This window comes from Prauserella halophila (assembly GCF_024171895.1).
Classification (GTDB): Bacteria; Actinomycetota; Actinomycetes; order Mycobacteriales; family Pseudonocardiaceae; genus Prauserella; species Prauserella halophila.
This window is the reverse complement of sequence record NZ_JAMTCQ010000013.1, coordinates 168,965-284,307: the sequence shown is the minus strand read 5'-3', so window position 1 is coordinate 284,307 and position 115,343 is coordinate 168,965. Positions and strand designations below refer to the sequence as shown.

General features: G+C 66.2%; 94 protein-coding genes, 2 pseudogenes and 2 riboswitches (2 of these 98 running past the window's edge). Of the genes and pseudogenes, 47 read left to right on the top strand and 49 right to left on the bottom strand.

Going from position 1 to position 115,343, the window contains the following annotated elements; genetic code table 11:
• Both LY41_RS20600 and LY41_RS20595 read left to right on the top strand, forming a co-directional pair.
• On the top strand, nucleotides 1–683 hold the 3' portion of the coding sequence (locus tag LY41_RS20600) for an alpha-ketoacid dehydrogenase subunit beta (protein ID WP_253865831.1). It extends 304 nt beyond the left edge of the window; the window shows 683 of its 987 coding nt (coding positions 305–987); its start codon lies off the left edge, out of view; its stop codon occupies nucleotides 681–683.
• Nucleotides 680–2,023: a dihydrolipoamide acetyltransferase family protein gene (locus LY41_RS20595; protein WP_253865830.1), complete on the top strand. Its 1,344-nt coding sequence runs from the start codon at nucleotides 680–682 to the stop codon at nucleotides 2,021–2,023. Before LY41_RS20600 ends, LY41_RS20595 begins: the two co-directional genes overlap by 4 nt.
• A gap of 73 nt (nucleotides 2,024–2,096) precedes the next feature.
• On the opposite strand, the gene LY41_RS20590 is transcribed toward LY41_RS20595, so the two are convergent.
• The gene (locus LY41_RS20590; protein WP_253865829.1) at nucleotides 2,097–3,101 is read right to left on the bottom strand and encodes a LysR family transcriptional regulator; all 1,005 of its coding nucleotides are present in this window, start codon (nucleotides 3,099–3,101) and stop codon (nucleotides 2,097–2,099) included.
• On the opposite strand from LY41_RS20590, the gene LY41_RS20585 reads away from it, so the two are divergent.
• The 3 genes from LY41_RS20585 (at nucleotide 3,022) to LY41_RS20575 (ending at nucleotide 6,695) form a co-directional block, all read left to right on the top strand.
• Entirely contained in the window at nucleotides 3,022–3,999 is a 978-nt protein-coding gene (locus tag LY41_RS20585) for an MBL fold metallo-hydrolase (RefSeq protein ID WP_308292285.1), read from the top strand. The two genes, LY41_RS20590 and LY41_RS20585, sit on opposite strands and share 80 nt — an antisense overlap.
• Nucleotides 4,000–4,165: 166 nt before the next feature.
• On the top strand, nucleotides 4,166–5,548 hold the full coding sequence (locus LY41_RS20580) for an SLC13 family permease (protein WP_253865827.1): 1,383 nt from the start codon (nucleotides 4,166–4,168) through the stop codon (nucleotides 5,546–5,548).
• Between the two features lie 106 nt (nucleotides 5,549–5,654).
• A complete protein-coding gene (locus LY41_RS20575; protein WP_253865826.1) occupies nucleotides 5,655–6,695 on the top strand; it encodes a Glu/Leu/Phe/Val family dehydrogenase in 1,041 nt (346 codons plus the stop codon).
• Between the two features lie 235 nt (nucleotides 6,696–6,930).
• Here LY41_RS20575 and LY41_RS20570 read toward each other — a convergent pair whose 3' ends face one another.
• Genes LY41_RS20570 through LY41_RS20545 form a run of 6 tightly spaced genes read right to left on the bottom strand, consistent with a single transcriptional unit; the run spans nucleotide 6,931 to nucleotide 13,557 of the window.
• Nucleotides 6,931–7,692 carry a FadR/GntR family transcriptional regulator gene (locus LY41_RS20570; protein WP_253865825.1) on the bottom strand — a complete coding sequence of 254 codons (762 nt, stop codon included), beginning with the start codon at nucleotides 7,690–7,692 and terminating at the stop codon, nucleotides 6,931–6,933.
• 22 nt (nucleotides 7,693–7,714) lie between these two features.
• Complete coding sequence (locus LY41_RS20565) at nucleotides 7,715–9,157, bottom strand: aldehyde dehydrogenase family protein (protein ID WP_253865824.1); 1,443 nt, start codon at nucleotides 9,155–9,157, stop codon at nucleotides 7,715–7,717.
• 5 nt (nucleotides 9,158–9,162) lie between these two features.
• The gene (locus LY41_RS20560; RefSeq protein ID WP_253865823.1) at nucleotides 9,163–10,533 is read right to left on the bottom strand and encodes a glutamine synthetase family protein; all 1,371 of its coding nucleotides are present in this window, start codon (nucleotides 10,531–10,533) and stop codon (nucleotides 9,163–9,165) included.
• On the bottom strand, nucleotides 10,530–11,300 hold the full coding sequence (locus LY41_RS20555) for an SDR family NAD(P)-dependent oxidoreductase (protein WP_253865822.1): 771 nt from the start codon (nucleotides 11,298–11,300) through the stop codon (nucleotides 10,530–10,532). The genes LY41_RS20560 and LY41_RS20555 overlap by 4 nt, the downstream gene beginning before the upstream one ends.
• Nucleotides 11,297–12,079, bottom strand: coding sequence for a gamma-glutamyl-gamma-aminobutyrate hydrolase family protein (locus tag LY41_RS20550; protein WP_253865821.1), 783 nt, complete (start codon nucleotides 12,077–12,079; stop codon nucleotides 11,297–11,299). The genes LY41_RS20555 and LY41_RS20550 overlap by 4 nt, the downstream gene beginning before the upstream one ends.
• A gap of 29 nt (nucleotides 12,080–12,108) precedes the next feature.
• Nucleotides 12,109–13,557 (bottom strand): APC family permease, encoded by a 1,449-nt coding sequence (locus tag LY41_RS20545; RefSeq protein ID WP_253865820.1) that lies wholly within the window; start codon nucleotides 13,555–13,557, stop codon nucleotides 12,109–12,111.
• A gap of 111 nt (nucleotides 13,558–13,668) precedes the next feature.
• Between LY41_RS20545 and LY41_RS20540 the strand changes: the two are divergent.
• A pseudogene (locus LY41_RS20540) lies at nucleotides 13,669–13,989 on the top strand (CoA-transferase); the annotation flags it as partial.
• Nucleotides 13,990–14,113: 124 nt separating this feature from the next.
• Here the strand turns inward: LY41_RS20540 and LY41_RS20535 are convergent.
• Nucleotides 14,114–15,310 carry an acyl-CoA dehydrogenase family protein gene (locus LY41_RS20535; RefSeq protein WP_253865819.1) on the bottom strand — a complete coding sequence of 399 codons (1,197 nt, stop codon included), beginning with the start codon at nucleotides 15,308–15,310 and terminating at the stop codon, nucleotides 14,114–14,116.
• Between the two features lie 173 nt (nucleotides 15,311–15,483).
• Between LY41_RS20535 and LY41_RS20530 the strand changes: the two genes are divergently transcribed.
• Together LY41_RS20530 and LY41_RS20525 are read left to right on the top strand one after the other, a co-directional pair.
• Nucleotides 15,484–16,701: a CaiB/BaiF CoA transferase family protein gene (locus LY41_RS20530; RefSeq protein WP_308292284.1), complete on the top strand. Its 1,218-nt coding sequence runs from the start codon at nucleotides 15,484–15,486 to the stop codon at nucleotides 16,699–16,701.
• 38 nt (nucleotides 16,702–16,739) lie between these two features.
• Nucleotides 16,740–17,666, top strand: a complete 927-nt coding sequence (locus LY41_RS20525; RefSeq protein ID WP_253865817.1) for a LysR family transcriptional regulator — start codon at nucleotides 16,740–16,742, stop codon at nucleotides 17,664–17,666.
• On the opposite strand, the gene LY41_RS20520 is transcribed toward LY41_RS20525, so the two are convergent.
• From LY41_RS20520 to LY41_RS20495, 6 genes are all read right to left on the bottom strand, one after another.
• Nucleotides 17,598–18,539 (bottom strand): LysR family transcriptional regulator, encoded by a 942-nt coding sequence (locus tag LY41_RS20520; protein WP_253865816.1) that lies wholly within the window; start codon nucleotides 18,537–18,539, stop codon nucleotides 17,598–17,600. The genes LY41_RS20525 and LY41_RS20520 overlap by 69 nt on opposite strands.
• Before the next feature lie 31 nt (nucleotides 18,540–18,570).
• Complete coding sequence (locus LY41_RS20515) at nucleotides 18,571–19,089, bottom strand: flavin reductase family protein (RefSeq protein ID WP_253865815.1); 519 nt, start codon at nucleotides 19,087–19,089, stop codon at nucleotides 18,571–18,573.
• Between the two features lie 109 nt (nucleotides 19,090–19,198).
• Nucleotides 19,199–20,143 (bottom strand): cyclase family protein, encoded by a 945-nt coding sequence (locus LY41_RS20510; RefSeq protein ID WP_253865814.1) that lies wholly within the window; start codon nucleotides 20,141–20,143, stop codon nucleotides 19,199–19,201.
• A gap of 111 nt (nucleotides 20,144–20,254) precedes the next feature.
• Nucleotides 20,255–21,487 (bottom strand): acyl-CoA dehydrogenase family protein, encoded by a 1,233-nt coding sequence (locus LY41_RS20505; protein WP_253865813.1) that lies wholly within the window; start codon nucleotides 21,485–21,487, stop codon nucleotides 20,255–20,257.
• A gap of 5 nt (nucleotides 21,488–21,492) precedes the next feature.
• Entirely contained in the window at nucleotides 21,493–22,203 is a 711-nt protein-coding gene (locus LY41_RS20500; protein ID WP_301297386.1) for a TetR/AcrR family transcriptional regulator, read from the bottom strand.
• A 61-nt stretch (nucleotides 22,204–22,264) separates the two neighbouring features.
• On the bottom strand, nucleotides 22,265–23,314 hold the full coding sequence (locus LY41_RS20495; protein ID WP_253865811.1) for an LLM class flavin-dependent oxidoreductase: 1,050 nt from the start codon (nucleotides 23,312–23,314) through the stop codon (nucleotides 22,265–22,267).
• 509 nt (nucleotides 23,315–23,823) lie between these two features.
• On the opposite strand from LY41_RS20495, the gene LY41_RS20490 reads away from it, so the two are divergent.
• The 7 genes from LY41_RS20490 (at nucleotide 23,824) to LY41_RS20460 (ending at nucleotide 32,449) form a co-directional block, all read left to right on the top strand.
• Nucleotides 23,824–25,113, top strand: coding sequence for a TRAP transporter substrate-binding protein (locus tag LY41_RS20490; RefSeq protein ID WP_253865810.1), 1,290 nt, complete (start codon nucleotides 23,824–23,826; stop codon nucleotides 25,111–25,113).
• A gap of 75 nt (nucleotides 25,114–25,188) precedes the next feature.
• Nucleotides 25,189–25,737: a TRAP transporter small permease gene (locus LY41_RS20485; RefSeq protein ID WP_253865809.1), complete on the top strand. Its 549-nt coding sequence runs from the start codon at nucleotides 25,189–25,191 to the stop codon at nucleotides 25,735–25,737.
• A 69-nt stretch (nucleotides 25,738–25,806) separates the two neighbouring features.
• On the top strand, nucleotides 25,807–27,360 hold the full coding sequence (locus tag LY41_RS20480; RefSeq protein ID WP_253865808.1) for a TRAP transporter large permease: 1,554 nt from the start codon (nucleotides 25,807–25,809) through the stop codon (nucleotides 27,358–27,360).
• 182 nt (nucleotides 27,361–27,542) lie between these two features.
• A complete protein-coding gene (locus LY41_RS20475) occupies nucleotides 27,543–28,526 on the top strand; it encodes a phosphotriesterase family protein (protein ID WP_253865807.1) in 984 nt (327 codons plus the stop codon).
• Nucleotides 28,523–29,497: a 3,4-dihydroxy-2-butanone-4-phosphate synthase gene (locus LY41_RS20470; protein WP_253865806.1), complete on the top strand. Its 975-nt coding sequence runs from the start codon at nucleotides 28,523–28,525 to the stop codon at nucleotides 29,495–29,497. Before LY41_RS20475 ends, LY41_RS20470 begins: the two co-directional genes overlap by 4 nt.
• A 50-nt stretch (nucleotides 29,498–29,547) precedes the next feature.
• Nucleotides 29,548–30,366, top strand: a complete 819-nt coding sequence (locus tag LY41_RS20465; protein ID WP_253865805.1) for an enoyl-CoA hydratase/isomerase family protein — start codon at nucleotides 29,548–29,550, stop codon at nucleotides 30,364–30,366.
• Between the two features lie 46 nt (nucleotides 30,367–30,412).
• A complete protein-coding gene (locus tag LY41_RS20460) occupies nucleotides 30,413–32,449 on the top strand; it encodes an acetate--CoA ligase family protein (protein ID WP_253865804.1) in 2,037 nt (678 codons plus the stop codon).
• Between the two features lie 173 nt (nucleotides 32,450–32,622).
• Here the strand turns inward: LY41_RS20460 and LY41_RS20455 are convergent, their stop codons facing one another.
• Nucleotides 32,623–33,399 carry an SDR family NAD(P)-dependent oxidoreductase gene (locus LY41_RS20455; protein WP_253865803.1) on the bottom strand — a complete coding sequence of 259 codons (777 nt, stop codon included), beginning with the start codon at nucleotides 33,397–33,399 and terminating at the stop codon, nucleotides 32,623–32,625.
• 151 nt (nucleotides 33,400–33,550) lie between these two features.
• Here LY41_RS20455 and LY41_RS20450 point away from each other — a divergent pair, with 151 nt between their 5' ends.
• Nucleotides 33,551–34,081 carry a nuclear transport factor 2 family protein gene (locus LY41_RS20450; RefSeq protein WP_253865802.1) on the top strand — a complete coding sequence of 177 codons (531 nt, stop codon included), beginning with the start codon at nucleotides 33,551–33,553 and terminating at the stop codon, nucleotides 34,079–34,081.
• A gap of 80 nt (nucleotides 34,082–34,161) precedes the next feature.
• Here the strand turns inward: LY41_RS20450 and LY41_RS20445 are convergent.
• Nucleotides 34,162–34,613, bottom strand: a pseudogene (locus tag LY41_RS20445) (helix-turn-helix domain-containing protein); the annotation flags it as partial.
• A 1,008-nt stretch (nucleotides 34,614–35,621) separates the two neighbouring features.
• Here LY41_RS20445 and LY41_RS20440 point away from each other — a divergent pair.
• Genes LY41_RS20440 through LY41_RS20405 form a run of 8 tightly spaced genes read left to right on the top strand, consistent with a single transcriptional unit; the run spans nucleotide 35,622 to nucleotide 42,725 of the window.
• Entirely contained in the window at nucleotides 35,622–36,641 is a 1,020-nt protein-coding gene (locus LY41_RS20440; RefSeq protein WP_253865801.1) for an LLM class flavin-dependent oxidoreductase, read from the top strand.
• The gene (locus tag LY41_RS20435) at nucleotides 36,641–37,405 is read left to right on the top strand and encodes an alpha/beta fold hydrolase (RefSeq protein ID WP_253865800.1); all 765 of its coding nucleotides are present in this window, start codon (nucleotides 36,641–36,643) and stop codon (nucleotides 37,403–37,405) included. The genes LY41_RS20440 and LY41_RS20435 overlap by 1 nt, the downstream gene beginning before the upstream one ends.
• Before the next feature lie 5 nt (nucleotides 37,406–37,410).
• Nucleotides 37,411–38,208 carry an enoyl-CoA hydratase/isomerase family protein gene (locus LY41_RS20430; RefSeq protein ID WP_253865799.1) on the top strand — a complete coding sequence of 266 codons (798 nt, stop codon included), beginning with the start codon at nucleotides 37,411–37,413 and terminating at the stop codon, nucleotides 38,206–38,208.
• Between the two features lie 2 nt (nucleotides 38,209–38,210).
• Complete coding sequence (locus LY41_RS20425; protein WP_253865798.1) at nucleotides 38,211–39,002, top strand: enoyl-CoA hydratase/isomerase family protein; 792 nt, start codon at nucleotides 38,211–38,213, stop codon at nucleotides 39,000–39,002.
• Between the two features lie 10 nt (nucleotides 39,003–39,012).
• Nucleotides 39,013–40,257 (top strand): thiolase family protein, encoded by a 1,245-nt coding sequence (locus tag LY41_RS20420; RefSeq protein WP_253865797.1) that lies wholly within the window; start codon nucleotides 39,013–39,015, stop codon nucleotides 40,255–40,257.
• Between the two features lie 29 nt (nucleotides 40,258–40,286).
• Nucleotides 40,287–41,846, top strand: a complete 1,560-nt coding sequence (locus tag LY41_RS20415) for an AMP-binding protein (protein ID WP_253865796.1) — start codon at nucleotides 40,287–40,289, stop codon at nucleotides 41,844–41,846.
• Nucleotides 41,827–42,375, top strand: coding sequence for a flavin reductase family protein (locus LY41_RS20410; RefSeq protein WP_253865795.1), 549 nt, complete (start codon nucleotides 41,827–41,829; stop codon nucleotides 42,373–42,375). The genes LY41_RS20415 and LY41_RS20410 overlap by 20 nt, the downstream gene beginning before the upstream one ends.
• Entirely contained in the window at nucleotides 42,372–42,725 is a 354-nt protein-coding gene (locus tag LY41_RS20405) for a hypothetical protein (protein WP_253865794.1), read from the top strand. The genes LY41_RS20410 and LY41_RS20405 overlap by 4 nt, the downstream gene beginning before the upstream one ends.
• A 1,107-nt stretch (nucleotides 42,726–43,832) precedes the next feature.
• Here LY41_RS20405 and LY41_RS20400 read toward each other — a convergent pair.
• The 4 genes from LY41_RS20400 to LY41_RS20385 all read right to left on the bottom strand — a co-directional run bounded on the left by LY41_RS20400 (nucleotide 43,833) and on the right by LY41_RS20385 (nucleotide 47,244).
• Entirely contained in the window at nucleotides 43,833–44,756 is a 924-nt protein-coding gene (locus tag LY41_RS20400; protein ID WP_301297423.1) for an NAD(P)-dependent oxidoreductase, read from the bottom strand.
• Between the two features lie 11 nt (nucleotides 44,757–44,767).
• Nucleotides 44,768–46,111: an MFS transporter gene (locus LY41_RS20395; protein ID WP_253865793.1), complete on the bottom strand. Its 1,344-nt coding sequence runs from the start codon at nucleotides 46,109–46,111 to the stop codon at nucleotides 44,768–44,770.
• An 18-nt stretch (nucleotides 46,112–46,129) separates the two neighbouring features.
• The gene (locus LY41_RS20390) at nucleotides 46,130–46,504 is read right to left on the bottom strand and encodes a hypothetical protein (protein WP_253865792.1); all 375 of its coding nucleotides are present in this window, start codon (nucleotides 46,502–46,504) and stop codon (nucleotides 46,130–46,132) included.
• Nucleotides 46,505–46,623: 119 nt separating this feature from the next.
• The gene (locus LY41_RS20385) at nucleotides 46,624–47,244 is read right to left on the bottom strand and encodes a TetR/AcrR family transcriptional regulator (protein WP_253865791.1); all 621 of its coding nucleotides are present in this window, start codon (nucleotides 47,242–47,244) and stop codon (nucleotides 46,624–46,626) included.
• A 603-nt stretch (nucleotides 47,245–47,847) separates the two neighbouring features.
• Between LY41_RS20385 and LY41_RS20380 the strand changes: the two genes are divergently transcribed.
• Entirely contained in the window at nucleotides 47,848–48,081 is a 234-nt protein-coding gene (locus tag LY41_RS20380; protein ID WP_253865790.1) for a hypothetical protein, read from the top strand.
• A 116-nt stretch (nucleotides 48,082–48,197) separates the two neighbouring features.
• On the opposite strand, the gene LY41_RS20375 is transcribed toward LY41_RS20380, so the two are convergent.
• From LY41_RS20375 to LY41_RS20355, 5 genes are all read right to left on the bottom strand, one after another.
• On the bottom strand, nucleotides 48,198–48,710 hold the full coding sequence (locus LY41_RS20375; protein WP_253865789.1) for a flavin reductase family protein: 513 nt from the start codon (nucleotides 48,708–48,710) through the stop codon (nucleotides 48,198–48,200).
• A complete protein-coding gene (locus tag LY41_RS20370; RefSeq protein WP_253865788.1) occupies nucleotides 48,710–50,005 on the bottom strand; it encodes a styrene monooxygenase/indole monooxygenase family protein in 1,296 nt (431 codons plus the stop codon). Before LY41_RS20370 ends, LY41_RS20375 begins: the two co-directional genes overlap by 1 nt.
• 124 nt (nucleotides 50,006–50,129) lie before the next feature.
• Nucleotides 50,130–52,415 (bottom strand): ATP-binding protein, encoded by a 2,286-nt coding sequence (locus LY41_RS23940; protein WP_253865787.1) that lies wholly within the window; start codon nucleotides 52,413–52,415, stop codon nucleotides 50,130–50,132.
• Nucleotides 52,416–52,664: 249 nt separating this feature from the next.
• Nucleotides 52,665–53,012, bottom strand: coding sequence for a cytochrome P450 family protein (locus LY41_RS20360; RefSeq protein WP_253865786.1), 348 nt, complete (start codon nucleotides 53,010–53,012; stop codon nucleotides 52,665–52,667).
• Nucleotides 53,013–53,551: 539 nt separating this feature from the next.
• Nucleotides 53,552–54,229 (bottom strand): GntR family transcriptional regulator, encoded by a 678-nt coding sequence (locus LY41_RS20355; protein WP_253865785.1) that lies wholly within the window; start codon nucleotides 54,227–54,229, stop codon nucleotides 53,552–53,554.
• A 115-nt stretch (nucleotides 54,230–54,344) separates the two neighbouring features.
• Between LY41_RS20355 and LY41_RS20350 the strand changes: the two genes are divergently transcribed.
• From LY41_RS20350 to LY41_RS20320, 7 genes are read left to right on the top strand one after another with little or no spacing between them, the layout of a single operon-like run.
• The gene (locus LY41_RS20350) at nucleotides 54,345–55,841 is read left to right on the top strand and encodes a fumarylacetoacetate hydrolase family protein (protein WP_253865784.1); all 1,497 of its coding nucleotides are present in this window, start codon (nucleotides 54,345–54,347) and stop codon (nucleotides 55,839–55,841) included.
• Nucleotides 55,838–56,797 carry a 4-hydroxy-tetrahydrodipicolinate synthase gene (gene dapA / locus LY41_RS20345; RefSeq protein ID WP_253865783.1) on the top strand — a complete coding sequence of 320 codons (960 nt, stop codon included), beginning with the start codon at nucleotides 55,838–55,840 and terminating at the stop codon, nucleotides 56,795–56,797. The genes LY41_RS20350 and dapA overlap by 4 nt, the downstream gene beginning before the upstream one ends.
• On the top strand, nucleotides 56,794–58,287 hold the full coding sequence (gene hpaE, locus LY41_RS20340) for a 5-carboxymethyl-2-hydroxymuconate semialdehyde dehydrogenase (RefSeq protein WP_253865782.1): 1,494 nt from the start codon (nucleotides 56,794–56,796) through the stop codon (nucleotides 58,285–58,287). The genes dapA and hpaE overlap by 4 nt, the downstream gene beginning before the upstream one ends.
• Nucleotides 58,288–58,316: 29 nt before the next feature.
• Nucleotides 58,317–59,390 (top strand): 3,4-dihydroxyphenylacetate 2,3-dioxygenase, encoded by a 1,074-nt coding sequence (hpaD, locus tag LY41_RS20335; protein ID WP_253865781.1) that lies wholly within the window; start codon nucleotides 58,317–58,319, stop codon nucleotides 59,388–59,390.
• Nucleotides 59,387–60,853: an NAD-dependent succinate-semialdehyde dehydrogenase gene (locus LY41_RS20330; protein WP_253865780.1), complete on the top strand. Its 1,467-nt coding sequence runs from the start codon at nucleotides 59,387–59,389 to the stop codon at nucleotides 60,851–60,853. The genes hpaD and LY41_RS20330 overlap by 4 nt, the downstream gene beginning before the upstream one ends.
• A gap of 55 nt (nucleotides 60,854–60,908) precedes the next feature.
• A complete protein-coding gene (locus tag LY41_RS20325; RefSeq protein WP_253865779.1) occupies nucleotides 60,909–62,810 on the top strand; it encodes an FAD-binding monooxygenase in 1,902 nt (633 codons plus the stop codon).
• A gap of 30 nt (nucleotides 62,811–62,840) precedes the next feature.
• Nucleotides 62,841–64,238, top strand: coding sequence for an aldehyde dehydrogenase family protein (locus LY41_RS20320; protein ID WP_253865778.1), 1,398 nt, complete (start codon nucleotides 62,841–62,843; stop codon nucleotides 64,236–64,238).
• 57 nt (nucleotides 64,239–64,295) lie between these two features.
• Here LY41_RS20320 and LY41_RS20315 read toward each other — a convergent pair whose 3' ends face one another.
• Nucleotides 64,296–64,796, bottom strand: coding sequence for a flavin reductase family protein (locus LY41_RS20315; protein ID WP_253865777.1), 501 nt, complete (start codon nucleotides 64,794–64,796; stop codon nucleotides 64,296–64,298).
• Between the two features lie 333 nt (nucleotides 64,797–65,129).
• Between LY41_RS20315 and LY41_RS20310 the strand changes: the two genes are divergently transcribed.
• Nucleotides 65,130–66,389 (top strand): styrene monooxygenase/indole monooxygenase family protein, encoded by a 1,260-nt coding sequence (locus LY41_RS20310; RefSeq protein ID WP_253865776.1) that lies wholly within the window; start codon nucleotides 65,130–65,132, stop codon nucleotides 66,387–66,389.
• Entirely contained in the window at nucleotides 66,389–66,691 is a 303-nt protein-coding gene (locus LY41_RS20305) for an EthD family reductase (RefSeq protein ID WP_253865775.1), read from the top strand. Before LY41_RS20310 ends, LY41_RS20305 begins: the two co-directional genes overlap by 1 nt.
• Here LY41_RS20305 and LY41_RS20300 read toward each other — a convergent pair.
• The 8 genes from LY41_RS20300 to LY41_RS20265 form a co-directional block, all read right to left on the bottom strand.
• Complete coding sequence (locus LY41_RS20300) at nucleotides 66,670–67,698, bottom strand: AraC-like ligand-binding domain-containing protein (RefSeq protein ID WP_253865774.1); 1,029 nt, start codon at nucleotides 67,696–67,698, stop codon at nucleotides 66,670–66,672. The two genes, LY41_RS20305 and LY41_RS20300, sit on opposite strands and share 22 nt — an antisense overlap.
• Before the next feature lie 144 nt (nucleotides 67,699–67,842).
• Nucleotides 67,843–69,240, bottom strand: a complete 1,398-nt coding sequence (locus tag LY41_RS20295) for an MFS transporter (protein WP_253865773.1) — start codon at nucleotides 69,238–69,240, stop codon at nucleotides 67,843–67,845.
• 80 nt (nucleotides 69,241–69,320) lie between these two features.
• Nucleotides 69,321–70,520 carry a cytochrome P450 gene (locus LY41_RS20290; protein ID WP_253865772.1) on the bottom strand — a complete coding sequence of 400 codons (1,200 nt, stop codon included), beginning with the start codon at nucleotides 70,518–70,520 and terminating at the stop codon, nucleotides 69,321–69,323.
• A 25-nt stretch (nucleotides 70,521–70,545) separates the two neighbouring features.
• Nucleotides 70,546–71,814: an NAD(P)/FAD-dependent oxidoreductase gene (locus LY41_RS20285; RefSeq protein ID WP_301297384.1), complete on the bottom strand. Its 1,269-nt coding sequence runs from the start codon at nucleotides 71,812–71,814 to the stop codon at nucleotides 70,546–70,548.
• Nucleotides 71,792–72,118 (bottom strand): 2Fe-2S iron-sulfur cluster-binding protein, encoded by a 327-nt coding sequence (locus LY41_RS20280; RefSeq protein WP_253865770.1) that lies wholly within the window; start codon nucleotides 72,116–72,118, stop codon nucleotides 71,792–71,794. The genes LY41_RS20285 and LY41_RS20280 overlap by 23 nt, the downstream gene beginning before the upstream one ends.
• A gap of 30 nt (nucleotides 72,119–72,148) precedes the next feature.
• Nucleotides 72,149–73,339: a cytochrome P450 gene (locus LY41_RS20275; protein ID WP_253865769.1), complete on the bottom strand. Its 1,191-nt coding sequence runs from the start codon at nucleotides 73,337–73,339 to the stop codon at nucleotides 72,149–72,151.
• A 103-nt stretch (nucleotides 73,340–73,442) separates the two neighbouring features.
• Nucleotides 73,443–74,375, bottom strand: coding sequence for a LysR substrate-binding domain-containing protein (locus LY41_RS20270; RefSeq protein WP_253865768.1), 933 nt, complete (start codon nucleotides 74,373–74,375; stop codon nucleotides 73,443–73,445).
• A 520-nt stretch (nucleotides 74,376–74,895) separates the two neighbouring features.
• Nucleotides 74,896–75,735: a cytidyltransferase gene (locus tag LY41_RS20265; RefSeq protein WP_253865893.1), complete on the bottom strand. Its 840-nt coding sequence runs from the start codon at nucleotides 75,733–75,735 to the stop codon at nucleotides 74,896–74,898.
• A 668-nt stretch (nucleotides 75,736–76,403) separates the two neighbouring features.
• On the opposite strand from LY41_RS20265, the gene LY41_RS20260 reads away from it, so the two are divergent.
• Entirely contained in the window at nucleotides 76,404–77,312 is a 909-nt protein-coding gene (locus tag LY41_RS20260) for a LysR family transcriptional regulator (RefSeq protein WP_253865767.1), read from the top strand.
• 360 nt (nucleotides 77,313–77,672) lie between these two features.
• On the opposite strand, the gene LY41_RS20255 is transcribed toward LY41_RS20260, so the two are convergent.
• Together LY41_RS20255 and mdlC are read right to left on the bottom strand one after the other, a co-directional pair.
• The gene (locus LY41_RS20255) at nucleotides 77,673–79,166 is read right to left on the bottom strand and encodes an aldehyde dehydrogenase family protein (RefSeq protein ID WP_253865766.1); all 1,494 of its coding nucleotides are present in this window, start codon (nucleotides 79,164–79,166) and stop codon (nucleotides 77,673–77,675) included.
• Nucleotides 79,167–79,235: 69 nt separating this feature from the next.
• Nucleotides 79,236–80,864: a benzoylformate decarboxylase gene (gene mdlC / locus LY41_RS20250; RefSeq protein ID WP_253865765.1), complete on the bottom strand. Its 1,629-nt coding sequence runs from the start codon at nucleotides 80,862–80,864 to the stop codon at nucleotides 79,236–79,238.
• A gap of 403 nt (nucleotides 80,865–81,267) precedes the next feature.
• On the opposite strand from mdlC, the gene LY41_RS20245 reads away from it, so the two are divergent.
• The 4 genes from LY41_RS20245 (at nucleotide 81,268) to LY41_RS20230 (ending at nucleotide 86,264) form a co-directional block, all read left to right on the top strand.
• Nucleotides 81,268–82,659: an amidase family protein gene (locus LY41_RS20245; protein WP_253865764.1), complete on the top strand. Its 1,392-nt coding sequence runs from the start codon at nucleotides 81,268–81,270 to the stop codon at nucleotides 82,657–82,659.
• 11 nt (nucleotides 82,660–82,670) lie between these two features.
• Nucleotides 82,671–84,125 (top strand): MFS transporter, encoded by a 1,455-nt coding sequence (locus tag LY41_RS20240; protein ID WP_253865763.1) that lies wholly within the window; start codon nucleotides 82,671–82,673, stop codon nucleotides 84,123–84,125.
• Between the two features lie 158 nt (nucleotides 84,126–84,283).
• Nucleotides 84,284–85,264, top strand: a complete 981-nt coding sequence (locus tag LY41_RS20235) for a ketopantoate reductase family protein (protein WP_253865762.1) — start codon at nucleotides 84,284–84,286, stop codon at nucleotides 85,262–85,264.
• Nucleotides 85,200–86,264: an arginase family protein gene (locus tag LY41_RS20230; RefSeq protein WP_253865761.1), complete on the top strand. Its 1,065-nt coding sequence runs from the start codon at nucleotides 85,200–85,202 to the stop codon at nucleotides 86,262–86,264. Before LY41_RS20235 ends, LY41_RS20230 begins: the two co-directional genes overlap by 65 nt.
• 422 nt (nucleotides 86,265–86,686) lie before the next feature.
• Here LY41_RS20230 and LY41_RS20225 read toward each other — a convergent pair whose 3' ends face one another.
• Nucleotides 86,687–87,337 (bottom strand): NAD(P)-dependent oxidoreductase, encoded by a 651-nt coding sequence (locus tag LY41_RS20225; protein WP_253865760.1) that lies wholly within the window; start codon nucleotides 87,335–87,337, stop codon nucleotides 86,687–86,689.
• Between the two features lie 149 nt (nucleotides 87,338–87,486).
• On the bottom strand, nucleotides 87,487–88,278 hold the full coding sequence (locus LY41_RS20220) for a DsbA family protein (RefSeq protein ID WP_253865759.1): 792 nt from the start codon (nucleotides 88,276–88,278) through the stop codon (nucleotides 87,487–87,489).
• 132 nt (nucleotides 88,279–88,410) lie between these two features.
• Here LY41_RS20220 and LY41_RS20215 point away from each other — a divergent pair, with 132 nt between their 5' ends.
• Nucleotides 88,411–89,295: an AraC family transcriptional regulator gene (locus LY41_RS20215; RefSeq protein ID WP_253865758.1), complete on the top strand. Its 885-nt coding sequence runs from the start codon at nucleotides 88,411–88,413 to the stop codon at nucleotides 89,293–89,295.
• Nucleotides 89,296–89,797: 502 nt separating this feature from the next.
• Nucleotides 89,798–91,000 carry a 4-hydroxybenzoate 3-monooxygenase gene (locus LY41_RS20210; RefSeq protein ID WP_253865757.1) on the top strand — a complete coding sequence of 401 codons (1,203 nt, stop codon included), beginning with the start codon at nucleotides 89,798–89,800 and terminating at the stop codon, nucleotides 90,998–91,000.
• A 539-nt stretch (nucleotides 91,001–91,539) separates the two neighbouring features.
• Here LY41_RS20210 and LY41_RS20205 read toward each other — a convergent pair.
• The 4 genes from LY41_RS20205 to LY41_RS20190 all read right to left on the bottom strand — a co-directional run bounded on the left by LY41_RS20205 (nucleotide 91,540) and on the right by LY41_RS20190 (nucleotide 100,539).
• Nucleotides 91,540–92,619: a ribonucleotide-diphosphate reductase subunit beta gene (locus LY41_RS20205; protein WP_253865756.1), complete on the bottom strand. Its 1,080-nt coding sequence runs from the start codon at nucleotides 92,617–92,619 to the stop codon at nucleotides 91,540–91,542.
• 50 nt (nucleotides 92,620–92,669) lie between these two features.
• On the bottom strand, nucleotides 92,670–95,567 hold the full coding sequence (locus LY41_RS20200; RefSeq protein ID WP_253865755.1) for a ribonucleoside-diphosphate reductase subunit alpha: 2,898 nt from the start codon (nucleotides 95,565–95,567) through the stop codon (nucleotides 92,670–92,672).
• A 132-nt stretch (nucleotides 95,568–95,699) separates the two neighbouring features.
• Nucleotides 95,700–95,917, bottom strand: a riboswitch (cobalamin riboswitch).
• A gap of 894 nt (nucleotides 95,918–96,811) precedes the next feature.
• A complete protein-coding gene (gene metE / locus LY41_RS20195) occupies nucleotides 96,812–99,097 on the bottom strand; it encodes a 5-methyltetrahydropteroyltriglutamate--homocysteine S-methyltransferase (RefSeq protein WP_253865754.1) in 2,286 nt (761 codons plus the stop codon).
• A 147-nt stretch (nucleotides 99,098–99,244) separates the two neighbouring features.
• A riboswitch (cobalamin riboswitch) is annotated at nucleotides 99,245–99,461 on the bottom strand.
• Nucleotides 99,462–99,879: 418 nt separating this feature from the next.
• Nucleotides 99,880–100,539, bottom strand: a complete 660-nt coding sequence (locus LY41_RS20190; protein WP_301297382.1) for a GntR family transcriptional regulator — start codon at nucleotides 100,537–100,539, stop codon at nucleotides 99,880–99,882.
• Between the two features lie 96 nt (nucleotides 100,540–100,635).
• Between LY41_RS20190 and LY41_RS20180 the strand changes: the two genes are divergently transcribed.
• Genes LY41_RS20180 through LY41_RS20170 form a run of 3 tightly spaced genes read left to right on the top strand, consistent with a single transcriptional unit; the run spans nucleotide 100,636 to nucleotide 104,766 of the window.
• Nucleotides 100,636–101,943 (top strand): MFS transporter, encoded by a 1,308-nt coding sequence (locus tag LY41_RS20180; protein WP_253865753.1) that lies wholly within the window; start codon nucleotides 100,636–100,638, stop codon nucleotides 101,941–101,943.
• 47 nt (nucleotides 101,944–101,990) lie between these two features.
• Complete coding sequence (locus LY41_RS20175; protein WP_253865752.1) at nucleotides 101,991–103,574, top strand: N-acyl-D-amino-acid deacylase family protein; 1,584 nt, start codon at nucleotides 101,991–101,993, stop codon at nucleotides 103,572–103,574.
• Nucleotides 103,575–103,623: 49 nt separating this feature from the next.
• Nucleotides 103,624–104,766, top strand: coding sequence for a mandelate racemase/muconate lactonizing enzyme family protein (locus LY41_RS20170; RefSeq protein WP_253865751.1), 1,143 nt, complete (start codon nucleotides 103,624–103,626; stop codon nucleotides 104,764–104,766).
• A gap of 346 nt (nucleotides 104,767–105,112) precedes the next feature.
• Here the strand turns inward: LY41_RS20170 and LY41_RS20165 are convergent, their stop codons facing one another.
• The 7 genes from LY41_RS20165 to LY41_RS20135 all read right to left on the bottom strand — a co-directional run bounded on the left by LY41_RS20165 (nucleotide 105,113) and on the right by LY41_RS20135 (nucleotide 112,625).
• A complete protein-coding gene (locus tag LY41_RS20165; protein ID WP_253865750.1) occupies nucleotides 105,113–106,033 on the bottom strand; it encodes a PfkB family carbohydrate kinase in 921 nt (306 codons plus the stop codon).
• Complete coding sequence (locus LY41_RS20160; protein WP_253865749.1) at nucleotides 106,030–107,499, bottom strand: purine-cytosine permease family protein; 1,470 nt, start codon at nucleotides 107,497–107,499, stop codon at nucleotides 106,030–106,032. The genes LY41_RS20165 and LY41_RS20160 overlap by 4 nt, the downstream gene beginning before the upstream one ends.
• Nucleotides 107,500–107,524: 25 nt before the next feature.
• Nucleotides 107,525–108,526, bottom strand: a complete 1,002-nt coding sequence (locus LY41_RS20155; RefSeq protein WP_253865748.1) for an ADP-ribosylglycohydrolase family protein — start codon at nucleotides 108,524–108,526, stop codon at nucleotides 107,525–107,527.
• On the bottom strand, nucleotides 108,523–109,248 hold the full coding sequence (locus tag LY41_RS20150) for a GntR family transcriptional regulator (protein WP_253865747.1): 726 nt from the start codon (nucleotides 109,246–109,248) through the stop codon (nucleotides 108,523–108,525). The genes LY41_RS20155 and LY41_RS20150 overlap by 4 nt, the downstream gene beginning before the upstream one ends.
• Before the next feature lie 281 nt (nucleotides 109,249–109,529).
• Complete coding sequence (locus tag LY41_RS20145) at nucleotides 109,530–110,390, bottom strand: HpcH/HpaI aldolase/citrate lyase family protein (protein ID WP_253865746.1); 861 nt, start codon at nucleotides 110,388–110,390, stop codon at nucleotides 109,530–109,532.
• Nucleotides 110,387–111,574, bottom strand: a complete 1,188-nt coding sequence (locus tag LY41_RS20140; RefSeq protein ID WP_253865745.1) for an acyl-CoA dehydrogenase family protein — start codon at nucleotides 111,572–111,574, stop codon at nucleotides 110,387–110,389. The genes LY41_RS20145 and LY41_RS20140 overlap by 4 nt, the downstream gene beginning before the upstream one ends.
• A 274-nt stretch (nucleotides 111,575–111,848) precedes the next feature.
• Entirely contained in the window at nucleotides 111,849–112,625 is a 777-nt protein-coding gene (locus LY41_RS20135; RefSeq protein WP_253865744.1) for an IclR family transcriptional regulator domain-containing protein, read from the bottom strand.
• A gap of 409 nt (nucleotides 112,626–113,034) precedes the next feature.
• Here LY41_RS20135 and catA point away from each other — a divergent pair, with 409 nt between their 5' ends.
• The 3 genes from catA to catC form a co-directional block, all read left to right on the top strand.
• Complete coding sequence (catA, locus tag LY41_RS20130; RefSeq protein WP_253865743.1) at nucleotides 113,035–113,889, top strand: catechol 1,2-dioxygenase; 855 nt, start codon at nucleotides 113,035–113,037, stop codon at nucleotides 113,887–113,889.
• A 64-nt stretch (nucleotides 113,890–113,953) separates the two neighbouring features.
• Nucleotides 113,954–115,075: a muconate/chloromuconate family cycloisomerase gene (locus LY41_RS20125; protein ID WP_253865742.1), complete on the top strand. Its 1,122-nt coding sequence runs from the start codon at nucleotides 113,954–113,956 to the stop codon at nucleotides 115,073–115,075.
• Nucleotides 115,076–115,081: 6 nt separating this feature from the next.
• On the top strand, nucleotides 115,082–115,343 hold the 5' portion of the coding sequence (gene catC, locus LY41_RS20120; protein ID WP_253865741.1) for a muconolactone Delta-isomerase. 26 nt of this gene lie beyond the right edge of the window; only the first 262 of its 288 coding nucleotides appear in the window; the start codon lies at nucleotides 115,082–115,084; its stop codon lies beyond the right edge, outside the window.

The following is a 115,343-nucleotide window of genomic DNA, read 5'->3' as shown; positions in this document are numbered from 1 at the left end:
TCGGCAACCGGACGCGGGGCACGCTCCGGCTGCCGATGGTCATCCGGATTCCGTATGCGGGCGGGATCGGGGGCGTCGAGCACCATTGCGACTCGTCGGAGGCCTATTACGCCCATACCGCGGGACTGACGGTCGTCGCCCCGGCCAACAACACCGATGCCTACGCGCTGCTTCGTGCCGCGATCGAGTCGCCCGACCCGGTCGTGTATCTGGAGCCGAAGCGGCACTACTTCAGCAACGACGAGGTCGATCTCGCCGCGGCCGATTCGACGATCGGCCGCGCGGCCGTGGCGCGCAAGGGCCGGGACGCCACGCTGATCGCCTACGGCCCCTCGGTCCCCGTCGCGCTCGCCGCAGCGGAGGAGGCGGCGACCGAGGGACGTGACCTCGGTGTCGTGGACCTGCGGTCGATCGTGCCGTTCGACGACGACACCGTGTGCGAGCAGGTCAAGCACACGGGCCGAGCCGTCGTGGTGGCCGAGGCGCCGGGCTTCGCATCGGTCGCCTCGGAGGTCGCGGCGCGCGTGACGGAGCACTGCTTCCACTACCTGGAAGCGCCGGTTCGGCGGGTCACCGGGTTCGACATTCCCTACCCCGCGCCGAAACTCGAGCATTTTCACCTGCCGGACACCGCGCGGATTCTCGATGCGGTCGACGAGCTTCAGTGGGAGGAGCAGCTGTGAGCGAAGAAGTGTTCACCTTGCCCGACCTCGGAGAGGGATTGACCGAGGCGACACTGCTGCAGTGGCTCGTGACGGTGGGCGACGTCGTCGCTGTAGACACCCCGGTGGCGGAAGTCGAGACGGCGAAGGCCTCGGTCGAGGTTCCCTCACCGTTCGAAGGTCGGATCACGCAGCTGCACGGCGACGAGGGCGCCACCGTGCAGGTCGGCCGGCCGCTGATCACGGTCGACGTCCCGTCCACCGTCGGCGAAGCCGACTCGGCGGACGCGGACCGGTACGTGGAGGAAGAACGGGCCGGATCGGGCAATGTGCTCATCGGCTACGGCACCGGCAACGGCCCCGGACGACGTCGCCGTACCGCGAAGAAACGTGAACCTGCGCCGCAACCGTCAGCTCCCGCTGATGCTGCTGGCGCACCGGCGTCAACGGCCGCACCGCCCGCGCCGCGGCGACCTGTGCAATCCCCGATCGTGCGCAAGCTCGCTCGCGAGCGCGGCGTCGAGCTGACCACGGTGGCCGGAACCGGTCCCGGCGGGCTGATCACCCGCCGCGACGTCGAGGCGGCGGGACAGTCGGCCGAACCGTCGGTCCGGCCGGCAGCGCCGCACGCTGAACCCGTCGATGCGGACACCGACGACCGGACCGGACTCCCGATCCATACCCGGGTGCCACTGACCGGGCTGCGTAAGGCCGTCGCAGACACGCTGAGCCGAAGCCGCAGCGAGATACCGGAAGCGACCACGTGGGTGGACGTGGACGCCACGGCGCTGCTCGAACTGCGCCGGACACTTGACCATCCGGAACCGGCGCCGGGCATCCTCGCCATGGTGGCGCGCTTCGTCGTTGCAGGACTGACCCGATTCCCGGAACTGAACTCGCGAGTGGACACCGAGCGGCAGGAGATCACCCATTTCGACGGGATCAATCTCGGGTTGGCAGCACAGACCGACCGCGGACTGATGGTTCCGGCCGTCCGCAACGCGCACCGCCTCGGCATGCGGGGACTGGACGCCGAGATCCGGCGGCTGACCACGTCCGCGCGCGAGGGATCGGTGCAGCCCGACGAGCTCACTACCGGCTCGTTCACGCTGAACAACTACGGCGTGCTCGGCGTGGACGGCAGCGCGGCGATCATCAACCATCCCGAGGTGGCCATCCTCGGGATGGGACGGATCATCCGCCGCCCGTGGGTCGTCGACGACGAGGTCGTGCCGCGCAACATCGTGCAACTGTCGCTCGTCTTCGATCACCGCGTCTGCGACGGCGGCACCGCGGGTGGATTCCTCCGCTTCGTCGCGGACGCGATCGAGTCACCGGTATCCGCGCTGGCCGAGCTGTGAGCGCAGGCTCTGTGGCGACGGCACGGTCGTCGGCGGACGACGCCACAGAGCTGCCGTCCGTCGGTCCGGTGTTTCACCGTGACCGGATGTCCTGATACATGCCGGTAAGGGTGTCGGCGAACACAGCCGCGGCAGCGCTCGGCTCCTGGCGGTGCAGGAGCATCATGGGGCTGAGCATCGGAGGTTCGAGGCCGACCACCACCGCCCCGAGCTGTCCGGCCAGCCGCCCGACCGACCACGGCAGAATCGACGCACCCACTCCGGCGAGTACGAGGGGAATCATGGCTTCTCGGTAGGCGACTTCCGCGGCTATCCGCACTCGCAGGCCGTCGTTGATCATCTGGTCGACTCTCGCCCGGAGCCTGCTGCCCGGCTCGGTGACCACGAGCGGCCATTTCACCAGTTCCGCGCTGGTCAACGCGTTGGACGCGCTGGGGACGCTGCCCGGCGGAAGCACCGCGACGACCTCATGCACCCCGACGGGCTGCTGAAGCAGACCATCGTCCCGCTCGCCGTCGGAGCCCCCGATGGCCAACCCGAGGTCGACCTGTCCCTCGGCGACGAGCTCGCCTTCCGTTCCCGGCGGGTTGCTTCGGATAGTGATGCGAACCCCGGGATAGCGCCGGCGGAAGTCCGCGATCGCAGGTGCCAGGGGCTCCATCGCCAGCGATGGGGGAGCGGCGACGGTCACCTCTCCGGTGTCGAGGCTCGTGCGCGCGGCCACGGCTTCTCTGGCCCCGGAGAGGCCTCCGACGATCTGGCGCGCGATGGCCACCAGGGCCTGCCCCGTCTCGTTCAGCACCAATTTTCTGCCGATCCGGTTGAACAGGGGTGCGCCGAAGTCCTGCTCGAGATCCCGAATGGCCAGCGACAGCGACGGTTGAGCGATGTGCAGCTGCTGCGCGGCACGGGTCAGCGTGCCCGCGTCGACGACGGCAAGGAAGTACGCCAATCGACGCGCGTCACTGCCAGCTTGGCTCAAATCATAGGCCATATCTATGAGACTACTAGTCTCACGGTCGTGGACACCACGTTCTTCGTCGCCGCTAATGGGGACAACCGAAACCACCGACTTCATCGAACGGAGACAGCGGGCAATGGCGAAAGTTCACGTCCTCGGTTCCGGAACGCCGACCCCGACGCCCGACAGGTTCGGCAGTAGCTATGTGATCGACCTCGGTGGCGAATTGGTCATGGTCGACTGTGGCCCTGCCACCACCCATAAACTGGCCAAGGCAGGCCTGTCGGCGACCGATGTGTCATCGGTGTTTCTCACACACCACCATTTCGACCACAATGTGGACCTTCCTTGTTATTTGCTCGTCCGCTGGGACCAGTCCACTCCGGACACCTCGGAGCTGGAGGTCTTCGGCCCGCAGCCGACGTCGGCGATCGTTGCTGAGCTCATAGGTACGGAAGGGGTGTTCCGACGCGACATCCATGCCCGCATCGAGCATCCGGCGAGTCAAAGGGTGTACACGACGCGCGGTGGGGAGCTCCCGCGTCCGTGGCCCACCTGGTCGGCGCAGGATCTGGTGCCGGGTGACGTCGCCGAACGGGAGAACTGGACGGTCACCACGGCACGTGCCTCGCACGTTCAGCCGTACCTGGACTCGCTGGCCTATCGGTTCGACACGCCGACGGGCTCGGTGGTCATTACGGGAGATACCGCGCGATGCGCAGAGGTCACCGAGCTTGCCCGTGGTGCGAACACGCTCCTCTGCTGCTGCTGGGACCACCCCGACGGAGATGAGCAGGTTGACGAATGTGTCGCGGAGGGCATGGTCGGAAACATGTGCGGGCCAGCCGACGCCGCCAAGATCGCTGCCGAGGCAGGCGTCGAGCAACTGGTCCTCGTACACGCGACCCCCAGCATGGCAAGGCCGAACTCATCGGAGAAAGCCGTCCGGATCGCAGAAGAGATCTTCGACGGAACTGTGGTCTTCGCGCAAGAAGGACTCGCGGTCGACATCTGACCCGGAGCGGCACACACCCGGTCCGGGTCAGATGTCGCAAATCCCTGTTCCACGCACACGACCCGGTGCCTCCGACGGTGACCTCGTCGCTGTGTAGCCCGTAGTTCACCGTCACGAACGATCGCCCCGGAAGAAGCCACGCCGACAAGGATGTCGAGGTTTCACGATGAGCACTACCCTGCTGTCATTACTCGTTCTGGCGGCCATGTTCGCCCTGGGGTCCTGGAAGCACATCAACATCGGAACGCTGGCATTTCCGGGTGCGCTGCTTGTCGGTATCTGCGGTGGCCTGAGCACCGAGGACGTCATTTCCGGATTTCCGGTCGCGATCTTCCTGGTGATCGTCGGAGTCACCTACCTGTTCGCCATCGCGCAGGTCAACGGGACCATCGACTGGCTCCTCGACAGGGGAGTCAGGCTGTTGAACGGTAGGACGAGATACCTGCCCTGCCTGCTATTTCTCATCGGATTCGGTATCAGTGCGACGGGGCCCATCGCCGCTGCGACGGTGACCCTGATGATCCCCATCGCGATCCGGTGCGCCTACCGATACGGCCTCGATCCGTTCATGACGGCCATGGTGACACTTTGCGGAGTGCAGGCGGGGTACTTCTCGCCGATCGCGTTGTACAGCGTGACAGTGACAAGGATCCTGGAGAGTCAGGGCCTCACCGTCAGTGCCCTCGGTCTTTTCGCTGCCCATTTCGTACTCAACACCGTCATTGCCGCCGTCGTGTTTGTCCTTCTCGGAGGGTTCCGCCGGCGCCGTCACTCCCGCGCAGGCGGCAGCGAAACTCCGGAGGAGGGGGAGGTCGATCTCGGGCGCGGGCTCAATACCGAGGCGCGTTCGGACGGCAGCGGTGCTGCGTCATCAGTACGCGACCCCGGCGGCGCAGCCGTGGCTGTAACCGGACCTGCCGAATCCGCGACCCTCGAGCCGGTGTCTCGCAGGGAGGTCGTGTACCGATGGGCGACGTTGTTCGGCCTGTTGACCCTGGCTGTCGGGATCATCGTGTCGGACCTCGACCCGGGCCTGCTCGCCCTGAGCATCGGCGCCGTACTCATGCTGTCGTTCGCGCCCGGCAAAGATCGGGACTACGTGAACAAGATCGCTTGGCCAACCTGCTTCATGCTGGCCGGCATCCTGACCTACATCACGGTCATGCAGGAGATCGGTACTTTCGACATCATCAGCGACACGCTCACGGGGATCGGCGGTCCAAAGGTCGGAGTACTGCTTCTGTCGCTCATGACGGGTCTCGTATCCGTGTTCGCTTCCTCCGCCGGGACCGTCGCGACGACCGTGCCTCTCGTGACGCCGGTGCTGGGGGCCGACCCGTCGCTGTCCTTGTTCGGTTCGATCACCACTCTGACCAGCTCGGCCTACCTGGTCGATGCCAATCCACTGAACCTGTTCGGAGCGCTGCTCATCGGCAATGTTCGTGCTGAGGACCAGCCGGGAATGTTCCGCAAGCTGATCGTGTGGGCCGTCGGGATGGTGATCATTGCCCCGGTTGTCACGTGGGCAGTACTCGTGTGGGCTCCGTGACTCCGGTTTTCACCGTCACTACCTAGCCCGGGCGATGACTGAAGAACTGTGGCCGGTCCCCCGCTGCTGGATGGGCCGATAACCGATAAGCCGCGGAGGTTGATTCATGATTGAAACGTTGCTGTGGGATGGCGAGATGACGTGCGTGCGTCACGACGAGCGCACGGGTGCGAGCTTCGTGATCGCACTCCATTCGACGGCACTGGGACCGGCAGCGGGTGGAACTCGTGCCATGACGTACCCGTCGGTGGACGAGGCGGTGGCCGACGCGCGTCGCTTGGCGCGGGCGATGTCGTTGAAGATGGCGGCCGCTGATCTGCCGATGGGCGGTGGAAAATCGGTGATCATGTTGCCGGGGCCGCGTGCGGAGCTCAGCGATCGACAGTGGCGCGACATCCTGTCGATCCATGCGCGGAACCTCGAACTGCTCAACGGGTCATATTGGACGGGGCCCGATGTCGGCACCGGTTCGGAGGACATGGACGTCCTGGCGCGCACGACGAGGTTCGCGTTCGGCCGCTCCGTGGAGGCCGGTGGCCCGGGGTCGAGTGCGGAAGCCACGGCGCAGGGCGTGTTCTCGGCGATCCGGGCGTCGGTCCGCGAGGCCGGAGAGTCAGGGCTGGAGGGATTGCGGGTCCTGGTCCAAGGTCTCGGCGCGGTCGGCTCGCGGGTGGCCACCCTGGTCGCAGAGGCCGGTGGACGGTTGCTCGTCACCGACGTCGACGAAGGGAGGTGCGAACCCCACACGGTGGCGGGAGCGACGGTCGTTTCCGCCGAGGCGGTCACCCGGACCGAATGCGACGTGTTCGTCCCGTGTGCCACCGGCGGAGTGATCGACGTCGACATTGCCGCCACACTCCCTGCACGCGTGGTGGCCGGGGCTGCGAACAACATCCTGGCTACCGACGGGGCCGAACGGACGCTGCACGACCGGGGCATCATTGTGGCTCCGGACTTCGTCGCCAACGGCGGCGGCGCGCTCCACCTGGTCGGCCGCGAGGTACTCGGTTGGTCGGAATCCGACGTGATGGCGCGCACCGTCCTCATCGAGAAGGCGCTCGACGAGGTGTTCGCCTCGGCCCGCAAACGGCGAATCACCCCACTGCAGGCCGCGACGGCCGGAGCCGCCGAACGCATTCAGGCTTGACGCGTGCGATCGGGGGAGCGGATCGGGCCGATCCGCCCGACGCGGCATTCCCAGGCGATCTGTCGACAACCCGTCCGACACATGTCGAGGACGCCTCGTGGAACTTGGCTGGTAATGCTTCAGCCGGGCTGTCCCACTGTTGGCCGCAGGTGCAACGCGAGGGAGCGACGAATACGTCCCATGCCGCCGATGCTTCGGCCAGGAATGACTGCGACGTCTCACCCGGCGTCCCTGATCACAGGCCCTCGGTGAGAATCAGTTCGAATTCGTTTCTGGTGGCGGCCAGATGCCGGGTCATTTCCGCCGCTGCCCTGTCCGGGTCGCGCTCCCGGATCGCGGCGAGCACGAGCGCGTGCCCCTCGACACAGGACTCCTTGAGGAACTGGAAGCCCAAGAGGTCGACCGGCGCGAACATCTTGACCCTGGCATCCTCCACGGCCACCGCGAGTTCGTGGTTCCCGGAAGCGCGTGCGACAGCGAGGTGGAACGCCGTGTCCGCGTCGCGGGAGTCGTGCAGTGCCTCCGACGCCTCGAGTTCGGCCTGCGCCTGTTCCATCGCGGCGAGCTCCTCGTCACTGCGCCGCTCGGCGGCGAAGCGTGCCGCGGCACTGTCGATCACTGCGCGGAATTCGAGGAGCGCCACGATGTCGCTCGCCCGCTCGCGGATGTCCTGGCGGATCCGCCACGCTTCCATCATCGAGGCCTGCACGAACGCTCCACCGTGGGAACCTCGGCGAATGGCGATCTGTCCACTGCCTTCCAAGATCCGCAGCGCCTGCCGCAGCGTGTCCCTCGCGACGCCGAGCTGTTCAGCCAGCTGCCGCTCCGGGGGGAGGCGATCACCGGGCCGGATCCGTCCCAGCGTCATCTCCCTTCGGAGGTGATCGACGATGGCCTGGTAACCGGAAATCGCCCGTGGGGGCGCGGACGCGGCCGAGGTTTCCGACGCGGCTGCGCTGCCCGATGTGACTGAGGCGTCACCGGACCGCTTGCTCATCACGCTCACACCTCGATCGGAACTAGAGGGGAAGACCTGGCGCGTCGGTTCCCACGATCCTCTTGCCGACGAAGAACTCTAGCAGTTCAGCGTCGCCGTGCCCGCCGATGCCGGAGCTGCCGAAGAAGCTCTGTGCCGAGTGCGGCGACATGTCCAGCACGCTTGTGCCGTTGACCTTCACCTCGCCGGCGACGAGCGCGGCGCCGAGCGAGCTCGCCGCATCGATGTCGTCGGAGAAGACGTATCCGGCGAGCCCCACCTGGCCGGAGTTCGCACGGCGCACCGCATCCTCCACCGCGTCGAAGGCTTCGACCGCGAGTAGGGGACCGAAGATCTCCGAGTCCGGCTCGATGTCGTCGCCGACGGCGAGCGTCGGAGGAAAGAAGAAGCCTTCGTCGGGCGTCGTTCCCACCTCGACGATCGTGGCGCCGCGGGCCGCGAGGTCATCCCGCTGCGCGGTCAGCTCCCGTCGCCGCCCCTCGAAGGCGACCGGTCCGAGCGTCGTCGTGTCGTCGAGGCTCGAGCCGATTCGCAGGGTGGCGAGCTCGGTGCGCAGCGCCTCTACGAGACGATCGTGCACCGCACTTGCGGCCAGGACCCGCCGCGGTGCCTCGCACCACTGACCGGAGAGCTTCGTGGCGCCGGCCACGAGCGCCCGCGCTGTGGCCTCGATGTCGGCGTCCGGTAACACGATCGCCGGGTTGTTCGAACCGAGCTCGAGACGCAGTCTGGTGAAGCGGGGTGCGGCGGCGGCTGCAATCGCACGGCCGGTCGGAGTGGCACCCGTCATCGAGATCGCGGCGATCCGCCGGTCTTCGACGAGCTGGGCTCCTGCCTCAGCTCCACCGAGGACCAGGTTCACGACGCCTTCAGGAAGACCGGCCTCGGCCGCCGCTTCTGCGACGAGTAGTGCGCTCCACGGCGAGGCCGGTGACGGTTTCATGACGGCGCTCGCGCCCGCCGCGAGCGCGAACCCGAGCTTCTTGACGGCCATCGCCGACGGCGCGTTCCACGGCATCAGCAGGGCGGCGGGCCCCCATGGCACGCGGTGGATGCGCACGTCCCTTCCGTCGGCCGGTACGGCTTCGGCGTCACCGAGCGCGAGCGCACGGTCTGCGGCGGAGCGCACGGTGTCGCCGTTACTGGAGGCGAACAGCCGGGTCACCGAGATCGGCACACCCGAGTTGAGCGCGTCGAGGCGGGCGATCTCGTCGGCGCGGGCGTCGAGGCCGTCGGCAAGGGCACATAGCAACGGCGCGCGTCGCTCGGCGCCGAGCGACGACCAGCGGCCGTCGGCGTGGGCACCGCTCGCGGCAGCCACGGCCCGGTCGATCTGCTCGCTCGACGACGATCGGCTGGAGGCGAGTTCGGCGCCGGTGTTCGGGTCACGCAGCGAGGCGCCGTCGTCGATGTGGCTCTGCTCGGCGCGGCCGTTGATCCAGGTGGACGGTGCGGGAAAGGGCATGCTTGTCAGATCCGATCGAAATAGCGTTGCAGGTCCCATTGCGTGACCGTGGATTGGTAGACGCGCCACTCGAGCTCGGCGAGGTGGCGGAAATGCGAGGTGCTCTCCTCACCGATGAGCCGACGGACGAAGTCGGACGTCGCGAACATTCCTGCGGCCTCCGCGAGCTGCGTGGGCATGGCTGCGTCGACGTCGCCGTCGTAGGCGTTGCCCACCGTCATCGCGGGAGGCTTCGCCGTACGCTCGATGCCGTCGCGCGCGGAGGCGAGCACACCGCCCAGTGTCAAGTAGGGGTTGGTGTCGGCGCCGGGTATCCGGTACTCGAAACGCAAGGCGGCCGACGTGTGCCCGACGACCCGTGCCGAGACCGAGCGGTTCTGTACCGCCCATGTCCGGCCGTAGCCCGCGATCTCCTGTGAATTGGTGCGCCGGTAGGAGTTGATGGTCGGCGCGTACCAGACCATGAACGCGGGAGTGTGTTCGAGAACCCCGGCGACGGCCGAGCGCAGTGTGCCGCTCATGTGGTGCTCGGCATCGGGGTCCCAGAAGACGGGCCGGCCCGCGTCGTCGCGCAACGACAGGTGCACGTGGCAGGACGAGCCGGGCTGGTCGTTGAGCGGGCGCGCCATGAACGTCACCGACAGCCCCGCTGCCACCGCGCTGTCGCGCACGGCGAGCTTGTAGAGGGCGTGCCGGTCGGCCATCTCAAGTGGCTCCCCGTAGGCGAAGGTCATTTCCCACTGCCCGGTTCCCCATTCGGACTGCCCTGCCTCCATCTCGATGCCGCTTTCTCGCAGGTTGCGCCGCAGCTTCTGGAAGAAGGGCTCGTAACCGTTGCCCTCGTGGATGGTGAAATCGCTCGGGGTGAGCGTCGTCGGGTCGAGGTCCTCCCGAAAGCTGCTCTTGCGCAGCGCACGAGGGTTGTTCGCGAACAGGTAGAACTCCAGCTCCGTACCCGCCTGCGGCGAGTAGCCCATGCTCCGATATCGGGCGAGTTCCTTCTTGAGCATCACGCGCGGTGAGATCTCGAGCGGCTCGCCGGTCCCCGGCCACACGGGGTCGGCGAGGCAGATGGCGACCCCGTCGAGCCACGCGGCCCTGCGCAGCGTGCCGACGTCGGGGACGAGCGCCACGTCGGGTGCACCGTTGTGCATGCTGCAGACGGCGAGGACGCCTGCTCCGATGAGGTCGAAGGACTGCTCGACGTCCCAGGCCCATGCACAGGTGCAGATCTCGATGCCGCACTCGATGATGCTGGGCAGGCGCTCTGCGGGAATCCGCCGTCCTACCAGTCGGCCCTGTAGGTCCGGGGTCGCGACGAGCACCGTGTGGATGCCCTCTCGTTCGAGCTGGTCCGGATCGAGGAGATAAGTCATCGCGTCAACCACCCGCCGTCCACCGGCAACTCGATGCCGTCGATCCAGGCCGCCTCGTCGGAGAGCAGCCACGAGACAGCCGACGCCACATCGGCAGGCGTTCCGACCCGGTTCACGAGGAGGCGCTGTCCCATGAACTCCATGGCCTCGGAGCTCGTGACGTCCTCATAGGAGAAGAAGTCCGTCGCGATGGGGCCCGGCGCGACGCAGTTGACGCGGATGTTCTGGGCAGCGAGCTCGACGGCGAGTGCCTTGGTGAGCATGGGTACGCCGCCCTTGCTCGCGTTGTAGTGCGGCTGCGCGGTGCTGCCACTGGTCACGACGACGGACGCCTCGACGGTGGAGAGGTTGACGATCGCGCCGCCGCCCGCGGCACCGAGGCGCGGCGCCAGTTCCTGCGCGACCAGGAACTGGCCCTTGAGGTTGACGTCGAGCACCAGGTCCCAGGCGTCCTCGGTGAGGTCACTCAATGAGTGCGGGGTCACCAGGCCGGCGTTGTTGACAAGCAGGTTGAGCGAACCCCATGCCTCGACGGCGGCCTCGGCGGCGGCCCGGATGTCGGAGCGCACGCGCACGTCGACGGTGGCTGAGAGCGCCGTGCCGTCCTTGGCTTTGACGAGGTCGGCGGTCTCCCTTGCAGCATCGCCGTTGACGTCGGTTGCCATTACTCTGGCACCCTCGCCCGCCAGGCGGAGTGCGGTCTCTCGGCCGATACCGCCGCCTGCGCCGGTGATGAAAACGGATCGGCCCGCATGCCGTTCGCTCATCGTGTGACCTCCTGTGTGTTGTCGTCGCGGGTGGACTGTGCCGTCGCGGACGCGGTGTGGGCGAGCCACTCGAAAATCGGGTCTCCACCGAAGGTCTCGGGATGCCACTGCACCCCGATCGCTGACGTGCCCGCGACTTCGATGGCCTCGGGTGTCCCGTCCGGTGCGTGCCCGACGACGGTCACGCCGTCGCCGGGGTGGTCGACCGCCTGGTGATGGAAGGAGTTCACCCTGGTTCGCGTGCCGTAGACGGCCGCTTGCGTGCTGCCCTCGGTGAACTCCACGTCGTGCACCCGATGCGCACGCGGGTAGGCATACGAGCCGTGCGATTCGCCCTCGCCGAGTTCGAGATGCTGCTGCAGCGTTCCCCCGAGCGCCACATTGAGGATCTGCTGGCCCCGGCAGACTCCGAGAACGGGAATGTCCCGCTCCAGCGCCGCGACGACGAGGTCGATCTCGAACTGGTCGCAGGCCGGGTCTACGACTGTCGTGAAAGGACCCGGCGACTGGCCGTACCGGCGCGGGTCGACGTCGTCCCCGCCGACCAAGACGAGCCCGTCGATGCGCGCCACGAGCGCCCTGGCGTCGCCGTCGAGTGGCAGGTGCACGGCGAGCGCACCCGCACCCTGCACCGACGTGGCGAACTCGGCGAAGTAGACGTCGATGGGCGCATCGGCGAACCCCTGTGGAGCTGCCATGATCGCCGCGCGCTTCCGGCGGCCGGTCAGCCCGATGAGCGGGCTTCCCGCGGTGGGAGCGACGTACCGAGTCGGAGTCATTGGATCGAGTTCCCGTGTCATTCGCGTCTCTAGTGGTCCAGTTTCTGTGTGATCCCGGTGAAAGCCTCGGGGTTTCGTGCCCGCACCAATAAGGCCTGCACCGTGCCGAGAGCCGGGGCCAGGATGACGACCGCGAGCAGCACATAGCTCACGGCGCCCCAGGCGGGATTGCCCGCCGCGTCGACGTCGTCGACGAGTAGGGGGAAGTTGCTGCCGATCAGCCACGCGGCCACGCCGAGGCCTCCCAGGCCGGCGAGCGGCGCCACGTAACCCTGCCACGGGCTGGGCGGCACCGCTGAGCGTGCGAAATAGGTGACGACCGCGAGGCAGGTGACCGTCATGAGCACGACGATGGCGAGCGTTCCTATCCCGGCGAACCAGGTGAACACCGTTTCGGGTGCCAATCCGGCGACCGTGTCGAGCACGATCACGACGGTGGCGATACCGATTTGCAGCAGCGAGGCGCGGTGCGGCGAACGGTGCCGGGGATGTACTTCACCGATGCCAGATGGCAGTAGCCTTGCCCGGCTCATCGAGTGGAAGTAACGGGTCAGAACGTTGTGCAGCGCGAGAACGGCCGCGAACATGCTGGCGATCAGCAGCACCCCGACTGCGGCCGAGCCGACCTGGCCCAAGTAGCGGTCGGTGACCCTGGCAACGAGGGTGGCCGGGTCGGCGCCGACGACCTCAGTCAGCCGGGACTGGCCGACACCCATCACGATCGCCCAGGCGGCCAACGCGTAGAAGATGCCGATGACCAGTGCGGAGCCGTAGGTGGCCCGTGGGATGGTGCGGTCGGGGTCGCGTACCTCGCTGCGGTAGACGACCGTCGACTCGAAGCCGATGAAGCCCGATATCGCGAACATGAGCCCGAGAGCCGGAGACCCGGAGAGGATGTTCTCGAGCGAGAACGGGCTCAAGGACAATCCCTCGGCACCGCCCGTCATCGTGATCGATGCCGCCAGCGCGAGGACGATCGCCATCTCCGCCATCAGCGCCACGAACAGCACTCGCGAGCTCAGTTCGATGTGCCGGTAGCCGAGTACGGCGACGACGGCCACGCAGGCGAGAGTGGCGATCCACCAGGGGATGTCGGGGCCGCCGAGCAACACGATGCTCGACGTGACCGTCGCACCGAAGTAGGAGAAGACAGCGACCTGGATGGTCGTGTAGCAGAGGACCGCGAGATAGGCCGCGGCGACTCCCGGAACACGGCCGAGGCCGTGCGAGATGTAGGTGAAGAATGCGCCCGCGTGCGGCAGGCGCTTGCTCATGGCCATCAGGCCGACCGAGAACAGCAACAGAATGCCGGTGGCCACCAGAAACATCACCGGCAGGCCGGCACCGTTACCGACCAGGAAGCCGATCGGCATGATGCCGCCGACCACGGTGAGCGGTGCAGCGCACGCGATCACCATGAAGGTCACTGCGTATGGGCCGAGGGTGCCGCTCAGCCGGTCTTCGCCCTGGACGCTCATCGGCGAACCTCCTCAGGGAATGCTTGGTCTAATAACCAGACCATTCGCCCATAGGGAGTGAACACCCACTTGAATGAAGTTGACCTAATCGTTATATGGGGCCTTTTCGTGATGGCCGACGCTCAGCCGAAGTGCGTCGAACGTTCAGGAGAAGCGCGTCACTCTCATGCAGTGGGACGAGGCACCGACCGTCATCCGCCACGACGGACCTCCAGTCAGGCGCCGACCGAGGACGAGATCGACACGGATCTGATCAACGCGGGCAAGGAGACGGTCACCGTCAACGCGGGTTCGGCGCACTTCGGGAGGTCGGCCTCGTTCGGGCAGATTCGCGCGGGCAAGCTCGATGTCGCCGTCCTCGGCGCGTTGCAGGTGGCATCGAACGGTGGCCTTGCCAACTGGGCCGTACCCGCCAAGATGATCGAGGGTATGGGCGGGGCGACGAACGCTCCGCTGATGGTGCTGCCCCTGGCTGTCGTGCATCGTGACACCGCGCTCCCGCAGACGTTTCGTGCACGGTGTCGGCTGGCCGAGGTGAGCTACCCGGTAGTGCGGGTCAGACCCCGACCGCCCGCTGGTCTCGCCTCGTGTCGGCTTTTGCCGCCTCCGCCTCTCGAAGGGTCAGCTTCGCGATGGTCACCTGATGGATCTGGCTGGTGCCCTCGTAGATCCGAAACAGTCGTACGTCGCGGTAGAACCGTTCGACCGGGGTTTCACGCAGGTAGCCGGAACCACCGAGGATCTGCACGGCGCGGTCGGCCACCCTCGAACACATCTCCGAGGCGAAGTACTTGCTCATGGAGCTTTCCATCCGCACGTCCTCGCCACGATCACGGCGGCGTGCCGCGTCGAGCACCATGTTGCGGGCCGCGTAGATCTCAGTCCGTGAGTCGGCGATCATGCCCTGCACCAGCTGAAAATCTGCCAGCTTCCGGTCGAACTGCTCGCGCACGGCCGCGTGGTCGACGGCCTCGCCGAGAATCCGGGTGGCCGCGCCGACACAGTGCGCGGCCAGGTGGATGCGCTGCTTGGTCAGGGTGGTCATGGCCGCCTCGAACCCGGTTCCCTCGCTGCCGCCGAGCAGTGCGTCGGTGGGCACCCTGCAGTCATCGAGGTGAACCTCGCCGACCGGAGAGCCCGCCTGGCCCATTTTGTCGTACGGCGCGCCGAGGGACAGGCCTGGCGTGTTCCGGTCGACCAGAAACGCCGAGATGCCCTCCGCGCCGCGCGGCCCGCCACTGGTACGCGCGAAAACGGTCAACAGGTCGGCGATCGGCGCGTTGGTGATGAAGCATTTCGTACCGTTCAGTAGGTACTCGTCACCGATACGGGTCGCGGTGGTCGCCAGCGCGGTGGCGTCGGAACCCGCGCCCGGCTCGGTGAGCGCGAAGCAGCCGGTGATCTCTCCGGTGGCCAGCCGCGGCAGGTAGCGCCTCCGCTGCTCCTCCGTGCCGTGCGAAACGAGTGCCTCCGAGCCGATACCGGTGTTGGTGCCGACCCGCGCGCGGAACGCGGGTGCGCTCTGGGACAACTCGAACGCGGCCGAGACCAGTTCTTCTGTGGTCAGGCCGGCACCGCCGAATGTCTCGGGAATGGACCATCCGAAGTAGCCGGCGTCGCGCATCCGCTCGACCACATCCTCGGGGACCGCTTCCTCCCGCTCGGTGCGCTCCTCGGCCGGAATACACCGGGTCCGTACGAACTCGGCTACATCGCCGAGGAATCGGTCGAACTGCTCAGGATCCCGGATCACGACGCTACCTCCTGTGTCCTCTGGTGCTGGGACCATTCAACTGCTTCTCGAGCGGTCGAGTCCAAGACCGGATCGTGACCGTTCTGACCGGCACCGCCTATGTCGACAGATAGGGGCGGGCTATCGAATCGGCCGGAAATCGTTCTTGGACCGTGGGCGGTCACCAAGGTTTGATGGTGGCTATGGACAGCACCGCAGGTCCGCTCGCAGGGGTGCGGGTGGTGGACTTCGGCCAGTACGTCGCCGGTCCCGGCGCGGCGCAGGTACTCGCCGACCTCGGCGCCGATGTGGTCAAGGTGGAGAGCCCAGGCGGCGATCCGGCACGCGGTATCGGTGCTTACGGCGAGGCGATGATGCGTTGTTACAACCGACGGAAACGCTCGATCGCGGTGGATCTGAAGAATCCGGAAGGTGCCGCCGTGGCCTGGCGGCTGGTGGCCGAGGCCGACGTCGTGGTGCAGAACATGCGTCCGGGTGCGATGCGCGCACTCGGCTTCGGGCCGCGAGATGTACGAAGGCTCAATCCCGGAGTGGTGTACGTCGAGATCAGTGGGTTCGGCGTGAACGGCCCATCTCGGGAGCGCGCCGCGCTGGACATCGCAGCACAGGCGGAGAGCGGAATCATGAACGTCACCGGCGAGGCCGAGGGCGACCCGCAGCGAGTCGGGTTCGTGCTCGTTGACGCCGCCGCGGCGGCCAACGCCGCGCAGGCGGTGCTGGCCGCGCTTTTTCGCAGGGAGCGCACCGGTGAGGGTGACCATGTCGAGTTGTCCTTGCTGGGCGTAGCGATCCACCTGCAGGGCACCGTATGGTCCGAGTACGAGCAAACGGGCAACCTGCCACGGCGTAAGGGCAACGGTCAGCCCACGCTCGCTCCCGCCGCCGACCTCGTACGCACGAGTGACGGAAAGATCGTGCTTTCCGCCTATACCGACAAGCATTGGCGGCAGCTCTGTGCGCTGATCGACCGGCTCGACCTTGTCGACGATCGGAGGTTCGCCGACAACGCGGCGCGAGTAGCGAATCGCGAGGAGCTGGCCGGCGTGCTCGGCGACGCGTTCGGCTCGTACACCAGTGAGGAAGCCGTACGGCTGCTGTCCACCGGCGGTGTGGTCGCCGGCGCCGTGCGTGACCACGAGGAAGTCATACAGGCCCCGGACGTCACCGAGGGTGGCCACCTGGTTGCCGGAACCGTTGCCGGCGAGTGCTTTCACACACCAACCCTGCCATTCCGGATGGCGAGTTGGCCGGTCACCGAAGCCGGATCGCCACCGGCGGTCGGTGAGCACACCGTGGGGATCCTGCGCGAGTTGGGCTATTCTGAGGATGCGATCGAGTCGTTGGGTTCATCCGGCGCGGTCACCGCGGACGCGATCTCGAAGCCAAGGTGACCTGGCCATCCACACCGGACTGGGTTACCGTGGCGACTGTGGAACTGCGACAGGTCGAGTACTTTCTCGGGGTCGTCGAACACGGTGGCATTCGGCGTGCGGCGGCCGCACTGCACGCCGCGCAGCCTTCGCTTTCACAGGGAATCCGATCCCTTGAGCGTGAACTGGGCATCGAGCTTTTCCACCGGGTCGGGCGGCGGATGGTTCTTGCTCCCGCAGGAAAGGCGTTCATCCGGCCGGCGCGGCAACTTCGCAGGGACGCGGTCACGGCGCGTTCCGCGGTCGCCGGTGCGCTCGGCCTCGCCGGGGGTCGCCTGGACATCGTCAGCGAGCCCGCGCTTTCGGCCGATCCCACGGCAGCTCTTCTCGGTCGCTTCCGTATCGAGAATCCTCATGTGCACGTGCGGTTGCAGGCCGCGGCGCGGGAGGATTCGCTGACCACGCTGGTGCGGGACGGGGAGTGCGAGCTCGGTCTCGGCTACCTTCCACAGCCCCTGTCCGGATTGGACAGCCATATCGTCGGTGAGCACGAGATCTTCCTCGTGCAACCGTCGGACGCGTCCGATGCCGGGGTACCGATACCCCTGGAGATGCTGGACGAGCTGGGAATGATCGTGGTGCCGAAAGGCTCGGCGCAGCGCGACTTCTTTGAACCGCTGCTGGACGCCGCCGGGGTGCGGACCAGGATCGCAGTGCAGGTCGCGCATAGGGAAGCCATCCTGCCCCTGGTGCTCGCCGGGGTCGGCGCCAGCCTCTTGCCAGGTCCGCGTGCCGAGGAGGCCGCTCGCCGTAAAGCCGTGATTCGACCCGTCCAGCCGCCGTTGCGTCGCCAGGTCGCCCTTTTCCACCGGCCCGGCGCGTTGTCGTCCGCCGCCGGTGCTTTCCGCGAGATGGCCCTAGATTCCCGAATCACCTCCCGGACTCGCGACCGCCACCGCCAGGAAAGCCTCGGCGGGCGCGGATAGTGGTCCTCGACGGTGAACGAGGCCGATCTTCCTGGCCAGAGGCGGGTGCGTCGAGCGCACCCGTGCGCCCCGCAGCGCGGCCACCTCGGCCGCCGGTGCCGGCAGGATGGTCGCACCCGCGCCGGCCAGTACCAGCGGAAGCACCGCATCCCGGTCATCGGTCTCGACGGCCACGGTGATCTCGCCACCAGCGGCGGTTTCCACGAGGTCGCGGGTGGCGCTGCCGGGCGGGGTGAGGACCCAGGGAAGGTCGGTGAGCGAGGTCCGCGTGACCGGTACCTCGTCTTCGGAGTCCTCCTGGCCTTCGGCGTCCGGTTCGACGGAGGTCGGTGGCAGCACGACCTCGAACCGGCGCTCACCCAGTTCGTGTACGGTCAGGTCTGGTTCGTCACGCCTGTCGGATCCCTCCGGTAGGAGGGTCAGACCGAACTCGCAGTCGCCGCAACGAACTCGTTCCTCCACATCGGCTGGGTGGTCCGGGGCGAGCACATCGAGCCCGACTTCCGGATATCGACATCGGAACCGACTGGTCAGCTCAACCAGCGGGTCGACGGCGAGCGTGGGCAGGGCGATGAGGGTCAGCCAACCGCCGCGCAGCTCGGCAACCCGCCGTGCCGCCCTGGAAGCCGCCCGCACGTTCCGCGACATCTGCCGGGCCGGTCCCACCAGGGCGCTGCCGGCCTCGGTGAGCGTAAGGCGCCGCCCGGTACGGTCGAAAAGACGCGCACCGAGCTCCCGTTCGAGTACCTTGATGCCCTGCGACAGCGAGGGCTGAGCCACCAGCAAAGCCTCGGCGGCCCTTCCGACGCCGCCGTGGTCGACGATCGCCAGAAAGTACTCGAGGCGACGCAGATCGACCGATGCCGTGGCCATGCGGTCGAGTGGATCCAACCGGGACATGGCCTCAACCGGCGATCCGGTCGAGGTAGCCACCGCGATGGAACAGCAGCGGGTCGCGGTGTGGGTAGGTCTCCAGGTCCCGCACGCTACCCACGGCGATCGTGTGGTCACCGCCGTCGTATTCGCTCCACAAAGTACAGTCGATCCACGCGATGACCCCACGTAGCAGCGGCGCGCCGCCTGGGCTCGGTGACCAGGAGACGCCGCTGAACTTGTCCGAGCCGGAGCGGGCGAACTGATCACTGATGAAACGTTGATCCGACGCCAATATGTTGACGCAGAACGAACCCACGTCGCGGATCCGGGGCCAGCTACGGGAACTGCGCGCCGGCGCGAACGTCACCAGCGGCGGATCAAGGGAAAGCGATGCGAAGGACTGGCACGTGAGGCCGACCGGATCCCCGTCGGTGGAGGTGATGACCACGACCCCGGAGCAGAAGGAGCCGAGAACGTTCCGCATCACCTCGCTCGAAATGGTCCTGTGTATGGCGTTGCCGTGCGTATTCGATGCTCTGGAAGTCATGGTTTCGATCCCGGGTCATACGGTGACGGCCGCCCACACGACATGGGGCGGGGTGGGGTGGTCGGGTGAAAAGCGGGCCTTCCGATCGTGCGCACCGTTGAGCACGCCTTCAGAGGAGGGCGACGGCGTTGGCTGGTGATCCCAACCCGCCGACAAGTGCCAGTGGAACCGAGATGAACAGGAACTCCGACCTGCCGGCGCCGTGCAGCCGGGTCGCGACGTCGTCGAAGTCGAACAGCTCGCCGAGTGGAATCCCCAGCAGGGCGAGCAGTCTGCGGTGCAGGCTGCCGACAGCCGGATCACCCGGCGTCACCTCCACCGCGGGATTGTCTGCGCCGACAGCCGCGATCCGCCAGTCCCAGAGCAGCTGCGCCGTGCTTTCGTCGGCGGAGAGCCCCGCCGAGCTGAAATCACCCTTCTTCTCAGCCATCGCTGCCCGTTCCGAATCGTCCAGCGCGCGGTACGCGGACAGCCATCCGGTACGTACACACAGGATGTCGCCGTGCCGGATCTCCACGTCCTGTGCGGAGGCGACCGCGCGCAGTTCATCGGCGGTGATGGGACGCTCGGCCAACGGATCGTAGTCGGCCGTGTCGAGGTGGGCCGCGACGTCGAGCAGCACGCCACGACCGATGATCCCGGACCGGGCCCAGTGGTGAATACTCAGCCGGGGGTTACCGGTGGCGGGATCGTCCCGTACGCCGCCGTAGAAGCCGTGTTCGCGTACGCGGTGGTGCCGGAAGCCGTCCCACTGGGTCGAGCCTTGCGGGAAGAACGAGTCGAGCCTGTCGTCCCACATACTGCCGATCCGCTTGATCGTGTGTTGGAAGGGCTCTCGGCGAAACAGCGGAGGGTTCGGTTGGTCGAGCGGCAGGCTGAGGTTCACCCGGTCGCCGTCCATCACCAAGCTGCTCGCCTGACGTAACGTGTCCGAATCGATCAGGTTGAGCGTGCCGAGCTCGTCGCCTTCGCCGAAGACGTCCCAGGCGTAGTTCGCTCCGATGTCGTCAAGGCGGGGGAGCTCGGAGTACTTCGGTAGTCTTGTGGCGTCCATACTCACGTCGTGCCTCTCGAATCGACGATCAGGGTGTGCCGCTCGCCCGGGGCATGCGGCGCGCGGTCGGGCCGAGGGCGAGCGGCCCGGCCGCGGGCTCGCGACCTGCCGCTACAACGCGTCGTCCCCGCTGAGCAGTCGGCTGGCAATGGTGCGGCGCTGGATCTCCGAGGTGCCGTCGGGGATGCGGAGGGTTCGCGCGTGCCGCCATGCCTCTTGTAGGCGGAGTTCGTTGGTGAGGCCCATCGCACCGTGCACCTGAATAGCGGCGTCGCACACCCGCCCGAGCATCTCGGTGCACAATGCCTTGGCGATCGAGGTTTCCTTGATGGCGCGGCGCTCGTCCCGCACCGCCGATGCGGTCCTTCCGACGACGGACTTGGCCGCGTAGATGTCCATCGCCATTTCGGCGAGTTTGATCTGGATGGCCTGGTGCTCGCCGATGGCGCTGTCGAAGGTCTCCCGCTGGTTGGCGTAGTCGAGGGACAGACCGAGCGCCCATCGGGCAAGTCCGACACACATGGACGACATCGAGAGTCGCCCTTTGCTGATACCTAGCAGTGCGAGCGCGAGCCCGTTGTGCAGGGTTCCGATCACGTGGTCGTCGGGGACGCGGAGATCGTCCACCGACACGATCCCTATGTGTGAACCAACGTGTCCGAGGACCGGGATAACACTACTGCAGTCGAAGCCGTCGCTGCTGGTGTCCACGAAGAATGCGGTGATCCCGCCCTTTCGTTGGCTGTTGGCCTCTGGGTCGGTGACCGCGAACAGGATGCAGTAGTCGGCGTACGGAGCATTGGTAATCCACTGCTTCGAGCCGTTGATCACCCATTCGTCCCCGTCCTTGACGGCACGAGTGCGGATCCGCTGCACGTCCGAACCGGCACCGGGCTCGGAGAGGCCGAAGCACAAAGTCTTCTCCCCGGAGGCGATTCCGGCGAGATGCCTGTCTCGCACATCGTCCCGCAATTGCCTCAGCACCGGGCTGAGACCGTTGGTGAACACCGAGGGGATGACGTTCTCGTGGATCAGTGGCCGGTACGGGCCGCACACGCGGTTCAGCTCCTCCTGGATGTGTACCAGCGAGACTTCGTCCAGGCCGCCGCCACCGAGCGCCTCGTCACCGAACATGGTGTAGAAGCCGGCCTCCGCCGAGGCCATCCGTACCTGTTTGCGGAGTTTGAGTACTTCCGGGGTGTAGATCCCGTTGGCGTCGTAGCGGTTGCGTTCGCCTTCGAGCAGGTCCGCGTGTTCACGCTCGATCGGCTCCACGTATCGCTGGATGAAGCTGAGGACCGCGTTCGCGGTCTCCTCCGCTTCCTCGGGAACGGTGAAGTCCATCCGTTTCAATTCCTTCTCTTCTTGGGTTTGTGCCTGTTCTCGTCGGTGGTGGCCTCGTCGATGTCGAGTCCGAGGGCGCGTTGCCAAATGCTGGTCAGCGTGGCTACCGCCTGCTCTATATTCATGTCCTCACGCTCACCGAGAGAGAGGTTGATGTAGGCGAAATTATTGATCATCGACACGATGGCCTCGGCGGTGAGCTCGGCCGAGATGTTCGGATCGGCTGCGCCCTGTCGCTGCAGCCGTTCGATGCCGTGCTGGACGCGTTGCCTGAACTTTCGCCGGATCTGCATGCGGTTGTCGCGCATGTGCTCGTCGAAGGTCGCGACCTGCTCAACGATGCGGCTGAACCGCCTGTTGCGCTTGACCTCGGCGAAGTACTGGCGAAGGGTGTAGGCGAAACGGTCGACGACCGTGCCCTCGAAATCATCGGGGACCTCGGTTATCAGGTAACGGTCGGAGATGGCCGAGTCGACCAGCGTATAGAAGATCTCTTCCTTCGTTTGGAAGTAGATGTAGAAGGTGCCGTTCGCCAGCCCCGCCTCGTCGCAGATGTCGGTGACCCGGGTTTCCAGATAACCGTTGGTCTCGAACACAGCCCGCGCTGCGGTCAGCAGACGTTCCCGTGTTTTGCGTCCTCGCGCCGTTCGTGGTTGGGCGGAGGCAGGTGCACCGGTCTCAAGGTTCTCGGCGGTGGGCGGTGTAGAGGTCCCCATCGTTTCTCCCAGTGGTTCGACGTCTCCCGTGATTATGGGATGCCGAGGCCAGACGTGTGCGCTACAGCTGTGGTCGTACCTTCTCCGCGAACATCGTCATCGAACGAAGGACCTGATCCTGCGGCTGGCTTCCCGCGTCGAACCAGGCCACGAGGCCACCGAGGCCGGTGTGGCTGTGGAAGGACGCGAGCTCCTCGGCGACATCGTCGGCCGAACCCAGCAGCAGCGTCTTGCGCTCGATGTACTCGTCGAAGCTGAGCTCATCGATTCCGAGGCCGACCTTGGCGCGGTTGGCCAGGAGGTTCACGTACCACATGTAGCCCTCGCGGTACTCCTCCTTGGCCTGCTCGCGGTCCTCGGCCACGTGGATGGCTTTCAGCTGGGACGCACGGGCGATGTTCTCGTCGATGCTGTCGAAGGAGTAACCGGCCTCGCGCGCTTCTTCGCGGTACACCTCGACGAGCCGGCGCACGTCCTCGCGGGTCGGCCGCTGACCGAGTACGAACGAGAAACCGCGACGGGCCGCCAGTCGAAGCGAGTCCTCGCTGGCGGACACCATCACGAAGACCGGCGGTGTCGGCTTCTGGACGACCTCGGGGAACAGCTCGATCTCGTCGGCGACTTCACCTTCGCCGGGGACCTGGTAGTGCTTACCCCGGTAGCGGACCTTCCCTTCCCGCCATGCACGCATGATGATGTCGAAGGCCTCTTCGTAGCGCTCGTCGCGTTCGTCCTCCGGGATGCCATAGGCCTGGAACTCCAGTTTGTCGTACGCCTTGCCGATGCCGAAGTTCAGCCGTCCGTCACTGAGCTGGTCCACGTAGGCGTAGTCCTCGGCCAGCCGTAACGGGTGGTGCATGGGTAGGCGGGAGACTCCGGAGCCGAGGCGGATGCGCTTGGTAGCGGGAGCGGCGGCCGCGAGCAACAGCTGCGCCGAAGCCACGATCCCGTATCGGCGACCGTTGTGTTCGGCGACCCATGCCTCCTCGAAGCCCAGCCGGTCGGCGTGCTTGATCTGTTCAACCGCCTTGTGCACCACCTCGTTGTGGGTGTTCCACGGCGGGACGTTGGAAAGACTGAAGATTCCGTAGTGCGGTGTGGTGACACTCATGGCTCTCCTTAATGGCCGGTCACGGTTGCCGATCGAACCACGACTCCCTCGTGATCGCGGGAAACCGGTGAATCCTGGCGTCTCGTCGTAGCGGTCTTGACTAAACATGAGACGCGCGTCATCATCAGGAAACTAAACATGAGACGCTTCTCATTGTCAAGGAGGACGAGCGCCATCCGATGAGCGCGCGGGCCGACGCTGCGGGAGTTCCACGCAAGCGTGACCAGGGCCGGGTGTTGCATGTGTACGACAACGACTGTGTGACCGAAGGAGCTTGCACACCGATGACCGACACTTCGAATCCGCGCTGCCCCGAGTCTTTGCCGAAGGTGCCGGCCTATTGACCGCCGGCGGCAGCTCGAGACGAGCTCGCACCGCCGACAGCCGCACCTACATTCTCCCTCCTGCAAGGAGTCCTCACCAGCACCGGCCGTAGATCCGCACGCTCCTGCGTGCTCGCTCGGAGGCGTTCGTTTTCACGGAGCCGCGGCCGGTTCGAAAGGAACAGCATGACCCACGTAAACCTGCCCAGGTACCGAAGGATTGCTCTGCCTAAAGGGATTCTGCTGATCGTGCTCGTATCCGCGCTCATCCTTTCGGCATGCGCGGATCCGTCGGCCGACACGAAAGGTGGCGCGGGTGCAGCCGTGCCGGCCGGGGCGTCGAAGCAGGACTACATTCAGGCATTTCAGGACATCGATCCCATCACGATGAGCATGCAGACGCTCTCGCCGAAAGGTGCGCTGAACAGCAGGCCGGTCGAGGAATACGCAAAAATAATCGACGAGTGGTCCGGCGGAAAGATCAAGGCCGAGATCTCGTACTCCTCCTCCATCGCGTCACTTGCCAAGTCCGGCGAAGCGCTCGCCGACGGTCGACTCGACTTCGCTCGTCATGCCCCGCTCTACCAGCCGGATGAGTATCCGGAGACGAACAAGCTCGTCGACCTGACCTTCGTCGGCAAGCACACGCCGCTGGTCGGGCGGCTGCAACGGTTCGGCTCGTTCATCCAGACGTCCGTGCAGAGCAAGGAGGTCGTCGGTGAGCTGGAGGAGGCGGGACTGAAGCCGGTATTCCCGCTGTGGCCGATTTCCCCAATGGTGATGCTGGCCTGTGGTGAGAAGGCCCCGACGACGCAGCAGGACATGAACGGGCTTGTTGCGAGGGCCAGCGGACGGATTCACGCGAAACAGCTGGATGCTATGGGGATCACGGCAGCCGATCTGGACATGTCCGAGATCTACCAGGGTCTGCAGCGCGGCGTGATCGACTGCGGTGAGATGTCGATGAGCACGCTCAAGCTCATCGGTGCACTCGAGATCGCGAACCAGGTTTCGTACAGCCCCGAGACCGGTTTCGCAGATGTTCCTGGTGCGTTCAGCTTCGGACAGAACTTCTGGGAGGACCTACCGCTGCCCGCGCGACAACTGCTCTGGGACAAGCTGGACGTCTTGGTGGAAGCGGGCCTGAACTCTTCCTTGCAGTACGAGGTCGAAGCGTTGAAGGAAGTCTCGGCCAGCGGCGGCCAGGTGAAGAAATGGTCCCCGGAAGTGGTCGAAACCCTGCAAAAGTTCAACGACGGCGTGCTCGAAGCCGGCCGAGCTGAAAGGCCGGAACTGGTGAGGAACCTGCTGGACAATACGGAGTCATGGAAGAAGGCCGTTACCGGCGAATTGGGTTACCACGACGCCGGCGACTTCGCCGACTTCGCCGAGTGGTACCCGAAGCAGGACATCGACCTCGAGCCGATGGTGTCGTACTTCATGGATAACGTCATGAAGCCAGACCGTCCTTCCTGATCGCGAATTCCCGTAACCTCCACGGTCCGGCACGCCGGCCTCGGCGTGCCGGCGAGAACTCGACTGGATGCAGATATGGACCGAACTCGACTGTGGTCGACACTCGAGAAGGGGTTGGCGGCCGTGCTGCAGGCGCTGGGCGGCACCGCGCTGCTTCTACTGATGCTGCACTCGGTGGCGAACTCATTGTCCCGGAAGTGGTTCGACTTCCCGCTCGCGGGAACGACCGAGTACGCCGGTATGTGGTACCTCGCGGGCATTGCGTTCGCCGGATGTGTTGTCGCCCAACGGGGACGGGAGCACATCGAGGTTCGGCTGCTCTTCGACCGACTTCCGAGAACCCATCAGAAGGACCTCACCATCTTCGCCTACCTTCTCTCGGTCGGGGTGCTCGCGGTACTCACCTGGAGCACGCTCACCGAGGCGATGCACAATCTCGACATCGGTTTGACCGCGGGTGTGACCGGAGTCGTCGTGTGGCCGGTGACGTTCCTCCCGCCCTTCGCCTTCGCGGTGCTATCCCTTTACGCGCTCTCCGGTCTGCTCAGGACCGCGACAACACGCGGGATACCGGTCGAAGCCACGGAAGCCGATGAGCCGAGTCCGCCGAAGAGCGGTCACTGACCCCTCTCAACCGACAGCGCACGGCGGTTCCCGTGCGCACGGCAGATCGTCGTTGACGATGACGAGGATGTGAAGCTGGTGCAAGAACAAACGCCAGGAGCCGCGCCGGCACTGGACAAGAAGGTCCCGATCGGTGAATCGACGAACCGCGCCGACGACATCCGGCACGGAGGTGCCGGCCCCGGCGGTCCGTCCGTCGTGCGGGTCGCGACGCGCTTGCTTCCCTATTTGATCATCGCGCTGTGCGTCTGGCTGATGTTCAGCGGGCGCTTGATCAGTGAAGGTGTCGGTGGCACGGCCTTCGTCCTGATGTTGACCTTGATCCTGATCAAGGTCCCGGTCGCCATCTCGATGATCGCTGCCGCGGGGCTCGGCATGTGGGCTATCGAGGGACGCGAGGCCGCGTGGAGCGTACTGACGAAGGTGCCGTACGAGTCGGTGGCCCAATGGAGCTTCACGGTACTGCCGATGTACATCTTGATGGGCCTGCTGCTCTGGAAGTCCGGCGTCACCGAGCGGCTGTACAACGCGGGGAGAACCTGGCTGAACTGGTTGCCCGGCGGTCTGGCGATCGGAACGAACGTCGCGGGCACCGGTATGGCCTCGATCAGCGGTTCAACGATCGGGTCCACGTACGCGCTCGGTCGCATCGGCATTCCCGAGATGCTGAAGGCCGGCTACGACCGCAGGCTGGCGGTCGGCTCGGTCCTGGTCGCGGGTCTTCCCGGTCACCTCATCCCGCCGAGCATCATGATGGTGATCTACGCCGGGATCGCCGAGACCCCGGTGGGTCCGCAGCTGCTCTCCGGCATCGTGCCCGGGATCGTCGTCTCGGTCATGTACTCGTTGATGATCGTGCTGTTGAGCATCGGAAGATCGTCCAAGTCAGGACGCTCCGCGGCCGCCGCCACGGAAACGCGGGTCTCGTGGAGCCAGCGGTTCGCGAGCTTGAAGGCGGTATGGCTCGTACCGTTCCTGATCCTCGTCGTGATCGGCGGCCTGTACACCGGACTGTTCACCGCGACCGAGTCGGGCGCCGTGGGCGCACTGCTGGCCCTCGTGGCGATGTTCTGGATCAAGCGCGGCGACAGACCCGCTTCAGCCGCACGCGAGGCGATATCCGGAACCTTGCAGAGCGCGGGAATCATCTTCTTTCTGATCATCGGTGCGTACGTCCTCTCGGACATGCTGTCGATCACCGGCATCGGCGCGGCGTTCACCGACTGGGTCTCAGGGCTCGAGCTCGGCAGGGTCGAGTTCCTTTTGGTCATGCTCGTCGCGTATCTGGTCATGGGCACGGTGATGGACCCGCTCTCGATGATGGTGCTGACCATTCCACTGCTGATACCGACGTTGGAGGCGTTGGACATCTCGCTGCTGTGGTATGGCGTTTTCGCCGTCTTCATGGGCGAGCTGGCCATTATCACCCCGCCGGTCGGCTTGCTGCTCTACATCGTGGAAAACATCGGCAGGGAAAAGGAGGTGAACCTGGGCCATTCGATCTCGTTGAAGGACTGCATGGTCGCTCAGCTGTGGTTCCTGCCGGTGACCCTCGTCGTCGCCCTGATCTTCATCTTCTTCCCGGAGATCGCAACGTTCTTGCCGGAGGGAATGTCGCCATGAGCGCCCCAGTGGCAGAGTCTTGACTAAACATGAGAAGCGCGTCAGTATTGACACCGGACATGAGACGCGCGTCAGGTTGACGATGTGGTCGACCCCGAACCGGCCTGCGAGGCACTCTCACGACCTCGATAGCAGACATCCGGGAGATCGCACCGTCGCTTCAGGCAAGGGAGATCGCATCGATGGCCACTGTCCAGACCGTCACCGGATCTGTTGATGAGGCGAATCTCGGCCGGGTGCTCATGCACGAGCACGTGTTCGTGCTGAACCACGAGTACGCGGTGAACTACCCGGATACATGGGACGACGAGGTGCGGGTCGCGGACGCCGTCGACAAGCTCACCGCGCTGAAGCGATGTGGGGTCGACACGATCGTCGACCTCACCGTGCTCGGACTGGGAAGGGACATTCGCAGAGTGTGCGAGGTCGCGGAAAGGTCCCCGGTTTCGATCGTCGCCGCCACCGGTTTCTACACGTTCACGGAGCTGCCGAGTTACCTGCGGCTACGCGGTCCGGGGCGCATGGTCGGCGGCGAGGAGCCGATGACCGGTATGTTCGTCAAAGACATCACCGAGGGTATCGCGGGGACAGGTGTCAAGGCCGGAATCCTGAAGTGTGCCACCGACGTTCCCGGCGTCACGCCGGATGTGGAAAGGGTTCTCCGGTCGGTGGCTCGCGCCCACATCGAGACCGGAGTCCCGATCTCGACCCACACCGACGTATCCACGCAAAGAGGCCTGGATCAGCAGAAGATCTTCGCCGAGGAAGGTGTCGATCCAGGATCCGTCGTCATCGGTCACAGTGGCGATTCGGACGATCTCGACTATCTGTTGCGGTTGCTCGACAATGGATCCTATCTCGGGATGGACCGATTTGGTCTCGACAATCGATTATCCTTCGAAAATCGGGTGAGAACGGTAGCGGAACTGGCACAGCGCGGTTACGCGAGCCGGATGGTGCTCTCCCACGATGCCTCCTGCCACAGTCACAATTTCCCCGACGACTTCCGCGCCAGGAACATGCCGAACTGGCGGTTCACCCATATCACCGAGGATGTCATCCCGGCGCTGCTCGAAGCTGGTGTCACGCAGAGTGACATCGAAACGATGCTGGTGGACAACCCGCGCAAGATACTCGCCGGCCAGGACACGGAGGCGCTCCGATGACGGTCGCACCCGAGTATGTTCAGTCGGACAGCACGCCACTGAATGTTTCGGCCGACGACGCGGAAGCCTCTCAGGACACTCTCGACGAGGTGACGGGAGTGTTGGCGGCGGGAAAAGCCGTGGTTCTCGTGGACGACCTCGGCCAGGAGTCGGAATGCCATCTACTCTTCGCGGCGCGGTATGCCACGCCAGGGTTGGTTTCCACCATGGTCCGACACACGTCGGGCTTCATCCAAGTCTCGCTGCCGTGTAGTGATGCCGACCGGTTGGCACTCGATCCCATGCCGGCCGGTCGGAACGCGGCCGGCATGTCGACCTATGGCGTAGCCTTCGATGCCGCCGAAGTGCCGGGAACGGGTATCTCGGCGACGGATCGCGCGCATACCATCGCGTTGGTCGCCGATCCGCATACAGCTCCGGAGCGATTGACCCGGCCGGGGCATGTGATGACCTACCGAGCGCACGAAGCCGGACTTCTCGGTGCGGCGACGATCGGTGAGGCGGCGACGGACCTGGTCGGAATCGCCGAAGCCGGTTTCGCGGCGGCGCACGCGTGTCTCGTCTCCACTCTTGACCCGACACGTTCCGCGAAGAAGCAGGAGATCGTGGAATGGGCCGGGTCGATGGCGCTGCCTGTGGTGACTGTGTCTTCGGTGCTGCGTCGTCGGTTGTGTTCCGGCCTGTGGGGCCTTCCCGGTGCCCACCGGTTCGACATCGACATGTACGGCAGGACCTTTCGCGCGGTGCGGTGGAGCGCCGGTGAGGTCGAGACTACCGCGCTGACGCTCGGCGACCCGAAGCACCTGTGGCCTCCCGAGGTCCACCAGGAATGCGTACACAGTCTTTTCGACCCGAACGGCTGCGATTGCCGGACTCGTCTTGTTGAGGCGCTGCGTACGATCGCCGGCCGAGGTAACGGCACTCTGCTTTATCGGCGAAGGTCCACATCGCCTGGATCGCCCCTCGGGTGACCCCGCGAGTGCCCGTGCCGCCGGTTACCCCTAAGGAGAAGGAAGACACCGTGAACAACGTCAATGTCGAACAGGAAGGGCGGGTAGCCGAGGTGGTGTTGAACCGCCCGGACAAACTCAACGCCTTCAACCACGACCTCTTCGAGCAGTATGAGCGGGTGCTGGGGCAACTCGGTGCCGACCCGGCCGTCTCGGTGATCATCGTTCGCGGCGAAGGCCGGGCGTTCAGCGTCGGCTGGGACGTCGGTAAACCTGCGTCGGCTCAGAACGGCTACAGCCACCGAAGCGCCCACGAGGACTGGGTGCGGCTTCGCTGGCACATCCGGGTTTTCTCGGCTGTCTTCGACGTGCCGAAACCTGTCGTCGCGGCGGTGCACGGCCACTGCGCGGGTGGTGCGACCCTGATTCCGGCCTGTGCTGACCTCGCGGTCGTCGGCGATGAAACCAAGATCGCCTGGCCGGTGCTGCCGATCGGCGGAGGCATGCTGGGACCCACCGCGATGTACCAGATCGGTCCGAAGAAGGCGAAGGAACTCTCCTACACCGCCGGTAGCCACATGACGGGTGCGGAGGCGGCCGCGCGCGGCTGGGCCAACTACTCGGTTTCCGACGATGAGGTGCTCACCAAGGCGAAGGCAGTCGCCGGCGAAGTCGCGAAGACCCCGTTGGACATGCTGGAGATCAAGAAGCGGGCCGCGAACGATGTGCTGATCCGGCAAGGTTTCCGGGAGACGCTGGACGCGTGTGCCGGTTGGGACGCGCTCATCCACACCTCGGAAGGAAACCGGCACATGGTCGACAAACTGGCCGAGCTGGGCATCGCCGAGGCTCGTGCCTGGTACGCCGATGGCGGCTCCTTGACGAGCTGATCCGCATGTGCGCCCGAACCACCTGAATACGAAGGAGAGCCTCGCCGTGCCCAGATCCACCGTCGCCGTTGTCGGTGCGTCCCCTCGGAACTTCTGGACCAACTGCGCGATCCACAACCTGCGCACCCTCGACCCGAACCTTGAGCTCGTGCCCGTCACCCCGAATCATGAGACCGTGGATGGTCTGTCGGCTGTTCCGAGCGTCAGCGATCTACCCGCCAGGCCCCGCGCGGCGGTCGTCGCCATCCGCAGGGAGGCGAGCGTCGAGGCCGTCCGGGAGCTCACCGCTGCCGGTACCAGCGACATCGTGCTGGTCTCCGATGGCTTCGTCGAACGAGGGGACGATGTCGGGCGGAGGCTGCAGGAGGAACTGGTCGACATCGTCTCCGGGACCGCGACTCGACTCTGGGGCCCGAACTGCGTCGGTTTCGCCGACTTCGCCGAAGGACTGTGCGCGATCGCCGAGCCTGCCTGGTTGTCAGCCCGGTCGGGGCCGGTCTCGATCGTCTCGCAAAGCGGGGCGTTGCTCTCGGCTCTGATCGCCGGCGCGGCCGAGGAGAACCTCGGAGTGGACATGTGCGTCTCCACCGGCAACGGAGCCGTGCTCGGCGTGGCCGAGGCCCTCGACCTCGCCGTGCGCAGGAGCACCACCCGGGTGGTTTGCGTTTACCTCGAAGGAATCTCCAGGCAGCAACTGCCCGCGTTCGTCGAGGTGTTTCGGACCGCCCGCCAACTCGGCAAGCGGATAGTCGTTCTCAAGTCCGGAGTGTCCGAGAGGGGACAGCGTGCCGTGCTCTCGCACACGGCGAGCATCTCGGGGACCGACTCGGTGCTTTCCGAGCTGCTGCGCGAGCACGAGGTGTTGCGCGCCGAGGGCATCGACGAGCTGATGCGATTGGCGACGTTGAGCTTGCTCGGCGCGACGCCGGGGCGTCCGAAGGCGGTGTCGATTCTCGGTGGTTCCGGTGGCGCCGCCGCGTTGTGTAGCGACCTCGCCGATCGTTACGGCGTCAACCTCACCGTCTTCGCGGAGCAGACGACGAGCAGGATTCGTGAACTGGCCGGTCCGGGGTCGTTCGTGGACAACCCGCTCGACGTCATAGGGGTCAAGCGAAGGGAAGGCGACGAGAGCATCAACAGCATCGTGTTCGGCGATCCGAACACGGGCCTCGTGCTGATGCCCTGGAGCGTCCAGTTTCCCTCGGAGTCGCCGGAACAGTCGGTGCACACCTGGAATTGGAACGATCTCGCGCGGCTCTCGGCCGAACACGGCGCACCACTGGTCATCACTTCGATGGCGCCGGTACCGGTCACCGATTGGGTGCACGACTACCGGCAACGGCATCCGCAGGTGGGTGTCGTGCAGAACCTCCGGCTCACCTTTTCCGCCTTGGCCAAGATCTTTCCTGCGGGTACACAGGTGGGCGAGCGCGCATCGGCGACCGCCGAGGCCAGCGCGCGAGTGTTGAGCGAGGCCGACTCGAGGGAGATCGTTGCTTCGGCCGGCGTCCCGATCGCCCGGGGTGTCCGGGTCGGTCACGGCGAGGACCCTACCGAGGCCGCGGCCGGACTACGGCCGCCCTTCGCGGTCAAGGTCGTCGCATCGGTCAGCCACAAGGCCAGGATCGGTGGTGTCGTGCTCGGTGTCTGCCAGACCGGCGACCTTGCGGAGACCACGAAGCGGATCGAGACGAACGTGGTCGCGGCGGGGCTCGCGACCAGTGACATCGAAGGCTATCTGGTCGAGGAGATGGTGTTCGGCACCGAGATCTTGGTGGGGCTGAACACGGATCCGGTGCTCGGCAAGTACGTCGTCGTAGGACTCGGAGGTACCGCGACCGAACTCGCCAATCGATCCACCACACGGCGATTGCCGCTGCGTCCGGGTGAGGCCGAACGACTGCTCGCCGCGGTCGGGGTCGACGGCCACGAAACAGCAGTGAGCACCCTCGCCGGACTGTGCGAGTCCTTCGCGAACGGCGCACTGGCCGGCTACGAGACGGTCGAGATCAATCCGTTGATCGTCACCCCCGCCGAATGCTTCGCGGCCGACGCGGTTGTGACCGAGGCGGAACCTGAGTGAGCTGCTGACGATTGCGCGACGGTCGATCCCGGCACCCGTCCGGTGTGCCTGAACGGCGGGTGGTTCGGCGGGGAGTCAGGTGAAACCCTCAATGTGCTCGATCCTTCCCCTCGAGGAACCGGCGCTGCGTCCAGTTCGGACGCTACGACGGACAGCTCCGGGGTGGAGTACGACTACCGGGGTGGAGGCGGGGAAATGGTGGATCGGCCGCCGTCGACGGTGATTACTTGTCCTGTGACGTAGCTCGATTCCGGCGAGGCGAGGAAGTCGGCTACCGCGCCGACCTCCTCGGGCCGGCCCATCCTGCCCAACGGGATGGTTCCCTCGACCCGGCTCCTCGCCTCGTCGTCGCTCCAGGCGTTGTCGTTGATCGCGGTACGGATGAATCCCGGATTGATCGCGTTGACCGTTACACCGTGCGGCGCGAGTTCTGCGGCGAGTTCGCGGGTGAGCGCTACCACACCTCCCTTCGACGCGGTATAGGCGGGATAGGCGTAGCCTTGCTCAGCAGCGCCCGAGCCAATGTTGATCACACGCTTGGCGCGGTCCGCGGTGTCCCGGGTCAGGTATGGCAGCGCGGCGCGCACCACCCGGAAAGTTCCGGTGAGATTGATGTCCAACACGGCCGCCCAGATCTCCGATGTCGTCTCCGCGATGTCGGAGCGGGCCAGCACGCCTGCCGCGTTCACGACGACGTCGAGATGGTTGCGCCAGGAGCCGAACCGTCGCAGCGCGGCCTCGATACGCGCTTCTTCTCGCAGGTCGCATTCGATCTCGAACACATCGCCGACACCACCGGAACAGCGTCGGCGGGTCACGGAAAGTCCTTCGCCGTCCCGGTCGAGGATAGCCACGTCCATGCCCGTCGCGGCGAGTCGCACGGCGATATCGGCGCCGATACCGGACGCGGCGCCGGTCACCATCGCTACTCGTTGACTCGTGTTGGCCATGATGGTGACCTCCAGGATATTAGATATGCGCGGGATCGATCCACAGTGGACCTAGCATTGACTCAAACATGAGACGTGCGTCATTGTCAACGACGGCACCCGACCCGAATGACTCGGGGCCAAAAGAGTCCAGATAGGACGGTGGTGGAGCATGTACTTGGTCGAGGATCTTCTCGCACGGGCGGAGATCACCGATGTGTTGTGCCGGTACGCGCACGCGATTGATCGCGGCAACCGGGAGCTGGCGCGCACGTGTTACCACCCGGACGCCACGGACGATCATGGACGCTTCAGCGGCACTGTCGACGAGCTCTTCGAGTTCTTCCGCTCCTACGGTGCAAGCTTGAAAAGCACCTATCATTTCCTCGGCGTACCCACGATCGTGCGCGAAGGGACAAGGGCCGAGGTCGAGACCTACTGCCTGTATCGAAAGCAGCCGATCGACGGTGCGGCGACGTTTCAGGGGCTCCGGTACGTCGACGTCTTCGAGCAGCGCAATGGTCGATGGCTCGTGGCCAGTCGTACGGTCGTGCTCGACTGGGAACATGCCGCCCCGCCCGATCCAGCGGTGCCCAGTCCGGACAGCTGGCGGCGCGGTGCTCGCGGCGACGCGGACCCGGCGGCTGCGGTGACGAGGGCACTCGCCGACGTGGTCGGCGACAGACGCGCGGAGAGCGGCTAGGTGTATGAGGCCGTGAGGTTGGTGACGCCGGTGTGGAGTCGGGATGCTGGTGGTTGGTTTCCGGCGGCGGTGTGTGGTCGGTGGACGCGCCAGCCTCTCCCGTCCGGGATCTGACCGGTCTTCTTCACATCCACATGCATTATGTGTCCGGGCCAGCGGGCGGTGATCCGCCGCGGTTGCCGGTTGCTGGCTCCGGTGGGGTCGATGAAGCGGCGTCGGTTCAGACCGGGCTCCAGCAGCCGGCGGCCGACGGTGCGGACCGAGATCGTGATGCCCTCGGCGGCCAGTTCGGTGGCGATCCTGCGGGCGGAGTACTTCCGTTGCCGGCGGAGCTGCTCGATCCGGGCCACCACCTCGGCCGTAGTGGCGGTGGGCTGATCGTGCGGGGCGTTCGGGCGGTCGAGCAGCCCCGCATTGCCGAAGCAGCGGTGACGGTTGACCACTTACTCGCGCATTGGCGGGAGATGCCCATCTCGGCGGCAGTATGGGCGATCGGGCGAGTCTGGCAACGCGCGACGAGCTCGGCTCGCAAGCGAGATCGGTTCCGTCCGCCAACAGTAGCGGCTGTCGACCCGTACGTTGGGCGTCTGAGCACAGTCGTCGCAGGCGAGACGGACGGCGTTTCAGCCGTGCCTTCCTGCCGCTGGTTCAGGCAATGGTTGCACCGCGTCCCCTCGGGTTCATGTAGGTGTTTCGGGGAGTCCGGCACGCATCGCACCTGCTACCCAGAGATGAGAAGACTGCCGTATCGACCACGTTGGCATGCTGACCAGCGATTTCAGTGCTGCGGTTCTCGCACCACGGGCCATTGAATCCGCTGTCGCCACCAGTTCGCACTACGACTCGCACCACGCTGGTATCTCCACTGATAGGTACCGGTGGCGTGTTCTCTGATCTCGGATCAGCGCATCGGTTCGAGGGCGGCAGCTGCGGCGCCTCGCCATATTGGACCGGACGAACTCTACACCACGAGGCCGGCCCTGAGCGGCCTTGCTGGAGACCTCGGCCGGCGGAGGGAGACTGAAGGCATGCGGGTTCCGGGCGCGAGCGCCACGGTGGCACTGGCGCCAGCCTCGGCGCACGTGAGCAGGTAGCCGAACACGGTGACGCCGCAAGGCGTCCGGTCGAAGCTCCGGACTCCGAGAGTCCCTGATGTTGAATGTGGCGTGAGCACGGGGCGGGCTTGTCCGAGGATCGTGGACACGACCCGCAGACGTGGCGTAGTCCCGCGGATAGGACCGTGGAGCCTTTCCGTGCGTGTTGATTGTCCGAAAAGGATGGTAACCGGTTCGCAGAGAGCTTCGGGCCCCTTCTCGGAGCTCCCGGGAAGAGGCCGGTTGTGCGTGCACGGGGACGCGGGTGCCGCTGGAGCTGTCCGGTGCGCCAGGTAGCCCATCGCGAGAGCGATGAGCTCAGGCGAGCGAAAAAGAAGGAATGTTCGTCTTGACTTGAGCTGCACGAGGGAGGAGGGTGGGCTAGGTCGGGCTGTTCGGGAAGGGCTCGGCATTGACACCGACTCGATGTGGAGGTGTGTCAACCCATGAAGTTCGGACTGATGACGGACGTCTCAGCCGGGAGTCGTGCGGGAGCCAAGGGCTTTGCGTCGGCGCAGAACTTGCAAACCTTCGGCGACTACATCTGCGAAGCTGAGGCGCTGGGGTTCAACAGTGTCTTCCTGGTCGAGCACCACTTCACTGGCAACGGACAAGTGTCCTCGTCACTGTCGGTGCTGGCCTATCTCGCCGGGAGGACCTCGACGATTCGGCTCGGCACCTCGGTGGTCGTGCTGCCTTGGCACAATCCTGTCCTGCTCGCCGAGCAGATCGCCACGATTGACCAGCTCTCGGGTGGTCGATTCGACTTCGGCGTCGGTAAGGGCTACCGCCCCCACGAGTTCGCCGGGTTCAGAATCTCGCCGGATGAGGCTGCGGCTCGTTATGAGGAGATTCTCGCGTTCTGCAAACAGGCCTGGTCGACCCGGGAACGGTTCGACCACCGGGGGGAGTTTTGGGAGTTCGACGACATCGTCATCGACCCGGCGCCCTCCCAGACCCCACGCCCACCGATCTGGGTCGGTGCCACCAGTGAGGCATCGACCGTGAAGGCCGGCCGGAACGGGCACCGGCTGCTGCTGGATCAGATCGCCGCCCCCGATCTGATCGGTACGCGAATCGCGCAGTACAGCGAGGCCGCGGCCGAGGCGGGGAACGTGGTACCTCCGCAGAGCGTGGCGGTGAACCGGGCCCTGCGCCTGGTTGACAACGACGAGGATCTCCGCCGCGCACATGCCGATCGGGCCCGTCAGCTCGACGCGCTCGGCGCGCAGACCGGGACCAGGTGGGCCTCGTTCACCGAGCGGGGGAACCTGCCCACTGGCACAGCCGAGGAGGCTGTGGCCGACGAGGCCGCCTTGATCGGCTACCCGGAGGACGTCGTCAAGAGGCTGAAGGTGCTGGAGGATCTGGGCGTCGACTACGTCCTACTCGCCGACTTCAGCGCGGAGCCCGACTCGCTACGTACTTTTGCCGAACAGGTCATGCCGCACTTGGGAGATGACTGATGGGCGAGGGTTTCGTGGAAACCGAGTACGGCCGCGTCCACTACGTCGATCACGGCGCCGGGCCGACGTTGCTGCTTGCGCATTCCGGCGGCACGTCGCTGCACGAATTCGACGACAACGTCGAGCGGCTGGCCGGCAACCGTAGGGTGATTGTCTGGGACCTGATCGGGCACGGCGATTCCGCTCCTCACACCCGACACCTGAGCGTGCACGACCACGCGCGCGCAGCCATCGCCTTGCTCGACCAGCTCGGTGTGCAGCGGACGAGCGTCGCCGGTTGCTCTATCGGCGGTACGCTGGCCGTCGAGCTGGGAGCGAGCTTCTCGGAGCGTGTTGATAAGGCGATCATCATCGACACCCAGTTGCGTCCGCAGCAGTGGTGGGCCGATAACTGGGACTGGATAGAGAGCATGTTCGCCGAACTCGTCCAGCCGTTCGATACCGTCGCTCCCCGGTTTCGCGAGCTCACGCCCGAGTTGTTTCACCGATGGAACGTCGACCGGCAGAAGGCAGGCGTGCATTCCATGGTCGACATCCTGTGGGCGGTGCGGGACTACGATCTGGTAGAGGCGATGTCGCGGTTGGCGGTCCCGGCCATGGCGGTGCTCGGCGCGGACGGACCGTCCATCGACTGCCTCGAGGAGTTCCGCCGGCTGCTGCCCGGTGGCCGTGTCGAGGTGCTGCCAGGATGCGGCCATTTCCCGATGATCGACGACCCACGAACGTTCGAGGCGCTCCTCACCGGGTTCCTCGAGGAGGTGTGAGCACGATGTCCAAGATCCTCAAGGAAAGCCGAGGGCGGGTAACGATCCTCACGATCGACCGGCCGGAGAAGATGAACGCCCTCGACTATGACACCAACCAGGAGTTGATCGAGGCCTTCGATGAGTTCGAGGCGGACGCCGACGCCTATGTCGCCGTGCTCACGGGTGCGGGGGACAAAGCCTTCTGTGCCGGCGCCGACATGACCGATTACCCGCGCCGGTACCTCGACGGAAAGTCGAGCGCCGACTTCCGGGTGGAGTACACGGACGGTCCCGGATTCGGTGGTATCACCCGGAACTTCTCCGGCACCAAGCCGGTCGTCACGGCGATCAACGGCTACTGCCTTTCGGGTGGGCTCGAGTTGGCCCTGGCCGCCGACATCCGTTTTTGTACGGATACCGCCATATTCGGTCTGCAGGACGTCAATTGGGGCTTTCACTCCTGCGACGGCGGGAGCATCCGGCTGCCGCACGTCGTAGGGCATGGCAACGCGATGGAGCTGATCCTGTCCGGAGAGCGGATCGACGCTGCGCACGCTTTGCGCATCGGTCTCGTGAACCGCGTGTTCCCGCAGGATGAACTGCTCGAGCGGACGCTCGAGTTCGCGGAGCGGCTCGCAACCAGGGCTCCGCTCGCCCAGCGGTTCGCCAAGGACGTCATCCGCAGCGCGATCGGAATGAACCTGGACGAGGCGTTGCGTATGGAGACGCGCTCGTTCCGGGATCTCGCTGATACCGAGGACCTCCGAGAAGGCTACGCCTCGTTCGCTGAGAAGCGCCCCGCTACGTTCAAGGGAAGGTGACGATGTCTGCCGTACTGACCGAGCGCACCGGCGCCGTATTGCTCATCACCGTGAATGCCCCGGAGAAGAGGAACGCCCTCGACTACGAGGCGAATGAGGCGCTCATTGCGGCCTTCACCGAGTTTCAGGCGGACGAGACGCTCCGTGTCGCCGTCGTGACTGGCGCCGACGGGGCGTTCTGCTCCGGTGCCGACCTGAAGACGTTCTCCCCACGCTACGTGGGTGAGCCCGCACCGTACTTCCGGGAGCGCTTCGTCGACGGCTACGGGTTCGGAGGCATCACCCGCGGACTTCGCGTGACCAAGCCGATCATTTCCGCCATCAATGGGTACGCGATCTCGGGTGGCCTCGAGCTGGCCCTCGCCACGGACATCCGCTTTTGCGCGCCGGATGCGGTGTTCGCGATTCACGATGTCAATCGGGGCATGCACCCGTGTGACGGCGGCTGCGTGCGGTTGCCGCACATCGTCGGTCTGGGCAACGCGATGGAGATCATCCTCTCCGGCGACCGCATCGGCGCCGAGCACGCGCTGCGGATCGGGCTGGTCAACCGGATCATCCCGCAGGCCGATCTGGTCGCGGAGACCCTGCGTTTCGCCGAAGTGCTGGCCACTCGCGGCCCGCTCGCGCAACGCTATATGAAGGACGTGGCGCGGCGTTCCGCAGGACTCAGCTTGAACGAGGCGGTCCGGCTGGAGGTCAACTCCTTCGCTGATCTGGCGCACTCCGAGGACCGGGCCGAGGGCAATGCCGCGTTCCACGAGCGCCGGCCGGCACGCTTCGTCGGACGATGAGGTGACTGCCATGGTGAACGCGGACCGTGTCTACATCGTCGGTGTCGGGATGACCCACTTCGGCGTCTTCCCAGACCGCAGTGTCAAAGCCATGACAGCCGAGGCCATCACAACCTGTCTGGATGACGCAGGGGCCGAGGCGGCGGATGTTGGAGCCCTGTTCTTCGCCAATGTCGGTCAGGGGCTGATCGAGGGCCAAACAGCGAACCCGGGCCAGATGGCCGTGCGGCCACTGGGGTTCGAGGGTGTGCCCATCGTCAACACGGAGAATGCGTGCGCCTCTGGCACGACGGCACTCCACCTCGCTTGGGCCCATGTCAAGGCGGGCCTGGCCGATTGCGTCATGGCCGTTGGTGCCGAAAAGCTGTCCACGGACGACTCCGCGCGCCGCGATGCGTTGTTCGAAGGGGGCATGGACGTACACGACCGGGAGGGGGTCCTCCTGGCGTTGCGAGACCTCGCAGGCGACGACACAGTACTGGAAGTCGAGGGCGACCGCTCGATCTTCATGGACATCTACGGCTTCTGGGCTCGCGCGCACATGCACGACTTCGGCTCGACGCAGGCTCAGCTGGCGGCGATATCGTCGAAGAATCACTATCACTCGACCTTCAATCCGAACTGCCACTTTCAGAAAGAGTTCCGGATCGACGAAGTGCTCGCCGCCCGGCCGCTGGCATATCCGCTCACCGTGCCGATGTGCTCGCCTTACTCCGACGGCGCAGCCGCGGTGCTCGTGTGCTCGGCGGATAAGGCCCGCGCACTCGGGGCGACCGGTCAGGCCGTGACAATCGCAGCGCTAGAGCTCGCATCCGGAGTCGACCGCGATGCGCACGACTGGGATCGTCACATCACCAAGTTGACCGCGGACCGCGCGTACGAGGTAGCCGGTCTCGGGCCCGGCGAGATGAACGTGGCGGAACTCCACGACGCGACCGCGTTCGGCGAGTTGTTGCACGCGGAGAATCTGGGGCTGGCGCGTCGGGGAGAGGGGGGTCTCGCCGCGGAGCGGGGGGAAACCACGCTCGGTGGCTCGATCCCGATCAACGTATCGGGCGGACTGGAGTCACGAGGACACCCGATAGCCGCGACGGGACTCGCCCAGACGCATGAACTCGTGATGCAGCTGCGGGGCCGCGCCGATGAGCGGCAGGTCGACGGCGCACGCCACGCGGTACTCGAGAACGGCGGCGGGATTTTCGGCGTCGAGGAGGCTGCGGCGACTGTCGCCATCTTCTCCGCTCCAGGGGCGTAGACGGACCATTAGCCAAGGAGGCAACGACGATGTTGTTCACCCACTTCCTAGACCGTGGCGCGACCTACGGCGCGGACGAGCAGTGCATGGTCGACGGAGATCGCAGCTGGACCTACCGTGAGGCACAGGTCTTCACCTATCGCGTGGCCAACACGCTCCGCGCGCTTGGCCACGGTCCGGGCACGCATGCGGCTGTGTTGTCGACCAACAGCGCGGTGTCCTTCTTGTGCGCCTTCGGTTTCCACCGCGCCAATGTCACGTGGATTCCGGCGAACCCGAACAGTGCGTTCGACGACACCCGCCACGTGCTCGGCCAGTTCGAGTGCACCGTGCTGTTCTTCCACAGTGGATACCGGGAAATGGTGGACAAACTCCGTGCGGAGCTTCCGGGCCTGAAGCTCCTGGTGTGCCTCGACCAAGAGATCGGCGACATCCCGTCGCTGGAACAGTGGCTGGCGGGCGCGGATGCGACCCCGCTCGATCTGCCCAGCGACCGGGAGGACCTGGCGGTCCTCATGCCGACCGGCGGAACCACGGGCCGGTCCAAGGGCGTCATGCTGACACAGCGCGTGCTCTACAACTTCCTCGCCGGCTACATGGTGAGTTTCACGTATGAGGCCGGCGAGCGGCCCGTGGTCATGGTGGCGGCGCCGCTCACCCACGCAGCGGGGATGATGTCGTTGGCCGCGCTCGCCCGCGGGGGTTCGGTCGTCATCCTCCCCGGCGCCGACGTCGGGCTGATGCTCGACACCATCGAGACCCACAGGGTCACGGAGTTCTTTCTGCCGCCCACTGTGGTGTATCGGATGCTCGACCACCCGGGCATCGAGGAGCGGGACTTCAGCTCGGTCCGGTACTTCGCCTACGCCGCTGCCCCGATGTCACTGGACAAGCTCAAACGGGCACTGACGGTCTTCGGCCCGTGTATGGCGCAGTTCTTCGGCCAGTCCGAGGCACCGGCTATGTGCACGTGGTTGGCCCCACAGGATCATTGGGTGGACGGTGAGATCGCGCCGGACGAGGTCCTGACCAGCTGCGGATACCCGACGCCGTTCATCGAACTGAAGATCCTCGACGACGCCGGCCATGAGGTGCCCAGCGGTGAGCCCGGCGAAGTGTGCATACGCGGTGACATGGTGACCCCTGGCTATTACCGGGATGAGCAGACCACCGCCGTGACCCTCGTCGGTGGTTGGCTGCACACCGGCGACGTCGGCTGGCTCGATGGTGGTGGCAGACTACACTTGGTCGACCGCAAGAAAGACATGATCATTTCCGGTGGCTTGAACATCTATCCGCAGGAGATCGAGCAGGTCATCTGGGGTCATCCGGCGGTCCAGGACTGCGCGGTCATCGGAATCCCCGACGAAGACTGGGGTGAGCGGGTCACCGCAGTCTTGGAGCTCAACAGCGGCGCGCAGATCACGGAGGACGAGATTATCGCCCTGTGCAAGGACCGGCTCGGCAGCGTCAAGACCCCCAAACGCGTCGATATCACCGGAAGCTTGCCGCGCAGCTCCGCGGGCAAGGTGCTCAAGCGCGAACTGCGAGATCACTACTGGACCGGACTTGAGCGCAAGATCCATTGATCGAGCGGAGGAGGTCGCCATGGGAATGCAATCTGTCAGCCAGCTTGACGAGCGTGAGATCCGCACCACCTTCGGAAGCTTCCCGACCGGCGTGACGGCGTTGTGCACGCAGGGTCCCAGCGGTCCGGATGGAATGGCGGCGAGCGCCTTCACGGGCGTCTCATTGGAGCCACCGCTGGTGTCGGTCTGCGTGCAGAAGTCGTCGACGACGTGGCCGCGGCTACGATCCCGGCACAAGCTCGGGGTCAGCATTCTCGCCTCCGGGCAGGAGGCGGCGTGTCGGTCGCTGTCGGCCAGAAGCGGAGACAGGTTCGTGAACCTGGCCTGGACGGCGTCGGAAACTGGAGCGGTGTTCCTCAACGGAGCCGTCGCCTGGCTCGATTGTCGCATGCATGCCGAGTTGGACGCTGGGGACCACGTGATCGTGCTGCTCGAGATCGAGCGACTGGAAACCACTGCCGACACGGCGCCGCTCGTGTTCCATCGCAGCCGATTCCGGTCTCTCCTCGAGCCGGAGCGCGCGGCATGACCCGGTTGCAGCTGAAGAACGTGCTAGTCACTGCCCCCGAGATGGACGCGATGATCGACGACCTCGCGGCGCTGTCCACCACCGTGGAGTTCCGTGACGGGAATCGGTATGCAGCGCTTGACCCGTCGTCGGCGAACCTAGGGGTAGCACTCGCCGGCCCGGAGGATCATCCGGCTCCCGGCGAGCTGGTCCTGACGGCGAAGACTGATCGCGTCGGGACCGCGATCGCCCCGCTTCTCGACGGTGGGGCGGATCTGGTCGGTCCGATCCACAGTGGAGGACACGAGTACCGAGCCCTCATTCGAACCCATGCCGGGCTGCTCGTACTGGTCTATGGGCCCGAACCGTGACCGTGGAGCCGCGGGAACAAGGTTGAACCGTCCTCGGTGTGAGATGCCGTGACTGCGGCGACCGTGCCGGTTTCACACGCGGCCGAGTCCGAACGCATCGGCCCGCGCTCGTGCGCCGGCACCGCGAGAGCTACGCAGGCGAACGCAATCCCGAGGGACGTGGCGGAGCCCGGCCTCTGCCAGTGGTGATTCCCGGATTCATCGCGGAGCATCGGGCCTCTGGTCGCTGGGTCGGGTCGATCTGCGCGGTTCCGCGCGAGCGGGCGTACGGGTCGCAGAGCGGACCTATCGGGACTGGAAACAGCGCAGCTACAGCCCCCGATCAGGAGCCACGAAAGGCCGCGGGAACGGCGCAGCCAGACCCCGAGAACCGGCCATCCTCTGTTTCCGGGTGACGGTCGGGAGTGTGCAGGCTGGGGCTGTGTCAGGACCGCAGTCCAAATCCCGCTCGATACTGGCGACGTTTCCGCCTTCGAATTCACCTCGGTGCGATACACCGAAAACTCTGCGCTGCAACGACTCGCGACCCTGATCGGTTCGGTCGGTGACGCCGACGCATGCGTCAGCGTTCTCGGCGAGTCGATGCTCAGCCTGTTCATGACTCTCGCCGCGGTCGTGCTCATCCGCGATGGAGCGGGCCGAATCACACACCCACGCCTGGATTGCCGCACGATCTCCGATCGACCACGGCTCCACCTACGTCGTTCGGGCAATCACCACGGCGACCCCGGCGGCCGAATAACGACGCCGGTCCTGAACCGGGGCGATCGTATCGGGGCCGACCCGAACACGGCACGGCCGGCTTTGCTCCCAGGTCACGACTAGGGATCCCCGGGGCCCAGAGGCCGCCGGTTCCGAACTGTCTGCACAGGACACCTGCTGGGCAATACAACCTCAGGCGGCCGTGGCGGGCATCGTGACCCGCGGCCAGCGCAGTGATCGCGCTCTGGTCCCTGACCTCCACTGAGTGTGCCGGTGTCGCCGTTGCGGACGTAGAACAGCCCGCAACGGCGACACCGACTGAACGGCCGCAGCTGCCGCGCGAATCTCCGAGGAGTCACCAATCAGCATGGCTTTCTCACGCCATGGCGGCCTCCCATGACCGATTCATGGTGTCTCTTCCGCTGCGGGCGTTTCGTCGAGGTCGGCCGCGGTAGGGCCGAGTGGGCGTTGGCCGGACAGTGACTCGTACACCGCGGACATCGCGCTGGGGTCCAGGCTTCCCCAGCCTTGCGCCAGCCCGATCATGTGGGCCTGGTAGGCAGCGGCGAACACGGGCGCGGGGTGACGTAGTGATCGGGCGAGGTCGGCGATCGCGACGCCATCCTTGTCAACCAGCAGCTCCAAGGCAGTTCCAGCCGGATGGCGGTCTTCTGCCATCGCCTTGCCGCGGATCTCGAACATCCGGGACGAGCCGCCACTCGACGTGACCGCGTCGTAGATCAAGGACGGCGGCAGTCCGGCTTTGCGCCCCAGGCTCATAGCCTCTGCCGCTGCGGCGTTATGGACCATCAACAAATGGTTGATGATCAGCTTCATAGTGCTTGCGTTGCCGAACTCGCCCAGATCGAAGACCTTCGAGGCGAGACAGTCGATCACCCGTCCGACGCAACACGTGGAGTCGACGCCGCCGCTCACGAAGAAGCTGTACGTGTCGTTGAGGACCATCGCCGGACTGCCACTCACCGTGCAGTCCAGCATCGACCAGCCCACCCGTGCCAGGGCTTGGCGTACGCGCTCCTTCTGTCTGCGCGAGACGGTGTTCGTGTCGATAACCCACCCTGTTCCGCGACTGGACAGGATCTCGTCGACCACGGAATCGAAGGCAGTCACCGTGTCCACTGCCGTCAGCACAACCTCGCATTGCGAAGCCACTTCCGACCCGTTACGGGCCACTATGCCGCCTGCGGCGTGCAGGCGCTCGCGTGCTCCTTCTGCGATGTCGAAGCCCAAGACTGGGAATCCGCGCCCCAGCAGTCGGCGAGCGTACGCCGTTCCCATCCCTCCCAGGCCGATCACCCCGACAGGCATTCCGTTGGGGGTCATCGTTCCGTCGCCTTCGTAGGTTGAGCAGCCGGGTGATCAGTGGTGGTCGCACGACGCCGCGCGATACCGAGAATGGCTGCAGCGGCGAGAAGGGAGGCCAGCGCCGTGACGAGGAACAGGTTGGGTGTGCTGATTCCGACACCGATGAGGAGCCCGCCGACCACCGGACCGACGATGCCGCCCACGCGTCCGATGCCGACGGCCCAGCCGACGCCGGTCGCACGGACCGAGGTGTCGTAGAGGTTCACGCATATTCCGAGGCTGGAAATTTGGGCACCGATGCTGAGTCCGCCCGCGAACAGCGCCGCGACCAGCATCCACGTCCCCGATTGTTGGCTGAACGCGATCCCGGTGATTGCCACTGCACCCAAGGCGAAAGCGGTCCCGACAACGACTGCGGGGCGGCTGCGGATTGTGAGTCGACCGATCACAATCGTGCCGATAATCGAACCGAGGTTGAGAAGAACCACCCCGAACGTGGCGGTGGTCGAGCTCAGTCCTGCCTGTCTCGCTAGTAGGGGGAGCCAGTTGATCAGCAGGTAGGACATCAGCAGGCTCAAAAACAGTGCGGTCCAGATCAGCAGCGTTCCCGTCGCACGCCCGTCAGTGAAAAGCCGGACGACAGACGAGTGCTCAGTGGATCCGGTGTCTTCCGCTTCTGGAGGAGCATCGAGACCGGTCCGACGCAGAACTTTGTTCAGGCGCGCGGTCGAGCCCTTCACTGCGAGGAAGCGCGCCGATTCCGGCAGCCAGATGGCCAGGATCGGTAGCAACAACAACGGCGCGGCGCCACCGAGCACGAACACGCTCTGCCATCCGAGTGCGGGCACCATGCGCACGGTGATGAGCCCGCCCAGCACGGCGCCCAGCGGGAAGCCGCAGTACATCATGCTGACCACGGCCGTCCGCAGGCGCTGCGGCGTGTATTCGGAGGTGATTGCGATAACCCCGGGTAGCGCACCGCCGAGGCCGAACCCGGTGACGAGCCGTAGGAATGTCAGCTCGCCGACCGAGCCGGCTAGGGGAGTCAGCGAGGAGGCGACTCCGAGAAGTGCGACCGCGAACAGGACTGTGGGTTTGCGGCCAAACCGGTCACCGGCCCAGCCGAAGATAATGGCGCCGATGGCACCCCCGAGCAACCCCACCCCGAACACCACTCCGAAGGTGGCGGTCGGTACCTGCCACTCTGCGGCGATATCGGGCGCGACCAGTGCGATTGCCTGTGTGTCGAACCCGTCGATGAGTACTACCAGGGCGCAGAGGACGGTGATGCCGACTTGGGCGCGTCCGAGGCGGCCGGTGTTGGATCGAGCTGGGTCGGGACGAACTTCGTTGTTCATTCCAGTTCTCCTTCGGAATTACTCCGACAGCCTGTGCAGGAGCTCGAGACTGCGCCACCACGCCATTCCAGGACGATCACCGAAGATGCGGCATGGCAGCTGGGATGCGGCCACCGCGGCGCTGCCCTCGTGGCAGGCCAGTACGACGGTGGGACGGGCACGCAGTGCCGCGTGAAGGCCCACCTCATCCGGATCCAGACATGAGACCGATAAGCCGGTCCGTTCGGCAGCTGACACCGCGACTGCACGATCGGCGCTATGTCCGGTGCACGTGACGACGAGCATGTCGCCGTACCCGGCGAGACCTACTCGGGACAGTCCCTTGGCGAGGGCCGACACCCGCTCGGCTAGCTGCGGGTACTCCATGCGCTCGCAGTCGCGTAGTGCAGTCATCTCGAGCTCCGTTCGCCGTCGACACCGGCGAGTCTGATGTTGGACCGGAGCCACAGTCAAGACGAATGCTCGTTTTTTTTGAACAACCTGTCTGGGTTCGAGCTTGCGGTGGACCCGGACTACTCTGCTGGCGTGAAATCGACCGGCAGGGTCTGCGGGTAAAGCGCGTGTAGCGCGTTCGCCGCTCCGCTGATCGACTGAGGCCCCAGCACAGCGAGCTGCAAGACGTACCCGGTCAGTGAGCTGAACACCCCGTCAGCCAGCGCCTCGGCGGCAACTTCAGCAGGCAGGGTGCCTGCCTGCTGGTGCTTGCGAACGATGCCGGTCAACTCGGAGCGGAGTTGCGCGAACAGCTCGCTGAGTGCCTCTCTGAGCTTCTGGTTGTGCACCGACTCGGCCCAGATCAGAACTGCGAGCCTCGCGAAGCCGTCCTTGGCATCGCGCATCCCCAGGAGGCTGATCAACTCCGTGATCATCTCGCCGATTGACCGGCCGCGTATGTCCGACGCAGCAGTGTGGACGATATCGAGGGTTTCGCGCATTCTGTATTCGGCGAGGGCGATGATTAACGCTTCCTTGCCCGGAAAGTAACGGTACACGGCCCCTGATGACAGGCCCGACTCGTCGAATAGGTTCTGCATCGAGGTCCCGTGGAAGCCATCGCGCAAGAAGCATCGCTGCGCCGCCTCCAGGATCTCGGCGCGGCGAGTGTCCTTGTAGCTATCACTGACCTTCGGCATACGGTGAGTTTAGTAAAGTGCGGCTCCGTCGCTTCTGCTCGGACCCGGTGTGTCTACGACGGGGAGTTCGTGGGATGGGGGCATGCGGACGTCACCGAATCTGTCGGACTCCACTGAGTTGGGACCAGGTCGACGAGGTGGCTGGACTGCTGGTTCGGTTTGAGAGGCGCGGGGGGCGTTGGCGGCACGGACATAGCTTGATGCTCGGCGATGCGGAGGGCGGTGTATCGTGACACGGCGTCGGATCCCCCTCTCTTGACCAGCATCGCTCCAGTCGCAGAAGGATGCGGCATTCAACGTGCGGCACTTCATGTTGGACGAGTAGACGTTGTGTGCTGGTGACGGTCGTCACGCGCGGCCTGCGGTGGGTTGGTGGTTGGTCCGGTGAAGTCGTACCGGCCGGGACGGGTGTCGGTGAGCGCGGCGACGACGGCGTTGTGGCGCGAGTACGTGGAGCGGTGGCGGGTTTGCACCGGGTGCGGCACACGGCGGCGACCACGTTGGTCGGGATGGGCCCGTTCGAGCGTGCGCGGCGGCGACTGCGGCACCGGCGGTTGGACACGACGCTGCGCCACTACACCGATACCACCGCGTTGGCTGGCGATGTCGAGGTTGCCGACGCGCTGCAAGCGGTCTACCGGCGACTGCGAGTCCACCACCGCGGCTCTCGGCGAGCTCGCGGAGCATCGGTTGGTCGAACCGCGGCGCGGCGACAGTGTTCGTGGTGTCGTGTTCGCCGGGACCGATCCGGTGATCGCGCGGCGGACGCAGCTGCGCGAGAAGATCAACGGCACGGACGACGCGCGTCATCGACGTCTTCGGCGCTGGTGTGAGTGACCTCGGTGATGGTTCTGCCGGCGGCGGGGTCGACGGTGGGGAACGAGCCTGCCCGGCCGGCACGCCACTGGCCGTTGATGTAGAGCTGGTTTCGCATGTGTGGGTTCCTCTCGCGATCAGCCGATGGTGGGCTGGTCGAGCCAGAGATGGTCGCCCCGTAGGAAGACCAGAGGCTCGCGGTGGAAGTTGTTGTAGCGCAGGACTTCCCCGACGAGCAGGACGTGGTCCCCGCTGGGGATCTGGTGTGCGATGCGGGTTTCGAACCGCGCGGCGCACCCGTCGAGCAGGGGCGCACCGCCCAGGCCTTCGGTGAGAGTCAGGCCGTCGAACTTGTCGTCGGCCGGCTTGGCGAAGCGCCGGGACAGGTCTTCCTGGTGCCAGGCGAGCACGTTCACGGCGAAGTGTCTCGCGTCGTGGAACACGGACAGGCTTGGTGAGTCGGTCCGCAGCGCCCACAGCACGAGGGGCGGGTCGAGCGAGACCGAGGCGAACGAGTTCGCGGTTACCCCGACCCGGGTGCTGGCGTGCGCGGCGGTCATGACCGTGATGCCGGTGGGGAAGCAGCCGAGCGAGCGCCGGTAATGCCGCGGGTCGTCTGCAGGGAGCAGCGGGCGTTCCTCGAGAGTCATCATCCCTTCCCTCCCACCGAGCTCAGGTCGGCGCGCCCACGCAGTCGCAACTCGTGGCGTGCGCGTGCCTCCGCGAGGTATCGCGTGGTCAGCTCCGGGTCGTAGAAGAAGTTCTCGAGGTCGGAGGGGTCGTTGAAGGCGTTGACGAAGCGGTGGGCGACCTCCGGCACCTGCGTCGCGGTGGTGAGCAGCTCCATCGCGTGCTCGGGCGGGGCGGAGCCCGGGTTGTTGAAGGCGAGCATCGTGTTCGTGAACTTCGTGGGATGCTGGGCCTGGTCCCAGAACCGGTCGAAGGTGGCCTGCATCCAGGTCTCGTCGAACGGTTGTGAGCCACGGTCGAGGATCAGCCGATGCATGACCTCGGCGTGCGTACTCGCGTTGTTGGCGCCCTGACCGCAGCACGGGTCGTTGAGGACGAGGACGTCGGCCATGCCGACCACCTTCCGGCCGGATGGCAGCAGGGCGATCGGTTCACGCACCAGCGGGGGTACCGCTCCGCACAACCATCCGTTCGGGTCCGAGATGTGAGCCTCGGTGTAGCGCGCCATTTCCCAGGGGAAGAAGTCGGCGAACGTGCGTTTCGTCAGCTCCAGCATCTCCTCGGCCGTGGTGGCCTGGGACCAGCGATCCATGGGACCGCCGGGCAGAGCCTCCATCACCCAGGTGACGGCCGGTCCGGCCGCGGTGAGCATCGGGATTCCGAACGCCTCACCGATCCCGGGCCGGATGTTGTAGGAGACGCCGTCGGGTGCCGGGTGCTCGGTGTTGATGAGCGAGATCATGCCGATCGAGCGTTGCGGGCGCTGATAGGGAGTCCGTGTCTGGTCGACAGAGAAGATCTTTGCGATCTCGCCCTTGCCTGCGGCGACGATCGTGAGGTCGTTGACCGCCGCGATCTCGTCGAGGCCTGCCAGGTCGACCGCACCGTAGACGATCTTGCCCCCGCGACCGGCGAACGCCTCGAGCCAGGTGCTGAACTTCAGCCGCTGGTCGACCGACTGCCCGTACTGGGCGAACCGGCCGGTGAACTCGACGGCGAGGTGGCCCTCGGGATCGGTGAGCTTGGCATCGGTCTGTTCGATCAGCGGCGGCTCGCCGTCCCAGAAGCAGATGTCGAGAGCGCGCTCGCGAGCGACCGCACGTCCGAAGAGGCCGTTGCTCGAAGGCAGGCGGCCGGCGGCGATCTGCTCCGGAGTGCGGTCGGAGTACACCGTGACCTCATAGCCGTCGCTGAGCAAGCCGAAGGCGAGCTGCAGCCCACCTTGTCCGGTACCGATGATGGCGATCGAACGCACGTCTACCTCCTTGTAGGTGTGGATACGCATTGCGGATCGCGTCTGTTCACAAGGATGTGACGCCGGTCATGTCAGGGGATCCGGGGAACCACGTGGGTGGACCACGTGGTTCGGTCAGAACCGGTCACGTGGCGGGTTCGCGGGCGGTCGCCCACACCGCGATCTCGGCGCGTGATCGGAACCCGAGCTTGGCGAGAATGTGCTCGACATGTCCTTCGACGGTGCGGTGGGACAAGACGAGCTGGGCGGCGATGTCCCGGTTGCTGAGGCCCTTGCCGACCAACGCCGCGACCTCGCGTTCGCGCCGGGTCAGGGTTGTCTGTTCCGGCGAGCCTGGTGCGGCGTCCGCGTCATCGCTGTAGGTGCGGGCGAGAATGTCGAGATAGGTACACACCTGGGCGTAGTTGAAACCTGCGGCTTCCCGATGCGCTTGCTGGAACTTGGCGGCGCCCAGTGCGGCGCGGGCCCGCGCCTCGGCCTGGCCGCGGAGATTGGCGAGTTGCGGACCGAAAGCCTGTAGGTCGGTTCCGACCTTGCGCCACGCCGTCTCGGCCAGGCCCAGGAGCGTGGCGCCCTCATGATGGCGGCCTGCTGCCACCGAGGCGACAGCGAGTACCTCGAATACGAGCACGATCCCGAGCTGGTTGTCCAGCGGCATGCTCAATTCGAGGCTCTGACATCCGGCTGTGATCGCATCCTCGAGCCGGCCCTCGGCCACGGCGACGTGCGCGCGGGTCCACAGTGCGTAGGAGTGGGCCCAGTCGTCGCCGATGGTGGTGCTGCCAGCCACCGCTTCGTCGCACAGCCGGTGCGCTTCGGTCGGGTTGCCGAGCAACGCGTGGGTCAGGGCGAGCTGGAACAGCGACATGAGCAGGCCTTCGGCCGAACCTTCCGTGCGGTGCCCGGCCGCCGCCGCGGTGAAGTGCTCCACGGCGGCGTCGAGATCACCTTGGAACAGGGCAAGTGATCCCTGCCAGGTGGCGCAGAAGCTGCGGGTGTGCGGGCCCGCGGCGGCCTTGAGCCTCGCGCATTCGTCCAGGCGGTCTCGCGTTGCGTCCTGGTCGCCCTGCAGGAGGGCAACCCAGGCGCAGGACCACAACGCCTCCACGCGTTCCGGGCAGGCCGTGGTGTGCGCGGCGAGTGCCTGTTCCAGACGCCGCCGGCCTTCCTGCAAGTGACCGCCCATCACCCACAGAATCCGTAATCGGGCCGCGAGCGCCAGAGCGTTCCGTTGCGCCTGCTTGTCATCGTCACCGCCGAACGAGTCGAGCGCCGTGCCGAAGTTGGGCAGTTCGGTCGTCAAGTGCGCGAGGTGACGTGCTTGGTCCGGGCCCCAGAACGCGGCGCCGACCCGGTTGGCCAGCTCGAGGAAGTGCTCGCGGTGGCGGTGTCGCAGCGTCTGCTCCTCGCCACCGGCGTGCAGCCGTTCCCGGCCGTACTCGCTGATCGACTCCAGCATCCGATACCGCAGTCCGCAGGGCGTCGTCTCGGTGATGAGAATGGATTTCGCGACAAGTGCATCGAGGGTATCCACCACGTCGGTGGATTCGTGGTCTGCGCAGATCGCCTCGACCGACTCCAGATCGGTGCTCTCGGTGAACACCGACATCCGCGCCCAGAGGCGTTGCTCGTCCGGTGAACACAACTCGTGGCTCCACTCGACCAGCGCCCGGAGCGTGCGGTGTTGGGGGAGATCCGTCGGATCGCCGCCGCCGAGTATCCGGAAGCGGTCGCTGACCCGATCGAGCAGTTCGCGAAGGGACAGCGAGCGCAAACGGGCCGCGGCGAGTTCGATGGCCAGCGGCAGCCCGTCGAGCCGCCGTACCAGTTGTGCCACCAGGTCGATGCTCTCGTCGGTCAGCCGGTAGTGGGAACTGATCGCGCTGGCGCGTTCGTCGAGCAACTGGATCGCCGGATAGCGGCTCGCGTCCTGCACCCGCAGCGCGGCGTCGGGGTCCGGGGCCGCCAGAGGGCGTACTTCGACGACGCGCTCACCGCTGATGCCCAGTGCCTGACGGCTCGCGGTCAGGAAACGCACTCCCGGCGCCATGCTCAGTACGCGGGCAACGAAGGCCTGGCAACCACTGAGGACGTGTTCACAGTTGTCCAACACGACCAGCATGTCCCGATCCATGAGGCTGGCCACGAGGTGGTCCACGACGTTGGTCGTCGAGAATTTCATTGCCAGCGCATTGACCACTGCTTGCGCCACTTGTGCCGGGTCGGTCAGGTGAGCCAAGGACACGAACCAGGCGCCGTCCGGAACCTCGCTGTCGAGCGCTCGCGCAGTCTCAACAGCCAGGCGGGTCTTGCCCACGCCCCCAGAGCCGGCCAAGGACACGAGGCGACACTGTGCCAGCGACTCCCGCACGGCCGCCAGTTCGTCGTCACGGCCGACGAAACTCGTCACTCGGGCGGGTACACGCCCCGCAGCCCCGCTCATTGTGTTCTCCCCGTCGTCCAATCGCGTCTCAGCGCTGTCATGCCTCGATACGTGCCACACGATCAGTGACCGCAGGTGATCCAGTCTTCGAGGTGCGGTGCCTCCTTATCGATGACGATCGCCCGGCCGTCGCGAACGATCCAGACGTTGTTGTCCACGTCCCGGGCGCCGCCGCCGAGGGAAAGGTGCCGGATGTGCCGACCTGGCCGATGGGGCTCACAGGATCACCACCGAGCGGAGTACGTCGCCGCGGTGCATTCTGTCGGACGCCGTTGCCTCACGCGGGTACATGCTGATCGGGACGATATAGCGGATGGACTCCTCGAAGGAGTCGAACCAGCGGTCCCCGGACCGCACACTCGCCAGCCGATCGGGGTGGGCCGGAAGGGCCCAGACCGTCGTCACGAGAGCGTCGCGATGCTCGTTGAGACTCCCTCTGTTTGTCGTCTTGATGTTGGTCCGCAACGATTCGATAGGAATCCTGGATGCGCCCAGAACCGACAGCACAACGTCCGGAGCGGAGATTCGGGGGTCGTCACCCAATCGGCCGTCGGGGTCGGCCATGACTCACTCATGTCCACAGTCATCGTTGACGTCGCCCTCCTTGCAGGACCGGCCAAAGTGTGAGCCACCACATCAAACCAAGTAAAGTTCAAAAAAACTCACTAAATACCGAAACTTAATTGTGGATATGTCGGGCATGCCCTGAACAGGTGGGTGCTCCGCCACACCGCAGCACAGGGGAAGCGATCGAATGCCCGCTGGCCGGATGGAATCGGCCCTCGTTGTAAACGCGCCCGAGACCGCGGTTGCGCGGCGTGCGGCGGCTGGCCCGAAGATCACCGGTCGGCCTGCTGTCTTCCGATCGCGGCGAACCCATGACGGACTCGGATCGCGATCGTCACCTGGACCGAACGGTCCTACCACCACCGCCGATGCCAAAGAACGACTCAGCCGATTGAACTCGCCGTCGAATACGAGACCGTGATGACCGCGCTGACCACTCAGGCAGCGTGACCAGACCTGTCACCGGATTCAGCAGCCCCTTTGCCCCGTCGCGGCATGCGTACGTGGGTTACCTCGAGCGCACGATCCGTCGCACGCTAGTCGTGGGCATGTCGGAACGTCAGCATGGCGTCGAGGGTGGCAGTGCGGTGGCGGCGGGCGGCGAGCTCGATCTCGATCGGGTCGGCCTTGTTCTCGATCAGGTCGACCAGCTCGTCGTGCTCGGCGACCGACTCGACGGCGCGGCCGGGAACGAAACTGAAGGTGGAGCTGCGCAGCATGCGCAGCCGGCTCCACCCGCGGTGCACCAAGTCGATCAGGTGCTCGTTCGGGCAGTGCAGGAACAGGGCTTTGTGGAACTCCTCGTTGAACTCGGTGAAGCGGCGCGGGTCGAAGTGCTCGAGGCTGTCGCGCATGCGCTGGTTGATCTCGCGCGCTCTACCGACGTCGTCGTTGGTCAACAGTGGTGCGGAGAACCCGGTGGCGGCGCCCTCGACGACGGCGAGAGTCTGCATGGTCGTGACGTACTCGTCCTCGTCAACCAGAGCGACCTGCGCGCCGACGTTCTTCTCGTAGGTGACCAGGCCCTCGGCTTCCAGTCGGCGGACGGCCTCGCGGACCGGGACGGTACTCACGCCGAGTTCAGCGGCGAGTTGGCTGAGCACCAACCGGTAGCCGGGTGTGAAGCGGTGCGAGACGATCCGGTCGCGGAGCCACTCGTAAGCCAGCTGTGACTTGCTCGTGGCCATGCCTTCGGCCGGTGCATCGCTAGTCATGAGCCCTCGTTTCGACGATGTGACGCTCCATTTTGCCGGACCGTGGTCCGTGCCCCGGAGATGCGTGCTCATCTTCTGTTGAGATCAGATATGTCATCGTATACGATCCTGACACATGTCGTCCGATGCAGTGCGTTTCTCAGTCGACGGCCTCGTTCACCACCCGCTCGTCGGGCGGCCGGGCAAGGTCATCGCGGTTCACCTGAACTATCCGTCGCGGATAGCCCAGCGTGGCCGGGCGCCGTCGAAGCCGTCGTACTTCCTCAAACCGGTGACCTCCTTGGCGGTTACCGATGAGGTGGCGGAACGCCCGGCGGGTGCCGAGCTGTTCGCCTTCGAGGGTGAGATCGCACTGGTCATCGGCACAGAAGCCTGGCGGGTGCCGAGGCAGGATGGTTGGACGTACGTCGCTGCGGTGACGGCGGCGAACGATCTCGGCGTCTACGATCTGCGCGCCGCGGACAAGGGGTCGAATCTGCGTTCCAAGGGTGGTGACGGCTACACACCGCTCGGCCCCGGGCTCATCCCCGCCGCCGACATCGACCCGGCGAAACTGCGGGTGCGTACCTGGGTGGGGGACCGGCTGGTGCAGGACGACTCGTCCGGCACCGTCGTCTTTCCGTTCGGCGAACTGGTCGCCGATCTGTCCCAGCTGATCACTCTCGAACCCGGCGACGTCGTGCTCACCGGCACACCCGCCGGCGCGTCGGTGGTCGAGCCGGGGGACGTCGTCGAGGTCGAAGTGGACGTGCCCGGTACCGAGCACACGACCGGCAGGCTGCGCACGACCGTCGTCGAAGGGACCGAGCGGCTGCCGGAGTTCAGCGCACAGCCGGCGGTCGACGACCACCAGCGCGCCGAGGCCTGGGGGAGTGCCGAGGCCGCCGGACTGCCGGCTCCGTTCGAACTCACCGACGAGACTCGGGCGAAGCTGCAGAAGGTGGCAGTGGCGACGTTGTCGGCGCAGCTGCGTAAGCATGGCTACAACCAGCTGTCCATCGACGGTGTCCGTACCAACAAGCCCGGCAACAAACTCATCGGACGTGCTCGCACGCTGCGGTTCGTGCCGGCCCGGGAGGACCTGTTCCGCAGCCACGGTGGTGGCTACAACACGCAGAAGCGCGCCTTCGACGCACTGAAGTCGGGCGATGTGCTCGTGGTCGAGGCGCGTGGTGAACGCGGCAGTGGCACCGTTGGCGACATCCTCGCGTTGCGTGCGCAGGTATTGGGAGCGGCGGGCATCGTCACCGACGGCGGGGTGCGGGACTACACCACGGTCGCCGACCTGCAGATCCCCACGTTCTCCAACGGTCCGCACCCTGCGGTACTCGGACGTAAGCATGTGCCCTGGGACAGCGACATCACGGTGGCCTGCGGCGGCGCGACCGTGCAGCCGGGCGACGTCGTCGTCGGTGACGACGACGGTGTGCTGGTCATCCCGCCCGCGCTGCTCGACGAGGTGCTGGAGGCCGCGATCGAGCAGGAGGCCGAAGAGGAGTGGATCGCCGCCCGTGTTGCCGAAGGCGCGGCGGTGGACGGGCTCTACCCGCTGACCGGCGAATGGCGTCGCCGCTACGAGGCGGAGCGAACAGGACAGGAAGGAACGGAATGACGAACTGGCGCACCCGCCCGGAGCAACTGACAGGGTCGATCGCCCCGGTGATCACCCCGTTCACCGACGACGGCGCGGTGGACCACGAATCCCTGGCCAACCTGGTGAACTGGCAGCTCAAGCAGGGCTCCGACGGGGTCTCCATCGGTGGCTCCACCGGCGAACCGAGCGCGCAGACCATCGACGAGCGCGCAGAGGCGATCCGCACGGTCCTCAAGGCGGTCGACGGGCGCGCACCGGTCGTGCCGGGAACCGGATCGGCCAAGCTGGACGAGACGATCGCGCTCACCGGTGCGGCCTACGACGCGGGCGTGGACGCGGCACTCGTCATCACCCCGTACTACGCGCGTCCCACGCAGGAGGCGCTCTACGTCTGGTACAAGACGGTGGCCGAGGAATACCCCGAGCTGCCGATCATCGCCTACAACGTGCCCAGCCGCACCGCCGTGGAGATCGCACCGGAAACGGTGGCCCGGTTGCACCGGGACGTGCCGAACTTCGTCGGAGTCAAGGAAACGACCAAGGACTTCGAGCACTTCTCACGCGTCATCAAGGCCGCAGGTAGGGATCTGCTGGTGTGGTCCGGGATCGAGCTGCTGTGTCTGCCGCTGCTGGCCCTGGGCGGTACGGGTTTCGTCAGCGCGACGGCCAACATCGCGCCCGGTGCGACGAAGAAGATGTACGACGCATTCCACGGTGGACGCATGGACGAGGCGCTGGACATCCACTACGGCGTGCACCCGCTGGTGGACCTGATCTTCGTGGAGACCAACCCGGCGCCGGTCAAGTGGGTGCTGGCCCAGCGGGGCCTGATCCGCTCCGGCCACGTCCGCTCGCCGCTGATCACCCCGACCGACGCGGGCAAGGACAAGATCCGCGCTCTGCTCGACGAAGGGGTCGACTATCTCTCGCCGGTCGAGGACACCGACACCATCGCTGGAGGGAACCGAGCATGAGTATTCAGCACGTACCGGAGAACCTGCCCGAGCGCATCCAGCACTTCATCGGCGGGGAGTTCGTCGACAGTCTCGACGGCGGTACGTTCGACGTCATCGAACCCGTGTCGAACCAGACCTACCGGGAAGCGTCCGCTGGTAAGCAGGCCGACATCGACCGCGCCGTCGCCGTCGCCCAGCAGGCATTCGAGGAGGGGCCGTGGCCGGGAATGCTCCCGCGGGAACGCGCCCGGATCCTCAACCGCATCGCCGACATCGTCGAGACCCGCAACGAGCGGCTTGCCGAGCTGGAGACCTTCGACACCGGCCTGCCGATCACGCAGGCGCTCGGGCAAGCCAACCGGGCCGCGGAGAACTTCCGGTTCTTTGCCGACCTGATCGTTGCTCAGGCCGACGACACCTACAAGGTGCCGAGCAAGCAGGTCAACTACGTCAACCGCAAGCCGAAGGGTGTCGCGGGGCTGATCACGCCCTGGAACACGCCGTTCATGCTCGAAAGCTGGAAGCTGGCGCCCGCGTTGGCATCCGGGTGCGCGGTGGTGCTCAAACCTGCCGAGTTCACGCCGCTGTCGGCCGGGTTGTGGCCGGAGATCTTCCGCGAGGCCGGGGTTCCCGACGGGGTGTTCAACCTGGTCAACGGTATCGGGGAGGAAGCAGGGGACGCGCTGGTCAAGCACGAGGACGTGCGACTGATCTCGTTCACCGGCGAGTCGGCTACCGGCAGCCTGATCTTCGCCAACGCGGCCCCGACGCTCAAGGGACTGTCGATGGAGCTGGGCGGCAAGAGCCCGGCCGTGGTGTTCGCCGACGCCGACCTGGACGCGGCGATCGACTCGACGGTGTTCGGCGTGTTCTCGCTCAACGGCGAGCGCTGCACGGCCGGAAGCCGGATCCTGGTCGAGCGTTCCATCTACGACGAGTTCGTGCGCCGATACGTGGAGCGGGCGAAGAACGTGAAGGTCGGTGATCCGCACGATCCGGCCACCGAGGTCGGCGCGTTGGTGCACCCGGAGCACTACGCGAAGGTCACCGAGTACATCGAGATCGGCAAGACCGAAGCGACGCTCGCCGTCGGCGGTGGACGCCCACCGGGCTTGGAATCCGGAAACTACGTGCAGCCGACCGTGTTCGTGGACGTGCCGCCGACGGCGCGGATCTTCCAAGAAGAGATCTTTGGCCCGGTCGTGGCGATCACTCCGTTCGACACCGACGAGGAGGCACTGCGGCTGGCCAACGACGTCAAGTACGGACTGGCAGCCTACGTGTGGACCACGAATCTGGAACGCGCCCACAACGTCGGCCAGCGCATCGACGCCGGCATGGTGTGGTTGAACTCGCACAACGTGCGTGATCTGCGCACCCCGTTCGGTGGAGTCAAGGCCTCGGGGCTGGGTCACGAGGGCGGCTACCGGTCGCTGGACTTCTACTCCGACCAGCAGGCCATGCACATCTCGCTGACTCCAGCCCACACCCCCAAGTTCGGCGCCTGAGCGCCACGCATGCGAAGGACTGTTCAACGATGACTGTCTCGGAATCTCCAGCGGATCTGACTCCTCCGGACATCGTGCGCTGCGCCTACCTCGACCTCGTGGTCACCGACCTGGCCCGGGCACGCGAGTTCTACGTCGACGTCCTCGGTCTGGTGGTCACCGAGGAGGACGACGAGGCCATTTATCTCCGCACCCTGGAGGAGTTCATCCACCACAACCTGGTGCTGCGCAAAGGTCCGGTGGCCGCGGCGGCGGCGTTCGCCTACCGGGTGCGCACGCCGGAGGACGTGGACCGGGCCGAGGCGTGGTTCTCGGCGCGTGGTTGCCGCACCGAACGCCGGGCCGACGGTTTCGCCAAGGGAATCGGCGATTCCGTGCGCGTGACCGATCCGCTGGGCTTCCCGTACGAGTTCTTCTACGAGGTGGCCCACGTCGAGCGGCTCGCGTGGCGTTACGACCTCTACACCCCGGGCGCGCTGGTGCGCCTCGACCACTTCAACCAGGTCACCCCCGACGTCCCCACGGGCCGGAAGTACCTGGAGGACCTGGGTTTCCGGGTGACCGAGGACATCCAGGACGACGAGGGCACGACCTATGCGGCGTGGCTGCGGCGCAAGGACACCGTGCACGACACCGCTCTCACCGGTGGCGACGGGCCGAGGCTGCACCACATCGCGTTTTCCACGCACGAGAAGCACAACATCCTGTCCATCTGCGACAAGCTCGGGGCGCTCCGGATGTCCGACGTGATCGAACGCGGGCCCGGCCGTCACGGCGTGTCGAACGCCTTCTATCTCTACATCCGCGACCCCGACGGGCACCGAGTGGAGATCTACACCCAGGACTACTACACCGGCGACCCCGACAACCCGACGGTGACCTGGGACGTGCACGACAACCAGCGGCGCGACTGGTGGGGCAACCCCGTCGTGCCGTCCTGGTACACCGAGGCCTCACCGGTGCTGGACCTCGACGGCGACCCGCAGCCGCTCGTGAAGCGCACCGACAGCAGTGAAATGGCCGTCACGGTCGGCGCGGACGGGTTCTCCTACGCCCGCAAGGGCGACGAGGACAAGGGCTTCAAGCTGGGAGCCTCGCTATGACCGCGGCAGAGCGCGATCTTCTCGGGCGTGTTCCCACCGAACTGTTCGTGGCCGGACAATGGATTCCGGGAAGCGGCGGCACCTTTCCGGTGCACGACCCTGCCACCGGAGCGGTGATCGCCGAGGTCGCCGATGCCGAGCCCGCGGACGGTGCCACCGCGTTGAACGCTGCTGTGGGCGCGGGACGGGATTGGGCCCGCACCCCGGCACGGCACCGTGCCGAGATCCTGCGCCGCACCTTCGACCTGGTGCAGGAGCACACCGAAGAGCTCGCCCTCCTGATGACGCTGGAAATGGGCAAGCCGCTGCACGAGGCACGCGGGGAGGTCGGGTACGGCGGAGAGTTCCTGCGTTGGTTCAGCGAGGAAGCGGTCCGCATCGACGGCCGCTACGGTGCCAGCCCTGAGGGCACCGGCCAGATGGTGGTGACCCATCGGCCGGTCGGGCCGTCGCTGCTCATCACGCCGTGGAACTTCCCGCTGGCGATGGCGACCCGCAAGATCGCACCGGCCCTGGCCGCGGGCTGCACGGTCGTGATCAAACCACCGGCCCTGACCCCGCTGACCACGCTGATGCTGACCCGGCTGCTGGAGCAGGCGGGAGTGCCGGAGGGTGTGGTCAACGTGGTCACGACGACGAAGTCCGGCGCTGTGAGCGGACCGCTGATCAGCGACCCGCGGTTGCGGAAGCTGTCGTTCACCGGCTCCACCGAGGTCGGCGTCCGGCTACTGGAACAGGCCGCCGAGGGAGTGCTGCGCACCAGCATGGAACTCGGCGGCAACGCACCGCTGCTGGTCTTCGACGACGCCGACCTGGAAGCGGCGGTCGACGGCGCGCTGGCCGCCAAGTTCCGCAACATCGGACAGGCCTGCACGGCCGCCAATCGCTGCTACGTCCACGAGGACGTGGCCGAGGAGTTCAGCCGGCGCGTCACCGAGCGCGTCGCGGGAATGCGGACCGGGCGCGGCACCGACGACGGGGTCGACATCGGGCCGCTGATCGACCGCAAGGCCGTCGACAGCGTCGCAGCCCTCGTCGACGACGCGGTCGATCGCGGCGCCCGGGTCCGCACCGGCGGGTCCCGGGGAGAGAGGCCGGGCACCTTCTACCAGCCGACCGTGCTCACCGACGTGCCACCGGACGCCGAGGTGATGCGGCAGGAGATCTTCGGTCCGGTGCTGCCGATCGCCACCTTCTCCTCGGAGGAGGAAGCGATCGAACTGGCCAACGCCACGCCCTACGGACTCGTCGGCTACGCCTACACCCGCGACACCCGCCGAGGCCAGCGCCTGATCGACGAGATCGACACCGGGATGATGGGCCTCAACGTCGGGGTCGTCTCCAATGCGGCCGCGCCCTTCGGCGGCGTCAAGCAGTCCGGTCTCGGCCGCGAGGGCTCTCAGGAGGGGATCCAGGAGTATCTGGAGACCAAGTACACCCTGATGCCCGATCCCTATGCGTGAGACCTGTTCCCATCGCGGAAGAACCGAATTTCTCGCAATGTCGTGAGGAGAAATTGTGCAGTTCCACCACCACGGCTACGTTTCGGGTGATCCCCGCGTTCAGCCGGCTGCCGGGACCGGTGTGGATCGGCCGGCCGAGCTTCCCGACGAGGTCGACGCTCTCATCGTGGGCAGCGGTCCCGCCGGGATGGTCGCCGCCGCTCAGCTCGCCCAGTTCCCGCACGTCGTGACGCGGGTGGTCGAACGCCGTCCGGGACGGTTGGAGGTCGGGCAGGCCGACGGCATCCAGGCGCGCAGCGTCGAGACGTTCCAGGCGTTCGGGTTCGCGGGCCGGATCACCGAGGAGGCCTACCGGATCACGGAGATGTGCTTCTGGGCGCCGGATCCGGACAACCCCGAGAACATCGTGCGCACCTCCCGTGCTCCCGACGACGAGGCGGGCGTCAGCGAGTTCCCGCACCTGATCGTCAATCAGGCGCGCGTGCTGGACCACTTCGCGGAGGCCGCGCGCAACGCGCCGGCGAGGCTGGAACCGGACTACGGATACGAGTTCGTCACCTGCGAGGTCGCCGACGAGGGACAGTACCCGGTCACGGTGACGTTGCGGCACAGCACGGGCCCGAACGAGGGGAAGGAGCGGGTCGTCCGGGCGAAGTACGTGGTCGGTTGTGACGGCGCGCGCAGCCGGGTGCGTGAGTCGATCGGCCGGGAACTGGTCGGCGACCAGGCCAACCACGCCTGGGGCGTGATGGACGTGCTCGCCGAGACCGATTTTCCCGACATCCGCACCAAATGCGCCATCCAGTCCCACGACGGCGGGAGCATTCTGCACATCCCGCGCGAGGGCAACCATCTGTTCCGGATGTACGTCGACCTCGGTGAGGTCTCCGAGGACGACCACGGAGAGGTCCGCGAGACCACCCAGGCCGAGGTGGAGGCGCGGGCGAATCGGATCCTGCACCCCTACACCCTGACCGTGAAGCACGTCTGCTGGCGCAGCGTGTACGAAGTGGGTCACCGGATCGCCGACAGGTTCGACGACGTGCCGGCCGAACTCGCGGGAACACGTACACCGCGGGTGTTCATCACCGGCGACGCCTGCCATACGCACAGCGCCAAGGCCGGACAGGGCATGAACGTCTCCATTCAGGACGGATGGAACATCGCGTGGAAACTGGGACACGTGCTCGACGGCCGGGCCCCGGAATCGCTGCTGGACACCTACTCCTCCGAACGACAGGTCATCGCGCAGAACCTGATCGACTTCGACAGGGAATGGTCGCGCATGATGGCCGCCACGCCCGACGAGCTCGGCGACCCGAACGCCTTGGCCGACTTCTACGTGAAGACAGCCGAATTCCCCGCTGGGATGATGACCCAGTACGACCCGTCGCTGATCACCGGCGACGCCAGGTACCAGGAGCTGGCAACAGGGTTTCCGATCGGCAAACGCTTCAAGTCTCACCCAGTGACGCGGGTGTGCGATGCGAACCCGGTGCACCTCGGTCACCACCACCGCGCGGACGGGCGCTGGCGGATCTATGTGTTCGCCGACCGGCCGGCCGCGGGGGAGCGGTCGAAGGCCACACGTTTCGCGGAGTGGATCACATCTTCGCCGCGCTCGCCGCTTGCCTACACGCCCGAGGACGCCGACATCGACGCCTGGTTCGACGTCAAGGTGGTCTACCAGCAGGACCACGTCGGTGTCGAGATGAACGCGGTGCCGAGGGCGTACCTGCCGCAGGTCGGTCCGTACGCATGTGTCGACTACGAGAAGGTGTACGCCGCCGATCCGGTCGAGGACATCTTCGACGGACGCGGCGTCGACCGCGACGGTGTGCTCGTCGTCGTCCGCCCGGATCACTACGTCGCCACCATCCTTCCGCTCGAGGCCACCGACGAGCTCGCGACGTTCTTCGAGAGCCTGGTCGGCGGCGAGCGTTACGCCGGCGACTGAATCGCCGGCCCGTCGAGAATGGAGAACGCCATGTTCGCGAAGGCCGAAGACCTACTCGCCGTTGTGCAGCCGTCCTCCGGTGGCAGGGAGATCATCGACCCGGCCACCGGTGAGCCCGTCGGGCGGGCACCGGAGCACGACCGTGCGGATCTGGATGCGGCTGTCGAGGCTGCTCGCGCGGCCCAGCCGAGGTGGGAAGCACGGGGACACGCCGAGCGCAGCGCCCTGCTCACCCGGGCTGCGCAGGCAGTCGAGGACAGCGCGGAGGCGCTTGCGGTGCTGCTGTCGCGGGAACAGGGGAAACCGCTCAACGGCCCCAATGCACGGTTCGAGGTCGATGCGTGCGTGGGGTGGCTGCGCGCCACGGCTTCGTTCGAGCTCGAACCGCAGACGGTGACCGAGGACGCGGAACTGCACTACCGGCCGTTCGGGGTCGTGGGCGCCGTCGGACCGTGGAACTGGCCCATGATGATCAGTGTCTGGCAGTTGGCGCCTGCGCTGCGCATGGGCAACACCGTGGTGCTCAAGCCGTCCGAGTACACGCCGCTGTCGGTACTGGCGCTGGTGCACGTACTCAACACCGAGCTACCCGACGATGTGCTCCACGTGGTTCCGGGCGGCCGCGAGATCGGGGAGGTGCTGGTGGCGCATGAGAGCGTCGACAAGCTCATGTTCACCGGATCGACGGCGACCGGCAAGGCCATCATCCGGTCGTCGGCGGACACGGTGAAGCGGTTGACTCTCGAACTCGGGGGCAACGACGCCGGCATCGTGTTGCCGGACGTCGACCCCGCGGCCATCGCCGAGGATCTGTTCTGGGGTGCGTTCATCAACACCGGCCAGACGTGCGCCGCACTCAAGCGCCTGTACGTGCACGAGGACGTCTACGACGACGTCGTCGACGCGCTGGCACGCGTTGCTGCAGCCACACCGATGGGAATCGGACTCGACGAGAACCACGTACTCGGGCCGTTGCAGAACAGGGCTCAGTACGACATCGTCGCCGACCTGGTCCAGGCGGCGAAGGATGCGGATGCTCGCATCGTCGTCGGCGGGAATCCGGCCGAGGACCGGCGCGGGTTCTTCTATCCGGCGACCATCGTGGCCGACATCGACGATGCGAACCCACTCGTCGCGCGTGAGCAGTTCGGCCCGGTACTTCCGATCGTCAAGTACTCGTCGGTTGACGACGCGGTGGCGATGGCCAACGGACTCGACGTCGGACTGGGTGCCTCGGTGTGGTCCGCCGATCGGGAGCGCGCCAAGGCGATCGCCGCGCGACTGGAGGCCGGCACAGTCTGGATCAACAAGCACGGTGCGATCGATCCCCGTGTTCCGTTCGGCGGTGCCAAGCAGTCCGGGTACGGTCTCGAGTTCGGCGTCGAAGGGCTCAAGCATCTCGGCCAGCCGCAGGTCATCAGCGGCTGACCGAGCGCGGACACACGGAAGTCCCCGGCACACCGCGTGCCGGGGACTTCCGTGAGTTCATGCCTCGGGGATGGTCACGAAGCCACCGTCGACGAAAGCCAGGTAGTCGCCCCTGCGATGGCCGAAATGGTCGACCCGGCCCAGGAACAGGGTGTGGTCGCCGCCGTCGTGTTCGGCCCAGGGCGTGCACTCGAACCACGAGGCAGGGTCGGCCAACCGGGGAGCGTGGGCACCTTCGACCCAGTCGGGCTCCAGGTTCGGCTTGCCCGCGAAGTGCATCGCGACGTCGCGCTGGTCGGCGCCGAGCACGTTGACCGTGAACGGCCTGCCACTCAGCAGTGCGTGTGCACGCACCGAACGCTGGATGGCCACGAGCACGAGCGGCGGGTCCAGCGACACCGACGTGAACGAATTGACCGTCAACCCGTGTCGTTTCGACACGCCGTCGAAGGTGACCACGGCGACACCGGTTGCGAACCGGCCGAGGCAGCCGCGCAGCACCAGCGCGAGCTCGGCCGGGTCCTCGTAGGCGGCAGCGGAGGTGGAAGGTGCGGTCATCATCGATCGCTCCTCGTCTTTTCGGGGTCGCCGACATGCGGTGGGCTCGGCGCCGGATGTACATCGACGTCAAGCAGCGTCCGCAACCGGAGGTGACGGCCGCTACCCCGATTCCGCTCCCTTGCCGTGGTTGCACAGACTCGTGCGTCCGTTGGATAGTGCGCCCCGGGCATCGCACGGGGGCTGGCGCGGCGAGTTGACAGCCAGTGCACCGCTTCTGCACCTGAGCGAACAGCGGCGCGTGAGACTGTGCTGAGGCGCGCTCCACACGCCAGGATGACTGCGGCCGACCACGTCGGCGCTACCACGGCACGGCTCAACGAGGAGACGCAGATGCCAGACATCGGGATCATCGGAGCGGGCACGGCGGGGCTGCACCTCGCGCTGCTGCTCCAGCAGGCCGGGGTCCGCACCCGGATCTACACCAACCAGACCGCCGATCAGATCGCGTCGGGACCGCCGCAGAACAGCGTCTCGCACCACGCGCCGACCATCGCCAGGGAGAACGCGATGGGGGTGAACTTCTGGCCGGTCGACGAGTACGGCTACCAGGTGCATTACCACCACCTGAACGTTCCGGACGGTCCTCCCGTGTTCCGCGGTGACTTCCTGCGCCCGTCGCGGGTTCTGGACTACCGGATCTATCTGCCGCGGTTGATGGCCGAGTACGAGGAGCGCGGCGGCACCATCGAACAGCGCTCGGTCGAACCGGCCGACTTCGACCAGCTCGCGCGCGTGCATGACCTGATCGTGGTCGCTGCGGGAAAACGTTCGTTCGCCGAGTACTTCGGCGAACGGCCCGACGTCTCGCCCTATGCGAAGCCGCAACGGCATCTGGCCGTGGGCTTCTGGGACGGCGTGGCGCAGACCGAACCACGCTCGGTGACCATGAGCATCTCGCCCGGCCACGGCGAACTGCTCGACCTGCCCATCACCACCTTCGACGGCTGGGCCAGTGCGTTGCTGTGCGAGAACGTGCCTGGTGGCGATCTCGAGGTGCTGATGACGCAGAAGCAGTCCGAGGACCCCGAGGCATACCGCAAGCTCACCCTGGAGAAGCTGAAGGAGCACCACCCGACGGTCCACGAACGCATCGACGAATCCCGGTTCGCCTTGATGCGTCCCGGCGATATCCTGCAGGGCGCGGTGCGCCCGGTGGTGCGTGAGGATTACCGGCTCCTCGGGGACGGAACCGTCGTGTTGGCCCTGGGCGACGCGCACGCCACTGTGGACCCGGTGACCGGGCAGGGTGCCAACTCCGCGTCGTTCGAGGCACAGGTGGCAGCAGACGCGATTATCGAGGACGGCGTGGTCGACGAGCGTTTCGCACAGAAGGTCGCATTACGGCGCAGGGAACGCGTCGACGGACTGAGCACGTGGGTGAACACCATGATCGAGACGCCCACACCGCCACATCTGCAGAAACTGATCGGCGCGATGGCACAGATGCGCACGTTGTGCGACGAGTTCACCGAGAACTTCAGCTATCCTCACCGCAACGGCGACCTCGTGGCCACTCCCGAGCGAGTGGACGCCGCGATCGCCCGACATGCCGAGATCGGCCAGGACCCCACCGAAGTGAAGGCGCACTGATGCACAAACTGTTGGTTCTCTATCCGCATCCGACCGACCCCGAGGCGTTTCGGTCGTACTACGAGAACACGCACCTGCCGCTGGCTGCACAATTGCCGGGACTGCTCGATTGGCGCTACAGCCTCGCTGTCCGTTCGGCGTCGGAAGAGACCTATTTCGCCGTGTTCGAAGCCGACTTCCCCGACGCCGAGACGTTGGCGGCCGCGTTGTCCTCACCGGAGGGCGAAGCCGTGCAGGCCGATGTGCCGAACTACGCCACCGGTGGCGCGATTGTGCTCGACTACCCAGTGGCCTCTCCCTGAGCCGGTCGTGGTTCGCCGCGCCGCTGGGGCTCCCGTGCGGCGCGGCGAAACGCGCTGGGGGACACCCCGACCCGTTGGCGGAACGTGCGCGAGAAGTGGGACGCGTCCGGGTAGCCCCAGCTGGTGGCGATGTCGGCGATCGACCGGTTGGCGTGCAGCGGATCGGCGAGTTCCCGGCGGATCGCATCGATGCGCTGTTCGCGGATCCACTCCGAGACGGTCGTGCCCTGTTCGTGAAAAAGCGCATGCAGGTGGCGAGTGGAGATGTAGACCGCCCGGGCGATGCTGTCCGGATTGAGGTCGGCGTCGCCCAGGTTGTCGGTGATGTACTGGCGGATGCGTAGCATCAGCGACAGGTGCTCGTGGTCACCCTCCGCGGTGTGTGCCAGGGCTGCGGTGCTCAGCAGCGCAGAGATCAGATCCACGGCGGTGCGCACCACCCGCGCGGCGACGGGCCCCTCCAGTGCGCCGAAGTCACTGGAGATCTCCGTCAACAGCGGGGCGACCAGCCTCGTCAGCCGTTCCTCGGGGCCCAGTGAGATCGCCGTGATGGCGCGGACGTGGTCCGGGCTCGGGTCGATCAGATCGCGCGGAAACATGATCACGACGGCGTCCACGTGATCCGGGAAGCGCAGATCGTACGGCCGCGCGGTGTCGTAGACGCTCACGCTTCCCGGCACCATCGTCGCGCTGCGTGCGTCCTGCACGAGCTCGCCACGGCCGTCGACCAGCAGCATGATCTTGTAGAACAACCTCTCGGAGGCGCCGATGAGCGCCGGTGTGCGGTGTACCTCGTGCGGACTGACCTGCAGTCGGGAGAAGAACACACCGTCGATGACCCGGCCGCGAATGGTGCCGGCGAACCGTCCGTCGCTGAGGTCGTCGACCACCAGGGGCACGAACGACGACGACACCACACGCTGCCACGCGAGCACCGACTCGGTGGCGAACGCAACCGGGGGCAGGGGACCTTCGCGGCGCACACCTGCGACCGGTGATCCGGTCATGCACGCTCCTTCCGTAGCGACAACGCCGACGCTTGAACCCGGACAGTACCGCGCCCGGCCGGGCCCCGCGGGCTCGGCGAACGCCGAGCCCGCGGGGCGGCCCCCGTCGACGAGGTAGATCCACCTCTGGCGGGCGGCCAGGACCTACCGCACGTGCACCGGTTCGTCGGCCGAGGACCGGGCCGCCGAGAACACGGTTGCGCCGCGCTCCTGCTCGGCCTGGTTGTCGACACCGAGGTCGATTCCCGAGCGATCCCGCAGGAGTGCGCAGGCGAGGACGGCGAGTGCGAACATGGCGAGCAGGTAGCCGGCGACCGTGTAGATGCTCCCGGTCGCCTGGACCAGCGTTGTGGCGATCATCGGTGCGAACGCACCTCCGAGGATCGCGCCGAGTGCGTACGATATGGCCACCCCGGAGAACCGCACCGAAGCCGGGAAGATCTCGGCGTACCAGGCGGACTGAGGGCCGTACGCGAGGCCCAGTCCGACGGTGAACAGCGCGAGGCCCAGGAAGAGCGGCCAGATGCGGCCGGTGTTGACCAGGGCGAACATCGGGATCACGGTCAGGATCAGGCTGGCGTAGCCGATCAGGTAGGTGCGTTTGCGGCCGAATCGATCGGCGATGATGCCCGACAGGAATGTCGTGAGGGTCCACAGGGCCGCCGCCCCGGTTATGGCCAGCAGCACCGGGGTTCGCTCGAGCGCGACCTCTCCTTCCGGGTCGGTGGCGTAGTTGGTGATGAAGCCGCCGGTGGTCATGTACCCCGCAGCGTTGTTTCCCGCGAAGACGAAGGCAGCGAGGACGATGAGCAACCAATGTCTGCGGAACAGCTCGATGATCGGAGCCTTGGTCCGCTGCTTTTTCGCTGCCATCTCGGCGAACACCGGACTTTCGTCAACCGAGCGCCGAACCACGTATCCTACGCCGATCAACACCGCGCTCAGCAGGAACGGGACCCGCCATCCCCAGTCGAGGAAGGCTTGTCCGGGCGCGATCACGCCGGTCATCAACGCGGTAACACCGGAGGCGAGGAGCATCCCGAGCGGTACGCCGATCTGCGGGAACGCTCCCGCGCGACCGCGACGATGCGGTGGCGCGTGCTCGACGGCCATCAGGACGGCACCGCCCCACTCGCCACCGGCGGAGATGCCCTGCAGGATGCGCAGGACCAGCAGCAGGATCGGGGCGAGCACGCCCGTGTCCTCGTAGGTCGGCAGGAGGCCGATGACGGCCGTCGCGCCGCCCATCATCACCAGGGTGATGACGAGCATGGCCCGTCTGCCGATGCGGTCGCCGAAGTGGCCGGCGAGAAACGCGCCCAACGGCCGGAAGACGAAGCTGATGCCGACGGTCGCGAACGACAGCAACAGTCCGATCTCCGAGCCCGCCGGAGCGAAGAACAGCTGGGTGAACACGAGGCCGGCGGCCGTGCCGTAGATGAAGAAGTCGTACCACTCGATGGTCGTACCGATGACTGTCGCGAAGGCGACTCGCCGTGAGTTCTGTTCTGACGTACTTGCAGTGGGTGGGGATGTTGTCATTTCTGTTCCTCTTCGTTGAGGCGAAACGATGCCGCCGGTGGGCCCGGCAGACGGTGGAAGGGAATGCGCGGGACCCGCTGTCACGCGTCCCAGGTCACGGGCAGTGCCGTTAAACCTCGGAAGACCCAGCCGTCCCAAGTCTCGGGCCGTCTCGGGTCGGTGCCCAGGCCGGGGAGTTCTTCGTACAGCAACGGGACGGCGACTTCGCCGATGGCTATCCGGGCGGCCCAGTGGCCGGCGCAGAGGTGTACGCCGCTGCCGAACGCGAGGTGCGGCCTGCGCTCACGGTCGATGTCGAACTCGTCGGGACGCGCGAACGCGGCCGGGTCGCGGTTGGCCGCGCCGACGACCACCCCGACGGGTGCTCCGGCCGGGAGCTGTACTCCTTGCAGAGTGACCGCCCGGGTGGTCTCCCTCGGATACATACCGATCGGTGACTGCCAGCGGACAGCCTCGTCGAACACCACCGCCCACAGGGACGGGTCGGCAAGGACACGGCGGCGCTGCTCGGGGTGGTGGGACAACGCCCACACCGCGTTCGTCACGGCGTGCTGCGGCTCGTTCATGCCGCCGGAAATAACCAGTTTGACGTTCGCGGCGACCTGCTCGGCAGGAAGACCACTCGCGATCAGCGCCGAGGTGATGGATCTGTCGGGAGCCTCGCGGTAGAACGGGATGAGCTCGTTCAGCAGTGAGTCGACTTCGTCTTGGGCTGCGTCGCAGCGACGCCATATCTCTGCGTCGTCGAGCAGATTCCCGGTGCCTGCGACGAATGCGTGGGACCACCGGCGGAGATCATCGACGGTCACGCCCTCGAGTCCCAGCAGGTCGATGAGGTTCTGTGACGCCACCGGGGCTGCGTAATCACGGTTGAGATCGGACTCGTCCGGGCCGTACGAGCGCAGCGTCTCCAGATGATTCCGGGCGTTCCGCTCGAAGATCGGAGCCCAGTACGCCCGCAGGCCTTTCGGGCGCAGCGATGTGTTGATCGCTTTCCGCTCCCGGGCATGGTCGGGATCGTCCTTGCGCAGCATCGGGGTCGCGCCCATGGCTCTGGCCATGGTCGCGCCGCCGCCGCGCACTGCCGCGGAGAACGTCTCCTGGTCCTCTTCGATGGCACGGCAGGCCGCGGACGAGGTCACCAGGTATCTGCCGAGTGCGGGTACCCAGGCAACGGGTGCCTCGCGCAGGAGTCGTCGGTAGGTGGGGTAGGGGTCGAGCATCAGGTCCGCGGGATCGACCCAATCGGCGATGGGCGCCTCGGTGGTGGTCGTCGTCATGGCGGTTCCTCGTGGTGTGATGTGCTCAGGGGGTGGGTGCGAGCGCTCTGGCGAAGGTCTTCAACGAGAAGTCGGGATCGGCCAGTTGCTCCGGTGCGGGCGAACGTCCCTCGGCCAGCAGCCTGCGGGCGGCCATATGGTCGGCCGGCCGGTTGAGCGATTCCACTGCGACGAGCCGCTGCCCGCGGTAGGAGCACACGGAGAACTTGCCGTCGGCTGGGTCGCCGAGGACGAGGGCACGGTCGTCGGATGATCGGAGGCCGGCGATCTGCAGCTTCAGCTGCCCCTGGTGGCTCCAGAACCACGGCACTTCCCGATATCCGCCGGGGTCCTCTCGGCCCAGAACCGCCGCCGCCACGTGCCGGGCCTGGTCGGTGGCGTTCTGCACCGACTCGAGACGAACTCGGGTGCCCGTGAACAGATGCGGGAAGCTGGCGCAGTCCCCGATCGCATAGATGTCGGGGTCGCTCGTGCGAAGGTGCTCGTCGACGACGATCCCGTTGTCCACCGCCAACCCGGCCTGCACGGCGAGCTCGTCCCGCGGGACGACACCGACGCCCACGAGGACCAGGTCGGCGGTGTACTCGGTGCCGTCCGTTCCGATCGCGCCGCGGACTCGACCGTTGTCGCCGAGGAAGGCGGTCACGCCCGCACCGAGCCGCAGGTCGACCCCGTTGCTGCGGTGAGCCTCGGTGATGTGCTCGGCCATCTCGGCCGACAGCGCACGGCCCAAGGGTCGCTCGGCAGCCTCCACCACGGTGACGGGGAGGCCGCGCTTCCGGGCGGCTGCGGCGAATTCGAGCCCGATGAACCCGGCCCCGACGACGAGTGCGGATTCGCATCCGGCCATCGCGGCCCGTACGGCCTCGGCATCGGCGAGGGTGCGTAAGGAGTGGACACCGTCGAGGTCGGAGCCGGGGACCGGCAGGCTGCGGTTCGCGGCACCGCACGCGAGCACGAGGCAGTCGTAGGGCAGTTCGCGGCCGTCGGACAGGTGAACCCTGCTGCTCGACCGGTCGATCATCGTAACCGTGACGCCGGTGCACAGCTGGATCTGCTGCTCGGTGAAGAACTGCGTGCCGCGTAAGGGAAGCGGTTCGGCGTCGGCGATGTCGAGGTGTTCCTTCGACAGCGGTGGCCGTTGGTAGGGCAGGGCCGGCTCGTCACCGACCAGCGTCAGCGGGCCGGTGTGGCCCATGGTTCGGAGGGCCTCGGCTGTCTGGACGCCCGCGTGGCCTGCGCCGATCACGACAACGCTCGTGGTGGCCGCTTCAGATTTGTGAGCCGGGCACATCGACCTCGACCTCCTCGAGATCCGGGCCGAGGACCACCTGGCACCCGAGTCTGCTGTGGGTCTCGTCCCGCGATGCGGCCGTGCATTCCAACATCTCTTCTTCGTCCTCGCTGATCTCCGGCAACCGATCGAGGTAGCCGTCGCGGACGTAGACGTGGCAGGTCGCGCACATGGCCTGGCCGCCGCACTCGCCGACGATGCCGGCGACGGCGTTCTGCAGAGCCACCTTCATCACGGAGGTGCCGTCGGGCGATTCGACGACATCGGTCTCGCCGTTGTCGTGGTGGAAGATCACTTTGGGCATGGGAACTCCTCGAAAGATCGGATTCGGCGGTCAGTCCCAGAGAACGGGCAGCGACGTCACGCCGCGGAACACCCAGCCGCCGCACCTTGCGGACCGGTCGGGATCGAGCCGCAGGCCGGGCAACTCGCGGAACAGACCCGGCAGGGCGACATTCACCACGGAGGCGCGGGCGACCCAGGCTCCCGCGCAGAAGTGATTGCCCCCGCCGAAGGCGAGATGGGGTTTCCTGGGTCGGTCGATGTCGTAGGACTCGGCGTCGACGAAGACGTCCGGGTCCCTGTTCGCCGCACCGATCGCGATACCCAGGCGCGCACCCTGGGGGATGTGCAGGCCGCACAGCTCGGTGTCCCGGGTGGCCTCGCGCGGGTACATGCTGATCGGGGCCACCCACCGGATCGACTCCTCGAACGCATCGGACCAGCGGCCGTCGGCGACCACGGAGGCGAGCTGGGTGGGGTGGCTGAGCAGAGCCCACGCCGTCGTCGCGATCGCGTCCCGAGGCTCGTTGAGTCCACCGCCGATCGTCATCTTGAAGTTCGCCCGCAGCGGCTCCAGCGGCATCCCGGACGCGCCGAGCGCCGACAACAAACTGCCGTTCGGACGATCGCGCAGGATCGGCAGCATCTCGTCGATGGCCACGTCGACTTCGTGGGACGAGCGTTCGGCCGCGGCCCACACGTCGGGATCGTCGGCGTAGTTCCCGGTCCCGTCGATCAGAGTCTGCGACCACCGCTGGAGGTCCTCCTGCGTGGCGTTCTCGAAACCCATGATCACGCGGAGGTTCTCCGCGGCGAACGGCGCGGCGAACTCCGTCACCAGGTCCGCGCCGGGACCGGCCTCGCGGAGCCGTCCCAGATACGTCGAGAAACTCTGCTCGAAGACCCTGGTCCACTGCTGCTTGATCGCCTTGGGGCGGAGCACTCCGCCGTAGGCCTTACGTTCGACGTCGTGTTCCGGGTCGTCCTTGCGGAGCATGCTGTGCCCCATCGAACGCTTCATGAGCGAGTTGGTCTCGTCCGCAGTGAAGCGTTCTTGGTCGAGCTCGATCGTGTGGCAGGCTTCGTACCCGATGACCAGGTAACGATCGACTGCGGGAACCCAGTGGATGGGCGACTCGGCGCGGAGGTGTCGGTAGATCGGGTACGGGTCCGCGTAGAGATCGGGGATGGTGACCCAGTCCGCCGAGGGAATGGATCGAGGGTGTGTCGTGTCCACGGTCATCGTTGACGTGTCCCTTCTGACTCCGTTGGTCAGAAGTGTGAATTCGACCGCCTACCGAAGTAAACTTCCGAAAGATTGGCATGGACCGAACTTCAGGTTTGGTTCACGGCGGTCCGGTCCGGCGGGTGCGCGGGTCGAGCAGATGCCCGTTCGTCTGGGCGAAGTCCACAAGAGCACTCGCTCGGTCGGTCAACCGCACGTCGTGGGGCCACATCATGCGGACGACGGCGGGCCGGACGGAGGGGCTGATCTCGCGGACGGCGAGGGCCATGCCGTCGTAGGTCGTGGGGGAGGTGGGCCGCTGGATGAGAATCGTGTATCCGAAGCCGTGTGCGACCAGCGAGCGGGTGAGCTCGAAGTCCGTGGTCCGCTGCACGATGTTCGGCGTGACGCCCGCGTCCGCGTAGAGCATCAGCGTGTGCTCCTGGGCGGGCGGGAAGTTGAGCAGGATCATCGGCTCCGCGGCGAGATCGGCCAGGCTGACCGACTCTGCTGACGCGGCGGGATGATCCTCCGGCAAGAGCACGTACGGCGGCGCTTCGTACAGTACGGCCGAGTCGAGTCCCGACGGCAGACCCATGTCGTAGCCGACCGCCAGGTCCAGCGAACCGGTGAGCAGCCGGTGTGGCAGCTCGGCCTGACTACCGGTGACGACGGTCAAGTCGACGGAAGGGTGGTGTTCTGCGACCCAGCGCATCAGCGTGGGAACGATGGTGGGCGCCAGCGTCGCGTAGCAGCCCAGAACCAGAGGACCGACCAGTTCGGCTCCACCGCTCGCCGTGGCCAGTTGTAGCTCGTCGGCGTCTCGGAGCAGCGTGGTGGCACGGTTGTAGAGGAACGTCCCGGTCGGGGTGAGGACGACTCCGTGCGCCTTGCGCCGGACCATCAGCTGCGTGTGCAGCGTGCGTTCGAGTTCGGTGATCGCGGAGGCGACGGCTGTCGGCGTGACGTGGAGTGCGCTCGCGGCCGCCGAGATCGACCCCGCATCCGCGACGGCGACAAGGTACTCGAGCTGGCGCAGCGTATAGCTCGGCATGTGAACCTCAGGTGTCCGGTCGGCTTCATCTTTGAAAGCACAGTGTGGAACCGACACTAGCCGGAAGTCATGTCGGCGCGTACGTCGGAGCGCTACTCGTCCGAGCTGCGTGAGCAGGCAGTTCGATCGTCGACCAGATCGCTGAGCAAGCCGCTGCCGGATGCCTCATAGTCCTTGGGCCGTCGGTTCGGGTCCGACCCGGCACACCCTTGTGACCTGCATATTCTCGACCCCGCTCGCGAGGTCGAGATTCGGGTGTCGATCCGGCGAGCTCCGTCGGTGCCGGCGCCGCTGTGACGGTCTGCCCTACAGAGACCGCGTTGCATACGGTCGAGGCGAACAAGGGGCCGTTCGGGCACGACCGTCATCAACGGTCCCGGTGTATCGGTGAGCGGAACTTGGACAAGCTCCACATCCACGCCGTCGCCGGATCGGGAATCGGATCCCGCGGACCAGACGTAGTCCGAGCTTGCGGCGTCGCCCGGTGCGCAGTCGCAGTGCCCGCACGCCCCACCGCAGCTCATTGATGTCTGCCGGACGCGATGCCGGACTCCGGACGAAGCGCGAGGCGGTCCACGAATTGAACTCGGACAGGCGTCCGGGCTGTCGAGGGTGCGTCCGGTGAGCACAGCCGCAAGGTCGGTGAATCGCTCCCCGGCGTTCGGGCAACGAGAAGGTCGACGGTGCGCCCGGAGATCAGTCCTGCGTAGTGACCTGGATGAGGAAGCGCTGTTCCTGTCGCGATGGCGATTTCGCCGCTGGGGGAGAGAATGCCCTCCACCTCGTGCGGGCGGCCGAGTGCGCGGGTGGCCGAGCGGATGTCGCCGCGTCCCAGGCATTCCCGGATGTGGGTCGAGGAGCACCGCGTCGAGTCGGTGGGGAGCAGGTGGACGCCGTGCGTGGTGAATCCGTGGCGGTGGCCGAGGTGGCGGAGCGTCTCGACGTTGCCGGCGCCTCGGTGACCGAAGGTGAAATTGGCACCGACGACGACGGTCGTGGCGTGCAGTACGTCGACCAGTATGTGCTCCACGAACTCCTCGGGACTCATCCTGGCCAGTTGATGAGTGAAGGGCAGGACGCACACGCGGTCGACGCCGAGCTCTCGGACGAGCCCCGCTCGTCGGTCGACAGTGCTCAGCGCCGAGGTGTCGCGTGGCAGGCCGAGTACCTGAGCCGGGTGCGGATCGAAGGTGACCACGACCGTAGGCAGGCCGGACTTGCGGGCAGCGCGAAGCGTGTTCTCGATCAACCACGCGTGCCCGCGGTGTACACCGTCGAAGACTCCGAGGGCGACGGCGCAAGCTGGCCAGTCGGCGGGCACCTCGCTGATTCCATGCCACACCGCGCTGTGTCGATGCATTTCCCGGATCACGGCTTACTCCCAACGGCGTACCGGACGTGCGCGGACTGAGCGACCGTCGGTTGCCGGCGGATACCGACGCCGTGTCCGCCGCGGTCACGTTAGGTCGCCGGGGAGTGCTGGGCTATCCGGATCGCGCAGGCGCCGTCCGGATACCGCACGGTGTTTGTCCGCGGCCCCAGGAGTGGAAGCCCGTGACGCGCTCAGCGGGTGCCGGCGATGTGCGATGGCTCTTCCCGTACCGGTCGCGGCAATCGGAGGCAACGCGGCCCGGATGCCGCTTGCGGATCAGGACTGGGACGTGCCCTCCGGGGTCGTACTGCCCGGTCGGTTCTCAGAGCAGTGGAGTGTCGGCGGGATGCCAGCGGGCCCGCCACCTCTAACACGCAGTCATGGATGTCCTGCGGCTGGCCGACTCGATCTCGGGGACACGACAACGCCTGTGCCAGGCAAAAGCAGATAGCGGCGGCAGCTCCGGCCGCGGAGAACGTCTTGTTCTCGGCCGTGCCCCTGATGCGCGGACGAGATCATCCGTGCCGCAACGTTCGCGTCGTCAGCGTCCTCGACGCCCATGTCGTGCGCAGCCTGTTCGTGGTGAATTACCGGCTGTCATCCCGGACTGGAATGGTCCCGGGATGGATCGAGTTCCGTTGAGTACCATCAGTTGGGTGTCCACCCTCGATCTGCGGCTCGTCAGGATATTTAATCTCATTTATGAGACGAAGAGCCTCACCAGCACGGCAGAAGCGTTGTCCGTATCGCAGCCGGCCGTGAGCTATGCATTGGCTCAGTTGCGCAAGCAGCTCGCCGACCCCCTGTTTATCAGGAATCCGGAGGGGATGATTCCCACGGCCAGGGCTGCTGAGCTGTTCGAGGTGTTCAAACGGTCGGTGAACGAGATCGATCTGGTCGTGGACAGCGTCACCTCTTTCGACCCGGCAACCTCGCGCCGAAACTTCCGGTTGTGCCTGTCGGATCTGGGCGAGCTGACGTTCCTGCCCGCACTCGTGGATCAACTGATGAGCGAGGCTCCCGGTGTCGCCTTGGAAGTAGTGCCCATGCAGGTCGACCGCGTACCCGAGTGGCTGGAGCGGGGGGAGATCGATGCGGCCATCGCCAGCGTGGAATTCCCGGGCAAGGCACGCCGGAACATCATCTCTGCGGAGCGCTACGTGTGTGTGCTGCCAGAACGACTGGCCGGGGCCGGGCCGACGATGACGATCGAGGAGTTCAGCGAGTTGCGGCACGTGGTCATTGACCAATCCACGGGGCATTACCAGGTGGATGCTGCCCTCCGTGCCATGGGTGTGGAACGGAAAGTGAACCTTCGAGTGCACCATTTCGCGGTGCTTCCCGGAGTGCTGGCCAACAGTGATCTGGCGGTGATTGTTCCTTCTCAAGTCGCCACTCTGTTCGGACGGTTGTGGCCAGTGGTGGTCAAGGAACTGCCCTTCGAGATCAGCAGCTTCGACGTGAATCTCTATTGGCAGGACACCCCGACTCGCTCGACTGCTCTGTCCTGGTTTCTCGACGTGCTGACTCGCGCCGTGGCCGGGTCCCAGGGGCGGCCGACCTGAGAGACCGGACCGGCACTGTGAGTGATCACATTCGCCCCGCCGCGTCGTGTACTGGGCGGCCCCGTCCGGGAACCGCATTCGGGACCTTTTCGTCCATGGCTTTCCCTCGAGAGAGTTGAAGGGCCGGGCCCGCCGCCCGCGTGTCGCGGGCCCGGCGCTGGGTCGTGCATACGACCACCGTGCAGTGCGGCCTGACAGGACTCGGCATGAGGCGACGCACGTACGGATGTGCAGAGCACGACAGGCGCGGGCGACGGGGCGGCTGGCTTCCTCGCAGGGTGGCCGTGCCTGTACCGAAGCACTGGCACGAACCCGTGGCTACGCCTGTCTACACCTGTCTCACACCGGCGGCCAGGGATTTCAGAAGGGATATTGGCGGGGAGTGCGTTGGACACTGATCCAATGGTCGGTGGTGAACTCGTCGATCGCCCATTCGCCGTTGAATCGGCCCAGCCCGGAGTTTCCTTCTCCGCCGAAAGAGACGTGGGCTTCGTCGTTGACCGGGATGTCGTTGACGTGAGTCATGCCGGCCTTGATGTTTCGGGCGAAGGCGACTCCCCGCTCTAGGTCGCCGGTGAAGACAGCGCTGGCCAGCCCGAACTCGGTGTTGTTGGCTACCGACAAGGCCTCTGCCTCGTCCGCCACCCGTTGGATGCTGACCAGGGGACCGAAGATCTCCTCGCGGGCGATCTCCATGTCCGCGGTGACGTCGGTGAAGATGTGTGGGGGCACGACGTTGCCGCTCACCTCGCCTTCCAGGACCGCATGGGCGCCCTCTGCCCTGGCCGTGCGGATCTTCTCCAACAGCGTGTCACGCTGGGAGCGGTTGATCACCGGACCGACCACGGTAGAAGGGTCGGCCGGGTCCCCGACCTTGATGGTGCGCACGTGGTCGGTGAACCGGCGAACGAATTCGTCATAGATGGCGTCCTCGACGATGATCCGGTTGACAGCCATGCAGATCTGTCCCTGATGGAGGAACTTGCCCATGGCCGCGGCTCGGACCGACTGGTCGAGGTCGGCATCGGCGAGAACGACGAACGGACTGTTCCCGCCGAGTTCCAGCGCGACGTGCTTGAGATGTTTGCCGCTGGCGGCGATCCGGCCGACGTTCTGACCCACCGGCGTGGAGCCGGTGAATGAGATCAGGGCCGGAACCGGATGCTCCACGAAGGCGTCGCCGATCTCGCTGCCGGAGCCGACCACCACGTTGAGGACACCCGCTGGCAGGCCGGCATCCTCGAAGATCTTGGCCAGGAGCAGCCCGCCGGTGATCGCGGTGTCACTGGCCGGCTTGAGTACCACCGCGTTGCCCAACGCCAGGGCCGGGGCGACCGAGCGCTGAGACAGGTGCAAGGGGAAGTTCCAGGGGCTGATGACCCCGACGACCCCCAAGGGACCGCGGTAGACGCGGTTCTCCTTGCCAGGGACGTTGGATTCCAGGATGCGGCCGTGAGCCCGGTAGGGGTAGGAGGCCGCCTCGACGGTGATTGCGCGGGCGGCGGCGACCTCCACCTCTGCCTTGAGAACGGTGCTGCCGGACTCCGCGACGAGCCAGTCGATGATCTCCTGCTTGCGGGTCTCGAAGATCTCCGCCGCTCGGAACAGTATGTCCTGGCGGGACATCGGGGCGGTTGCCGACCAGTTGGCCTGTGCCGCGGCGGCCGCCCGGTAGGCCTCTTCGAGGTCGTCGACGGAGGCCTGTTGGACGGATCCGAGCGCGTCTTGGGTGTAAGGGTTGGTCAGGCCCAGCGTTCTCTGGGACCTGCCGTCCCGCCAGATGCCGGCGATGAACTGCTGCTGCGGGACCCACTCGGTCTGTTGAGCAGGGGCGGTTTCGATCTCGATGCTCATGGCGGTCCTTCCAGAAGATGCGTCGGTGCGCGGCGTTGCGCTGCGGTCGTCGTCCAGTGCTGGTTCAGGTCAGAACGGGCTGATGGTCGTGGTGAAGACCTCGATGACAGTGGGGGAGGAGGATTGCAAGGCTGTGGTGAGTTCCTCCTCGAGGGTTTCCGGTGTCGGAGCTCGTGTCGCTGCCACCCCGTATCCGCGGGCCAGGGCGCAGAAGTCGATTCCGGGCACGTCCAGCCCCGGGGTCTCCCCGCACTCGAGCAGCGTGGCGAAGGCGCGCAACGCCCCGTAGGTGCCGTTGTTGAGAATGATGAAAACGGTGGGAATCCGTTCCCGGGCGGCTGTCCACAGCGCGGTGATTCCGTAGTTGGCCGATCCGTCTCCGATGATCCCGATCACCCGCCGGTCCGGGCAGGCCAGTTGCACCCCGACTGCGGCCGGCATGCCGAAGCCCAGTCCGCCGGACGCGGGGAAGAAGTAGCTACCCGGGTGACGCATCTCCACGCGATCCCACAGCGCTCCCACGGTGGAGGTCGCCTCGTTGACGAAGACGGCGTCTTCGGGGGCCACCGCATTGATGACATCGAACACGGTTTCCGGAGCCAGGGCCTCACCGACCGACTGGGGGGCGGACGGGATCACACGCCGCGACAGCGGTGGGCGTCCGGCTGCCGGCATCTCGGTAGCCAGCAACCGCAGCACTTCGGCGATATCGGCCACCAGGGCGTCACCCATGGGGGCTCGTGCTGCTTCAGCGGGATCGCAGGTGATGTGCAGCAGTCGGGACCCGGCCGGAAGGAGGTCGCCGGGTTCGTGCTGGTGGTATCGAAAGACCGGGGCGCCGATCACGACGATGAGGTCGTGTCCATCCAACAGAGCCGAGATTCCGTCCATCGAGGCCGGGAGGACGCCGCGAAAGTTCGTGTGGCCGGTGGGGAAGGGGCACCGGGGAGCCGAGGGAGCGACCCACACCGGCAGGCTCAGCTCTTCTGCCAGGGTGACTGCGTCAGTGTTGGCGCGAGCGGCGTCCACGTCCGGCCCCAGGACGAGCACCGGGCTGTTCGCTGAACTCAGGGTCGCGATGAGGTGTTGCAGCTGGGAGGCCGTCGGTGCGCCGGCGGCCTGAACCATCCGGTCGGCGACGTGCTCGCTGACGGGTCCGGCCTCGACGTCCCAATCGTCGTAAGGGATGGAGACGTAGGTGGGGCCCTTCGGATTCTGGTTCGCCGTATGGATGGCCTGCCCCAGCGCCCGAGGGACATCGGTGGGTGCGGCCGGTTCCGCGCTGTACTTCACCAACGGGAGCGGAAGCAGGGGCGCGTCGACGTTGGCCAGCATGGTTTCCATGCCGATGGTGGAGCGGACCTGCTGGCCGGCGGAGATGACCAGTGGAGTGTGGGAATACCAGGCGTTGGTGAGTGCACCCATGGCATTGCCGGTTCCTGAGGCGGCATGCAAATTCACGAAGGCGGCCTGACCTGAAGCTTGGGCGTACCCGTCGGCGATGCCCATCACCACACCTTCGTGCAGCCCCAACACGTACCGAAAGTCCTCGGGCATCTCCCCGAGGAACGGCAGCTCATTCGAGCCCGGGTTCCCGAAAATCGTGGTCAACCCGTTCTGCCGCAGCAGTTCGTATGTGGCTTCCTTCACTGTCGACTGGATCGGATTGGGGGACGGATCCTGCGCGGAGCTGGTCATGGTTGTTGTGGGCTCCCTTCCTCTGCGACCGACGGTAGGGCCGAAGAGGCAATAAATCCACTAAACAGATTTTCGATCTGTAATAGATGGACTTTATGAGAACGGGCCACGGGGGCTGGGTGCACTGCGTGTGCCGCTCGATGGGCTGGCGATGCGCGGGTACGGCGCCACAAAGGGGTCGAATAGAGGCTCTTTATCGAGAGGATTAGAAATATCTAGTGGATTGATTGGAAGATGGTTTATACGGTGATGACATGCTTCACACAGACGTGCGTGCTCTCCTCGGCCAACGGGAACTCCGCTGGTGCGGAACGGCCTTTGGGAGCGGCTGTATCTCCTGCTGGCCCCTCCGATGACAGGGAATCAGCCGCGGCGGTCACCGACCCCTGATCAAGTCGGAAAGATGATCGACCTGACCGCTACTGAGGCACGCCGGATGATCGATGACGGCGCATTGGATGCCGAGGAATACCGGCAGGCCCTGCACGATCGGGGCGAACAGGTCCAGGACTACAACGCGCTGACCACCCTGCTCGCGGATCCGATCAAGCAGACGGGCCAAGACGGGCTCCTGGCCGGGGTGCCTGTAGTGGTGAAGGACAGCATCGACGTCGCCGGGGTGGCTTCGACCGCCGGGACCCCTGCCTTGGCCGACAACATCGCTTCCAGGCATGCTCCGCTGGTCCAGCGACTGGTGGAGGCCGGAGCGGTCGTTGCGGGCAAGACCGTGATGCATGAACTCTCCCTGGGCGGTACCTCGCACAGCGGCTTGCACGGGGTGCCCAAGAACCCATGGGCCCCGCAGCGGATCAGTGGCGGCAGCAGTGGCGGGTCCGCCGCGGCCGTTGCCTTGGGCATCGCCCCGATCAGTATCGGTGCTGACACCGGCGGTTCCGTTCGGGTTCCCGCAGCCCTCTGTGGCGTCCTCGGTTTCCGGCCCTCTGTTGGCCGATATCCCGAGGGCGGGACGGTTCCACTTGCCCCGACCCGGGATACGGCCGGCCCCATCGCCCGGAGCATGGAAGACATCCTTGCAGTGGACGCCGTGCTATCCGGGCGGAGCGCTCACGAACCGGGACGTTCCACATCGCCGGTGACTCTCGGGATCAGTCCGTCCCATCGGCACGATCTCGACTCCGATGTGTCCGCAGTCCTCGCCGCCACACTGCACCGGCTCGGAGAGCGCGAGGTCCGCATCGTGACCGTGGATGTCGACGACCTCATCGATCGAGCCCACGACATCGCCTTCGCCCTCGTGTGGGGCGAGGCAGAGGAGGCACTGCAGCGCTACTTCGACGAGCACGGGGGCATCTCGCTCGCGGCCGTCCTCGATCAGGTCTGTCTGCCCGATGTGGCCAGTGCGTTACGTACCGGCCTCGGGTCGGCCACCTCCGCGCGGTATCAAGCGGCCCTTCTCGCACGCCACGCACTGCAGGAGGAGTTCGTGTCCCGGCTACGGGACGCGGGAGCCGCAGGGCTGATCTTCCCGACTACTCCGGTGGTCGCGCCAGGGTTGGACGAGGAGCACACCATCCAGCTCAACGGTCGACCGGTGCCGACCTTTGCCACCCTCATCCGTCATGGCGACTTCGGCGGAACCCTCGGATTACCCGGAATCTCCCTGCCCGCGGGCCGAGGGCCCGACTCCTGCCTCCCTGTCGGGATCGAACTGACCTGCCCGCCCGGAGACGACGACCGGTTGTTGGTACTCGCCGCACAACTGGCGCCGCAGATCCTCGATACCACCTCTCCTAACCATCTCGTACCTGTCCCGAATCGCCTCTTCGCTTCCTGAAGGACCACATCATGAGCACGAGTACTCCATCGGCGCGTTCCGGGCCGACTCCTGCCGAGCTGTTCCGGGTTCGGCTCGCCAGCGGGATCGGTTCCACCATCGAGTGGTACCTGTCCTTCGCCTACATCTCCGCTGCCGGGCTGATCTTCAGCACCCAGTACTTCGGAGCGCTCGGCCCCAATGCGTTGATCGTGTCGCTCGGCTCGGTCGCGGCCAGCTTCATCGCCAGCCCATTGGGCGGGATCATCGCCGGCCATTTCGGTGACCGGTACGGGCGCAAGGCCACCTTGATCGGAACCCTCGCGCTCATGGGCCTTGCCAGCCTCGGCATGGGAGTGCTGCCCACATACGACCAGATCGGCGTGGCCGCTCCGCTGTTGCTGGTCATCTTCCGCTTCATGCAAGGTCTCAGCACTGGCGGTGAGTGGGGTGGCGCTGCCCTGATGTCCATCGAATACGCCCCCGCCCGACGACGCGGCTTCTACGGAGTCTTCTCCCAGATCGGCACCCCAGCCGGCCTCGTCCTGTCCACCGGCGTGTTCTTCCTGGTGCAGCTCCTCACCACTCCGGAACAGTTCGCGGCTTGGGGATGGCGCGTTCCGTTTTTCATCAGTGTCCTGCTCGTGGTGATCGGCCTGAAAATCCGCACCTCGATCTCCGAGAGTCCAGCCTTCACCGAATTCAAAGAATCGTCCTCCGAGCTGCGCGTTCCGCTCAAAGACGCCCTGCAGCGCTACTGGTGGCAGATGATCCTGGCTGCCGGCTCTTTCGTGGCCAACATCCTCGCTGGCTACCTCTTGATCGGATACCTGCTGTCCTACACCTCCAACAGCCTGAACATGGATTCAGGCGTCACCTTGTTCGTGCTGATGCTGGCGGCTCTGATTTGGATCGGCGCCACCGTCCTCGGCGGATTCTGGTCCGACCGACTGGGCCGCCGACGCATGATGGCTATCGGGTACGTGCTGATGGGGCTGTGGATCGTCCCGATGTTCATGCTCGTCGACACCCGCTCGATCATCGCGTTTGCCGGGGGCGTGTTCGTGCTCGCCGTGGCACTGGGTCTTTCCTACGGTCCGCAGAGTGCGATGTTCGCGGAGCTGTTCCCCACGCGTTTGCGCTACACGGCGGCGTCGTTGCCTTACGCGGTAGGGGGGATTGTCGGCGGTGGCTTCGCCCCGGCCATCGCCGAATGGTTGCTGCAGACCACCGGTACCTCCTTGTCGATCGGGGGGTATGTGATCGCCTTCGTGCTCATCTCCCTCTCGAGTCTCCTGCTGTTGCGGGACTCCTACTTCACGGGGTTTCCCGACAACAGCTTCAAAGGCGTCACGTCGCCTGCAGAAGTCGAACAGCACGCCGGCGAGGGCGGAGCGGGACACGTCTTCCGGACGGACGCCGGCAATGACTCCGTTGAACCGTCCGGAGAGGGCGCCGCAACAGGCGGGGAAGGACGACGTTCATGACCGTCCGTCCGCTCGTGCGTGCATCCGGACCTTCTGCGGACCGCCTCGGTTATCAGCAAGTCCCGGTCAAGTGCGCGGGATCGAGCGACTCCGACCTTTCCCTTCCGGCCAGCGGAAATGGGCGCGCGGCTCGTGACGACAGGTGAGCCTCGTACGTCGTGGTACCGATTCAGGATGGAGCGAACCTCATGACAATCGCAGTACTGGGAGCAGGGGCAATGGGCCAACTGTTCGGAGGACTACTCGCCGCTGCCGGTAAGGACGTGCATTTCATCGATGTCGACCCGACGACCGTCGAGGTGCTGGCGAGCAACGGAGTGACCGTCGTCCTCGACAGCCGTGAGCATCACGCGTCGGTCACCGCTTCGCTGCCGGAGCACGCGAACGGACCCGCGGATATGGTTCTCCTGTTCACGAAGTCCTTCCACCTCGGCCCTGCGATGGAAGCGTGTCCGCAGATCTTCGGCGCTGACACCGCAGTCGTCTCGCTCCAGAACGGCCTCGGGCATCTGGCACTACTGCGGCGTTCGCTGGGGAGCGCGCAGGTCGTCCTCGGCGTGACCACCGCCCCGTCCGACATGGTCCGCCCTGGCCTCGTGCACTCGACAAGGGAGAGCCGCGTGGTGATGGGGGCGATGGACGGCATCTCCGATGTCGCGGCTGTGCGTTCCGTCTTGTCGGCCACGGGCTTCGACATCGTCGGGGTACCGGATGTCCACGTATCGATCTGGGAGAAGTTGGCATTCAACGCTGGTCTCAACCTCACGAGCGCGGTGACCGGAAGGACGGTCGGGGAGATGGGGGCAGACGACCACATCGCATCGCTGGTGGAACGGGTCGTTTCCGAAGTGGTCTCTGTGGCACGCGCGGAAGGCGTGGGGGTGGATGAAGCCGCTGTCCACGATGCGATCCGCTCGGCCTATCGCGACCATGGGGAACACCAGACCTCGATGCTCCGTGACGTGCTGGACGGCCGGCCGACGGAGGTCGAGTCGATCGGCGGAGCCGTCGTCGAACTCGCTCGTGCCCACCGTCTTCGGACGCCGATTCTTGCGAGGCTCTGCGAGGACGTCCGTGCAGGTCGAACCTGGTCGCACAACTCTGCGGCCGGCCGGTCGCCACACGTCTGCGGCTCGTAATCGGCTTCGCCGGATCTCGGCGACCTGTGGCACGGCGAGGTGGAGGGCGGCTGACCCGTTACGAAGGGACCACTCAGGTATGTCAGACATCAACCTGATCGGGCTGCCGTACCAGTTCGGACGCCGCAGCGACGACCACGGCTACCAGATGGCGCGGGGTCCGGAGGTGCTCCTTGGCCCGGATGCCGTTCCCGAAGCCTTCGACAGCGCCTTCGGGCCCACCGAGAGCGTGTGGCTCGACGACCTCGACGATGCGAAGAGCAGCGACGCAGGAGGTCGACCACTGTCCCCGGGCGATCAGATGGTGCGCCAGCTCGTCCAGAACAACGGGCTTTCGGCCGCTGTCAGGCAAGCCAAGAGCCGTGGACTCTTCCCAGTTGTCGCGGCCGGCGGCTGCAACAGCTCGATCGGTACGGTCGGCGGACTCGACGACCCGGCGCTCGGGATGATCTGGTTGGACGCACACCACGATGCCGAGACACCGGAGACGTCGCCGGACGGTCTGTTCGAGGGCATGCCGGTCTCGGTCATCGCCGGTCGGTGTTGGAAACGGTGGAGCGAGCGGATCGACGGATTCCACGTGATGCCCGAGCACCACATCATGCAGGTCGGGCTGCACGACCTTTCCTTCGTTGATCCTCGGGACAGGGAGTTTCGGGGGATCGGTCACCTCGTGGATCCGGTCGCGATGCGTGGCTCGACCTTCGAGAAGACCTTCGCCGAGGCCCTGACGGCGTTGCGGCGCCACGTGGACCGGGTGTACGTCCATGTGGACGCGGACGTCATCGATGCTTCGTACATGCGGGGCAATCTCCATGCGGCTACGGGAGGTCCTTCACCGGACCAGGTCCGGTGGGCAGTCGAGCGTGCCGCGGGCGAGCTGAGAATCGAGGCACTGAGCCTCACCTCCTACGACGTGGCGGTGGACCCGAGCGCGCCGGCCGTACTCGTCCCTCTGCTGACCGACCTCGCGCGATCCGCGCTCAAGAGCCGTGCTTGAAAGTCCTCAGTGGACCCGGTCGGCCCCGCAGAGCACCGTGGCCTTCGATCCCCAAGAAGGTTCGTCCGCGAATCGGGTCCGGCCCAAGCGCTGCATCCGACACCGCACTCCCGGCGGCCAGCCTTGCGTCGAGGAGCGCGGACATATCTGCAAGCCCGCCGTCGGTGTTGTACACCACCACGTCCCTTACCGCGACAGCAGCCGTCCTCGGCGGACTTCCGACTCTCATGGCGTGCCGGAACGTGTGCCTCAGCCTTTCGGCACGCGAGTGTCGGATGAGCGAGTGGCCATCTCGGCTCATCCGGTCCGTCACCTGAGCCGGTAGCCGGTAGCCCGCTGGTTCGTTCCGCAGAGCGGTCTCCTGCGGAACGAACCAGCGGCCGCATGATCCGGTCGACGTCCGGTCGACGCGGGCTCACGCTTCAGTCGCCGACGGCGAACCGCCGGCGGATGTGCCTCGGCGTCTCGATCTCATCGACCACTGCGACGGCGTAGTCCTCGACCGAGATGGTGCTCTCGCCCTGATCATTCACGAGGAGTTCGTCGAGGGCAGTTCGATAGGTGCCGGTCCTCGTGCCGGGGGCGATGTTCGCTGCTGGGCTGATATTGGTCCACTCGACGTCGTCCACGGTGCGGTAGTAGTCGAGGGCCTCGCCGTGGGCGTGCATGATCTGGAGCAGGAACTCCGGCAGGCCGGGCGTGTCCCACACCTGATTACCGTCGCCTGTGTACAGCGAACCGGCACCTCCTACGGCGATGAGCCGCGGTTTCTGATCGCCGAGATCGCGCAGACCGGCGGTGAGCGCGATGGCGGCAGGAGCGATGGTGGCGAGGTGGCCAGGCCCGTCGCCACCGCCGATGGCGCTGACCACGACATCCTCGCCCTCGGCGACACGAGTGATGGCCTGTTGGTCGAGGACATCGCCGGTTTCAATGGTGAGGTTGGGGTGCTCGGCGGCGACCTTGGCGGGGTCGCGGACCACCGCTGTCACGGTGTGGTTGCGATCGAGGGCTTCGCCGACGATGGCGGAGCCGATGGTGCCGTTGGCGCCGATGACTGCGATGTTGCTCATGATGTGCGTTCCTTCGGTTGATGGCAGGTTGCCAGTGCGCCTGACAGTGGGATCGGTGGCGGGGACCTCGTGGTCCAGTCGGGGTTGGTCGGTGTGGTCCTGCGTTCCAGTTGACGCCGCCTGGTCACCCGACAGGCACCGGCATCGGGTTACTGGTGACGTGCGAGGTGCTGGTCGAGAGCCGCGTTGAGCGTCGCGGCGCTGGAGACCGCCCCGCCGAGCTGCTGCACGCCGTTGCCGGTGTGCAGCAGGAGGGTCGGGTAGTGGTCGACCCCGAGCCGGCGCAGCTCGCGAATGTCGCGTTCAGCCTCGACGCGAACCGCCGGATCGGTCAGGTCCTTCGCCACGACGTCGGCGTCGATCCCGTGGGCAGCGGCGATGTCGCGGTAGACCGCGACATCCGACAGGCTGCGGCCGTCAACGTACCATGCTCGCTGCATGGCGCCGGCGAAATCGAGCGCCGCGTCCGGCTGCTGGCGCCGCAGTGCCACCAGCCCGGTGGCTGCGTCCATGGAGTCCATCACCACCGTTCCCTCGGACAAGACGCGCTCGTAGCCTGCTCCGAACTCCACCCCCGTGAGCTGGCTGATCCGCCTGTTGGCACCGGGGATGTGCGGGTAGGCGCCGATCGGCTGTGCGCGATCCCCGGAGAACAGGCCGCCGGAGAGGACGCGGATGGTGAGCCGGTCGGCGTTGTCGGACGCGAGGGCCCTCACAGCCGACCCGAAGCCGTAACACCAGCCGCAGTAGGCATCGAAAGCGTAGGTCAGTTCCAGATGGTTCATAATGGACTCCAGGGAGAGCAGTGCGGTTGCTGCCGACAGGCGGTGATCGCCCACCGGCCCCAGTAGTGCGGTCTTTTCCGGACACTCTCTATGGTAGGAAGCGAGGGCGCCGCGAACGAGGTACGGAGAGGACGACGTATGGTCAAAAGCGGACATCAGGTGTCGAGGGTTTACTCGAACCGCCGGGTGGAGGAGCGCCGCTCGAGATCCTCCCGCTGATTGATCTCAGCCTTCGTTCGGAAGTAGCCGGGTTGGTGCGGCGAACCGAGGAGGTGGAAGGACGAGCCCATGGTCAACGAGGGATTCACTGCCATCGAGCCGGTGCTGTACGAGCCACCGTCGAGGGGCGATCCACTGGAAGTGCTGTCCCTGGCTGAACTCGACCGGCGGATGCGTCGAGCAGGTGTCGGCGGCCGCACCGAGCGACCCGGCTTCCATCTCATCGTCCATGTCCAGAGTGGGCTTCTGATACACACCGTCGACTTCCGGGAATACGTCGTGGGTGACGGTGCCTGGCTGTGGGTCCGGCCAGGACAGGTGCAACGCTTCGCTGACCTTGGTGAGGTCGCGGGTGCGGTGGTGCTCTTCAAGCAGGAGTTCGTGGATCGACCGACCGCCACCGACATCGGACTCGACAACCCCCACGGCCGCACCCTGTGGTCCCTCGCGGGAGACCGCGCTGAAGGCGCCGACCTCGCACTTCGTCATCTGCGACACGAATACGATCTGATCCCCAGGACGAGCTCAGCCCGCCATGCCATTCTGCGCCACCTATTATCCGCACTACTGCTCACGTTCACCGACCCCCAAAGCCTGCTCGGCAGCCCCACCGAGGGGCACAGGGAGCCCTTTACAGTGTTCCGCGACGCTGTGGAGGCCCGGTTCGCACATCACCGAGAGGTCGGCTATTACGCCCACACCCTCGGATACTCGCCGCGTACGTTGAGACGAGCCACTTTGGCGGCAGTGGGCATGGGGGCCAAGGAGTTCATCGATCAGCGAATCATTCTCGAGGCCAAGCGGCTCCTGGCCCACGAGGACGATTCCGTGGCCCAGATCGCCAGTCGGCTGGGGTTTCATGATGCCAGCAATTTCGTCAAGTATTTCGTTCAACGTGCGGGCCACACACCGGCGGCCTTTCGTGCGGCGCAGCGCACCGGCCAGGCTTCGTGATGTACTGACGGGTCTCCTGATCCGGACTCGGACTCGGTCCGCCCGCGATCACGATTGACCTGGTTCACCACTGGCTCTCACAAGTGTCCGAACACGTCGCCTTCCAGAGCCGGAGGGCGCTTTCAGCGTCGCTGGTCCGGTAGGTGCCCCGCTGGGTTTGAGGGCCTCGACCACCACGGTGGGTTCGATGGAACCGCGACCCGGCCGCAAGTGCGTCCTGAGAAGCTTGACAGTCAGGACGTTCGAAGAGACGTCGATCGACATCGCCGTTGTCGAATCGGTCCGGCGCCACCAGGCGGGCGGGATGGGGATGCAACGCATCTTCCACTCAGTGAAAGCAACAGCTGGTGTCGTGATCTGTACGGCCACATGCTGTGGCAGTGGCACGGCGGGAGCGGCGCATCAGGCCTCGCAGATCATCGCGAGCATCCGTGTAGGAGCGGGGCCTTGACCATGCTTTCGCTCGTGCCCTGCAGGTCCTCGACGAAGCGGAGAACGAAGCATGAGTGCACCACGGATCACCACGACACAGGTAGGCATCGTCGGTGGAGGTCCGGCCGGCCTGATGCTCTCCCATCTGTTGGCCCGCAGGGGTATCGATTCTGTTGTTGTCGACCATCGCAGCCGGCTCGAGATCGAACGGACTGTCCGTGCGGGCATCTTGGAAGCCGACAGTGTTCGTTTGCTCGCCGATACCGGGGTATCCGACCGAGTACTGCGGGAGGGTCACCAGCATCACGGCACGTACTTCGCGTTCGGCGGCGAGGTGCACCACATCGATTTTGAGGAGCTCGCCAGGGCCTCCGTGTGGTTGTACCCGCAGACCGAGGTGTTCATCGACCTCGCCGATGCCCGTGCGGCCGCGGGTGCCGATGTGCGGTTCGGGGTCAGTGGAACGACTGTTCACGACATCACCGGTGATCGGCCGTCGATTCGGTTCACCGACTCCGAGGGAACCGCGCAGGAAGTCCGCTGCCGGTATCTCGTGGGTGCCGATGGTTCCCACAGCATGTGCCGGCACGAGATCCCTGCCTCCGACCTTCGCCAGTACCGCAAGGAGTATCCGTTCGGATGGTTCGGTATCCTCTGTGAGGCGCCCAGGAGCGCACCGGAGCTGATCTACAACCACTCCGAACGCGGTTTCGCGTTGATCAGCCAGCGTACCGAGACGATGCAGCGCATGTATTTCCAGTGTGATCCCGACGAGGATGTCGACGCGTGGTCGGATGATCGGATCTGGGCCGAGCTTCAGGCCCGTGTCGGGGCGAACGGTTGCGATCTCAATGAAGGCCCCATCGTTGACAAGACGGTGCTGCGTTTTCGTAGTAACGTTGTCGAGCCGATGCGTTACGGCAGTATGTTGCTTGCCGGCGATGCTGCCCACACCGTCCCGCCGACCGGGGCGAAAGGTCTCAACCTTGCACTCGCCGATGTGCGCGTTCTTGCCGAGGTTCTCGACCGGGCGCTGACCAAGAGCGACGACGATCTGCTCGAGGAGTACTCCGAGCGCGCCCTCGACCGGGTGTGGCGGTCCCAGCACTTCTCCTACTGGATGACCTCGATGTTGCACCGTCCACCACAGGCCGACGAGTTCGATCTGCGCCGCCAGGTTGCCGAGCTTTCCGCTGTGGTCCGGTCCACGGCAGGATCAACGTACCTCGCTGAGAGCTACACCGGCTGGCCGTCGTCTGACTGCCTCGGCTGAGTCGGCCGGGGCTGCTGAGGGAAGCTGTGGCAGTGGTGAGGCCGTCGGGGTGGCGGTCTGGGTCGTGATGGTTTCGTATTCGATGGGGTGAGTCGGCCGAGCCGGGTGCGGCGGCGTTGTCACCGGCAGCGCCGATCTGGCCCATCGAGCCGCGCATGGGGTGGCGCTACCGGGCTTGCTGCGCCTTCTGACTGCGGAACTGGCCTCCACGATCGCCGTGTAACGTGCAGCCGGCGACGTGGCCGTCCCGGCGGACCGAACTCAGAGTCACACCCCTTCAGCAGCCCCGTGGTACAGGTTGCGGTGTTGATACCGCTGTGCGGCCGGGCATCGGACGCGGGGACTTGCGGCGGTCAACCGGGTTCCTGCCAGCCGTCGCTGCCCAGAGTCACGGGCTTGCCAAGGCCACCCGGCACGACGCACGGCGTGCCCGAGGGATCCGATGAGGTCGTTGCGGCCCGCTACACAGTGAGAAGCGCAGCCCGTGGGCGTCTCCGCGTCGATATCGCGGAGACGCCCACGGACCTTCGGCTGTGAGCTCAGTTCCAGTCCAAGGTGGCGCCAGACTGGTATTCGACCACCCTGGTCTCGAAGAAATTCTTCTCCTTCTGTAGGTCCATCGTTTCGGACATCCACGGGAACGGGTTGTCGACCTCGGCGAACAGCGGTTCCAGTCCGAGTTGGACACAGCGGCGATTGGTGATGAAGTGCATGTACTGCGCGCACAGGTCGGCGTTGATCCCCAGGATGCCACGGGGCATGGTGTCACGGCCGTAGGCGACCTCGAGTTCACATGCCTCGGCGAGCATATGCCGCACCTCATCCTGGAACTGTGGGCTCCACAGGTGGGGATTCTCCAGCTTGATCTGGTTGATGCAGTCGATACCGAAGTTCAGGTGAACGGACTCATCGCGCAGGATATATTGGTACTGTTCGGCGATACCGACCATCTTGTTTCGCCTGCCGAGCGACAGGATCTGCGCGAACCCGGTGTAGAACCACATGCCTTCGAACACGACGTAGAACGCGATGAGGTCCCGCAGGAACGCCTGGTCGGTCTCCGGAGTGCCGGTCGCGAAGCCGGGACTCTCCAGGTTCTGCGTGTAGCGCAGAGCCCACGAGTCCTTGTCGGCGATCGCCGGGACTTCGCGGTAGGCGTTGAACAGCTCGCCTTCGTCCAGTCCCAGGCTTTCGCAGATGTATTGGAACGTGTGCGTGTGCACGGCCTCCTCGAACGCCTGTCGGAGTAGGTACTGGCGGCACTCAGGGTTGGTGATGTGGCGGTAGACGGCGAGCACGGTGTTGTTGGCCACCAGGGACTCCGCGGTCGCGAAGAATCCCAGGTTGCGTGTGAGCATCAAACGCTCGTCGGCGGTCAGCCCGTCACGCGAGCGCCATAGCGCGATGTCGGCCTGCATCGACACCTCGGTCGGCATCCAGTGGTTGGCGCATCCGGCGAGGTACTTCTCCCAAGCCCAGCCGTACTTCATCGGCAACAGTTGGTTGACGTCGGCACGGGCGTTGATCATCGATTTCTCGCCGGCGTCGACCCGGCCGGCGCCTCGGTGGATCGCGCCGAGGCCTGTCGTGGCGGCGACGGCGGTGGGATCATTGGTCATGGTGGTGGATCTCTTTCCTGGCGTGCGTGGTCGCGGGTCGTGTGTGCTCGTCACTGGCAGGCTTCGCACTCCGGTTCATCCACCGAACAGGCCGACACCGGCGCCGGTGTCGTGCCGGGTGATGCTGTCGTTCCGGGTGATGCTGTCGTTCCGGGTGATGCTGTCGAGTCGGTTGGCTTTCCGGTGGCCAGCTGGGCCGATACCGCATTGAGCTTGCCGTCGGTGCCACGCAGGGTGCTCTTCTCCACATGGGTGGCCGCGGTGGATCGCAGGTAGTAGGTGGTCTTGAGGCCGCTGCGCCACGCCAGCCGATACAGCGCGTCGAGTGTGTGGCCGCTGGCGCCTGTCACGTACAAGTTCAGCGACTGAGCCTGGTCGATCCACTTCTGCCGGCGCGCGGCGGCCTTGATCAGCCACGAGGAGTCGATCTCGAACGCGGTCGCGTATAGTTCCTTCAGCTCGTCGGGGATGCGGTCGATCGCGCGGACGCTGCCATCGGAGTACTTCAGATCGGCGACCATCGCCTCGTCCCACAAGCCACGTGCCCGCAGATCGTGTACCAGTGACGGATTGATCGCCGTGAAGTCGCCCGACATGTTGGCCTTGACGTAGAGATTGCGATAGACCGGCTCGATCGACTGGGTGATACCGCAGATGTTGGAGATGGTTGCCGTCGGTGCGATAGCCATGACATTGGAATTGCGCATACCCTGTGTGCGCACGCGTTCCCGCAGGTTGTCCCAGTCGAGAGTGGACGAATAATCGAGTTCGGCGTCCCTGCCGCGTGCCTCGTCGACGAAACGCAGCGAGTCGATGGGCAGGATCCCTCGGCTCCACAACGATCCGTCGAACGACGTATAGCTGCCACGCTCGCCGGCCAGCTCACTGGAGGCGGCGATCGCATGGTAAGAGACGAGCTCCATGCTGTGGTCCGCGAACTCCACTGCTTCGGGCGACGACACCGGGATCCGCTGGGCGAACAGTGCGTCGGCGTATCCCATGAGCCCGAGCCCGACCGGGCGGTGCTTCAGGTTCGACCTGCTGGCCTCGGGAATCGTGTAGAAGTTGATATCGATGACGTTGTCCAGCATCCGCACCGCGGTCCGGGTCGTGCGTTCCAGCCGTTCGTGGTCGATGCCCTCGGCTGTGACGTGCCGGGCCAGGTTGACCGATCCGAGGTTGCAGACCGCGGCCTCGTCGGCACTGGTGTTGAGCGTGATCTCGGTGCACAGGTTGGACGAGTGCACGGCACCGGCGTGCTGTTGCGGCGAGCGCAGGTTGCACGGGTCCTTGAAGGTGATCCACGGATGCCCGGTCTCGAACAGCATCGTCAGCATGCGCCGCCACAGGTCGAGCGCGCGGACCTGCCGGAACACCCTGATCTCGCCGCGCTGGGCGGCGGCCTCGTAGTGCCGGTACCGTTCGGCGAACTCGGCTCCGTAGAGGTCGTGCAGATCCGGCACCTCATCCGGGGAGAACAGCGTCCACTTCTCGTCGGCCTCCACCCGGCGCAGGAACTCGTCCGGAACCCAGTTCGCGGTGTTCATGTCAGGTGTGCGCCGCCGGTCGTCGCCGGTGTTCTTGCGCAGTTCCAGGAACTCCTCGACATCGATGTGCCAGGTCTCCAGGTAGGCACACGCCGCACCCTTGCGTTTGCCGCCCTGGTTGACCGCGACCGCGGTGTCGTTGGCGATCTTCAGGAACGGAACCACGCCCTGGGAGGTGCCATTGGTGCCCTTGATGTGCGCGCCGAGTCCGCGGACCGGGGTCCAATCGTTCCCGAGTCCGCCCGAGTACTTCGCGAGCAGGGCGTTGTTGCGATACGACTGGAAAATCGAGTTCAGATCGTCATCCACCGTGGTCAGAAAGCACGACGAAAGCTGCGGTCGCGTGGTGCCGGCGTTGAACAGTGTCGGCGTCGAGCACATGAAGTCGAACGACGACAGTGCCCGGTAGAACTCGATCGCCCGTGCCTCCCGATCGTCCTCGCGCAACGCGAGCCCCATCGCCACGCGCATGAAGAACGCTTGCGGCAACTCGAAGCGCTTGCCGTCGTGATGCAGGAAGTAGCGGTCATAGAGCGTCTGGAGGCCGAGGAAATCGAATGCGAGGTCCCGATCGGCCTCGAGGGCGTCGCCGAGGCGTTGGAGATCGAAGGTGGCCAGCTCGGGGTCGAGCATGTCCAGCTCGACACCGCGCCGCACGTAGTCGACGAAGTAGGTGGCGTAGTGGACACGGATCTGCTGCTGGTCGGTCTCCGCCGGCTCACCCGTGACGAACGACAGCGCCTCCCGTTGCAGCGTGTCCAGCAACAGTCGCGCGCTCATCTGCGAGTACTCCGGCGCGCGCTCGACGAACGTGCGCGCGGCCATGACGAGTGCTTCATCGAGCTCGGCCGCACTCATCCCGTCGTAGAGACCGGCCCGGAGTTCGCGCAGCACGGCCGGCACGTCCACGTCGGACAGACCTGAGCCGGCCCGGTCGGCGATCGTGCACACCCGTGTCCAGTCCAGTGGCCGCCTTTCCCCGTCGTTGCCGACGACCGTCAGGGCGGGAGCGGTGTCGTCGTCCGATTTGGTGGTGACCCGCCGTGCTGCGGCGTGCTCTTCCCGGTACAGCACGTAGGCCCGTGCGACCTGGTGATAACCGCCGCGCATCAGCGCCAGTTCGACCTGGTCCTGGATTTGTTCGATGTGCAGTACCGGTGCTGGGCCTGCGTGTCGTGTCAGGGCGGCGCGCACTTGCTCGGTCAGGTCCGACACCAGCGGGTGCAGGCGCGACTGCGCCGCCGCGGCGCTGTCACCTTCGACGGCGACGAAAGCCTCGGTCAGCGCGCCCGCGATTTTGCCGGCATCGAAGTCGGACGTCGTGCCGTCGCGTCGAAGTACACGAACGGTCGGCGACGGTTTCGGGGCGGTGGGTGATACGGCGGTGGCCGGTTCTGTCACGTCGCTCTCTCCTCGCGAGGTCGTGGACGGCACTCGCGAACAGCCGGACGTGCGACGAACCACAGCGCAGTCATCTGCCCTCGTTCGTCGTCCGCGTCGGCCCTCCCGCGAGGCCGGGGACAGCGCGCACTGCCAGTACGCGCGCCGGTGGCAGGTCTTCGGACTCGCAGGCACCGGCACCTCGTGCCGACCTAATGACCGTCGCTTCCCGGATTCGTTGCGATCCAGTGCTTCTGACGGCGGTCGTTCCCGCTCACCGCTGCGGGGCAGTCCCGGATTCACACCGGGTTCCCTCTTGCCCCGCGGACACCGTCGCACGGCATCCGCGGACCACCAACACCGAACATGCTACATCTTGTGATCGATGACCTCGCATCCCCCAATATGGGTGTGTCGACACTGCTCCCGTTTTGGCGAAGTCGGCGTGCGCGATCTCGGCCGGGCCGTCGGGCAGTGTCAACAGGGGCGCGGGGTCCGCGAACTCGGTCGGGTGTTGTGGGCAGGACTGTGACCGAGCGCGGCCCGTCGCTTCCGGGCGAAGTCTTTTCATGTCGATTAGGCTAGGCTATCCTAAGTTCAGTGACGGAGAGGGCGGCATCCGTTGCGTTGGCGACCCCGCTGCGAGCGGTGGTGAGAACGCCGCTCGGTGCCGCCCCGTCACGGGGCGGCACCGAGCGGACCATGACGAATGAGGTGTCGACGTGGGCGTGTTTGCTGGGCAGCTACCTGTGCGGTTGGGAGTGGTGCAGGAGACATTGTCGATACCGCTGTAGGGCAGGGCGCGGGACGCTGGGAGGTCGCGCCCGGTGCTGGGCCAACTACGCGTTCCCACCTGGTGGATAATGGCCGGGCGAGTCGGTTCGACCTTGCCCTGCCTGACGCGATCGCGTTGCGTCGAAGGTTCTTCGACGACACCGACCGTGTCCCGATTCTCGGGGTCGGTTCTGGACACGGATTGGTTCGCCACAATCGCGGTCGCTCCGGGTCCTCACCTTGTCGTCGGTGAGGCCGTACTCCTGTACTCGACGGAAGCAGCGGTGCGCGCGGTTGTGCGAACCTCGCTGGCTGACCGCAGCGCGCGGCTTCGAAGCCGCGCGCTGCGGTCAGGTACTCGGAACGTGGGTTTGGTGGGATTGACGGGTTTTCGACATCCGTGAATCTGTGAATCAATTTCGCAGGGCCGGGCGGCACGCCGGAGTGGGGGTGGGCCGCCGAGCGGAGCGTCGGCCCACCCCCGCGGCTGGTCAGTTTAGCCTGGCGCGCGTTTGTGCAGTGGCGGCGATCATGTTTCGTAGTGCCTGTTCGACTTCCGCGTAGCTGCGTGTCTTGAGGCCGCAGTCGGGGTTGACCCACAGTCGTTCGGCCGGAACGGCCTGTAACGCGGCTTGGAGAAGGTGGGTGATTTCGGCGCTCTGGGGAACTCGGGGAGAGTGGATGTCGTAGACCCCCGGTCCGACGCCCTTGGTGTAGCCGACGTCGTTGAGGTCGTCGAGTACCTCCATCCGCGAACGGGCCGCTTCGATGCTGGTGACGTCGGCGTCGAGTGCCACGATCGCGTCGATGACGTCGCCGAACTCCGAGTAGCACAGGTGCGTGTGGATCTGGGTGGTGTCGGCGGCGCTGGAGGTCGCGAGCCGGAATGACTCGACGGCCCAGTTCAGGTACTCCTTGTGCTGAACCGCGCGCAGCGGCAGTAGCTCCCGCAGCGCCGGTTCATCGACCTGTACGATCCTGATTCCGGCCGTTTCGAGGTCGTGCACTTCGTCGCGGATCGCGAGGGCGACTTGCTTGGCCGTGTCGACGAGCGGCTGGTCGTCGCGGACGAACGACCACGCCAAAATGGTGACGGGGCCGGTGAGCATCCCTTTGACCGGTTGCGACGTGAGGCTCTGGGCATAGGTCGCCCAGTCGACTGTCATCGGCCGTGGCCGTGAGACGTCGCCGAACAGGATGGGTGGGCGGACGCACCGGGATCCATATGACTGGACCCAGCCGTTGTGGGTGGAGGTGAACCCCTCCAAGTACTCGGAGAAGTACTGAACCATGTCGTTGCGCTCGGGTTCGCCGTGGACGAGTACGTCCAGGCCGAGATCCTCCTGCAGGCGGATCACCCGTTCGATCTCCTCGCGCATCCGCTGGCGGTAGATGGTTTCGTCGATGCTGCCGTTCCGTAGCTGTGCACGCGCCTTGCGGACGTCGGTGGTCTGGGGAAATGACCCGATCGTCGTCGTCGGCAACGGTGGCAGCCCCAGTGTCGTGGCCTGGGCGTCGCGGCGCACCGGGTAGTCGGCGCGGCGGGCGTCCTCCGGGCGTAGCGCCTCCACGCGTACGCGCACGTGGGAATCGCGCGCGCGGTCTGCGCTGGCGCGATCGGTGATCGCCGCGCGTGCGACGTCGAGGTCGGTGGCCACCGCGCCTCGTCCTTTCCGCAGGGCCTTACCCAGTGTGACCACTTCGTGCACCTTCTGAGCGGCGAACGCCAGCCACGACTTGATCTGAGGATCGATGTCCTCCGGTTCGACGTCGTAGGGCACGTGCAGCAGCGAGCACGAAGTGCCCACGGCGAGCTCACCGGCGCTGCCAAGTAAGGTCGTCGCCGTGGTCAGCGCCTTGTCGAGGTCGGTGCGCCAGATGTTCCGTCCGTCGACCAGCCCTGCCACCAGGGTCTTGTCCTGCATTCCCGTCTGTGTCGGCAGCGAGATTGCGGCGGCGGGGTCGGTGACGAGGTCGACTGCGAGCCCGTCGATGGGGGAGGAGGCCAGAACGCCCAGCGCATCGCCGAGGTCGCCGAAGTAACCCGCGACCAACAGCTTCGGCCGTTCGGTCAGACTGCCAAGGCGGCGGTACGCCTCACGCAGCGCCTCCAGTTCGGCCGGAGTGCGGTCGGCGGCGAAAGCGGGCTCGTCGAGCTGCACCCACTCCACTCCCGCTCGCCGGAGCTCGGCGAGCAGGTCGGCGTAGACGCCGACGAGGTCGTCGATCCTGTCCAGCGGACGGAACGCCTCGGGTGCATTGCCGTCTGATTTGGATAGCAGCAGGAACGTCAGCGGTCCCACCAGCACTGGCCGAGTCGTGATGCCGAGTGCCGCGGCCTCGCGGAATTGATCGACCGGTGTCCGATCCGACAGGACGAATGTCGTGTCGGGGCCGATCTCTGGAACAAGGTAGTGATAGTTCGTGTCGAACCACTTGGTCATTTCCAGCGGCGGGGTCGACTCGACACCACGGGCCATGGCGAAATAGGTGTCCAGCGAGTCCAGACCCAGCTCGCGGTAGCGCTGCGGAACTGCGCCCACCGTGACTGCGGTGTCGAGAACCTGGTCGTAGTAGGAGAACGTGTTACCAGGAATCGAGTCGAGCCCGGAATCCCGCAGCACGGTCCACGAGCCGACGCGCAATTGCCGTGCCACGTCACGCAGTTCGGCTTCGTCGGACGAGCCGGACCAGTAACTCTCCAGGGCACGTTTAAGTTCCCGGTTAGGGCCGATACGGGGATACCCCAGGACGGTGGATCCGATGGTGCTTGTCAACACTCTCTCCTCGCGAGCTCGACGATACGGACGCCGAGGTCCTCAAGGAGGCACACGTCGGCCGGCAAACGGCACGCATCGCCGCTAACTGGCCGTCCGTCGGGTCCTCCCGCGAGACCTCGGACCACGCGCGCCTTCGGCGCGCGGACCAGTGGCAGGTCTTCGGACTCGCGGGCACTTTCCGGCGCTGCACACCGGGATTCCTACGGGCCGTCGCTTCCCGGACGTCGTCCAGTGCTTCGTGACGGCTGTCGTTCCCGCTCACCGCTGCGGGGCAGTCCCGGACTCGCACCGGGTTCCCTCTTGCCTCGTCTGTCCCTCCCGTCGCGACCGGGTCGGGTGGAAGGAACGGACGAACCACCAGCACCACCAGGCTAGTCTCGACCATTCACATGACAACCCCGCACGGTTCGCCGAACGGTGCGTTCACCGGGCTCAGTCGAAGGCCGAACGGCCCACGACATCGACTTTCCTGGCCTATGCGATGCGGCGGAGACCTCGATCACAGTAAGGATTCGGCCGGCGAAACACCGTCGAGACGCGGACCGCTACCGCGGAGGTAGGTGGCCCGGGGTCGAGTGCGGAAGCCACGGCGCAGCGCGTGTTCTCGGCGATCCGGGCATCGGTCCGCGAGGCGGAGAGTCGAGGCCGGAGAGTCGGGGCTGGAGGGATTGCGAGTCCTCGTCCAAGGTCTCGGCGTGGTCGGCTCGCAAGCAGAGAACGACGCCACTGCAGGCGGCGACGGCAGTTGTGCGGACGACGTCTGGAACGTTCGGGACACCTCAGTCGGTATCGGTCAGGTATGTCTGGATGTGCTGGACGACTACCTCGTCGACCTGCTCAGAGTGACCTTCGACGAGTGCATCGAGGAGAAGCCGGTGCTGTTCGACGATCGCCCGGGGCGATTCGTGCTGTGGCGCGTCACGCAGAAAATAGGCGCGTACCCGGGGTTGGATGGTCTTCCAGATTTGCAGTGACTGAGCATGGCCGGCGGCCGAGATGACCGACTCGTGAAACTCCACGTCGAGGTCGGCGATCCCCGCCACATCCAGGCGGGCATCCGACGCGCGCTCCATCCTGGCGACGATGCCGTGGAGCTTCTCGAGTAATGCCTCCGGGCGCGACTGTGCCACGGCCCGGAAGGCGGCACGCTCGATGATCAACCGAATCGGAACCAAGGTCTCGGTGATCTCGGCCTGCTCGATGTCGGCGACGACGGCTCCGCGGTAGGGCTTGGTCACGACGAGACCTTCGTGTTCCAGGACCATGATCGCTTCGCGTACAGGGCCGCGACTGAGGTCGTAGACGGCGGACAGGTCTCGTTCGACGAGTCGATCTCCAGCGGCGAGATCCCCCGAGGCGATGCGGTTGCGGATCTGCCGTACCAACCAGTCCCGCCGGGACTCGGGAGGACTCTCCGGGGCCACCGATTCAGAGTGCATGTCTGCACGATACCAAATAGTAGATGGTTGACCATCTGCCATCGCTTGGCTAAGTTCTTTTCCGTTCAGCCCCCGGTTGAGCGTCGAGGAGGAACGATGGGCATCGAGGGTTCTGCCGCCGCGCCTGCTGGCACCCCGGCACACGACGGTCGTGTGCCGGGGAAGGTCACAACCGCGGCCGTACTGGGAACGGTTCTGGAGTGGTACGACTTTGCGATCTACGCGGCGATGGCCCCAGTCGTCGCTCGTCTGTTTTTCCCAGCTGACGACCCTGTTACGTCGTTGCTGGTCGCGTTGGCGTCGTACGCAGTCGGGTTCGTCTGCCGTCCACTTGGCTCGATCCTGTTCGGGCGGATGGGAGATCGGGCAGGTCGCCGCAGCATGCTTGCTGTGACCATGGTGATCGTTGGTGTCGTCAGCGCCCTGATCGGCCTGTTGCCGACCTATACCACGGCAGGATTACTCGCTCCGGCCTTGTTGGTTGCGTTGCGGATGTTGCAAGGATTGGCCGTTGGAGCCGAGTGGACCGGTGGGGCAACCTATCTGATCGAACACGCACGAACCGGTCGCCGAGGCCTGTATTCCGGAATCGTGCAGTCCTCCACCGTGGCAGGTTTCCTGCTCGGGACCGGGGTTGTCACGGTTATGACTACGGCGTTGGACGAAAGCGCCATTGACAGCGGATGGTGGCGGCTGCCGTTCCTGATTGGTGGAGTGGTAGCAGCCGTCGGCGTGTTCGTGCGGCTGCGGCTGGAAGATTCTCCGGAGTTCCGGCAGGCACAGAAGAATCCTCCCCCTGCCACGTCCTCTGCGGCGGCTGTCTCGCTGAGACGCAACTGGATGTTGGTTTTCGGGAGCGTTTTCGGGTTGGCGATACTCGGCTACACCGTCACGAGTTTCCCCGCCTACATCTCCGGCGTGACGGGGCTTCCACATGATCAAGCACTGGTAACCAATGCCATCGCGTTGGTCATCGAGGTCCCCCTGATCGTCATCGCCGGGATGCTCTCGGATCGAGTGGGCCGGACTCGGGTGATGACAGCAGCCATGGTCGGGTTCGCGGCGTTGGTCTATCCGATCTTCCTGATGGTTGCCAGCGGGTCGGTCACCTTGGTGCTTATCGGACAGCTGCTGTTCGTGGTGCTGTACGCCGCTGCGTCAGGGCCGATGGCGGCATTGTTCGTCGAGCTATTCCCGACGCGGCTACGGTCGGCAGGCTTTTCCACCTCCTACAACGTTGGCGTCGCGGTGTTCGGGGGGACTGCCCCGTTCGTGAACACAGCCGTGGCCACTGCCATCGGCTCGGCGACCGCTCCTGCCTTCTACCTGATCCTGGGCGCGGTCGTGTCCCTGCTGTGCCTGTGGGGAATGCCTCGCCGGCACGATCTGGAGCTGCTGCGATGACGACGACAGGGCCCACCGTGGCATCACCGGCTGTGCAACTCGCTTTGGTGGGCGGTTCAGTCGTCGACGGCACCGGTAAGGCACGGATCCGCACTGACATCGGGATCAGCGGCGACCGGATCGCGGTCCTCGGATCGGGGCCGTGGGACGCGGCCGAGACCGTCGATATCACCGGATTGACCGTCACACCGGGGTTCATCGACCCTCACAGCCACAGCGACTGGTCAATCCTGGGTAACCGGGATGCCCAGAGCACGATCCGCCAGGGCGTGACCACCGAGATCGTAGGCAACTGCGGTGTCACCTACGGCCCGCTCAGCGATGCCACCGCGCCCGCGGCGCAGCGGGCACTCCGCGGATACGGCTACTACGGCGACGTCGACTGGCGAAGCTTCCCGGCTCTGCTGAGGGCAGTGCACGAAACCGATGGAGGGACAGCGCAGAATCTGGCCTGGCTGGTCGGGCACACCGCCTTGCGCGAGGCCGCAGGCCTACGCGGTTCCGACGTCACCGCCGATGGCCGGAACACCATGCTCAGGTTGCTCGACGAGGCCCTCGACGCCGGAGCGCTGGGGCTGTCCACAGGCCTGGAGTACGGCGCGGGACGTGAAGCGAGCACTGGTGAGCTCATCGAGGTCACCAGCGCACTCCGTCGCTACGACGGGATCTACGCCAGCCATATCCGCAACCGTGACGCCGACCTGCTGCCGGCGGTGGAGGAGTTCCTCACCGTAGCCTCGACGCACCAGCTGCGCGCCCAGCTCTCGCACCTCAACGTCCGTTACGACACCGGAGCACCGACCGGGGCTTGGCATGACGCCGTCGAGAAACTGCGTGCCGCGCGCGAACGCGGCCTCGACATTCTCGCGGACATGACCCCGCTGTGTGACGGCATCGGCCTGGCGACCGGGCTGCTGCCGGCGTGGTTGCTCGACGAGGGCTACGCGGAGGCGGCGCGCCGACTGGAGGACCCACACCTCCGCGCGCGAGTCCGCAAGGACTGCGACCGCTACTGGCGGTTCGTACACCGTGGCCAATGGGAGCGAGTCGGATTACTGCGCAGTCCCGGCTTGCCTGAGGCGGAGGGGACTTCGATCCCCGAGCTCGCGCGAAAACGCGGCCAGGACTGCTGGGACACCTACTTCGACCTGTTGGTCGCGGCCGGCCCGGATATGGCCGATGTGCAGTTGCTCGGGCGACTGTTCACTCCCGAGCATGTCGCCGAAGCGGTTTCCCACCCGCTGTTCTGTTTGGGCGTCGACGGGTTCACCACACAACTGGGAGGTCGACTCGCCGACCGGACCCGGCACCCGTTGTTCTTCACCGGTCATACGCATTACCTCGCCCACCACGTCTTGCGGCGCCAGACCGTTGAGCTGGAGGAAGCCGTGTGGAAGATGACCGGGATGGTCGCCGACAGGTTCGGGCTGGCCGGCCGTGGGCGGGTCGTCCCGGGCGCGTTTGCCGATCTCGCCGTGGTCGATCTGAAACGGCTGGCCGACGAGGACACCGAAACCTATCGCGGTGCATACGCCCGCGGTGTGCCCCACGTGCTCGTCAACGGCACTTTTGTCGTACGAGACGGAGTCCACCTCGGCACTCGGACAGGGCGTTTCCTGCCCCGTGGGTGAAACCCCACCGAGAAACCGGTCTGTTGAGGACTGTCAATGAAAGGAACACATGAAGATCACCGACATCTGTGCTGCCGGTCTTCGCGGTGCAACCCCCGAGGGCGGTTGGACCGAGGAACTCCAGCCCGATGACGTCGTCCACACACTGATCGCGGTCCACACGGACACCGGAACCGTTGGCTTGGGCAGTGTTTTCACCAGCGAGTTGTTGGTCCGTGGTGCTCTCGATGTGCTGCGCCCGTTGTTGATCGGGGAGACCGCGCTCGAACCAGAGCGTGTTGCCGAGAAACTCCACCGCGCCACGTTCTGGCTCGGTCGCGGTGGTTCGATCACGCACACAATCAGTGGCGTCGACTCCGCGCTCTGGGACCTGCTGGGACGAGCCACGGGCCAGCCCGTCGGTCGGCTGTTGGGCGGTCGTTACCGCGACCGGGTACGACCATACGCGTCGCTGCTCATGGACCAGCCCGACCAGCTCGCCAAGTCCTTGCGGTCGCTGGTCGACGCCGGATGGACCGCCTTCAAGATCGGCTGGGGCCCCTTCGGGCGGGTCAGCAATCGCCTCGACGAACAGATCATCACCGCGGCACGTGAGACCGTCGGCTCTGACGCGCGGCTCATGGTCGACGCAGGTGCCAGCGACGGCGCCTGGAACCAGGGATACAAGTGGTCCCTGCGCACCGCCCACATGCTTGGCGAATACGACGTCGCCTGGTTCGAGGAGCCGTTGCCGCCGGACGCGATCGAGGACTACGCCCGGCTGCGCGAACACGCCCCGGTCCCCATCGCGGGTGGCGAGGTTCTGACCCGTCGCCAGAGCTTCCAGCCATGGATCGAACGCGCCGCGATGGACATCGTCCAGCCCGATGTCACCAAGGTCGGCGGCATCAGCGAGCTGCGTCGAATCGCGTGGAGCGCACACGACCACGGCATCCAGCTGATTCCCCACGGGTGGAACACCGCCGTCGGCCTCGCGGCTGACCTTCAGATCGCCTCGGCGCTGCCGGACACGGACCTCATCGAGTACGTCACGGGTTCTCCTTACGTCGACGACATCCTGACCACACGTTGGTCCCTCGACACCGACGGCATGCTGCCGATACCGGAGACGCCGGGACTCGGCATCGAGGTCGATCCGAACGCGCTGGCCCGTTACACGGACGTCGACGCGCTGCTCGGACCGACCCGATGAGTGACACCTCGATGCTGGTCACCGGCGCCGCCGCCGGAATCGGAAGGGCAGTCTGCGAGCTCGGTTCTCGGACGGGTCACCACATCCATGCCCTGGACAACGACGCCACCGGTCCGGCCCCCGCACTCGTACCGAGCACCTTTCGCCGCGTACTGGAGACTCCGGGACCGTCGTGCTGCTGCGCGCCCACAAGAAGAACCGTCGCGCAGAACTCGCCGAAGTGGGTATGGAGCTCGACGAGGACATGTTCGTGTTCATGGGAGCGCCGATGCGATCACGTCGTATCCGCCGGACGCGATCTCCCGTCGGTACAAGCGAATGGCGGCACGACTGAAGCGGGACGATCTCACCCGGCGGGGAGGAACTCGTCGAGTTCCGCTGCGGTTGGAGCCGTCGCCGGGCCGGGGTGCAGCACCGACAACGCGGCTGCCGCGTTGGCCCGCCGTGCCGCCGCGCGGAGTGTCGCCCCGTCGAGCAACATCGCCGCCAGCACGCCGCAATGGGCATCGCCCGCGCCGTTCGTATCGACCGGCGATACCGGGAAACCATCGACTCGCTCGACCGTTCCGCCCATCGCCACCAGGCAACCCTCCGCTCCGTCGCGCACCACGACTGCCGATGCCGGACGCAGACGGTCGGCGAGCGCGGCGGCAGCCTTGTGCAGATCCTCGGCGCCGGTCAACCCGCGCGCCTCGCGTGCGTTCGTACTGAGAATGTCCACTCGCGACAGCGTCGAATCCAGGACCTCCTGTGGAATCTGGGACATCAGGGGACCGGGGTCCAACAGCACTCTCGCACCGTTCACGGTCGGCAACCATGCATCGAGCGCCGTCCTATTGGGGCCGTGCACGAGGCTGTACCCGCTCACATACACCACATCACCGGGACCTGCCTCGACGTCGGCCAGCCTTTCGGCTGTCAACCCGGCCTCGGCGCCGCTGCCGGTCACGAAGGTGCGTTCACCCGAATCGTCCACCAGAGCGACACACACGCCGGTATCGCTCGCATCGCTCGGCGGGCACGCCACGGTGACGCCCGCGTCGCGCAACGCTGCCCGGACGCGGTCACCGAACTGGCCGGCGCCGTGCGCACCGGCGTACACGACCTGCGCGCCCGACCTGGCCGCAGCGGCCATCACGTTGAAACCGCCGCCCGGCAACAACGCCGTCTCCGACGCCAACACGTCACCACCCGGCTCGGGCAACGAGTCCACCCGCATCACCAGGTCCAGGATGACCTGGCCGGTGTGTACCAACCGGCCCGTCACTGCGTGCGCTCCTTCTCCCGCGTGTGCGAGCGGGCACCGCCGAAGGCGGCGTACAACCCGCCGGCCACGACGAACGCGATGATCCAGCCCAAGCCGTTGTGTCCCAGCCAGCTGTCGGCCCACAGACCGCTGAACCACATATCGCCCTCCGGGCCTGCGACGATGAACTGGTAGCCGATCACGATCGCCACCGCCCACGCCCCGAGCGCACGCGGCTCCACGCCACGGCGGTACCAGTACGAACTCGACCGGCTCAGATCCATCAATCCGGCGGCGTCGTACCGGGTGCGCCGCAGCATGTCGACCAGGAACACGCCGACCCACGCCGTCGTCGGAATCGCCAGCAGTTTGATGAACGCGATGAACGGCGTGTAGAAGTTGTCGGCGATCAACATGAAGTAGATCGCACCGAGCGTTGTCACGACCACGTCGAGCACCACCGCATACACCCGCTTCGTGCGGATGCCCAACGTCAACGTCGTCAACCCCGCCGAGTACACCGAAAGGTGGTTCGACAACAACAACCCGCCGAACGCGGCGATCAGATACGGAACGGCCATCCACGGCGGCAGCATGCCGCGGATCGCGGCCACCGGATCGCCGGCCTCGGCCAACGTGGGGTCACCCGCGGACAGCAGGCTGCCCAACGAGATCAGCAGCACCAACGGAATGCCGGCCCCCGCGGCCGCGGACGCCACGAGCGACCCCGTACGCACCGAAGGCCGCTGATAACGCGACATGTCCGCGGACGCATTCGCCCAGCCGATACCCGTGCCCGCCGCGATGGTTCCGACACCGGCGATCATCGCGCCGACGGACGCGGGTTGCGCCGCGCCGACGGCGGCCCAGTCCACGGTGGCGATGAGGTTCACGGCCACGACGATGTTCAACGCCCCGAAGATCCACGTCGACCATCGCTGCACGGCGACCAGCACCTGGTGGCCCAGACCCGACACCACCACGGTGGCCAGGACGAACACACCGATGCACACGAGCGTCAACGCCGGAGCGCTCTTCGGGCCCGCGTCCGTGCCGAACACGATGGCGCACAGCGACAGCAGCGCGAACGCCGCCGTCGTCGTGTTCACCGTCTCCCATCCGAGCCGGGAGATCAAGGACACCAGCGTCGGCCCCGCGTTGCCCCGGACACCGAACACCGCTCGAGACAAGGTCAGTCCCGGCGCGCCGCCCCTTCGACCCGCGATCGAGATGACACCGACGATCGCGAACGAACCGACGGCGCCGAGGATCGCCACGATAACGGCCTGCCAGAACGCGAGATGCTGAATCGCGACGAGCGTCGCCCCGAGCGGCAATCCCAGGATCGAGATGTTCGCGGCGAACCAGACCCAGAACAATTGCATCGGATGACCGGTGCGTTCGTTCTCGGGAACGGGCTCGATACCCCGCGTTTCGAGGACACTCTCACCGGGCTCGTCGACACCGGTGTCGGTCGCAGTGCTCACTGCAGCCTCCTTGCTGTGTGTGTGCTCAGCTGTTGCGCAGTTCGAGAAGTCCCTCGACGACACCGTCGAGGTCGAGATCGTTGACCTTCCGCACGTCGGCGGTGAGGTCGGCGGGTAGCCCCGAGGTCCCATGCCGGGCGCCGAGGATCGCTCCGCAGATGGCGGCCACCGTGTCGGTGTCCCCACCGAGTCGCGCAGCCAGCGTCAACGCATCCAGCGGCCGATCACCCAGGGCCTCGGCGAGCGCGAACGCGGCCACGACCGACTCCTGCGCGGCCACCGACGTGCCGATCACCTCCGCGATCGCCGACGGAAGCGCCTCGGAGTCCAGCTCCCGCACCCAGCCGCGGGCCCACCGGATCCGCGGTGCGATCTCTCCGCCCGCCGCCCACGGCGCCCGTGCAGCCCCCTCGGCGGCCGCGCGTTCCGCGTGGTCCATCGCCGAGCCCAGGTCCGCTTCGTCGATCCCCGCCGACACCGCGGCCGCCACGGCCGCGGCGGCGGAGATGCCGAGGCTCGTGTTGTGGGTCAGTCTGCTAGCGCTCACGACCGCGTCCAGGAGCGGATCGAGGCCGGGTTTCGTCGCGATGGCGATCGGAGTGATCCGCATCGCCGCACCGTTCGTCGTACCCGTCCGGCCCGCCTCATCCGGTGTGACGCCGGACTCGAGCAGTTCGAGCGCCCGCTTCGTCGATGGTCCGAGCAGGTCGGCGAGGTTCCGGCGGACCATGTCCGCCTCCCAGTCCAGCAGCGCGCGGGCGAACGCGTGCGGTTCGATCCGCCCACGACCGTCGATGAGGAGTCGTGCGACCAGGACCGCCTGTTCGGTGTCGTCCGTGACCGTGCCTGCGGGCAGGCCGGGGGAGATGGGCTGGTGCTCGACGGCGTCGCGCAGCCCCTCCAATCGGCCGTAATGGGCGGCGATGGACTCGCGCGACATCGACTGGGTCGGCATGCCGAGGGCATCACCGAGTGCGAGACCATCGAACGCGCCGAGCGCGCGGTCACGGACACCGGCGCGGCTCATGCGGTACCGAACGTCAGGTGGAACTGGAAACGAGCCGGGTCCAGCAGGCTGATGACGTGCTCGACGAGTCCGCCTGCGGAGTCGGTGCTGGTTCTTGCCGCCCGGAGGAACAACTCGCCCTCGTGTCGCTCGAGCAGCTCGGCCGTGTGCGCGGTCAGTGACTCGGTGCCGATCCACTGTTCTCCCTGTGCCGGACGCAATCCCGCCGCGGCGAGGGTCGCGGTGAGGGAGTCGTCGACCAGCCCGCGTTGTGGCAGATCAGCGAGCCGGTCGTTGGCAGGCACCAACGCCACCTCGTAGGACACCGGGCCCGCGGTCCGATCGCGCCGAAGCCGGCGGACCGCGATGAACTGCTCGACACCGAAGCGGGCTGCCAGCTCGGGGTCGGCCGCCTTCTCGATGTCGAGTAGTTCCGCTCGGATGTCGAAACCCGACCGAGTGAGTGCGGTGGCCCAGCCGATGGTCTGGTCCAGTTCGACACCATCGAACGTCACGAAGGACCCGACGCCCGTCTGGGTGGCGATGAGTTCGCGGCGCTGCAGCTCGGACAGTGCGCTGCGCACCGTTCCGCGGCTGACCTCGAACCGTTCGGCGAGTTCGTGCTCCGCGGGCAGCTGTTCGCCACGAGTCAGGACGCCCGCATGGATCTGCCGGGAGAGTTCGTGCACCATCCGGTCCCGCTTGCTGAATTTGATCGGACGATCCTGATCAGTCCTGTTCATACCTGTACATTAACGGCAGGGCGGCGTACGAACAAGGGGACCTCGCAGGATCGCCCCGGTCTCGGGGCGTAGACGCCCATCACGTCCAGGCGGCGAGTGCCCGACGACGTAACGACCCGGCCCGGCGACACCGCGACCGACGTGGCCCTGCGAACGATGGGCCGCGGGCTGTCGGTGACGTGCCGTTCGGAGTCTGCTCGCTGCCCCATGGCTGGGGCATGACGACCCGATTTTCCGGAACGCCTGGCGTTCACCGAGAGGCCGAGGCCTCTCGGTGAACGTCATTGCTCGCCGGCTTTTCCTGTCTGCCGGAGGGTGCGATGTGCACGCTCCAGTACCGGTTTGTCGACCATCTGCCCGTCCACGGCCACCGCACCGTGAGTGCCGCGGCCGGCCTCGGTCGCATCGACGACCTTCCGCGCCCACCGAATCTCGTCGTCGCCGGGACGGAACGCGGCGGTGACGGGGGAGAGCTGCTTCGGATGCACGCACAGCTTGCCGGTGAACCCGAGTCGCCGCGCGTAGCGCACGTCGTCGGTGAGGACGTCGCTGTCGTCCAGATCTGCGGTGACCCCGTCGATCGGGCCGGCGAGCCCCGCGGCTGCCGAGCCCAGGACCAGTGCTCCCCGGGCGGCGGCGAGTGCCTCGCGGTCCACCGGATCCACGCCCAGCTCGGCGGCCAGGTCGAAGCTGCCGAATGCGAGCCGCTCCACGCTCGGCACGGCCGCGAGGTCGGCAGCCTGCACGACGCCGAGGGCCGTCTCGACCAGGGCGACGATCGGGGGCACGTCGTCGAGCGTGCGCACCACCTGCTGCACCGTCGCCGGTGTGTCGGCCTTGGGGAGCATCAGTGCACCGGAATGCCCGGCGAGTGCCGTCAGATCCTGCTCGTGCCAGGGACTGCCCGGCGGGTTGACGCGGACGGCGCACTCGTGGCCCTGGGTCAGCCATTCGGCCACGTGATCGCGTGCGGCGTCCTTGCGCTCGGGCGCGACCGCGTCCTCGAGATCGAGGACGACGAGGTCGGCCCCGGACGCCGATGCCTTCTCGAACCGTTCCGGCCGGTCACCGGGCACGAACAGGAACGTGGTGGCTTCGCGCGTGCGCCGCGCGATGTCCGGGTGCCCTCGACCGCTGCTCATCGCTGCGCCTCGCGAACCAGCCGGCCGCCGATGATCAGCCGCTGAATCTCGCTGGTGCCCTCGTACAGCCGGAGCAGTCGTACGTCCCGGTAGATGCGTTCGACCGGGACGTCGCGCATGTATCCGGTGCCGCCGTGGACCTGCACCGCCAGGTCGGCGACCGTGCCGGCCATTTCGGTGCAGTGCAGTTTGGCGGCCGAGGGCCCCATGCGGGTGTCCTCGCCGGTGACGTACCGCCGGGCGGTCTCTCGGACCAGCGCACGGCCGGACATCACGCCGGTCTGCTGGTCGGCGAGCATCGCTTGCACCAGTTGGAACTCACCGATGGCCTGGCCGCCCTGGGTCGCCGAGGCGGCGTAGGCGACCGACTCGTCCAGTGCACGCCTCGCGGTGCCCACCGCGAGGGCGGCGATGTGCACGCGCCCGCGGGCCAGCGAGGCCATGGCGGCGCGGTAGCCCGCGTCCTCGTCCCCGCCGACCAGGGCGGATGTCGGAACCCGCACGCCCGAGAACGCGACGTCGGCCGTCCACGCGCCTTCCTGGCCCATCTTCCGGTCTTTCACACCGACGTCGAGGCCGGGTGTGTCGGCGGGCACCAGGAACACCGCGATGCCCGGCCCGGACTCGTCGGCGGGCCTCGTGCGGGCGAAGACCACGAACAGGTCCGCGATCGGGGCGTTGGTGATGAAGCACTTCTGCCCGTCGATCACCCATTCGTCCCCGTCGCGGACGGCCGTGGTGCGCAGACCCGCCGGGTTCGACCCGGCACCGGGCTCGGTCAGGGCGAACGAGGCGACCACGTCGCCCGAGGCGATCCGTTCCAGCCACGTGCTCTTCTGCTCGTCGGTGCCGAAGTTGACCAGTACCTGGCCCGCGATGCCGTTGTTCGTGCCGAACATCGATCGCAGCGCCAGTGATGTGTAGCCGAGCTCCATGGCCAGCTCGACGTCCTGAGTCAGGTCCAGCCCGAGCCCGCCCCACTCCTGTGGGATCGCGTAGCCGAACAATCCCATGTCGGCCACCTGTTTCCGCACGTCGTCGGGAATCGCGTCGGTGTCGGCGATCTCCTGCTCGCGCGGGATCACTGTCGTGCGGACGAAGTCGCGTACCAGCTCCAGGATCGGCTTGAAGTCCTCGGGGCTGACAGCGGGCACGGGCCCGTGTTCGGTCTCCGGTGTCGACATGAGAAATATTTTATCACAATGTTCGGGTGGGAGACCACGCCGTTGCCGCAGGTGAGCGACCACGCCGTTGCCGGAAGTCACGCACACCTGTGACGAGCCCGGCACGCGGACGGTGCCGGTCACGGACGACGACACCCGGTCCTTGTTTCGAGCAGGGGCCGACCGGTACGAACTGCGCTGCGAGTGGGCCGCCGACTGGCACGCGGCGACACCTTGCTGATCCGTCCACAGCGGACCGTATGGTCGTCGGTTCGAGTTCTGCCCTGTCTGGTCGTCAGGCGCCGAGTTCGTTGCTGATCTCGTTGGCGATGCGGACGAGAACCGGTACGAGGTCGCGTTCGGCGCGTTCCGGGCTCATGCGTCCCGTCGAACTCGACGACGACAGGGCGGCGACGACGTGGCCGGTGTGGTTGTGGATCGGGGCGGACGCCGCGATCAGGCCGATCTCACGTTCCTCCGACACCAGCGACCAGCCTTGTTCGCGTACCTGCGTCAGCGTCGTGCGGAACTGATCCGGGTCGGTGATCGTGTGCGGAGTGAGCGGCTGGAGTCCGGGGTCGGCCAGGTAGCTCTCGACGAACTCCGGTGGTGCGGCGGCGAGCAGCACCCGTCCCATCGAGGTCGCGTGTGCCGGCACGCGGGTTCCCGCGGTGGCGTCGATGTTGAGTACGCGTTTGGCGGGTACGCGAGCGAGATAGACGACGTCGCTGCCGTCCAGTGTGGATAGTGATGCCGACTCCTGCGTTTCCTCCACCAGGCGGCTCATGTGCGACTCGGACACGGCGACGACTGCGCTGGATGCCGTGAAGTGCTGGCCGATGGTCAGCACGCGTGGCGTCAATTCCCAGTGGCTTCCACCGGTCGGTCGCACATAGCCGAGGTGCTGCAATGTCAACAGGATCCGGCGTACGGCCGGTCGCGACAACCCGGTCGCGTTCGCGATGTCGGTCAGGCTCGGATTCCGCCGCTCGGCGTCGAATGCCAGCAATACGGCGAATCCGCGCTCGATGCTCTGGATGTGGTCCTGGTCTCCGGCCTTTCCGTCGTTCACCGGCGCATCGTCCCACAACGCCGGCCGTCTCGGAGCTTCGCCCGAGCAGGAGCGGCCGGGCCGTGGGTTGACGACCCCGGCGCGACATGCCAATCTCGATCGTACGCTAGTCGTACAACTTGTACGCACAGCGTTCAGAAGTGGCACGTGCATAGGTGACACGTGCAGGAGTGACAAGCGTGCAAAGTGACAGCAGTGCAGAAATGACATCAGTGCAGAAATGACATCGATGGCGCGCCGGTGACACCCACAGCTCGAGGGACCCTCGCGCACCTCGTCGGCAACCCGTGGCGGTCCTGCGACGGGTTGCCACGTCCGGTACGCGGGGGAGGACAGGCGTTCATCGATCCCCGTCGGCACGTCCGTCATCGGCACGTGCCGACGAGCCAGCAGTATCAAGGAGCTCATCATGACCGCTACTCATGACTCACCCACCGCCGCGGGCTCGGGTGACTCGGCCACCAAGGCGTTCCGCGCGAGCCGGGGCAGCGCATCCGCAGGCCCGACCGTGTCCCAGGAGCGGGTCTCGGAGGTCGTGACGGACCTGCTGGCCGGGATTCACAGCACGATCCGGTCGAAGAAGGTGACCTACGACGAGTTCCAGGCCGCCAAGCAGTACCTGATCGACGTCGGGGAAGGCGGCGAATGGCCGCTGTTCCTGGACGTGTTCGTCGAGCACGTCGTCGAGGACGTCGCTGCCGAAGCCCAGGACGGAACCAAGGGCTCCATCCTCGGGCCGTACTACCTGCCCGGCCAGGTCCGGATCGACACCCCGGCGACCTTGCCTAAGCGCCCGGATGAGCAGGGCACCGCCTTGCTGTTCGCCGGCCAGGTCCGTGACACGGCGGGAAACCCACTGCCGGGGGCGGAGCTCGACATCTGGCAGGCCGACGATGAAGGCTACTACTCCGGGTTCGCCCCGCACCTGCCGGACGGCAACCTCCGCGGTGTCGTCGTCGCCGACGCCGAAGGCAAGTTCGAGATCCACACGATCGAACCGGCGGCGTATCAGATTCCGACGGACGGCCCGACCGGTGCGTTGATCGAAGCCGCAGGCTGGCACCCGTGGCGACCGGCGCACCTGCACCTGATGGTCCGTGCGCCGGAGCACCGGACGATCACCACCCAGCTCTACTTCCGCGGTGGGGAGTGGCTCGACAGTGATGTCGCATCCGCGACCAAATCGGAGTTGATTCTCGACCCCGTGGACAACGGGGACGGGACGCACTCGGTGACGTACGACTTCACGCTGGAGCCCGCGTGAGACCGACGCCGGGCCCGGTCGACCACGACACCCGGGCCGGCGTCACGACGGAAAGGAGGTCGCGATGAGCGACCTGCGGATCGACGGCGTCGAGACCGTGATCGTCGACATCCCGATGCGCCGGGCACACCGTTTCGCCAGGATGGGCATGAGCACCCAGCCCGTGCTCTACGTTTTCGTCCGGACCGCCGGCGGTGTCACCGGGGTCGGTGAGGGCGTGGTCCCCGGTGGTCCGTGGTGGGGCGGCGAGTCCGTCGAAACCATGCAGCTGGTCATCGAGCGCTACCTGTCGCCGATCCTGTTGGGTCGCCGGGTCGACGAGATCGCCGCGATCATGCGTGACGGATCCGATGCCGTCGCGGCGAACCTGTTCGCCAAGACCGCGGTCGAGGTGGCACTGCACGACGCGTGGGCACGCCATCTCGAGGTCCCGGTGCACACCCTGCTCGGCGGGGCCTGCCGGACGAATGTCGACGTCACGTGGGCGCTGGGCACCGAGTCGGCCGACGTCGTCGTCGACGAGGCCCTGGCCAAGCTGGATTCCGGGCTGCACACCTCGTTCAAGCTGAAGATGGGAGCACTGGCTCCGGACGAGGACGTAGCGCGGGTCACCGAGATCGCGGAGAAACTCGCCGGCACCGCGGGCGTGCGGGTCGACATCAATGCCCGCTGGGACCGCACGACAGCGTTGACCCATCTGCCCGAGCTGGCCGCGGCCGGTGTGGAGATGATCGAACAACCGGTGGCCGGACACGACGTCGAGGCGCTGGTGGCGATCTCCGCCGCATTACCGATCCCGGTGATGGCCGACGAGAGCCTGCGCACCCCCGCGGATGCGCTGCAACTGGCCAAGGCGCAGGCGGCCGGGATCTTCGCGGTCAAGACCACCAAGTCCGGGGGACTGCGGGCGAGCCGGGCGATCGGCGAGATCGCCGCCGCGGCCGGCATTCCGTGCTATGCGGCGACATCGATCGAGAGCCCGATCGGCACGGCCGCGTCGCTGCACACCGCCTGCACCAGTCCGGCCCTCGGATGGGGCAGTGAACTGTTCGGCCCGTTGTTGCTGGCCGAAGAGATGCTCGTCGACCCGTTGGTCTACGACGCCGACGGGGTGCATCTGCCGGAGGGTCCCGGATTGGGCGTCGAACTCGATCCCGCCAAGGTCCGGGAATTCCGAAGGAGCTGATGGCCGATGCTGTTCCACGTCCACATGGAGGTCGCCCTTCCCCACGACCTCGACCCCGAGCGGCGTGCGGCGCTCATCGCCGAGGAGAAGTCCCGGGCCCTGGAACTGCAGCGTTCCGGCGTCTGGCTGCACTTGTGGCGCATCGTCGGCGAATACGCGAACATCAGTGTCTTCGACATGGACTCGGGCGACGACCTTCACGCGGTGCTGTCGTCGTTGCCGTTGTTCCCGTACATGAAGATCGACGTCACACCGCTGGCCACGCATC

What these genes read in the sequence shown, in the direction of transcription:
- LY41_RS20585 (WP_308292285.1), top strand. Translation starts at nt 3,022, where the DNA reads ATGAGACTACTAGTCTCACGGTCGTGGACACCACGTTCTTCGTCGCCG.
- LY41_RS20590 (WP_253865829.1), bottom strand. Translation starts at nt 3,101, where the DNA reads ATGAAGTCGGTGGTTTCGGTTGTCCCCATTAGCGGCGACGAAGAACGT.
- LY41_RS20580 (WP_253865827.1), top strand. Translation starts at nt 4,166, where the DNA reads ATGAGCACTACCCTGCTGTCATTACTCGTTCTGGCGGCCATGTTCGCC.
- LY41_RS20575 (WP_253865826.1), top strand. Translation starts at nt 5,655, where the DNA reads ATGATTGAAACGTTGCTGTGGGATGGCGAGATGACGTGCGTGCGTCAC.
- LY41_RS20570 (WP_253865825.1), bottom strand. Translation starts at nt 7,692, where the DNA reads ATGAGCAAGCGGTCCGGTGACGCCTCAGTCACATCGGGCAGCGCAGCC.
- LY41_RS20565 (WP_253865824.1), bottom strand. Translation starts at nt 9,157, where the DNA reads ATGCCCTTTCCCGCACCGTCCACCTGGATCAACGGCCGCGCCGAGCAG.
- LY41_RS20560 (WP_253865823.1), bottom strand. Translation starts at nt 10,533, where the DNA reads ATGACTTATCTCCTCGATCCGGACCAGCTCGAACGAGAGGGCATCCAC.
- LY41_RS20555 (WP_253865822.1), bottom strand. Translation starts at nt 11,300, where the DNA reads ATGAGCGAACGGCATGCGGGCCGATCCGTTTTCATCACCGGCGCAGGC.
- LY41_RS20550 (WP_253865821.1), bottom strand. Translation starts at nt 12,079, where the DNA reads ATGACTCCGACTCGGTACGTCGCTCCCACCGCGGGAAGCCCGCTCATC.
- LY41_RS20545 (WP_253865820.1), bottom strand. Translation starts at nt 13,557, where the DNA reads ATGAGCGTCCAGGGCGAAGACCGGCTGAGCGGCACCCTCGGCCCATAC.
- LY41_RS20530 (WP_308292284.1), top strand. Translation starts at nt 15,484, where the DNA reads ATGGTGGCTATGGACAGCACCGCAGGTCCGCTCGCAGGGGTGCGGGTG.
- LY41_RS20520 (WP_253865816.1), bottom strand. Translation starts at nt 18,539, where the DNA reads ATGGCCACGGCATCGGTCGATCTGCGTCGCCTCGAGTACTTTCTGGCG.
- LY41_RS20515 (WP_253865815.1), bottom strand. Translation starts at nt 19,089, where the DNA reads ATGACTTCCAGAGCATCGAATACGCACGGCAACGCCATACACAGGACC.
- LY41_RS20510 (WP_253865814.1), bottom strand. Translation starts at nt 20,143, where the DNA reads ATGGACGCCACAAGACTACCGAAGTACTCCGAGCTCCCCCGCCTTGAC.
- LY41_RS20505 (WP_253865813.1), bottom strand. Translation starts at nt 21,487, where the DNA reads ATGGACTTCACCGTTCCCGAGGAAGCGGAGGAGACCGCGAACGCGGTC.
- LY41_RS20500 (WP_301297386.1), bottom strand. Translation starts at nt 22,203, where the DNA reads ATGGGGACCTCTACACCGCCCACCGCCGAGAACCTTGAGACCGGTGCA.
- LY41_RS20495 (WP_253865811.1), bottom strand. Translation starts at nt 23,314, where the DNA reads ATGAGTGTCACCACACCGCACTACGGAATCTTCAGTCTTTCCAACGTC.
- LY41_RS20490 (WP_253865810.1), top strand. Translation starts at nt 23,824, where the DNA reads ATGACCCACGTAAACCTGCCCAGGTACCGAAGGATTGCTCTGCCTAAA.
- LY41_RS20485 (WP_253865809.1), top strand. Translation starts at nt 25,189, where the DNA reads ATGGACCGAACTCGACTGTGGTCGACACTCGAGAAGGGGTTGGCGGCC.
- LY41_RS20475 (WP_253865807.1), top strand. Translation starts at nt 27,543, where the DNA reads ATGGCCACTGTCCAGACCGTCACCGGATCTGTTGATGAGGCGAATCTC.
- LY41_RS20470 (WP_253865806.1), top strand. Translation starts at nt 28,523, where the DNA reads ATGACGGTCGCACCCGAGTATGTTCAGTCGGACAGCACGCCACTGAAT.
- LY41_RS20455 (WP_253865803.1), bottom strand. Translation starts at nt 33,399, where the DNA reads ATGGCCAACACGAGTCAACGAGTAGCGATGGTGACCGGCGCCGCGTCC.
- LY41_RS20450 (WP_253865802.1), top strand. Translation starts at nt 33,551, where the DNA reads ATGTACTTGGTCGAGGATCTTCTCGCACGGGCGGAGATCACCGATGTG.
- LY41_RS20440 (WP_253865801.1), top strand. Translation starts at nt 35,622, where the DNA reads ATGAAGTTCGGACTGATGACGGACGTCTCAGCCGGGAGTCGTGCGGGA.
- LY41_RS20435 (WP_253865800.1), top strand. Translation starts at nt 36,641, where the DNA reads ATGGGCGAGGGTTTCGTGGAAACCGAGTACGGCCGCGTCCACTACGTC.
- LY41_RS20430 (WP_253865799.1), top strand. Translation starts at nt 37,411, where the DNA reads ATGTCCAAGATCCTCAAGGAAAGCCGAGGGCGGGTAACGATCCTCACG.
- LY41_RS20425 (WP_253865798.1), top strand. Translation starts at nt 38,211, where the DNA reads ATGTCTGCCGTACTGACCGAGCGCACCGGCGCCGTATTGCTCATCACC.
- LY41_RS20420 (WP_253865797.1), top strand. Translation starts at nt 39,013, where the DNA reads ATGGTGAACGCGGACCGTGTCTACATCGTCGGTGTCGGGATGACCCAC.
- LY41_RS20415 (WP_253865796.1), top strand. Translation starts at nt 40,287, where the DNA reads ATGTTGTTCACCCACTTCCTAGACCGTGGCGCGACCTACGGCGCGGAC.
- LY41_RS20405 (WP_253865794.1), top strand. Translation starts at nt 42,372, where the DNA reads ATGACCCGGTTGCAGCTGAAGAACGTGCTAGTCACTGCCCCCGAGATG.
- LY41_RS20400 (WP_301297423.1), bottom strand. Translation starts at nt 44,756, where the DNA reads ATGCCTGTCGGGGTGATCGGCCTGGGAGGGATGGGAACGGCGTACGCT.
- LY41_RS20395 (WP_253865793.1), bottom strand. Translation starts at nt 46,111, where the DNA reads ATGAACAACGAAGTTCGTCCCGACCCAGCTCGATCCAACACCGGCCGC.
- LY41_RS20390 (WP_253865792.1), bottom strand. Translation starts at nt 46,504, where the DNA reads ATGACTGCACTACGCGACTGCGAGCGCATGGAGTACCCGCAGCTAGCC.
- LY41_RS20385 (WP_253865791.1), bottom strand. Translation starts at nt 47,244, where the DNA reads ATGCCGAAGGTCAGTGATAGCTACAAGGACACTCGCCGCGCCGAGATC.
- LY41_RS20380 (WP_253865790.1), top strand. Translation starts at nt 47,848, where the DNA reads ATGTCGAGGTTGCCGACGCGCTGCAAGCGGTCTACCGGCGACTGCGAG.
- LY41_RS20375 (WP_253865789.1), bottom strand. Translation starts at nt 48,710, where the DNA reads ATGACTCTCGAGGAACGCCCGCTGCTCCCTGCAGACGACCCGCGGCAT.
- LY41_RS20360 (WP_253865786.1), bottom strand. Translation starts at nt 53,012, where the DNA reads ATGGCCGACCCCGACGGCCGATTGGGTGACGACCCCCGAATCTCCGCT.
- LY41_RS20355 (WP_253865785.1), bottom strand. Translation starts at nt 54,229, where the DNA reads ATGACTAGCGATGCACCGGCCGAAGGCATGGCCACGAGCAAGTCACAG.
- LY41_RS20350 (WP_253865784.1), top strand. Translation starts at nt 54,345, where the DNA reads ATGTCGTCCGATGCAGTGCGTTTCTCAGTCGACGGCCTCGTTCACCAC.
- dapA (WP_253865783.1), top strand. Translation starts at nt 55,838, where the DNA reads ATGACGAACTGGCGCACCCGCCCGGAGCAACTGACAGGGTCGATCGCC.
- hpaE (WP_253865782.1), top strand. Translation starts at nt 56,794, where the DNA reads ATGAGTATTCAGCACGTACCGGAGAACCTGCCCGAGCGCATCCAGCAC.
- hpaD (WP_253865781.1), top strand. Translation starts at nt 58,317, where the DNA reads ATGACTGTCTCGGAATCTCCAGCGGATCTGACTCCTCCGGACATCGTG.
- LY41_RS20330 (WP_253865780.1), top strand. Translation starts at nt 59,387, where the DNA reads ATGACCGCGGCAGAGCGCGATCTTCTCGGGCGTGTTCCCACCGAACTG.
- LY41_RS20320 (WP_253865778.1), top strand. Translation starts at nt 62,841, where the DNA reads ATGTTCGCGAAGGCCGAAGACCTACTCGCCGTTGTGCAGCCGTCCTCC.
- LY41_RS20315 (WP_253865777.1), bottom strand. Translation starts at nt 64,796, where the DNA reads ATGACCGCACCTTCCACCTCCGCTGCCGCCTACGAGGACCCGGCCGAG.
- LY41_RS20310 (WP_253865776.1), top strand. Translation starts at nt 65,130, where the DNA reads ATGCCAGACATCGGGATCATCGGAGCGGGCACGGCGGGGCTGCACCTC.
- LY41_RS20305 (WP_253865775.1), top strand. Translation starts at nt 66,389, where the DNA reads ATGCACAAACTGTTGGTTCTCTATCCGCATCCGACCGACCCCGAGGCG.
- LY41_RS20300 (WP_253865774.1), bottom strand. Translation starts at nt 67,698, where the DNA reads ATGACCGGATCACCGGTCGCAGGTGTGCGCCGCGAAGGTCCCCTGCCC.
- LY41_RS20295 (WP_253865773.1), bottom strand. Translation starts at nt 69,240, where the DNA reads ATGACAACATCCCCACCCACTGCAAGTACGTCAGAACAGAACTCACGG.
- LY41_RS20290 (WP_253865772.1), bottom strand. Translation starts at nt 70,520, where the DNA reads ATGACGACGACCACCACCGAGGCGCCCATCGCCGATTGGGTCGATCCC.
- LY41_RS20285 (WP_301297384.1), bottom strand. Translation starts at nt 71,814, where the DNA reads ATGTGCCCGGCTCACAAATCTGAAGCGGCCACCACGAGCGTTGTCGTG.
- LY41_RS20280 (WP_253865770.1), bottom strand. Translation starts at nt 72,118, where the DNA reads ATGCCCAAAGTGATCTTCCACCACGACAACGGCGAGACCGATGTCGTC.
- LY41_RS20275 (WP_253865769.1), bottom strand. Translation starts at nt 73,339, where the DNA reads ATGACCGTGGACACGACACACCCTCGATCCATTCCCTCGGCGGACTGG.
- LY41_RS20270 (WP_253865768.1), bottom strand. Translation starts at nt 74,375, where the DNA reads ATGCCGAGCTATACGCTGCGCCAGCTCGAGTACCTTGTCGCCGTCGCG.
- LY41_RS20265 (WP_253865893.1), bottom strand. Translation starts at nt 75,735, where the DNA reads ATGCATCGACACAGCGCGGTGTGGCATGGAATCAGCGAGGTGCCCGCC.
- LY41_RS20255 (WP_253865766.1), bottom strand. Translation starts at nt 79,166, where the DNA reads ATGAGCATCGAGATCGAAACCGCCCCTGCTCAACAGACCGAGTGGGTC.
- mdlC (WP_253865765.1), bottom strand. Translation starts at nt 80,864, where the DNA reads ATGACCAGCTCCGCGCAGGATCCGTCCCCCAATCCGATCCAGTCGACA.
- LY41_RS20245 (WP_253865764.1), top strand. Translation starts at nt 81,268, where the DNA reads ATGATCGACCTGACCGCTACTGAGGCACGCCGGATGATCGATGACGGC.
- LY41_RS20240 (WP_253865763.1), top strand. Translation starts at nt 82,671, where the DNA reads ATGAGCACGAGTACTCCATCGGCGCGTTCCGGGCCGACTCCTGCCGAG.
- LY41_RS20225 (WP_253865760.1), bottom strand. Translation starts at nt 87,337, where the DNA reads ATGAGCAACATCGCAGTCATCGGCGCCAACGGCACCATCGGCTCCGCC.
- LY41_RS20220 (WP_253865759.1), bottom strand. Translation starts at nt 88,278, where the DNA reads ATGTCCGCTTTTGACCATACGTCGTCCTCTCCGTACCTCGTTCGCGGC.
- LY41_RS20215 (WP_253865758.1), top strand. Translation starts at nt 88,411, where the DNA reads ATGGTCAACGAGGGATTCACTGCCATCGAGCCGGTGCTGTACGAGCCA.
- LY41_RS20210 (WP_253865757.1), top strand. Translation starts at nt 89,798, where the DNA reads ATGAGTGCACCACGGATCACCACGACACAGGTAGGCATCGTCGGTGGA.
- LY41_RS20205 (WP_253865756.1), bottom strand. Translation starts at nt 92,619, where the DNA reads ATGACCAATGATCCCACCGCCGTCGCCGCCACGACAGGCCTCGGCGCG.
- LY41_RS20190 (WP_301297382.1), bottom strand. Translation starts at nt 100,539, where the DNA reads ATGCACTCTGAATCGGTGGCCCCGGAGAGTCCTCCCGAGTCCCGGCGG.
- LY41_RS20180 (WP_253865753.1), top strand. Translation starts at nt 100,636, where the DNA reads ATGGGCATCGAGGGTTCTGCCGCCGCGCCTGCTGGCACCCCGGCACAC.
- LY41_RS20170 (WP_253865751.1), top strand. Translation starts at nt 103,624, where the DNA reads ATGAAGATCACCGACATCTGTGCTGCCGGTCTTCGCGGTGCAACCCCC.
- LY41_RS20155 (WP_253865748.1), bottom strand. Translation starts at nt 108,526, where the DNA reads ATGAGCCGCGCCGGTGTCCGTGACCGCGCGCTCGGCGCGTTCGATGGT.
- LY41_RS20150 (WP_253865747.1), bottom strand. Translation starts at nt 109,248, where the DNA reads ATGAACAGGACTGATCAGGATCGTCCGATCAAATTCAGCAAGCGGGAC.
- LY41_RS20145 (WP_253865746.1), bottom strand. Translation starts at nt 110,390, where the DNA reads ATGAGCAGCGGTCGAGGGCACCCGGACATCGCGCGGCGCACGCGCGAA.
- LY41_RS20140 (WP_253865745.1), bottom strand. Translation starts at nt 111,574, where the DNA reads ATGTCGACACCGGAGACCGAACACGGGCCCGTGCCCGCTGTCAGCCCC.
- catA (WP_253865743.1), top strand. Translation starts at nt 113,035, where the DNA reads ATGACCGCTACTCATGACTCACCCACCGCCGCGGGCTCGGGTGACTCG.
- LY41_RS20125 (WP_253865742.1), top strand. Translation starts at nt 113,954, where the DNA reads ATGAGCGACCTGCGGATCGACGGCGTCGAGACCGTGATCGTCGACATC.